We start from the raw sequence: 115,343 nt of genomic DNA on the forward strand, positions 1-115,343 counted from the left end.
CACGTGTAATACCCACGTATAACAGACGACGTTCTTCATCAATGTCATCTGCGTCTTGAGCATAGCTAATAGGCATAAGCCCCTCATTCATTCCAGCTAAGAATACAGCCTCCCATTCAAGACCCTTTGCAGAATGTAAAGATGCCAGAGTTACACCATTGAGGATAGGGGCATCTTGGTGTTCCATTCGTTGATGTAGGCGCCCAACGAATTCTTGCAAGGTCAAATCAGGTAAGTCAGGGTTATGCTCTTGAGCTTCATGACGTTCACGTTCCATACGTTCAGCCATAGAAACAAGTGCTGCCAACGATTCCCATTTTTGACGTACAGCACCCGAGGAACTGGGTGCTTGAGGTGTATATCCTAATGAATACAAAATATCGGAGACGTTCTGAACAACAGATCCACTTTCGACAGAGCTTGCTGCTGAGCGTAATTGTACGTAAGCATTTTTTACCTCTGGACGAGAGAAAAACTGTTCAGCTCCGCGTAATTGGTAGGGTACCCCCACATCGTTAAAGGCTTGCTCAATGGCTGCAGATTGTGAGTTTGTTCTGAAAAGCACCGCAATCTCAGAGGGGGCAATCCCGTCTTTGGTAATGAGGTCTTGAACATCTTCAGCGATTCCGCGAGCTTCTTCTTCGTCGTCGTTGTATCCAAACCATTGAGGCTCCGGCCCTCGTGGTTTGTGCGAAATCAGTTCTAGAGGTTCTGCCCACCGCCCAGGCGTTGCGTCAGGGAGTGCCCGTCGAGTTTTAAGCAAAGAGTTGGCAAGATGAACTACTTGTGGCGTTGAACGGTAGTCACGTACCAGTTTAACAACATGTGCGTGAGGGTATTTATGACGGAATCCTAGAAGATATCTGCTGGTTGCACCGGTAAAAGTGTAGATGGTCTGTGAAGCATCGCCCACAACGCAGAGGTCGTCTCTATCTCCCAGCCAAGCATCTAGTAGGCGCTGTTGTAAAGGTGAAACGTCCTGATATTCATCGACGATAAAGTGCCGGTATTGTTTATGTACTTCTGCAGCAATGGATGGGTCATCTTCGAGGATTCCAATGGTGAGGAGAAGAACATCTTCAAAGTCGATCATGTTGCGTTCGTCTTTGAGTTCTTCATAGGCACGGAAGAGACGCACCATTGTTTGTTCGTCTAATCCGGAGGGTAGGGAACGCCCTTTAATCGCGCTGTTGAGAGTATCAGGGGTGTGTAGGTTGACTTTAGCCCATTCAATCTCTGAAGCAAAGTCCCTTAACGTTGCTTTATCGGTGCTAAGTCGAAGGCGTTGTGCAGCTTCACTGATAAGAGGTGCTTTATGACTGATAAGGGTTGGTTCAGTTCCGCCAACGGCTCTTGGCCAGAAGTAGCGTAGTTGTCGTAATGCGGCAGAGTGAAAGGTTCGTGCTTGAACTCCGTCAGCACCTAATGCACGGAGCCGAAGACGCATTTCGTCAGCAGCTCGTGCGGTAAAGGTCAGCGCAAGAACGCGTTGAGGTACGTACCGTCCAATAGCTATACCATATGCGATACGGTGGGTGATGGCTCGGGTTTTACCTGTTCCTGCACCAGCTAATACGCACATGGGTCCGTCAAGTTCACTACCAACTCGGCGTTGTTCGGGGTCGAGGTTTTCAAGAATTTTTTGGGAATCAGGAGCACCGTATGGTACGTGTTGGGGGGTGTTAGCTGTCGATTCTGCAGAAAAGGGGAGAAAAGACATCGGGCTCCTGTGCGTTTTATCGTTATGGGATGGGGGGGGTGTTCTGTGTTCCAGTGTAGTTCAGTGCTTTTGCAGTAGCTACCGTTGAAGGATGCTATTGCGGTGCTTCGCTGTGGCATAGCTGATAGTTTTATAGAGTTTTCGTATAAAAGATGTCACTATTTTAGACTATCTGGCGATGTTCGTTCGAGGTGTTGGCATTTCTCTTGTACTCTTGTGATGTGACTGTTACTCCCCTTCAACTTGCTGCTATTGTTTCTGCTGGCGTACCAGGTTTATATCCTGTTGCGGCGTTGCCTTCTGCCGACGATACGACAGACTTTGATTCGGCTATTATCATTGATTCTGCTGGTAAACGCTGGCGTGTGCGTTCGCCGAAGAATCCCGAGGCAAGCGTTCGTCTTGAAGCTGAGCACGTCATCCTACAATCTTTTTCAGCAGGGCTCAGGGCACGTTTACCGTTTCTTGTACCGACTATTGTTGGGTCGGTTCTTGTTAACGGTATGCAAACATTTATTTATACTCATATTCCGGGTTCTCACTATGAGATTGATGAGTTGGCAGAGATTTCTTCTTATGCAAAAGAAGATACCGAAAACTTAGCGACCGCTTTAGGTCGTCTCATTGCAACCATTCATGTGATGCCTGAGACGATTATTGAGGATGCGAATCTTCCGGTGTATTCGGCGGAGCAGATACGAGAACGGCGTCGTGCAGAGTTGGATAGAGTTGAGGCTCTCAATAAGATTTCGCCTTTGCTCATTCAGCGGTGGCGTGAACAAATTGATGATGATGCGATGTGGTCATTTAGGCCTCGTGTGATTCACGGCGATTTGAACGAAGATAATCTTGTTTTAGACCAGAAAAAAGTCACTGCAGTAACCGGCTGGTCTGAAGTGTGTGTTGGCGATCCGGCTCTTGATTTTTCATGGCTTTTAGGGTGTGAAGACCAACGGTTCTCTGAAGAAGTTCTCAATGTATATATTGAGCAGATGCCGCAGCTTCCAGATTCTGCGTTGTCGTTGCGTGCTCATCTTTATGCAGAATTTGCCTTGGCGCAGTGGCTTCTACGTGCTGTAGAGCGTGAAGATGAGGAGATGTTCCAGCAGGCGTTAGAGCTTCTTCGTGATCTTGAAGATTCGCTTCTTGCCTCTGGTGAGTTGCGTCTTCTTAAGATTGCGCCACCGCAATAAAAGTTCTGATACAAGCTGTGGGGTGTATACCGTTGTGGGTATGCACCCCACAGTTTCTTATGAGAGATAGAACATTAGTTGATGGTTCTGTTCCATTTCTCACGGATAATTTTTTCTAGCTCATCTTCAGCCGCTAAATGTTCGGGGCGGATGATGTCTCCTGTAGATACGTAGCAGAATGCTGTATCGATATCCGTAAGGTTAACGTTGTGAAGGCGTGAGAAAGCAATACGGTATACGGCAAGTTGATAGCTAAGGTATGCGAGTTGTTTGGTGTTCGGAACTCGCCCTGTCTTCCAGTCTACTAGCTCCCAGCGTATGCTTCCGTCAGGTTGTTCGTGCCTAAAAATTGCGTCGATTCTACCTCTGATCGAGGTGCCTGCTAAAGGAGTTTCAAAAGGGTACTCTACAGCCCACGGTTTGATATCGGCCCAGGGACTTGCGAGGAAGTTTTGTGTGAACTTCTCAAAATGGATAATTTCGTCGTTCTCTTCTTCTGCGTATTCCTCGTCGAATTCTAAGGTTGCCGGTTTCTCATAATAATTTTCAATCCATGAGTGGAAAAGATTTCCTTGACGTGCTGAAATAGTCGGCCGCTGCGGTATTGGACGCAAAGTATTGTCAAGAACCCTCTGCGGATCGTCAATGAGAGACACAACCGTTGACGTGTTCAGGTGTTGAGGGATGCCAAGAGGGTCTTCTTCCTCTTGACGTTGCAAAAGCGATAAAAGTAGCTTACTTTCTTCGCCCCATTGGCGGATGAGCGGGTTTTCACTATCAGATGCTTCAAACGACGAGTGTTCTTCTATAGAGGTCGTTATTTCTTGGGCAGCATGCTCTACCCGTTGACGGCGTGATGGTTTTGCATGTTGGTGTAGTTCTCGTATTTTTGGTTCGGGAGTTTCTTCGAGCTCTTCTAAAGAATCCCAGCTACATGTCACAGGTCCGTCGATGGGGTCAAACGGCCATAATGCGCTTAAAATTTTCTCTGATTGTGGGTTTGTTTTTTGTTCTTCAGGAACACTACTTGTGGAAAGAACCTCAAAAGCAGGATGTTCTACTCCATCGGAGTGCTCTTCGGTCAATCTGTACAACTCTTCCCAGAAGGTAGATACCTTATTTTTAGTTTTGTTGCTGCCTTTCCATACCGCATGAGTCAGCATGAGTAGTGAGCGAGCGCGTGTTACCCCCACATAGGCGAGGCGACGTTCTTCAGTCGTGGTGTGTTCGAGAGTTTGCTCTTTATAAATCTCTAGTGATTCTTTGAGCTCTTTAGTATCTTCACATGCGCTAATCCACGGTGGCATAAAGTCTTTGTCTCCACGTAGCGGAGTAGGGAGTGAGTCAGAGCATTGTGTCCAGCGCTGGTCTTTTGTGATAGGGAAGTCCCCTTCACATAGTCCTGGAATATATACGTGGTCCCATTCGAGTCCTTTAGAGGCATGGACTGTCAAGAGTTGTACGGCTTCTCGGCTAGGAGGATCAACCATCATCTCTAGCCCAGATTCTTCTTGGGCTGCGGCTTCTAACCATGCTAAAAATCCACTCACCATGCTGGTGCCGCTAAGCCCAGCATAGAGTGAAATTTTTTGTGAGGTTGATGGTGATTCTTTCTCGGAGTTGTGAGGTTGTTCTTGTGTTGCTCGAAGACTTGCCCAAAGGCGCGGTGCGGTGAGCATATAGTTTGCCGCCGACTCGTAGAAAGCGTCGAGGTTACGCCGTGCATGGTGAGAGCTGATATCTGGTTTGACAGCTAACTCAATGTCTAACAGTATTTTCTGTTCTATCTCGTATAAAAGTGTGGTGAGGTCTTCGTTCATGTATTGACGGAGCTCTGTTAGTTCTTCGGCGCAGCGTTGTAGGCGGTTAAGTCCTTCTGTACTCAGCTGACGGCCTTGAGCAGATACCCATTCTTCTGGAGGCAACGTTTCGATGGCTTCAATTAGTGAAGCGTCATCGATGTTATCAAGGCATGCTCGAGAAAGTATTGATTCAACAGTGTTGAGGGGGCGTTCGTCTCCTTCACTGCCGGCGGGTGAGGGAGTCTCGTCCGAGGTCAGTTTTTCGCGGATGCCTTCTTTGATGGCATGTTCACGGCGGCGTGCTAGATGCCGTGCCCAGTCCCCTAACGCTAAGAGGTCGTGGGTGCCTAGACGCCAGCGTGCACCGCTGAGGATGCGCATGAGCGCGTCAGAACGCCCGGGGTCAGAGAGTACCCTCAAGTAGCAGACCATTTCGACGACTTCTGGGGTATCTAGCAGACCACCAAGACCCACCACCTGATATGGGATAGACAACGCTTCAAGTTCTTTGCGGAGGGGTTCCATCATTGCCCGTTTTTTGCACAGAATTGCCATCGTTGGCATGCTGCCGTTGAGCACAGAATATTCTGGTTTGTGGCGTTCTTCATAGATTTTTTGGGCGATAGCTTGGGCTTCTTCTTCGGTTGAGTTGTAGCCACCGAGGAGAACTTTTCCCGCTTCTGCGGTTGGACGTGGCTGAAGATGAGGAATAGGTTTGCCCAGAGGTTTTGCTCTCGACCAATCTGCAGGTTTGGATAAAGAGGATGCGAGGGTATTAGCGCTGGTAAGAATTGAAACATCATTACGCCACGCTATTGTTAAGAATTTTGGGTCTTTGTTGGCTGTTGGAAAGTACTGGTAGAAGTTAAAGAGCTGGCCGTCAGAAGCCCCACGGAAACCATAAATGGACTGTTTCGGGTCGCCCACAGCCATCACAGCATGTTCCTGTTGGGGTTCTGCCCTATGCCCAAAAAGATCTGAAAAAAGTTGCATTTGAGCGTGGGAGGTGTCTTGAAACTCGTCTAAGAGAACAACTTTATAACGTTCTTGTTCAGTTTCTGCCACTATTGGAAATTCGTGTGCAATACGCGCAGCTAAAGAGACAAGGTCCCCGTAATCCATCACTTGCATACGTTTTTTAACATTGCGGTATTCTTGGATGATGCCAGCATAAAAACGACGCTGTTGAAGACGTTTTAAAAGATTTCTTTGTTCGCTAGAGATTCTGTTTCCGCTGATATTGCGTACTTTTTGTTCTTCTTCCTCACACCATTGTTGTAATTTTTCAGGTGTGACAAGATGTTCAGAACATTCACTCGCAAGAGTCAGCGCATCTTTAATGATGGTGCTTTTAGACATGAGTTCTTCTAAAGCAATCTCTGGTTGGAGGTGCTCCACAATCTGTGCCATCAGCTGCCAACTTTGAGCCTGGCCTAAAAGCTGTGCATCTTGTTCTATGCCAAGGCGTAGACCATAATCAGAGACAAGACTCTTCGCATATGAATGGTAGGTTGAGACAACAGGGTCGGTGATTTCTTCGTCTTGATCTGTTCTTTTGATGATGCCTTGATGACGTAGCTGATTCAGCGCGATACGGATACGTTCACGAAGCTCTCCAGCAGCTTTTCGGGTGAAGGTCACTCCCAAAATTTCTTCTGGCCTCACTTTTTGGTTCGCAACGAGCCAGATAACTCTATCGACCATGGTCGCGGTCTTCCCAGAGCCTGCACCCGCAATAACGAGGCAAGGACGTAAATCTGAGCAAATAATTTCAGACTGCTCAGGGGTGGGCGCTGGTTTGCCAAGCAGTTTGGCTATTTCTTCTGGGCTGAAGTCTTCTTGAGTTTTTTCCGTCATGTTTATCGTCTCTTTTCGTTATTGCGTCACTTGTCTACCACGAGCACATAACGGGCAGATTTCGGGAAGTTTGCATTGGATACCGTAGCCACTAGCTTGGGCTGAAGTATGGCGTGCCTGAAAATATTCTTGAGCGATAAGCTCTGCTGCTTGTTGAATGAGCTCTACTGCCCATAAATCTTCTTCTGTGAGAGGCTCTTGTTGCTGTTCACGGTAAGTTTTCGTGTCGGTACCTAACTGTATGAGGAAGGCACCGCCAGAGCGTGATGTAAGCCCGCTAAATCTCGCTTCGGGTGAGTCTTCTCCCTGAGCAAGTTTTTCACCGATACCAGCTTCTAAAGCAACTTGGTAAGCTGCAAGTTGTGGGTGACGAGGTATTTTCTCTTTCTGAGAGGGCGCAGTTCTCCCCGTTTTCAAATCGATGATGGCGTAGCGTCCAGTTTCTTGATTTTTCTCTAAACGGTCAATTCTGCCGACCAGTAACGCGTCACGTGTTTTTCCTGGAACAAAAACTTTAAAACTGCCTTCAACATTACTCAATTCCCGCTGATGCTGGGATAACTCAGCCACATAGGAGGCAAATTTTCGTACCATCTTTTGTGCTCGTTCATAGATTTTTTGAGTTTCCCAGGTATCAGGAAGATTCATTTTTTGGAAGGTCTGAGCAAGTTGTTCTTCCAAAACATAACCTGGCCCGTGAGGGTACTGTTCTGCAAGTTCGTGTACAACGTTTCCTAAAGAACGTGAAGCATCGGTAGCAGCTTCCGCACGTGATTCGGACACGAACCATTCCAGCGGAGAACGGTGCACCGTCTCTAGTCGTGAAGGTGACATCGGAATAGGTGCCTCTTCTCCAAAGGCACTGCCTTGAGAGGAGAGCGGACTCAGCCCCCACCAGCTATCAGGTGAGGCACCGGGCACAATATACCCGCGTGTTTGTCCTAGGTCGTTGAACTTGCGAAGAATCTGTATCGCATGGTGAGCGGGTTCGGGGCTTTGCTCATATTGTTCTGCCCACTGACGTAACTCTGCCACCAGCGCACGAAGAGTCATCGGACGTCGAACCTCAGTAGTTGTTCGTCCCTCATGAGAGCCTGGAACAACAAGGTCAAAAAACTCACTAGGAAATTCGTCTTCAGACATCACTGCTGTACACCGAACCTGTTTCTTCGCTCGTGATAGAGCAGTGGCAAACATCCGTAGTTCATCGTGACGGGTTTGTCGCACACGATCAGTGGAGGTTATGTGTCGTGCAGCGTCTAACCCGATATCAAGAATATCGGTGAGTTTATGCGTCTCAAGTAGAGAACCGCGCACAGTAGTGTTCGGCCATATACCTTCTTGTAATCCAGCAATGTAAACGTAGTCCCATTCACGTCCTGCAGCTAAAGCTGGAGTCAATATTTCAACGTGCCCTTGTACGCGTGTTGTTCGGGTCAGTGTATCCATCGGAATGTCTTGAGCCATCATGTAGTTCAAGAATTGGAAAGCACTCGCACCAGGCATCTGCTCGGTATAACGTGAGGCAGCCTCGAAAAGACCAAGCATGGCATCTAAATCTCGGTGAGCACGTTGCGCGTTCAACCCCTCACCGTTTAATGATTCTTGACGCCAAATATGGGCAAGTTCTGAAGACTCCCATAACGCCCACAGAACGCTTTCAGCTGTTGCTCCTTCTTGTGAGAGTGCTTTGACACCAGCAGAGAGCACATGGTGAATACGGCGTACAGCAGAGTCTGCTCCCCTAGCAGCAATACGAGGAGGACGGTAAAGCGCCTCAAGGAGCAGCTCATCGCTGGGGCGTGTTCCACCAGATTTTAGTTCTTCAGCGCGTAACTGTTGTCGTAGGCGACGCACGTCCATTGCAGTAGCGCCACCTAGGCGAGACTGTAATAACGACAAGACGATATCCGTAGATAATCCAGACTCACTAACAGAGTGGGCATCACTGTTGAGGTCCTGCTCTTGTTCGTATAGATGTACCGCTATAGCTAATGCGTCAAGGAAGGGGCGTACTGCAGGTTCTTGACTCAGCACGTTAAGGGTGCGAGCACTCGATACAGGGATGCCGTGGCTCATGAGGGTACGCTCAATACGTGCTATTGCGCCGGTGTTGCGCACAATAATGGCGCATTGGTGATAGGGGACGTTCTCATATAGGTGTTTTTCAAGAATCATCTGCGCTAACAGTCGATTTTCTTGTTGAACGTTCTGAACAAGATACCCATCCAGAGCAGGTTCTTGTTGAGAGGTTTCTTCCGCAGTTGCGGCAGGCTCGGCAGCTGGTGCGTATTGTGGTTGACGGTCGTAGCGCATTTGGGCAACCGGCGGAATGCGTTCTGTGACGGTGGAATAGGCACAAACAATATCTTTGGGCATCCTGTGGGAGAGGTTGAGAGATAGGGTCTCATAGTCTCCAAGGATACGAGGAAGCTCTTTTGCTTTATCGGGGCGAGCACCACGGAAACCTTGGACCACAGTATCGGTGCATAAAGCGATAACTGTTTGGGGTGCTGGAGCTGGTGAGGTTTCAGGTGAACAGAGCGTTTCGAGTAGACGGTAGATGGAGGGTGTTGCCTCTTGGAAATCATCGATGAGTAAGAGTTTGAAACGTTCGCGTTCTTCTGCGAGAAAGGTTGGGTTGTGGGTCAGAATCTGTTGAGCTTCATGGATGAGGGTTGCGGGATCGAAAGCATTGGGCATCCGTAGACGACGAATCTGTTGGTATTCCTTATATAGTTGGGCGATCAGAGCCCATGTATGGATGTTGAGCTGTTGGGCGTAGTTTTCGATGTCTTGTGGGTCGATAGCATATTCTGCGATGCGGTCGAAGAAGTCTCGAATTTCGTGGCGGAATCCTTCAGTGTGTACGGCCTCTTTAAGCTCTTGGGGCCAAATAATTATTTTTCCGTAACCTTGTGTGTGTCCTTGGAGCAGTTCTGAGATGATGACGTCTTGTTCTGGTCCTGAGATAAGTTTGGGTGATAGTTCTACCCCCGGTAGTAGTCCTTGGATTTGGGCGCGTCGTAAGATATCGAAAGCATAAGACTGCCATGCGCGAGTTGGTACGGTTGAGAGGGTTCGTTGAGTGTGGTTGGCGATGAGTTCTCTCATCCTTGTAGCACTGGTACGGGAAGGCGTTAGGAACATCATGCCATCAGCTTCAGCACCAGAGTCAAGGTAGTTTTGGGCGTGTTCAAGGAGTTGGGTGGTTTTGCCCGTTCCTGCTGCACCAAGAATGATCCGTGGTGTGTTGCTCATCGTATGGCTCCCCTCGTACGATCGGTACAGAGGTTTTAGTTTCGACCTCTCACCATAAGTTTAACGATTTTTGTGTTACCGGGGAAACGACGTATCTCATAGATTTAAAAGATGTCGATGCTCTACGACATGTCTTGGGTGGAAGGAGCGTTATCACACTTGATAACGGCAAGTCTCCGATACATGGGGTGGGGTTATTAGGCTTATCAAAAAAGCGATATAGTGTGGAGTATGACTTCTTGGCTAGATAATCCTCGGGCAACTTTTGATTTAGAAACGACGGGGGTTGATCCTCGTACGGCACGTATTGTGACGGCTTCTTTGGTTCTGGTGGGGGCAGATGGACAGACTATTCGCGCTGGAGAGTGGTTAGCAAACCCTGGTATTGATATCCCAGCAGAGGCTTCAGCAGTTCACGGTATTAGCACTGAATATGCGCAAGAACATGGACAGGATGCTTCCACCGTTGTGTTTCAAGTGGCGTCTGCTCTGGGTTCTCTCTTTCATGACGGTATCCCCGTTATTGCTTTCAACGCTGCCTATGATTTTTCGGTGTTGCATTATGAGTTACAACGATACGAGTATCCAGAGCTCAAGTGTGAGCCGGTGCTAGATCCTTATGTTTTGAATAAGCATTTTCATCAGTTTAAACGAGGCAAACGTACTCTAGAGGTGCTCAGCGAAGAATATGGTGTGAGTTTAGAGAATGCGCATACATCTAAGGATGATGCGATAGCAGCAGAACGCCTGCTCACGGCTATGGCAGGTTCTTTCCCTGATCTTGCCCAAGATGCGAGGTTCTTACATCAGCAACAGATTCTGTGGGCGCAAGAGCAGGCTACGGAGTTTCAAGAATATCTCAAGCGTCAAGGTAAGAATCAAATAATTGACGGTTCATGGCCTATACGCCATGGTTAGTGCGTTCTTGTGCGGTGTATTTTCACAAGTATTTTTACTCAATATATTTTTCTAAGGTGTCATGATGTCTGAGAATCTCTCTGCAGAGCCGCCCACTAATAGTATCTATTTAGGTTCTTCACGGCTACAACATCAATATCTTGTATCACAGTCTGCCGTGGTGATGAAGCTTGGACTGCTCATGCTTCAATCAGGTGCTAGCGCTTTTCGTGTGAAAGCCTCAATGGCGCGTCTGGCAAGAGCAGTAGGGTTAGAAGAGCATCATTCGCAGGTGACGTTTACGGAGCTGACCACAACTGCTTATGCTGCTGGTAATTTTCGTACTGAAATTGGTGAACAACGGGCGATGGGTATTAGTGCTTATCGTATTGATTTACTCAGCGATTTTGTGTCGAACCTTCCTGAAAAGATTTCTCCTTTTGAAGCAGGTCAGGAGATTGATCGTATTGCACGGTTACCGCACCTATACCCTCGATGGTTGCTTTCTCTTGCTGCCGCTTTTGCTTGTGCGGGGTTTGCTTTTCTCAACAATGGTGGGGTTGTTGAGTGTAGTATCGTTTTTTTCTGTTCTGGTCTGGGACAATTATTGCGTTCAGTTTTACTGGGTAAAGAAGTTAATCACCTCGCCATATGGTTCTTATGTGGGGTGTTCTCTGCGGGGTCTTATATTTGTGGGGTCAGTACGTTGACTGCTTTAGGGTTAACGTCTTCTGATCATCTTGTAGGTTTCATCTCTGCTATCTTGTTTTTAGTACCAGGTTTTCCGCTGGTGACTGCAATGTTAGATTTAGCTCGCTTCGACTTTTCTGCGGCTATTGGGCGGCTTACCTACGTGGGGTTGTTACTTGCGAGCGCTTCTTTTGCAGTGTGGATTCTTGCCTTTACGTTTGAGCTTCCTCTACAGAAAGCTGTTCCACTGGAGTTTTCGCCTATTACGTTATATTCGTTGCGAGTTGCGGCTTCTTTCATTGCAGCGTATGGGTTTGCGATGCTTTTCTCAGCAATGCCCACGAGCTGTTTATGGGCAGGAATTATTGCTGCTGTGGTAAACCCTCTTCGTATTGTTGCTACTGATGTGGGACTTGCCCCGCAACTAGCGGTATTTGCAGGTGCTCTTTTAGCAGCAACTTTTGCTGAAATTATTGCGCCCTTACATCATCGGAAGTATTCGCGTGTTTCGTTGTCTGTCCCTGCGGTTGTCACGATGGTTCCGGGTGTAACGTTCTATCGTTCCATGGCGTATCTTTCTGATGGTGATATTGCAGAAGCTGCAGTTGGCATGGTGGAGGTATGGTTGTTATTCTTCGCCATTGGTATGGGGCTTGTGTTTGCTCGTTTTCTGATGGATAAGAACTGGTTCTATAACCGAGATTTGCAAAAAGTTCGTCGTTTTAATATTGACTATCATCTACGATAAGACGAATACGCTTTTACCTGTATATCATCAAAAAACCTTTGGGGTTGTATCCTCCACATCAGAGGATACAACCCCAAAGGTTTTTTCATTGAAGAGAACACTAAATAGTATTATTTATGCGGGTTGAGCCTGAGCAGCTTCTTCTAAGGCCTCAGGCAGTGCAGAAAGAATACGGTCCATAGCGGTGTCGTTATGTGAGGCAGATAAGAACCATGCTTCGAAAGCACTTGGTGGGAGGTACACCCCAGAATTCAACATGCTGTGGAAGAACGCCTGATAACGGAATGTTTCGCTTGCTTTGATATCAGAGTAGCTACGCACACCGTGTTCAGCCGTACCAAAGGATAAGGAGAACAGATTTCCGGCGCACTGAATCGAGTAGTTCAAACCAAGTTTTTCGCCATAGGAGTGGATAGCTTGTTGGAGTTCTTCACTGCGCTGATCAATGATTTGATAGATATCTTCCGTTGCAGCCTTGAGTGTTGCAATGCCTGCAGCAAGAGAAATGGGATTACCAGAGAGTGTACCTGCCTGATAGACGGGCCCTAACGGGGCAAGGTACTCCATCACTTCTCGTTTACCCCCCAGTGCGGCAATGGGCATACCGCCACCAATAACTTTTCCGAAGGTAAAGATATCGGGAGCCCATCCTCCCTCATCTTCTGTGGTGTATCCCCAATAGCCGGCAGAAGATACACGGAAACCGGTTAGGACTTCATCAAAAATGAGCAATGCGCCATTCTCATGGGCAGTATCGTGTAAGAACCGGTTGAACCCAGCCTCGGGTGTTACCACGCCCATATTGCACGGTGCTGCTTCAGTGATAATAGCTGCAATCTGTCCATGGTGCTGCTCAAAAGCACGTTGAACTGCTTGGGTATCGTTATAGGGGAGAACAATCGTTTCAGCTGCTGTTGCAGCTGTGACGCCTGCTGAACCGGGCATTGCTAAGGTTGCTACGCCAGAACCAGCTTCAGAGAGTAAAGCATCAACGTGTCCGTGATAGCAACCAGCAAATTTGATGATTTTATCTCGTCCGGTGTAACCGCGAGCTAGACGGATAGCAGTCATGGTTGCTTCGGTACCAGTGGATACCATACGTATCTGGTCGATACTTCCTGGAATCACAGCGTTGATACGCTCGATAACAAGCTCAGCAAGTTCAACTTCAGCTTCGGTAGAGGCACCAAAAGACAGCCCGTGCTCTACAGCTTTGTGAACGGCCTCAACAACAGAGGAATCTCGGTGGCCCAGAAGTGCAGGTCCCCAACTCATCACAAGATCAACATAATTTCTACCATCAGCATCAGTCAGATAAGGGCCCTGTGCCTCAACCATAAAAGGGGGCACACCGCCAACGGAGTTGAAGGCACGAACCGGTGAGTTCACTCCCCCAGGGATGACAGCACGAGAACGGTTAAATAAGTCTTCGGAGATACTACTCATAGGTGAGAACTTTCTTCATATCTGTTAAGCAATGTTTTCTCTAGTTTATAAAACATTATGAAAGCCAAGAGGCTACTTCTGTTGCATAGTACGTCAGAATAATGTCAGCGCCAGCGCGACGAATGCCTGTCAACGACTCAAGAATAATCTTTTCTCGATCGACCCATCCTGCTGCAGCAGCGGCCTCAATCATGGCGTATTCTCCAGAAACTTGATAGGCAGCTACCGGCACCGGAGAGAAATCAGCGACTTCACTCACAATATCAAGATACGCCATCGCCGGTTTCACCATAACGAAATCTGCGCCCTCTTCAATATCTAGCCGTACTTCGTGTAGACCTTCACGACGGTTAGCTGGGTCTTGCTGATAGCTCTTACGGTCGCCTTCTAATGAAGAACCGACAGCATCACGGAAAGGACCAAAGAATGCTGAAGCGTATTTTGCCGAATACGCCATAATAGCGACGTCGTAGAACCCTTCTGCATCAAGCGCCTGACGAATTGCTTGTACTTGTCCGTCCATCATGCCCGATGGGCTCACAATATGTGCACCGGCACGAGCCTGCGCCAACGCCATCTGAGAATAAGCATGTACAGAGGCGTCGTTATCGACAATCGGCTGACCAAACCGGTCTGTCGAAAGTGGCCCACAATGTCCATGGCTGGTGAACTCGTCAAGACAGGTATCCGCCATAATCGTGATGGTATCTCCAAAACGTTGACGAACCTGTGCAATAGCACGGTTTAAAATACCCTCCGGTAGCCATGCGTGAGTTCCATCTGCATCTTTGTCTTCTTCACGAGGAACACCAAAAAGATCAATACATTGAATCCCTGCTGATACGGCTTGTTCTACCTGCTCTAGCAGAGAATCTAACGTGTGCTGATATTGTCCAGGCATAGACGCGATAGGCTGAGGTTCCTCAATTCCATCTCGCACAAAGAGAACCTGAATGAGGTGCTCTGGGCGTAGTTGTGTTTCGGATACCAGTTTACGCAACGCAGGAGTTGCGCGTAGACGCCGTGGACGATACTGAAGGTTGAGTGCCGTCATAGGAGTTCTCCTCTCATAAAACATTTATTTTCTTTGCGTGATAACCAAAAAAATTACAAAAAATAATGATGAACCGCTTCGCATAATCCGTCAGGGGTTGGAGCAGGCGCAATATAAACATCCAAACCTAAACGCTGCGCATGAGATGCGGTTGTTCTTCCCATCGCAATAAGAGGGGGAAAAGATACCGGAAATTCCTCACCGTAAATATGGGTGACGAGTTCTTCTAATAGAGAAGGAGCCGTTGCGATAACACCCGCATATTCTTGCCAACGCTCTCGCACCTGTCCCAGAGCAAAAGATTTTTCGGGTGCTCTCAACGGCGTTAACGGGTTTGTAGCGGGGTAAGGTTCCATATCGTAAAGAATCACCGTTTCTGTAGGTATATTCCGTGATGCTAGAACATGGTTGAGAGTCGGCCGTGAAGTCTTTCCCAAAACACACAGAACAGGTTGATCGTCGTCATACGGAAGTTCTTGCCCCAAATGTTGAGCGTCCATCACCGAAGGAATGTAGTCCACCACAACACCGTTATCAGCCAAAACTTGTGCCGTGGAGGCACCAACAGCAGCAACTTTTGTTGTTGCTAGTAATTGAGGCAACGTACGCTGAGATTCAACAGCATATTTTTTCAAAGAAAGCACAGCATTCGCGCTACTGATAAGAGCCCAAGAAAATCCGCCATGAGGCAGACGACTCATGAGCTCACTATCTGGTGTATGAGCGACGGCTTGGCGGATAGGGGCACAATCGACCTCTACCGGCGCTAAAGACGTATGAGACAAAAGCTCAACAAACGGTTGTGCTTGTTCAAACGAACGAGTGATGAGCAGCCGAGTAGAGGTCATTGCGTTGGCCATGGACACTAACTATTCAATCCGTTTAAACGGTCAGCGCCCATTTGCAGGAGGTCTTCTGCTACTTGAATACCAAGCTGTTCAGCTGCTTCTTGACTCAAAAGTACTGTTGCTGCATGATGTCTTAGCATCTGAGAACCATCAACAGAAGCCACTACAGCGTCAAGAATCAGCTGGTCTTGTTCATATCTCGCGTATGTTCCAATGGGCGAAGCACAACCTGCTTCTAGACGACGTAGCACAGCACGCTCAGCGATAACCGCGTAGCGTGTTGGTAGGTGGTCTACGGTAGCGACAGCTTGAGCTAGCTCAGTGTTGTTGTGGACGTCTTGTTCACGTATTTCTACAGCCAAGGCACCTTGCCCAGGGGCAGGAAGAACACGAGAAACATCAAGATATTCAGAAATAGCAGATTCATAACCTAGCCGGTGCAAACCAGCAGCCGCAAGGATAACTGCATCGCAGTCCCCTACCGCTTCTGCATTGCCATAATGTTCTAGACCGGGGACTCGTGCAAGACGTGTGCCCACGTTACCTCGAATATCAACGATATTGATATCTGGGCGTAACGCCTTAATCTGGGCTGCTCGTCGAGGAGATCCAGTACCAACGTTTGCACCTTCTGGCAGTGTCTCTAAGGTGAGTCCATCGCGAGCACATAGTGCGTCTCGTGGGTCTTCGCGCTCAGGAATTGCCACAATGTTGAGTCCAGGGCAGGGCTGGGTGGGCAAATCTTTGAGGGAATGAACAGCCATGTCGACACTGCCGTCCAGTACTCGTTGTCTTAACGTTGCAGCGAATACACCGGTACCACCCATCTGTGAAAGCGGACCGGTCAGGATATCGCCTTCAGTTTTGACGGTTACTCGTTCGATGTTTTGGTTGCAGATACGTCCGATGGCGTCAGCAACCATACCTGTTTGAGTGAGTGCTAGCGCCGAGCCTCGGGTACCAACGGTGTAGCCCATAGGTTTTAGTCCTCCGTAGTATTCATATGGTAGGTTGCAATCGTTGCTCGATGTTGTTGAGCACGTGCTGGTTTACAGCATTGAGGGTCGCATTCGTCGAACCATCCGCGGTTAGAGCAACCACCGAAAAGTGGTTCTTTGGGGGCGGTAAACGGTGTTGCATTCGTTTCTTGTACACGTTCTTGGATGAGCTGACGCAAAGACTCAACGTATGCCGGATGAGTTCCGGGTGTTGGTGTGCGTACCGCTTCAAAGCCAAGGTTTTTACAAGTGTCTAGGGCTTCAGTGTCTAAGTCCCATTTGACTTCCATATGGTCAGAGACAAAGCCCAGAGGTACGAGGACGATGCCATCAACTTTGCCTTCAAGGGCTTCTAGGGCGTCATTGACGTCTGGTTCTAGCCATGGCATAGATGGGGGGCCTGAACGAGATTGGTAGACCAGTTCCCAATCAACGTTTTCGAGGAGTTTTGAGTCGATGTCGGAGACTTTTTCAAGAACTCGTCGAGCAACTTGAAGATGCTTTTCGACGTAGGCGGAGCCGCCTTCGTAGTCGACATCTCGTGGTCCGGCCTCGTTCGCTGCGCTGGTTGGTACGGAGTGGGTGCAGAACATGATGCGGATAGCGCCGTTTCCAGCAGCGGGGTTGGTGTTCTGCGCAATTTTTTGGTGGACTTCTCGTAGCCCATCTACGAGTCCGTCGACGAAGGCTTGTACGAAGCCTGGTGCGTCATAGAACTGACGGATTTTATCAATTTGAAGTTTGCCTTCTAGTTCAAGTTTTTCTAGTGCCATACCGTAGTCTTCACGGTATTGTCGGCAGGAAGAATAACCGGGGTAGGCGCTTGTAGCAAGTACCAAAATTTTTCGTGCGCCGTTGTCGTAGGCTTCTTGTACTACGTCGTTGACGTAGGGTTTCCAGTTGCGGTTCGCCCATGTGATGGGGATGTGTGGGCCTTTTTCTTGGAGAGCCTTTTCGAGGGCGTTGAGGAGTGCACGGTTTTGTTCGTTGATAGGTGAGATACCTCCGTTGGCACGGTAGTGTGTTGCGACTTCTTCGAGTCGTTCGTCGGGGATACCTCGTCCTGCCGTGACGTTTCTAAGAAATGGGATGACATCTTCTTGCCCTTCAGGGCCACCAAACGATGAAAGAATCACCATATCGTAGGGTTGTGGCGCTTTGTTACGAGGGCGTGAGATGTTTTCTTCACCGTGGAATTGTTCGATAGTTGTTGTATCGAGTACGGCGGGGCCATTACTGGCGGTGTTGTTGGGGTCGGTGACGTTGGGGGCTACGTCATGTGGTAGTCGGGTGTTCATGCAAGAACTCCTGCGATGTCGTGGGAGGGAATACGGCGTCCGGTGTAGAAGGGGGTTTCTTCACGGACGTGTAGGCGGGCTTCAGTGTTTCGGAAATGACGCATGAGGTCTACGAGGTCTACAAGTTCTGGCGCTTCCAGGGCAAGGACCCATTCGTAGTCGTTGAGTCCAAACGTTGCGATGGTGTTAGCTAGCACCTGAGGGAAATCGTAGCCTTTCATACCATGGTTTTTGAGCATTTCAGCACGCTTTTCGGGGTTCATGTAGTACCACTCATAGGAGCGAACGAAGGGGTATACACAGACCCAGTCTTGTGCTTCTTTGCCAAGGGCAAAGGCTGGAGCATGACGGCGTGTAAATTCTGCGTCGCGGTGTACGCCCATAGTGGACCATACAATCTTTGTTTCGGAGAAGACGCTGGTACGGCGAAGTTTGCGGATAGCTTCTTGGAGGTCTTCAGGGACTTCGCAGTGAGCCCATACGAGAATATCTGCGTTATCGCGCATGGCTGATACGTCGTAGAATCCGCGAATGGTTACGCCTTGTTCTTCGAGTGCTGAGATTACTTGGTTGAGTTCTTCTTCAGCTTCAGGGGTCTGTGCTTTGGTGTTTGTTACTCCAGTACGTGCAAATACGGTGTATAGCGCGTAGTAGAGTTTGTCGTCGCCGTCAGCTGGAGCACCCGGAACTTGACCTTGAATTTTTGATGAGGTTGCATCCCCACGGTGTGTGTGGGAGTAGTTTCCATGTGAGCCATGTTGGTGTGACATGTTTTCCTTCCTCAGAGGTTTCTCTCTATCGGGTGTGATGGAGAGTCACCTGTTGTTGTGTGTTGTACGGGAACCTCTTGGGTTTACGTAGTTGTAGTGTTGAGGTTCTATCCGATATTGTTTTGTTCAATAAAGTTTTTGAGGGTTTTGCGAGTGTCTGCGGTGACAGCAGCTAGCCCGTTTCCGCTCAGCCACGCGCCAACAGCGGTGACGTTCTCTAATTCGGTGAGTGCGCTGCGGAAGCTTTGCACTGTTTTACGGTGTTCGGGACTTGCTGTAGGTAATGCGCCTTTCCATCGAACAACGTCTGCTGCGAGGAGCTGATTTCGTGAGATGGAAACGTCGAGAAGTTTTTGTGCATCGTGGATGGCTAAGGTAATGAGTTGGTCATCGTAGAGTTTGACTTCTTGTAGGGGGCTAGCGTCTTGTCCTCTCCCGTAGGACAGGCGTAATACGTGTCGATGTTGCCCTAGTTTGTCGCTCATCCACTCCCATTTAGCGCTGGCGTGGGTAAGTGCTTTGGCTCGTACTGAGGTCACTTCTTCGCTGACAAGTACTCCGGTTCCACGTGGTCGGGAGTCGAGCTCTGCTTGTTCGATGATGAGTGTTACGAGGGCGACTTCTGGTCCTGCTGAGATTTGGGGTAGGTCTGCGCTACTCAGGTGTGATCCAAGCATTCGAAGAGTTGAGGGACCGTCTGAGGCCATGACGAGGTATTTTCCGTGGATGGCAGCAGCTTTTTCGCCGATTTCGGGTTGGCGTTGGATGAGTGTCCAGAGGTTATGGCAACGGTCGCGGTCGATGGCGATGGCATCATAGCCGGTAAGGATACGTACTTTGCGGCGAAGAATATCGTCAACGAGTGCTTCAGATAGCTGGTGCATACCGCCGATGAGTCCTGCGACTTGTGCTCCTGCTGGAGAATTTTTACGTAGTGATGCGGCAGCGGTAGCAAGGGAGCCATAGGTATTTAACGCTTTTTTGAGTCCTGGTGCAACAGAATCTACGTCAAGGTAATCGGGGTGCGTGGAATGGACTCCAGATACGATGGGCGAGACGAGTCTATCGAGTACTTGTTGTCCCATACGGACACGTACGAGGTCGCCAAGGGTACGTGCATTTTCTCCTGCGGAGGCGGGTAAGAAACGGTCAAGTTTAGCGCGTCGTAGACCGCTTCTATTCATAATTTTTTTGAAGTCTGGGTCGTTGAGGTCTCCGGGGATGCCGAGGATTCCTGTTCGTGGTGCTTTGTGAACCCCGTTTGGTAGGCAAAGCCAGGATCCATCTTGCCGTGGAGTGACGATTTTTTCGGAGATATTGAGCTCTTCGAGTAGCTCGCTGACGGCGGTGGTTCTTGTTGCATAGGATTCTGCACCCGAGTCGAGGACAAGTCCGTCGATTTGGTGTGCGCCTACTGCACCACCGAGATGATCTTCTTTTTCGACGAGGGTTACTTTGAGCCCTTGTTGAGCAAGTTCTCGAGTGGCAAGTAATCCGGAGATTCCACCGCCTACAACGATTGCGGTTTCTTTAGGGGAACGAGTATCGACAGGTGACATTGTTCTTAGGCCACTTCCCGAGCAGTTTGAGTGTGAATGTATTCCACCAGGCGGGTGAGTATTTCGGGGTCTGTTTCTGGTGGCACACCGTGTCCAAGATTGACGATATGGGAGGGAGCACATGCACCATCAGCTAGGACGTGGTCTACGTGTTCTTTGAGGACATCCCATCCTGCGCTTAGTAGTGCAGGGTCAATATTTCCTTGTAGGGGCACTCCCCCGCCAAGACGATGCTGAGCTTCTGCGAGGTCGAGACGGTAGTCTACACCGACGACATCTGCTCCAGCTTCGTGCATAGCTTTAAGTAGCTGCGCGGTTCCGGTACCAAAGTGGATTCTAGGAACACCGTAATGTGCCACGCTCTGAAGAACTTGGGCGGAGTGGGGTTGGATGTAAGTGCGGTAGTCGCTTTCGGAGAGGGATCCTGCCCAAGAGTCGAAGAGTTGGATGGCGCTGGCGCCTGCTTCGATTTGTGCTTGAAGGAATTGTCCTGCGGTTCGGGCGGCCCATTGTCCGAGTGCATGCCAGGTGTCGGGGTCTGAGTGCATCATGGTGCGTGGTCGTAGGTGGTCTCGGGAGGGTCCGCCTTCAACCATATAAGCGGCGACCGTAAATGGTGCTCCGGCGAAACCGATGAGCGGTGTGTCGCCGAGTTCTTTGACGGTTAGGCTGACTGCTTCTCGGATGGGGTCGAGTGCTGAGTCTTCGAGTTCGGGGAGGTTTTTGACGTCTTCAGCGGTGCGTACTGGTTGGGATAATACGGGGCCTTTGCCGGGGACGATGTCTACGTCTACGCCGGCTAGCTTCATGGGGACGACGATGTCGGAGAAGAAGATTGCGGCGTCTACGTTGTGGCGTCGTACGGGTTGCAATGTAATTTCGCAGGCAAGTTCTGGGGTTAAACATGCCTCTAGCATGGGAATACCTTCACGTACTTTTCGGTATTCGGGTAGGGAGCGTCCGGCTTGCCTCATGAACCATACGGGGTGGTGTGAGCCTTTTTGTCCGGTGAGGGCTTTGAGCATTGGTGACTCTGCCACGCCTGTAGTTTTGAGTGGGTGAGTGGTGGGAAGAGAATCTAGCTGGTGTGTGTTCAGTAGTTCTCGTTGATTCAAAGTGCTACTCATGTTTCCCATTGTGCCAAATTATTGCGCATTGTTTGCCGACACCATGTCATTCTTTGCTGGTATCTGCCGGTTGAGAGGGGAATCTACGAGGAAAAATAGTGATATTTCCCGTTTTTATTCGCGTCTGAGGGGCAAACATGTTTATGATAAGTCAGTCGTGACTATATTTACGCTCGTTGCATCACACAAGACTGTAGATTTGAACACCGTGGCATTATTGGCCAACGGTGCTAGTGTTGCGCTCAAAAATGTTTCGGCGCAGCGGGTTCGAGGAAGCGTTGTTCTTTCGACGTGTAACCGTTTAGAGATTTATGGGGAGCTTGCTGTATCCCCCGGCGCAACGTCTCAGCAAATACAGCTGATATTAGAAGAAACTTCACAGGAAATATATCGTGGCATTGCCGGCCAGTCTTCTTTAGCGTACGAACTTGTTGCAAGTAGTTTTGAAGTGTTCACTCAGCATGAGGCCGTCAAACACTTATTTACGGTAGCGGTTGGTTTAGAGTCGGCAGTGGTTGGAGAGCGAGAGATTACCGGACAGGTACGTCGAGCTATTGCTACTGCACGCGAAGAAGGTACAGCCACCGGTAATTTAGTGCGGCTTTTTGATCGTGCTGCTCGCACTGCTCGAGAAGTGGGTCAGCAGACTCTGCTTGGTTCTCAAGGGCGTTCAGTTGTTTCGGTCGCTCTCGATTTAGCGTATGAGCTATCAGAGTTAGCGTGGGATGCACGCCGCGCACTCATTATTGGTACTGGTGCTTACGCTGGTGCTACGGTTGCGGCGCTGAGAGAGCGCGGCTGCCAAAATATTAGCGTGTATTCTTCCTCTGGTCGTGCAGCTACTTTTGCCGACAAGCGCTCCATACGAGCTGTTCCTGAGGGTGCTCTTCACGAAGCTCTCAAAGAAGCAGATATTCTCATTGGGTGTTCTGGTTCTACCGCTCCGTTGAGCGCTGATGAGGTTCCTGCAGGAAAACGCATTATTCTCGATTTGGCGTTGAGTAGAGATTTCGCTCCAGATGTTGCAGACATGCCAGATGTTGAGTTGATTACGTTGGAGACTGTTCGTCTGGCTGCCCCCAACGAAACTCAAGATTCTATTGAACTTGCCCACGCAATTGTGGACAATGAAGCTGCTCATTTTGCGGTACAAGAGAAGGCTCGCAACGTAGATGCTGCTATTGTAGCTCTCAGGGAACATACGATGTCTATTTTGGACAATGAACTGCAGAAGGTTCGCAACCAGTATGGGTGTGGCGCTGCCGTAGACCAGTTAGAGCTTACGATGCGGCGTATGGTGAAATCGCTACTTCACACCCCTACGGTCCGTGCACGTTCTTTAGCCAAAGACGGTCGTGAAGCTGATTACGTTGCAGCTCTTGAAGCGCTCTACGGTATTGAGGTAAACACCGCAGAGCCCTCTCATCTTCAGATGGAGCAAAAACATAAGGACGCCTCCTAACTGTCATGGACGATACCTCTCATACAGAGGTTTCAGCCATTTACGGTAGATGTCTATGCCCTTATCACTCGTCCGTTATTTAGATAGATTCAGGAACAAGCGTTGAGTTCTGTGACAGTTGAGCCACTCCAAGAACCAGATTCACACGATCGACATTATTCCTCAGGGGACAAGCGTCTGCCGAAGGAACTACGACGACAACATCTGGTATTAAGTGCACTACGTATTTTTTCTTCTCAGGGATACCATACAACGACAATGAATCAGGTTGCTTCAGCTGCCGATGTCACGAAGCCGGTACTTTACCAGCATTTCAAATCAAAACGAGAACTATATCTTGCTGTACTAGACGAACAGATTAAAGAGCTCACAGAACGCCTAGTTCGCCCCTTATACGACACCCAAGATAACCGTGAGCGAACAGAACGTGTTATTGGTGCTTTCTTCGAGTTCACGCGCACTAATCTTCAGGGTTATCGGCTGATTTTTGAATCTGATATTCACAGTGATTTAGCTGTTCAACAGCGTATTGATGACCTTCATCTATATATCGCTAATCATATTGCGCAAGTGTTAGAGCCTAATTCTGGTCTAGCCGCAAAAGAAGCAGTACTCATCTCACGCACGCTCACGGGAATGGCGTTATCGGCGGTGCAACATGCTTTACAGCAAGGTGCTCAGGATCAAGAGCTTGCTCGTGCACAAAATCTCGTTTTTCGTTTAGCGTGGGGAGGGCTACTCTGCATTGATGACGATTCTGTCTATGACGGTTAGTCCTCTGCCTTTTTCACTTCTATAAGGTTTTTGTTCAGAAGATTCAAGAAGGGTTCTTCTACGTGATTTATTGTAGGGGTGGTACGCTGAGGGTGATATTTCTAGGTGTTTTTGTCTTCACCTTTTAGAATGTCTAGAGACATGACCGGTAATTTCCGTTGTTTAAGGAGCAGTTATGGACGTTAAATTTGGTATTAGAAATATGCCTCGCGAAGTAGTTATCGAGTCCGATAAAGACCCTGTTGAATTGCGTCAGCTCATTGCACGCGCCATGGATAAAGGTGAGGTTCTAGAGCTAGAAGACGACAAGGGTAACGTCGTATTGATTCCTGGAGATAAAATCGGTTTCGTTGAAATTGGTTCAGAGACAAAGCGTCGCGTCGGCTTTAATTTCTCAGCATAATATGCCGTTGATATAGACGGTGTAGACGATAGTGGAGGGCCTATATTTTTAGGCTCTCCACTTTTTTCTTGTCAGCTTTGTTAGAATGGCTAAGATAAGACGGTTGTCCGGTCGTTATCCACCAGTAATGTTTAGTAGTGTCACCTGCTGAGATAGGGTGACTTGTTTTCTCACGATCGGCGTACCTCCATAGTTGCGCTTTTGCGCCTTTTCTACAGGAAACACATACGTGAACCAAGACCCCAAGACTTTTGCCGATTACGGACTACGCGAAGATATTTGCCAAGCTTTAGCTGAACGTTCCATCATTCATCCGTTCCCTATTCAGTCTCTCACGTTGCCTGTTGCTCTCGCCGGCAATGACATCATCGGGCAGGCGCAAACAGGTACCGGCAAAACTCTAGGTTTTGGTCTGCCCGCAATTCAACGAGTAATCGGCCCCGAAGATCCCCGTTGGGATTCGTTACGCTCCCCTGGCTCCCCTCAAGCGCTAATTATTGTTCCGACTCGTGAGCTTGCTGTTCAAGTAGGCGAAGATCTCTCTGCTGCAGCAGCAGGTGCGGGAGTTCGTGTTGTGACGTTATACGGTGGTGTTCCGTATGAACAGCAGGTTAAACTTCTTGACCGCGGAGTTGAGATTATTGTTGGCACGCCCGGCCGACTCATTGATTTACAACGCCAGCAGAAGATGAATCTTTCGCAGGTAAAAATTGTGGTTCTTGATGAAGCCGATGAGATGCTTGATTTAGGGTTCTTACCCGATGTTGAAAAAATTCTTGCAAGTTTGCCCGAGATTCGCCAGAGCATGCTTTTCTCAGCAACCATGCCTGGGCCTGTGCTGACAATGGCACGCCGTTATATGCGTAAACCAATGCATATTCAAGCACAGTCTTCCGAAGATGAGTCGTTGACAAAGGCGTCTATCCGTCAAGTTATTTATCGTGCTCATCCTCTCGATAAAGATGAGTTAGTGGGTCGAGTTCTGCGCGCCAATGGGCGAGGACGTACCATTATCTTCACCAAGACAAAACGCTCTGCAGCAAAACTTTCTGATGAGTTACAGAATCGTGGTTTCCGTGCGGGTGCTCTTCACGGCGATTTGCCTCAGGTCGCACGCGAAAAAGCATTACAAGCATTTCGTGATAATGCCGTTGATGTCCTTGTCGCTACAGATGTAGCAGCCCGAGGTATTGATGTTGATGACGTCACTCACGTGATTAATTTTCAGTGCCCCGACGACGAGAAAACCTATGTACACCGTGTGGGTCGTACAGGCCGTGCCGGTCATACTGGTACCGCAATTACTCTTGTTGATTGGGAAGATATCCCTCGTTGGTCTCTCATTAACAAGGCCTTAGAATTGGGTGTTCCAGAGCCTGTAGAAACGTATTCTTCTTCTGAGCATCTTTTCCGTGACCTTGATATTCCTGAAGGCACTCGAGGTAAGATGCCTCATGCTCAGCCTAAGGATTCTGATGCTTCTGCTCAACGTTCACCGCGCAGAGGCGAGCGCCGCTCAGAACGTTCTTCCTCTTCTTCTCGTCGTTCGCAGAATAATGGGCAGAGGCAGCGTCGCCCTCGCCGTCAAGAACATGACAATACGCGTTCAGATTCCCCCGTTGTGGAGAAAGATACTTCTGGTCGTTCACGACGTCGTACCCGGGTAGAGGGCGAGCAGGCTCCGCGTCGTCGTCGGCGCAAACGCATCGTTAATGATGGTGATTCACAAGACTAGCCTGTATTGGTTGGGGCGGTGTTCTTAACCCAAGGGGTTATGGGCACCGCCTTTTATATTGTTTGGGTGTGTTGAGGTGTGGTGTTCTTCTGGTGGTTCTGCCGGATGATTTCTTTGATACGTTCGACGGTTTGGGTTGGTGTGGTGTTTTCTGCTAGTCGGTTAGGCTTTCCGGCGCCGTGGTAATCGCTAGAGCCAGTTATGATGAGGTCATATTTTTGGGCAAGTTTTTTGAGCCAGTTGCGGTCTTCTTCGTTGTTGTCTCGATGATAGATTTCAAGTCCGTTTAGTCCGGCCTCAATCATCTGTTCTATGAGCTCTGCAGAGGCAACTTGTCCGCGGATACGAGCACGGGGGTGTGCCATGATGGGTACTCCTCCGGCAGCTTTAACCATGGTGACGGCTTCAACGGGGTGTACGGCACGGTACGGAACATAATATGCTGAGTGGTCTGCCAGTAATCCGGAGAAGGCTTCGCTGCGGGTTCTGATAATGTTTGCGTTCACGAGGGCGTCTGCAATGTGGGGCCTGCCGATAGTTGCTCCTGGTGATGCTTGAGCTAAGACGTCTTCCCATGTGATGGGGTATGTTTCAGAGAGTTTTTGAACGATTCTTTGAGCTCGTGTCCGGCGAGAGCTGCGAGCCTGCGTAATGTGTTCGTTTAGGACGCTATCGTTTTGTTGATGTCCGTAGCTTAGTAGGTGTACGCTCAGCGGGCCGATAGCGCACGAGATTTCCATTCCGGGCAAAAAGTCTAGCCCCCATTGTTCGGCATGTTTTTGTGCGCTGTGCCATCCGGCGGTCGTGTCGTGATCTGTCAGGGAAAATCCGGTGAGTCCGCAGTCGGCAATTTCGGCGACGAGTTCTTCTACGCTCTGTGTACCGTCTGATAGTACCGAATGAGTATGCAAATCATATGACATATTTCTATCTTAGGTTGCTTGTCTATGACAAAGATAGGTGTATAGATACCCCTGAACGTATTAGAGTTGTATCTATGGTTACTGATGAACATAAATCTTCTGATATGACAGATGAACAGCCCCTTGAGCAAAGAGTGAACAATCGCTCTCAGCCTCCCCAGTCTGAAGCTTTTATTGAGTTTATGGCATCGAATTGGGCACCGGATGAGACGCCATTGCCTCAGCGTGCGCAAGTAGCAGATTATGCGGCTGAACGTCGCGCCCGTATTTCGCGCTTTTTCCCTGGTGAGCGTCTTGTGATTCCTGCTGGTGCTTTTAAAGTGCGTTCTAATGATACCGATTACCGGTTCCGTCCTCATTCTGCCTTTGCGCACCAAACGGGTCTTGGGCTAGACCAAGAGCCTGATGCTGTACTCGTTTTTGAACCAGTTGAGCAAAACCACGGAGATAATGGTTCGCATCACGAGGTGACGCTTTATTTCCGGCCTCTTGCTGGACGAGATAGCGCGCAGTTCTATGCTGATCCTCGCTATGGGGAGTTTTGGGTTGGTCCTCGCCCTACCCTCGCAGCGGTGGAAGCAGAGTACGGTATCCGTACCGCGGACCTTTCGGAGTTAGAAGTCGCTATCACGAAGAATGCTGGTAGTCAGGCTCTTGGTGGTATTAATATCCGTCTTGTGCGTAACGTCGATATGAATATTGATGCGCTCGTTGATACGTCCCGTTATAACACTGGGGTGGATTTAGAGAAAGCGGACCAGACCGATGCTCTTTTGACAGAGGCTCTTTCTGAGGCGCGTCTTGTTAAAGATGAGGTGGAGGTCAAGAATCTTCGTCGTTCTGTACAGCACACTATTGAGGGCTTTGAGAATGTGGTTCGTGCTCTGCCTCGGGCGGTAGGCCATCATCGTGGTGAGCGTGTGGTTGAGGGTGCGTTCTTCGCAAAAGCACGTGAAGAAGGCAACGATCTCGGATATGACACTATTGCGGCGTGTGGAAATAATGCCACTATTTTGCATTGGATTCGTAATAATGGTTCGGTTGATGAGGGAAAGCTGATTCTTGTTGATGCTGGTGTAGAAGATGACACTCTATATACTGCTGACATCACTCGAACGCTACCGGTGAGCGGGCGTTTTACTGAAGTGCAAGCAAAGATTTATCAGGCGGTTCTTGACGCTGCTGACGCGGCTTTTGAAGTAGCTGTTCCTGGTCGCCGGTTCCGTGAGGTTCATGAGGCGGCTACTGCTGTCTTAGCAGAGCGTCTTGAACAGTGGGGTTTGCTTCCTGTATCGGCAGAGGTTGCTTTGTCAGAGCGGGGAGGTCAGCATCGTCGTTGGATGCCTCATGGGACAAGCCACCATTTAGGTCTTGACGTTCACGATTGCGCTCAGGCCAAACGTGAGCTGTATCTTGATGGTGTCATTGAGCCGGGTATGGTGTTCACGATTGAGCCAGGGTTGTATTTCAAGGAAGAGGACTTAGCTATTAGTGAAGAATACCGTGGTATTGGTATTCGTTTAGAAGACGATATTCTTATCACTGAAGATGGTCCGGTGAATCTTTCAGCAAATCTTCCACGTACTGTTGCTGAGATTGAACAGTGGATGGATTCTTTGCGTTCATAGCAGAGGATTATGCCAACGGGGTGTGGGGTGTTCACCAGACATGGTGAACACCCCACACCCCGTTTTATGGTGATGGACAGTTGTTCCTCAGCTTTTCAACTCACCAGTTCAGATGATTCGGGTAGTTATTCTTGAGTACCAGCACTGTTGTTGTGAGGTTTGGTGTTAGAAGGTTGCGGTTGAGGTGGCGTTGATTGCCCCGGCTGACGGATTGCTTCTTGAAATTGTTCGGGGTTTTCGATGCGGATTCCGTAGCGTCCAGTTCGTTGTTGGGAACGAATTTGTTCAATGCGTTCGTTAGGTTCTGGTGCTGGTGGTTCTTGCCGAATCGTTTGTGCGTATTCCTCGGGGTCTTCTATTCTCAAACCAAATTTTGATGAAGATTCTTTTTGAGGGCTGTTAACGGTGGGGGAAGGAATCGGTTCAGCCATTTTTTGTGGAGGAGGGGTGTTTCCGTCAAAGCTCTGTGGTGGTGTGGGCGGGGTAAAAGGTACGGGGCCTTCTGGTGCCATTGGTGTAGGTTGAGTGCCTCCGAGGATATGTTGAGCTTGTCCTGCGGTGCTGGGGTGAGCCATCAGAATATATTTTTGAGGAACTAATTGTGCTCGGGTTTGGAAGTTTCCTTGTTTATTGCTTCGAGAATAAGACAGAACACCAAAAATCATCCATACAGCGATACCTAATGGGATGGAAGATAGTAGGTTAGCTGCGAAGTTTCCGTTACTCAATAATGCGGTAGCAAGACCGATGAAGGCACCGAAGAAAGCACCTTGAGCGGCAGAAGCTAAAGCAACTTTCGGATAAGAGAGTTTGTTACCAAGAAACTCGATTTGTTTCAGGCCTTCTCCTTGAATGAATAAGGTTCGTAGCGGGAAGTTGGCGTTGTTGAGGGTGTTGAGTGCTTGGTTGAGTTGTTGTCGGTTGTTGTATTCTCCAACGGGGATTCCTTCGGGAAGGTTATCTGTGTTCGAGAGAATTGCTGATATGTTTTGTTCGTCCATGCTCTATATTTTCGCGAAGTCACCTTAGTATTTCCTGGAAAAACGGCGAGTATCGCAAGTGGCGAAAATTTTTCCCTACATTGTGTCGTATTCAGAGGTGTTTTGAACTAAAGATTATCCGTTTCTTGTCACAGATAGGCTATGGTCTCTTCAAAAATTGGTGAGAACGCGTAGTCTATTAAGGGTGAGTACAACACCAAATAAAATTTTTATTGCCCGCCTACTTGGTATGGACGTTTTTGACCCTATGGGTGACCGTCTTGGTCGTCTACGCGATGTTGTTGTGCTCAAACGAAGTTTTGGGCCTTTAGCCGTCGCCACAGGAAATATCTCGCAACGAGGTAAAGAACCTATTGTTGTAGGTATTGTGATTGAAGTACTCGGCAAAAAACGTATTTTTGTGCCGATGACTCGTATCACCTCTATCGATTCTGCTCAAATTATTTGTACGGGACTTGTCAACCTTCGACGTTTCGAACAGCGCGGTTCTGAAGCGCTTGTGGTTGCAGAAATTTTTGACCGTAAAGTTCGTTTGGCAGATGGTTCTGGAGAAGCAACGGTTGAAGACGTTGCAATGGAACAGCGACGTAACGGTGATTGGTTCATCTCAGAGCTGTTTATCTCACGTATCCCAGAAAATGGTGGGCTACTACGTCGCCGAAAAGCTACCCTTGTTGTTGATTGGGATGAGGCAATTCTTTCAACTGATTTAGAACCTCAAGCAGCAACAACATTCGTTGCTAATCATGAGCACGCTAATGCTGCAGACTTGGCAGACGCCATCCATGAGATGAACGATAAACGTATGGTTGAAGTCGCCCATGAATTGCACGATGAGCGCCTTGCAGACGTTTTACAAGAGCTACCTGAAGATGATCAGGTTGAGATTCTTTCGCATCTGGATGTTGAGCGCGCGGCTCAAGTTCTTGATGAGATGGAGCCAGACGATGCAGCTGACTTGCTCAATGAACTATCTGACGCTCAACGTGAACAGCTACTAGTTCTAATGGAACCAGAAGAAGCAGAAGACGTTCGCCGTCTACTTGAGTATGAAGAGGGAACAGCCGGTTCATTGATGAATCCGGTGCCTATTATTCTCTCCCCTGAGGCTTCTGTGGCTGAGGCTTTAGCACATATCCGACAAGAGGAGATTCCTCCGGCAATGGCTGCGGCAGTACTCGTTGCTAGACCGCCGTTAGAGACTCCTACCGGTAAATATTTGGGTATGGTGCATATGCAACAGCTGTTGAGGTACCCGCCCAGCGAACAGGTCGGCAATCTTTTAGACTCTTCCATTGAGCCAGTCTCAGATATGACCAGTCTTGAAGAAATCTCTCGTGTATTAGCAACCTATGATTTGACTATTTTGCCAGTCGTTAATGAGTCACAGCGTCTTGTTGGGGCGGTGACTATTGATGACGTTCTAGATGCGCTCTTACCTGAGGACTGGAGAACATACGATGATGGCACACCCATACGAAAGGTAGGTCGCCGCTTTGAGTGAGAAAAACCGCGAACGTCATAATGACCGTCTAGCAACTCCCCAAGCTGCTCGTCATCGTATCGCTACCGGGGGGAAGCCGAATCCTGATCGTTTTGGGCGTGCCACCGAAGCCATTGCTCGTTTTATGGGAACCCCACAATTTATTTTGTGGATGACCGTTTTTTGTACACTCTGGATTGGTTGGAACACACTGGCGCCAGATAATCTACAGTTTGACCCTCGAGCCTTAAATTTTACCCTTTTGACGCTGGCGTTGTCTTTACAGGCTTCTTATGCTGCTCCGTTGCTTCTGTTAGCGCAGAACCGTCAAGATGACCGTGACCGTGTGATTGCTGCTCAAGACCGTCAGCGAGATCAGCAGAATCTTGAAGAAACACAGTACCTTACTCGTGAAATTGCCTCTTTGCGTATTGCTCTTCGTGAGGTGGCAACTCGTGATTATGTACGTAGTGAGTTGCGTGATGTGATGGAAGAACTTCAAAAATTGCAGCATGCTCTAGATCGTTCAGAATCTCAGGGGTTAGAGAATAGCCCTGAAACGCAGTCTATGAAGATAGTGACGGAAGATATGAGCACTCCTAAACGACGTTTGTCTCAGATTAAAGTCAAAGATGTCGATGAGCTTTCTCAAGAACATGGCGAGTAGTCTTCTGTTGTTTTCTGTATTTTTCTAAGGATATTAATGTCTTCTATCGACGAAACACTGTATGAGGCGTTGTGTACGGTCCATGACCCAGAACTTCGTCGCCCGATTACCGAGCTTGGGATGGTCGAGAAGGCGTACTTTGAGCAGGGAGTTGCTCATATTCACGTTTTATTAACGATTGAGGGTTGTCCGCTTAAGACAACGATTGAGCATGATATTACGCAGGCGTTATCTGGTATCGAGGGTGTCCAGCAGGTTCAGGTTCATATTGGGTATATGAACCCTCAACAGCGGCAAAAGTTACGGAGTACGTTGGGGCATAAGTCTAAGAATCCGTTTAGTGCTGAGGATTCTTTGACTCGTGTCTATGCGATAGTCTCGGGTAAGGGCGGTGTGGGAAAGTCGTCGATGACGGCTAACCTTGCCGCATCTTTTGCAGCTGATGGGCTATCGGTGGGGGTTGTTGATGCTGATGTTCATGGTTTCTCTATTCCCGGTCTTTTTGGTATTGAACAAGCCCCGACACGTTTTGAAGATATGATTCTTCCGCCGGTGGTCTCTGTTCCAGAGAATGTTTCGGGGCAGGGCTCTGGCTGTGTCAAAGTCATTTCTATGGGCATGTTTGTTGCTGGTAATAAGCCGGTGGCGTGGCGTGGTCCGATGCTTCATCGTGCTTTAGAGCAGTTTTTGACTGATGTTCATTTTGGCGCTATTGATATTCTTCTTCTTGATTTACCGCCGGGTACGGGTGATATTGCTATTTCGATGGCTCAGCTTTTACCGACAGCAGAGTTGGTGTTGATTTCTACTCCGCAAAGTGCTGCCGTTGATGTTGCAGAGCGTGCTGGCACGATGAGTGTGCAGACTCAGCAGAAGGTTGCTGGTGTTATCGAGAATATGGCAGCGATGCGTATGCCGGATGGGTCGATGCTTGATATTTTTGGTGCAGGAGGCGGCATGAAGCTTTCTGAGCGTCTTTCTGCGACATTAGGGTATGATGTTCCGCTTCTTGGTTCTGTGCCTTTAGATGTCTCTCTACGGACGGGAGGGGACGCTGGCGTGCCTCTGGTCTGGGCTGATACAGGCTCAGAAACGGCTCAGTCTATTGACCGTATTGCTCGTCAGCTATCGCATCGTGCGCGGAATTTGAATGGTAAACCGTTACCGTTCAACGTCTAACGAGATTCTTCTCTACAAGCAGTAAGGTTTTCGCCAGTGATGATGGGTTTTTGCCTAGCTAGAGGATAAGAGCAAATACAGTATTGAGAGAAGGTATCGGTTTAAGTAGCTTCTATATCGAAGGGTGCGTATGCGCCTTGAGGTAAACGCTGAGTATTTTGTGCTGGTGGCTTGTTCTCAGCTTCTCGTTCTGCTGCCAGACGTGCGCGTTCTTCATCATCTTCAGCAAGAGCTTCACGCACGATAGTTCGCGGGTCGTATTGGCGTGGATCATATTGTTTCCAGTCAAAGTCACCCAGAGGGTTATCCCCCATGACTTCTTTGAGGTCGTCTTTTGCCTCAAAGGCCACGGCGCGAACCCATTTAACGCCTTCTTTGAGTTTTTGGGCGTACTCAGGCATGCGTTCTGGCCCGATGACCACGAACGCTAGGATTACAAGGACGATAAATTCCATTCCGTTAATACCGAACACAATATGGAAGATTACCAGTTAATTCGGAAGAAAACCGTCAAGCGTCGCACAGTTCATCATCTTTGCCAGAAAAATATGAGAGATACGCTCTGCTATTGACCATGGTGAGGCATAACAGTTCAAGAGCTGTTATTTTTGTCAAAAGTGTTCGGGCGACAAAACTGCCGTGAAAACCGGAGAAGTTTTCACGGCAGTTTGGCGTTATATGATGCTTTTATGACACAGTTTTGTCAATTGATGGCATGATATACAGGGAACAAGAAGTTCTGGAGGTTAGCTACCTCATGGTTGAGCACCTGATAGTGCTATAAGAACTTTTATGAGCTACTAGACTGGTCAAAATCTTTGAGACAGTTTTTGAGGTCTTCAATTTCTTGATCTGATACTTCAAGTACGAGTCGACCGCCTCCTTCAAGAGGTATTTTGACAATAATGCTCCGGTTTTCTTTGAGGATTTCTAAAGGTCCGTCACCGGTGCGTGGTTTCTGGGCAGCCATCTTTTTACTCCTTAATAATGAGCCCCATGGTCATGGTTCAAACTCATGTGACAGCAACCATAATAAACTAGCTGAGGTTTATTGTCTCGCTGTGTTGGTCAGTTATCGTAGTATTCCTCAGAGTTTATGACGTTTAAGGTGGATAATCTCCCCCGCCAGGTAGCTCTTTCCAATGCCAGAGCCAGCCAACCCACACACTTTGAAAGATAGCTGAAGCGACGATCCAAAGAACTCTATATGCTCGTGAACCGCTCATCCCAATAAATACTACGAGTAGCGGGAATAGGGGCAATAAAAGACGGAACGTGGAGCTTTGAGGATAAAGAAAAAGCAGAAGATACGTTAGGTAGCTATAACACCAGAGGTTGAGCACCGGATGTAATACACGACGAGCACATCGCGAGGCCATCAAAAAAGTAAAGCCGAGAATGCTCATGATGAGCACAGGAACACCTGCTGGCCCAAAATATTCTTGGCTTTGAGCTATCCATGGTTGGAATAGGACAAGATGGCTCTGACGCCATGCAGTTTCTGTTGCGGTGTAAGCATCCATCCGTCCGGTATAGGCCCATGCAATAAGAGGCCAAGAGATAGCAGCCGCACATATGCTGATTGCACTAACACCTTGTCCGAGATGTTTTATAAGAACTCCACGTAACGTACTGACGGTGGAATGTGCTTGTGGTGTTTGGTGATAGCTACGGCACATACAGAGAAGCCACCAGATTCCCGCTAAGGCACCTAAGGGTACACCTACTGGACGAGAAAAAGCGGCGAGGATTCCAGCTATTGCCCCTAGTGCCCATCGTTGGGTCATCATGAGGTAGAGAGTCAACCCAAGAAACACCATATTTAGCGCTTCAGCATAAGGCACTTGAAGGATAGGTGCTACTGGCGCCCACGCAAAAGCAGCGGTAGCCCATAACGCTAAATGGTGTGGAGACTCTACAGCACGACTAGAACCGTTATTCAGGTGCAGGCGGTGCTGTCTGCACCAGCTGATAGAACGGTTAAAGAGGAGATACACCACAAGGGAGGCAATAAACCCCGATACGGTAGCCAGTGCTATAGCTGTTGGATAGTATGCGCTACCAGTAAGTTCTTGGATGAATTTTACGCTCATCGGGTAGAGCGGATAGAACGCCCAAGTATTTTGGGTAACGATGCCCTCACTATTGGTAGGCAGTATGCGAGGGTACCCGTCGAGGGCTATTTTTTCGTACCATCCAGAATCCCAAATACTGATGAACTCAGCATAGGACATGGGCCCCGTTTTCCATGGCGTGTATTTATCTTGGGCACCAATAACGCTAAAAATTACCCAACCCCATATTCTGCTGAGGGCAAAGATGCTCAGGACTTGAATACTCCAGTGGGTTTGTTGCCAGAAAGCGAAGACTCTGCACCATAGAAGATAAAGATGTGCACTAAAGATTTGTGCATACGTGTTGATTCGATGAATGAGCTGTTGCATAACAGGTGAGGGCTTTTATCTTTCGTGCATAATATTGCAGTATTTTAGTCGTGAAGATTTCGTAGCATATAATGCTCAGCTATTGTGTGGAGGAGGTCTCTACCTTCTCTATAGCGTCTCGCGACTTCTCTAAGGCGTCTCGCAATGCGAGATTATCATGTTCTGTTTTAATAAGTGCGGTGATTAATTCTTCACGAGAGAACTCTTGATATTCAGCAAAGTTTTTTGAAGGTTCAGAAGCTGACGAGGAAACTCTCTGCGGCAGGTCAATTCCATCTTCTCCCATATGAATAAGGGTTTTACGAAAAGGATAGAGCCGGTCACTACCTAATACGGCAACACCCATCATTGTCACAGCAAGAACAAGAAAAGTCACGCCGACTAGAAGATAATTCATCTTTTTCCTCTCGTTTTTCTCCCCCATTGAGAAAAAAATTTATGTGTTTTACTCTAAGCTATCTTAAGCGCGCTTCTCATGATGAGACAGACCGCTCTAAGCTTGTATTCCGTGACTGTTTTCCAGTCTCAAGATTTTTGGCTTAATAAAACTCTGCCGTAACGATAAGCGTTATCTGTAACATGCAAGTTACATAAGCCTGTGTACGGTAGAACTATATATTTCAGGTGTCTGCACTCTCAACGACTGTTCCTTTTTATCACATAGGGACTTTTCTCTGCAGACATATCTACTTTCGTCAGGAGGAACCTAGTGAACGATTCACTTGTTCAGCTCACATCGGTCAATAAGCACTATGGCGATTTGCACGTTCTCAAAAATATCAATCTTGAGGTGGGCAAAGGAGAGGTCATTATTCTGCTAGGACCCTCTGGTTCTGGTAAATCTACGCTATGCCGTACCATCAACCGTCTTGAAACTATTGACTCCGGTGAAATTCGTATCGATGGAAAGCTCCTTCCCGAAGAAGGCAAAGAACTCGCAAAGCTACGTGCAGAAGTAGGAATGGTCTTCCAATCCTTTAACCTTTTTGCACATAAAACAATCCTCGAAAATGTCACTCTTGGCCCACGCAAAGTCCGTGGCATGAGCAAAACAGATGCAGACAAACTAGCCATGGAATTACTCACCAAAGTGGGTGTTGAGTCCCAAGCTCATAAAATTCCAGCTCAACTCTCTGGTGGACAGCAGCAGCGTGTTGCCATCGCCCGTGCTCTAGCAATGCAGCCTAAAGTGATGCTTTTTGATGAGCCAACTAGTGCTCTCGACCCAGAGATGGTCAACGAAGTTCTCGACACCATGGTCTCCCTTGCACGTGAAGGTATGACCATGATTGTTGTAACTCACGAAATGGGATTTGCGCGTAAAGCAGCAGACCGTATCGTCTTCCTTGCAGATGGAGAAATCCTTGAGCAAGCAACCCCAGACGAGTTCTTCACCAATCCAAAGTCTGAGCGTGCAAAAGATTTCCTTTCCAAAATTCTCAACCACTAGTTAGGAGGTAGTATGAGCGTCATCCACCGCCTCAAAAGTAACACTGTGAAGACTCTTGCGCTTATAGCAAGTGCTACTCTCGTTCTTTCTGGATGTGCAGCAAACTCATCAGAAGGCGATAAGCTACGCATCGGCATCAAATATGACCAACCTGGCCTAGGCTACCAAGATGGCAAGAACTACACGGGATTCGATACCGATGTAGCCCGCTACGTAGCGCAAGAACTCGGTTACCCAGAAGACCGTATCGAGTGGGTTGAGTCGCCCTCAGCAAACCGTGAAAACATGCTGACGAACGGTCAGGTAGACATGATTTTTGCGACCTACTCCATCTCAAAATCTCGTCTTAAAACTATCGACTTTGCAGGCCCCTACTTTGTTGCAGGTCAAGATCTTCTCGTTCAAGCAGATACCAACGATATTAAGGGTCCTGATTCCCTCAACGGAAAAAACCTCTGCTCTGTCACGGGTTCAACCTCAGCAAAGAAAATTCAAGACAAATTTGCTTCAAGTGTTCAGCTTGTTCAGCAAGGCTCCTACTCAGACTGCGTTGTGGCACTCAACGCAGGAATGGTTGATGCGGTAACCACCGATGACATCATTCTTGCTGGACTTGGCTCCACTAAAGCAAATAAAGGACATCTCAAACTCGTCGGCAACACTTTCACCGATGAACGATATGGAGTTGGTCTGCCCAAAGGCAGCGATAAATGCGAAGCTATTAATAAAGCTATTAACAAAATGGTAGAAACTGGCGAATGGGAAAAGGCGCTGGCCAAGAACGTCGGTGACTCAGGTTTCGTCTATAACAAGGAGCTTAATCCTCCTCACCTTGGCACATCATGCGCCACATCCTAACCATTCATTCTTAGATTTACGGAGACTAACGTGACTTTTAGCGAACAGCTCTCCACGCTCTTTAGCACCTATGATGTGCTTGGTGCGTTTTGGGTTAATATACAGCTCACTTTTTGGGCAGCTATTGGATCATTTGTTATCGGCTCCATTCTCGCTCTCATGAGAATTTCGCCGGTACCTTCACTCCAACTAGCAGGAACAGCGTATGTTCATATCTTCAGAAATACGCCGTTGACTATTCTGATGACCCTCGCTATTTTGGGCGTGTGGACACAATTCCAGCTACAGCTGGTTTCAGATTTTCAGATGAACTTCTTCCTCTACGCAGTAATTGTCTTGGCGCTATACCATGCGGCTTTTGTGTGTGAAGCAATTCGTTCTGGCGTCAATACCGTTCCTATCGGACAGGCAGAAGCGGCACGAGCCATTGGGTTAGGATTCTTCCCCGCTGCTCGTCATATCATTTTCCCTCAGGCGTTACGCGGTTCCATCACTCCTTTGGGCAACACGTTGATTGCACTTGCAAAGAACTCTACAGTGGCAACAGTTGCTTCAGTAGCAGAGGCATCGGGCATGATGAAATCCATGATTGAATTCAACTCAGACATGATTTTTGTGATTTTCATGGTCTTTGCAGTAGGATTCGTCATCATCGTTGTTCCCATCGGTTTATTGACCACATGGTCCTCACGTAAATTGGCGGTGAAACGATGAAAACTCAACAAACGACTTCGGTCCTCTTTGATACTCCAGGCCCTCGCGGTCGAGCGCTCACACGAGCTTTCAATATCATTGCGATTATCGCGTTGCTTGCGTTCTTCGGTTATGTTCTTATGGTCATGAACCGTCAAGGGCAGCTTGAAGCCGAAAAGTGGACAGAACTTTTCACCTACCGTGCGTGGGAATCATATTTTATCCCCGGCATTATCTCAACCCTTAAAGCGGCCTTTATCGCTGTGATTACCTCAGTGATTTTTGGGATGATTTTTGGGTATATGCGTCTGGCTCAAAACGCTTTTGTACGCGCTATCGGCACAGTAGTTGTTGAGTTCTTCCGAGCAGTTCCCGTACTCATCATGATGATTTTCTTCTGGCTCTTCTTGGGACGTTTCTCCGTGTTCTCTCCCTCAGAGCTTCCTTTCATTGCGGTAGTTCTCGGATTGACACTGTATAACGGTTCAGTCATCGCTGAATTACTTCGTTCAGGCGTCAAACAGCTCCCTAAAGGCCAAGGAGAAGCAGGCGTAGCAATTGGCTTGACTCCTGGTCAGGTTCTTCGCAATATTTTGATGCCTCAGGCGATGCTCACAATGATGCCTTCCTTGCTTTCACAGTTTGTGGTCATTCTCAAAGATACTGCGTTAGGTTATATCATCTCTTACCCAGAGCTTCTTGCCGCAGCACGTCGATTTGGTTCGGGTGAAGGCAATATTCTTCAGAGCCTACTCCTAGCAGCCGTACTCTTTATCATCATCAATTTTGCTTTGACGATATTCGCAAGCTGGCTATCTGGTTTCTTGAGCTCACGTTCGTCCTCAGGTATTAAGAAATCTGATGGTGTTCCAGGTGAGGTTGATAATCCGAACCCCGACACAATTCAGATGTTTAAGATGCCTAAAGCCTAGAAGTTTTTTAGCTTCTTATGCATAAAGCTTTGGTGTTGTCGACGATAACTTCGTCGACAACACCAAAGCTTTTTCTATGTCCAATTAGAAGAAGCTATTTCTGTGATAGCCACTCTTTGAGGCTCGTAAAGCAATGATAGATTTCTTCAACGTCAACATGTTCATCATCAGTATGAGCAAGTAAGGCATCACCGGGCCCAAAGTTCACCGCAGGAATACCCATCTGAGAAAAACGTGCAACATCGGTCCAACCGTATTTAGGTTTTGGTTCTTCTCCGACGGCAGTTATCAGTTCTTGCGCCAGAGGAGCGTCAAGTCCTGGGCGGGCAGCTGCAGATTGGTCAACAAAGTCAAGTTCGTATCCGGCAAAGACCTCACGCATATGAGCGGTAGCTTCTTCAAGAGTGTGTTTTGGTGAGAAACGATAATTGATGTGTACTGAACATTTGTCAGGAATAACGTTGCCTGCTACTCCCCCAGAAATTTGAACAGCATTTAGCCCTTCTCGGTAGGCAAGGCCTTCAACCTCATAGGTTTGAGCTTCGTAAGAGCAAAGGCGATTCAGCACATCATTCATTGCATGAATTGCGTTTTTTCCGACCCATGACCGTCCAGAATGTGCGGCGATACCTTGACAATGAACCCAAAAACGCATGGTTCCGTTACAGCCACCTTCAATGGTTCCGTGGGTAGGTTCAAGAAGAACTGCGAAATCTGCGTCGTTGAGAAGATGAGGATGATGCCGCATTAATCGTGCTAAACCGGATAGTTCACTGGCAACTTCTTCGTGATCGTAAAAAACATAGGTGATATCGTATTGGGCGTGTTGTAGGGTTGCCGCTAAAGCCAGTTGTACGGCAACACCTGATTTCATGTCGGTAGCGCCACGTCCATAAAGTTTCTTCGCCCCGTTCTCTTCACACCATTGGGAGGGCACAGTTCCTTTGGATTCGGGGTGGTGAGGTAGTGGAACAGTATCAAGGTGACCGGCAAGAATAACTCGCTGTTTCTTTCCCCATTCAGTTCTGGCGATGATGGAATCTCCGTCGCGAGTAACAGACAAATATTCTCGTGAGTTTAAGGACGCTTCAACGGCATCGGCAAGTTCAGTTTCGTGGCCGGAGACTGAGAAAATATCGATTATCTGAGCGCATAGCTCTGCTACGTCGCCGGAGAAATTTAGGGTAGTGGGCTGTGGGGTATGTTCTGTTCGATAATCTTCACTCATAGGTTTTATCTTACTCAGCTGCGTATCTTTGAGATGATTCTCTGTGAGCTTTTCTCAGTCGGTGATACTGGCTTTAACGCACAGCAAGAACAAACTACACTAGAGGGTATGAGTGATAATAATGTACGTTTAGCTTCTGGAATCGGTATCGCAACAGTTGTTCTTCGCGGCGACAATGCTGGAACTGTTCTTGATACGTGGTTCCCTCGTCCAACGTTGGGAGATACTCCTGTTGACCTTCGTTCAGAATTAGAACCGTTAGTTGGCTCTGATGAGTCTCGTAATGTGCGCACCGAAATTGTTTCTGTGCGTATCGATATAGATCAGCCACCAGCTGATGCTTCTGACGCTTATCTTCGGTTACATTTGCTATCGCATACGCTGGTAGCCCCTAATAACATTAATCTTGATGGTCTATTTGGGCAGTTAGCTAATGTTGCTTGGACAAATTTTGGTCCGGTTCTTGCCAGCGAACTCCAAGACCTTCAGATTGGTCTTCGTGCTCGTGGACATCTTATAATTTCTCACGTGGATAAGTTCCCCCGCATGATTGATTACGTTGTTCCGGCCGGTGTACGTATTGGTGATGCAGATAGGGTACGTCTTGGCGCTCATCTATCTGCAGGTACTACGGTGATGCACGAAGGATTCGTCAACTTCAATGCTGGTACGTTAGGTGTTTCTATGGTTGAGGGGCGCATCTCTCAAGGTGTTGTTGTTGGTGATGGTTCTGACATCGGCGGGGGTGCTTCTACGATGGGTACTCTCTCTGGTGGTGGCACCGAACGTGTCAGCATTGGTGAGCGTTCTTTGCTTGGTGCTGAGGCAGGTGTTGGTATCGCTCTTGGCGATGATTGTGTCGTTGAAGCTGGTTTATATGTAACAGCTGGTTCTCGAGTGACCTTATTACAGCCTGGTCAAGATCCTGTGACGGTGAAGGCTGCCGAATTATCGGGAGTGTCGAATATCCTCTTCCGCCGAAATTCAGTTTCTGGTGCGATTGAGGTATTACCTCGTGCGAATAATACGGTTCAGCTCAATGCGGACTTACATTCAAACTAATCATTAGCTAATCTAAGGCGTAGTATTTATCTGATACTACGCCTTAGGTGGTGCTTGGGGTGTTTCGTCCTTTGTTGTGGCTACAGATGTAGTACAAAGTCTTCTAGAGTTTCTGAGAATAAAATTGCAGAGAAACAGTAGAGTTAAAAGAAGAGTTTGGTCTTGATCGGATTCGTTGACTGTTGTTGAAGACTATTATTGAGGGAGAAAAATGAAAATTCTAGTTACTGGTGGTGCCGGATACATTGGCTCACACACTGTTTTAGAGTTGCTAAATGCTGGTCATGAGGTTGTTGTGATGGATAACCTCGCTAACTCTTCTGAGGAGTCTTTACGTAGAGTCAGTGAGCTCAGCGGCAAAGAGGTTGCATTCCATCAAGTTGATCTTCTTGATATGCCGGCGATGAGGAAACTCTTTTTAGAGCAAAAGCCTGAGGCTGTCATTCATTTTGCAGGTCTTAAAGCTGTAGGTGAGTCTGCTGAGAAACCGTTGTGGTATTACCAAACGAATGTGGCAGGTACTCTGAATCTTCTCTACGCAATGGAAGAATCTGGTTGCCGTTCTATCGTATTTTCTTCTTCTGCTACGGTGTACGGTGAACCTGAAGAGATGCCGCTAACCGAAAAAATTAATATGGACGCTCAGTCTTGTTATGGTCGCACTAAGGAGCATATTGAAGATATGCTCCGTGATTTAGGTGCTTCTGATGAGTCTTGGAATATTGCTCTTTTGCGTTATTTTAATCCTGTTGGTGCGCATGAGTCTGGCAGAATCGGTGAGGACCCTTCTGGTATCCCGAATAATCTGGTGCCTTTTATCGCACAGGTTGCGGTGGGTCGTCGTGAATTCTTAAGTGTTTTCGGCAATGATTATCCCACCGTCGATGGTACTGGCGTTCGAGACTATATCCACGTTGTTGATTTGGCTGATGGCCATTTGAAGGCTCTTGACTACATCACTGCTCATGGCGGAGTTCGCACCTGGAATTTAGGCACTGGTAATGGTTATTCGGTGCTCGAAGTTCTTCACGCCTTTGAGAAAGCATGTGGCAAGGAGCTCCCCTATCGTATAGTTGCACGTCGTCCGGGCGATGTGGCAGTGTCTTTTGCTGATCCATCGTCTGCTCTTGCTGATTTGGGTTGGTCTGCTCGTCGTGATATTGACACGATGGTACGTGACCACTGGAACTGGCAGAAGAATAATCCTCAAGGTTATGGGCAATAATACGAGATTATAAGACCTGTTATATCTACTTCCGTTAAAAGGTTGGGGGTCGATAGCCTTGACGCTATCGACCCCCAACCTTTGATTTCTTGATACGAATACGGAACGGTTAAGCCCGTTTAGGAGTGGTTCTCTTGACTTCCGGGGTAATGTCGTAAAGGTTCTCCAACGTACACTTGACGTGGGCGCCCGATTCTAATTTCGGGGTCGTGAATAAGTTCACGCCATTGAGCAATCCAGCCTGGCATACGGCCAAGGGCGAAGAGAACGGTAAACATTTCTTCGGGGAATCCCATTGCTTTATAGATAAGTCCGGTGTAGAAGTCTACGTTGGGGTAGAGTTTCCGTTCGATAAAGTAATCGTCGGCTAGCGCTTTTTCTTCTAGTTTTCGGGCGATGTCGAGGAGTTCGTCGTTACCGCCTAGTTTGTTGAGCACTTCGTCAGCAGTTTTTTTGATGATGCGAGCGCGCGGGTCGTAATTTTTGTATACGCGATGCCCAAATCCCATTAGTCGTACGCCGTCTTCTTTACGTTTGACTTTTTCCATGAAGGCTTCGGGGCTGATACCTTCTGATTGGATGCTACGTAGCATGTTCAATACGGCTTCGTTTGCGCCTCCGTGCAGTGGCCCGTGGAGGGCGTTGATGCCCGCTGAGATGGAGGCGAAAATATTGGCTTGTGCTGATCCGACCATGCGTACGGTAGATGTTGAACAGTTTTGTTCGTGATCTGCGTGCAATAAGAGCAAGGTGTCTAGGGCTTTAGCTTTGACGGGGTCTACTTCATATTCTTCGGTGGGGAATCCGAAGCACATCCTTAAGAAGTTCTCAGCGTAGTTGAGGTTGTTTTGTGGGTACATGAAGGGTTCGCCTTTAGATTTTTTATAGGCGTACGCTGCAAGTGTTGGGACTTTAGAGAGAAGTCTGAATGTTGATATTTCTACTTGACGTTTATCGAAGGGGTCTAGAGAGTCTGCGTAGAAGGTGGACATGGTTGAGACGGAGGACGCTAAGACGGCCATAGGGTGTGCGTCGCGGGGGAATCCGGCGTAGAACATTTTGAAGTCTTCGTGCACCATCGTATGGCGGCGAACCATGGTGTCGAAGTCTTCGTATTCTTTGACGGTGGGTAGTTCACCGTAGATGAGAAGATAGGCGACTTCTAGAAAGCTGGCGTTTTCGGCGAGTTCTTCGATGGGGTATCCGCGGTATCGTAAAATGCCGGCGTCACCGTCGATGTAGGTGATGGCAGATTTGGTAGTTGCGGTGTTCATGAATCCGGGGTCGTAGGCAACCTGTCCGGTATTTTTCATCAAACCCGCGATGTTAAATGCGCCGTTGCCTTCGGTGGGAGTGACGTAGCTTAGTTCTTGTGCGGTGTCGTGATAATGCAACACAGCGGTATTATTTTCAGACATTCTTTCCTCCGTGTATCGAGAAATGTGGTGTCTCGGTAGTAGCTATTTGTGTGGGACGCTATGTATGCCATGGTGGTGGCTTTTTCTACCGAGAACACTAAAGTAATCTCTATTACACCCTACAGGTAAGAATGTTATAAGTCACATCCATGTGGGCTTGTTGCGTATTTTTCTAGTCAAATTGACATTTATCGGCGCAACCGCTCTACTGCACGGTCAATGTCTTCATCGCTTCCGGTGAGAGCGATACGCACGTATCCTTCCCCTTCAGAACCATAAAACACGCCTGGCCCAACCAAAATACCCAAACGAGCAAAACGCTCAACGGTACTCCACGTATCTTCGCCAGCACTACCCCACAGGTAGAGCCCCGCTTCAGATTCTTCGACTTGAATACCGAAGTTTTGAACAGCAGGCAAAAGCCTCTCACGACGAGCACGGTATACATCTTTTTGCGCTTGCACGTGCTGGTCATCATCCAGCGCTGCAATCATTGCAGATTGCACGGGCGCAGGAACAATCATTCCGGCATGTTTACGAGAGTTAACGAGATTGAGAATGAGCTGCTCATCGCCGGCAACAAAAGCGGCTCGATAACCAGCCATATTAGATTGTTTAGATAAAGAATATACGCTCAGTAGATGGTCAAAACGGCCTTGCGTAACATACGAATCAAGTAGAGAAGGAACAGCAGTTCCTCCTCGTTGAGCATCCCACTGTCCCCAACCAAGTTCGGCATAGCATTCGTCGGAAGCTACGATTGCCCCGAGATCGCGCGCCTGTTCGACCAGCGCTCGCATCTGTTCGAGAGAGGTTACTGCACCGGTAGGGTTTGAAGGAGAGTTGACCCAGATGAGTTTGACACGTGAGCGCGTATCTTCGTCGAGTTCTTCTAGGCTGTCTGCCGCAATGTGTTGGGCTCCTGCTAGTTGCGCCCCGATGTCGTAGGTTGGGTACGCGATGCGCGGGCGCACAACGACATCGTGGGCCCCTAGTCCTAAGAGGAAAGGTAGCCACGCAATCAATTCTTTTGAGCCTACTGTTGGCATAATTTGTTGGGGGTTCAGCCCTGTTACTGAACGACGGCGTTCGTACCAGCCGGCAATAGATTCTCGAAGTTGTAAGGTGCCGTGTGTGGTGGGGTATCCGTGCGCGTCCGACGTGTTCGCCAAGGCGTCTCGAACAACAGAGGGTGTGCTGTCGATGGGTGTACCGATAGAGAGGTTGACCAGAGGATCTTGATATTGTTCTGCAATTTCTCGGTAAGGTGCGAGTTGTTCCCAAGGGTACTCTGGCAGGTTAAGACCGAATGTAGGCATAAACGTTTTCCTCAATAGTTAGGTCAGTAAATGAGATGTTCTCATATCTTATCGTTGTATAGGTGCCCTGCCGAAAAGATATTTCACATCAAGAAATTTTTTAGGCAAAAAAGAACTTCTATGCGCTATCAGGTGGCACATAGAAGTTCTTCATCAAAAATATGTTTAGTCCTGGTTTTGTGGCGGTAGTCCGGCAATCCACGCGACGTCGCTGCCTGTTGGGCCTAAACGTGCAGCTCCACCGGGAGAGCCAAGTTCGTCGAAGAAGTCTGCGTTAGCAGCGGTATATTCTGACCATTCTTCGGGAACGTCGTCTTCGTAGTAGATTGCTTCTACAGGGCATACGGGCTCACACGCGCCACAGTCTACACATTCGTCAGGATGAATGTATAGCGTGCGTTCGCCCTCGTAGATGCAGTCCACGGGGCACTCTTCAACACATGCGCGATCTTTAACATCGACGCAAGGCTGGGCGATAACGTAAGTCATGCAATAGCCTTTCTGAGCCGGTACGGCGGATTCTTAGACGCACTTTGTAGTGCAAAACCTCTACCTATGGTAGTCCGATTGAGTCGAAACTGAAGACTTTAGTGGTGGAACTGACACAGTTTTTACCCTGAAGTTATTTTCTTTATCAAATAACTTAGCTTAGCCTTAGCTTAGTTTTAGCTGAAAAAATTATGACAAGGAGCGCGCCACGCGCTGAGCAACAAGAGCCGACCCCAAAGCACCAAAAGCCCACACCACACCGGCAATTCCCACTGGAATCTGAGGATTCAACAACACTAATAATGAGCCTTCTTTACCAAACCCAAACAATCCGATAAGAACAAAAGCCACAATACCAACCAGTACCCCGCCCCAAGAAGTTCCAGAACGCAAAGCGCTCCACAGGCTTGCACAAAATACCATCACAATAGCCAAACAACTCCCCCACGGCACAAACCATGAACCAGTTGAGGCATACCAAATTGAGGCATGATACATCGTCCCTATAAACCCAGTGATAATGCCCAAAGAAACTGCTATAACCACAGAGTTCAACGTTGTCGGATACAAATCAGCATCTTGGGCAAACTCACCCTCATACGAGGACGAACCCGACGGAATCTTAGATTGTTTCATCTTTTCTTCTCCTGTGATGCGGAAACCACTGTTGCTGTTGGAGCAGACCATATCAGACGATATGTTTCTCGAGCAGATATTTTTTGAACCACCAAATTCGAGAATTGATAGCTATCTTCACTAGCAATAATCACCTGAGTACGATGAGCTGCCATAGCCTCACGTTTACGAGCGACAGAGCCATCAATCACAGCCTGCACTCGATTGTCTTCAGAAGAATAGTCTCCTTCTAAACCCCACAAGAGACAAGGAGCATCGGCCGTGCCCCCTAAATTCTTGACCGCTTCTAAGCTCACTTCATGAGTTCTCACATGATCAGGGTGACCATATCCTCCCCCCGCATCATACGTCACCACAACATGCGGACGATAATGTTTAATCACACGCATCAGAGCCTGAACTTGAATATCTAAAGAAGTTCTCGTCAAGCACTCTTGGGAAGCCTGCGGATTTGCTTCAGGACGCCCATCAGCACCCCATACCATCCCAGAATCATAAAAAATTGCTGGCGTCTCCTTCCCCGCAGAAACACCTTCACCTAGAAAAAGGTGCTCATGAACACCCAGAGACTGTATTGCCTCACGCAATTCACCAGAACGATACTCTCCCAGAACCTGACCACCATCAGTGCACTGTGGCTGCCCAACTTCAAGATGTTTAAGCTCGCGCGGAATCACTTCACCCAGCTCACCACGCGTCATCGTCACTAAATCTACTTGAGCACCAGAATCTGCCAAAAGCCCCATTGTTGCACCAGTAGAGGTAGATTCATCATCAGGGTGAGCATGAACGAAAAGAACACGCGCATCGCAAGGTTCCAAACCCTCAGGCAGCAGAGAATACACGGCGTCTTCACAGATATTGTGTCCCTGTTCTGGATAATACGGTGTGGGTTCTTTTTCCTGAGAAAGCATCTATTCATTCCTCCTACATATCGAGATTTCGCATATACAAATATATGGTGAAGGGGCTACCACCACCGATGGTAACCCCTTCACTTATGAAGTGTTAGAGCTTTGCTTTATTCACAGAAGCTCCATCCTCGACACTGTACCGATTAGTCGCGGTGACGACGACGATATTCACGAATACGTTCGTTGGAGTCAAGAATCACTTTACGAATGCGAATAGCTTCAGGAGTAACTTCCACACACTCATCTTCACGTGCCCATTCAAGAGACTCTTCGAGGGTGAGTTTCTTAGGCGGAGTCATGTTCTCGAAGTTATCCGCAGTAGAAGAACGCATGTTCGTTAGCTTCTTCTCCTTGGTGATGTTCACTTCCATATCGTCGGCACGTGAATTCTCACCGATAATCATGCCTTCATAGACTTCGGAGGTTGGCTCAACGAAAATCGTGCCTCGTTCTTGAAGGTTGATAATGGCATAAGGTGTTACAACACCGGCACGGTCAGAAATCATCGAACCGTTCGTACGGTATTCGATATCTCCAGCCCAAGGCTCATAGCCAGTAGCGTAGGAAGAAGAAATACCAGCGCCACGAGTCTCGGTTAAGAACTGGGTACGGAAGCCGATCAAGCCACGAGCAGGAACAGAGAATTCCATACGAACCCAGCCGGTTCCGTTATTTGCCATATTCTCCATACGACCTTTACGGGCAGCCATGAGCTGAGTGACAGCGCCGAGGAATTCTTCCGGAACGTCAATAATCATGTGTTCCATCGGTTCATGCAATTTACCGTCAATGGTCTTGGTAACAACCTGAGGTTTACCAACGGTAAGTTCAAAGCCTTCACGTCGCATCTGCTCCACCAAAATCGCGAGCGCAAGTTCGCCACGTCCTTGTACTTCCCATGCGTCAGGACGCTGAGTAGGAAGAACCTTCAAAGAAACGTTACCGATAAGCTCTTTGTCGAGACGGTCTTTAACTTGACGTGCGGTGACTTTAGCACCTTTGACTTTACCGGCAAGAGGAGAGGTGTTAATACCGATAGTCATCGAGATTGCTGGGTCGTCAACAGTGATGAGCGGGAGCGCTTTAGGGTTATCAGGGTCGGTGAGGGTTTCACCGATGGTGATGTCTTCGATACCAGCAACTGCCACAATTTCGCCAGGGCCAGCTTCTTCTGCCGGTACGCGCTCGAGTGCTTTAGTGACCAGAAGTTCAGAAATGCGAACGTTCTTGAGCTGTCCGTCCTGACGTGCCCATGCAACGGTCTGTCCTTTTTTGATACGTCCGTTGAAGATACGCAACAATGCTAGACGCCCCAAGAAGGGTGATGAGTCAAGGTTGGTTACGTGTGCCTGAAGAACTTCGTTGGGGTCGTACGTTGGTGCTGGAACGTGATTGATGATGGTCTCAAAAAGAGGCTCAAGATCATCGTTATCAGGAAGAGCGCCGTCTGCTGGCTGGTTCATTGACGCAGCGCCAGCTTTACCGGAAGCGTAGACGATGGGTACATCAAGCAAAGAATCTGCGTCGAGGTCGGGAACTTCGTCAGCGAGGTCGGAGGCAAGGCCAAGAAGCAAGTCCATTGACTCGGAGACGACTTCGTCGATGCGCGCATCAGGACGGTCTACTTTGTTGACCACCAGAATAACAGGCAGTTTTGCTGCTAGTGCTTTACGTAGCACGAAGCGAGTCTGAGGAAGAGGCCCTTCAGAAGCGTCGACCAAGAGAACGACACCGTCGACCATGGAGAGTCCGCGTTCGACTTCGCCGCCAAAGTCAGCGTGGCCGGGGGTGTCAATAACGTTAATGGTAATTTTTTCGCCCTGTGCAGAAGGGCCGTCGTAGAACACGGTGGTGTTCTTTGCCAAAATGGTGATGCCTTTTTCTTTTTCGAGGTCACCAGAGTCCATCACTCGGTCTTCAACGTCAGCGTGTGCAGAGAATGCGTTGGTCTGCTTCAGCATTGCATCAACGATAGTAGTTTTGCCGTGGTCAACGTGCGCCACAATTGCTACGTTGCGCAGGTCGCTGCGCGAAGCGGTGTTTTCAGACATGCGTATAAGTCTCGCTTAAATCTAGGGAATAAAAGATGCCCACTCAAGAACAAGTTATTTGATAGTACCCACACAAAAAATGAGCACTCTGCAAAGAGGGCTTAGTGCCATCATACCCGTCTTCATACTCAGATGCCCTCTACGGTGATAAAACTCCCTAAAAGATTTAGCTCATAGTTTTGTTTAAAATGGCGGGGCGGGTGTCCATCAGAAAACGATGGACACCCGCCTCCCACATCAAAGAGCACCGTATGCGGAGTACTACATCTTATTTTTTATGTGAGTTCCACGGCATCTTTCGAGAAGTTTTAGCAGAGCGATCCGCTTCTACTTCTTCAGCCGTGACCATGCGAAGAGCCTGCGTATCAGTAATCTTCTTGATAGCTGCAGTATTTGCTTCGACCTGTAACGTTACATCATCAACGACGGAAGCAACGGCTTCTTCAACCGCTTCTTCGACAGCTGCTTCAACTTTTGCATCAACAGCTTGTCCAACAGCTTGGTCAAGAGCCTGGTCCACAGCATTTTCAATAGCTTGTTCCATATGTGCTTCAACGTGTGCTTCAACTTGCGCTTCAACGCCTTCAGCAACCATTTCGTCGACGGTTTCGCCAATACGTTCGTGAAGTTCTGCTGCGATTTCTTCTCGAGCGCTACGACGCTGAGCACGGACGAAGAGTCGATGTTCGTAACTCAACGCTTTGTAGAGCGAGATACACATCATGATAATCACAAAAGAGAACGGTAATGCCGTCAAGATTGCGATGGTTTGAATTGCTGTTAGCGAGTCTGTACCACCGACCAGAATCAAGACGATTGCGGTAGCAGCTGCTACAAGAACCCAGAAGACGCGAATCCACGTTTTAGGTTCAGGTGAACCGTTGGTAGAGAGCATACCTAAGACAAGTGCGCCAGAATCTGCTGAGGTTACGAAGAAAATCGTAATCAAGAGGACCGCACCAACGGTTAAGGCAGTACCAGCTGGCAAGTTCTCAAACATCTTAAATAGCGCGTTCTGAGCAGATACACTTCCGTCTGCTTCAAGGAGGCTCTTATTTTCAAAGAGTTCCTGATGCAGAGCGGTTCCACCAAGGACGGAGAACCAGAAGAAGGAGGTGAGTGCTGGAACGATGAGCACGCCCATGACGAATTCGCGAACGGAACGTCCTTTAGACACACGTGCGATGAACATTCCCACGAAAGGTGACCATGAAATCCACCAGCCCCAATAGAAGGTGGTCCATGCAGCTTGGAACTTCTCCCCTTCGTCGCCATAAAGGGCGAGGGTGTCGAAGGTCATGGACACCATATTTTGGAGGTAGTTACCAATGGATCCAACAAACTCGCGAAGCAAGAAAATTGTTGGCCCAACCACCAAAACGAAGATACATACGATAGCTGCAAGCAGAAGGTTTCCGTTGGAGAGGAGCTTCATACCTTTTTCAAGTCCGGTCACTACGGAGAAAAGAGTGATACCCATCAATACGACAATGATTCCGACAAGCCATAGCTCGTTATCGGCAGGAATGTTGAGGTAGCCAAGGCCAGCAGCTATCTGCATGACTCCGAGACCTAGAGAGGTTGCGACGCCGAAGAGAGTTCCTACGAGTGCAACGATGTCAATGACGTCGCCCCATCCACCTTTGACTCGATCTCCGAGTAGAGGTTTGAGCGAGTAGCGGATAGATAGCGGTAGTTTGAGACGGTGTGCAGAGTATGCAATAGCCAAACCTACGATGACGTAGATAGCCCAAGGGTGGAATCCCCAATGTAGGAAGGATTGACTCATTGCTGCTTGAGCTACTTGCTGCTCGTTACCGCTCACGCCAGGACGTGGAGTGACGTAGTGCATCAGAGGTTCTGTTGCCCCGTAGAATACGAGGCCGATACCCATGCCTGCGGCGAAGAGGAATGCAAACCAGGTGGTAAAGGAATATTCAGGTTCGTCATCGTCGTCTCCGAGTTTGACGTCGCCCATACGGGAGAATCCGAGGTAGAGCGCAAAAATCACGAAGAACGCAATGATTGCGACGTAGTACCAGCCGAAGTAGTTAATAACGTCGCTTTGTAGTGCGTTAAAAATTCCTTTAGCTTTTTGAGGAAAGAGGAGGGTGAACCCGATAAAAACCGCCATAATAACGGCAGCGGGCCAGAATACTTTACCGGAGAGGTTTCCGGCGCGCATATTGGCGCGGGTTTCCTGACTTACATCTGCTTTACGTAAGTCTGGAGCCCCCTCAGGTAGTGAAGTTTCAGTTTTAGCCATATGTGTTATTGCCTTATATCTCTGGTTACGAACTGTGTATGTTTTCGTCAATAAAAAACCCTGTATGGACAGGGTTAGCTTGTCCAGCATATCGAAAATATTGAACAATATCCACTAAATCATCAGATTGCTTATGATTTATTAAGTAGGCTCATTATTTTTTCTCGAAGCACCCGTCAAATTTATGTCCCCTATCACTAAATGAGTTTTTCTTCCGTGAAAACTAGGCAGAGCACCCACAAGAGAGGAAAATAAGAATTATGACTAATAACATCGTAAATCCCACTCAAACCGCAGCATGGGAAGCCCTCACGCGTCACTGCCAAGAGCTCACGCCTAACCTCCGCGGATGGTTTGAACAAGACCCACAACGAGCAGAGAAACTCAGCTTCACGGTGGCAGACCTTCACGTAGACCTCTCCAAAAACCTCATCAACGAACAGACTCTCGAACTGCTTACAGAACTAGCCCAGCAAGTACAGCTAGAGCGACGCCGCGACGCAATGTTTGCAGGCGAGCACATCAATATCACCGAAGACCGCGCCGTATTACACACCGCTCTACGTCGCCCACAAGGAACAACACCAGAACTCATCGTCGATGAACAGAACATTGACCAAGACGTACACGACGTTCTCGCTAAAGTTTATGCTTTCGCAGAGCGCGTACGCTCTGGAAAATGGGTTGGCATCACCGGAAAACGCATTGAAACTATCGTCAACATCGGTATTGGGGGTTCAGATCTTGGCCCCGTCATGGTCTATGAGGCCCTCAAGTCTTATGCGCAACAGGGGCTAGAAGCACGTTTCATCTCAAACATTGACCCCACCGATGCCGCCGAGACCGTCCGCGACCTCGACCCTGAAACCACGTTGTTCATTGTCGCTTCCAAAACTTTTGGAACACTCGAGACGCTCACCAACGCACGTGTATGTCGCGAATGGTTACTTGAAAAACTGGCAGCAACAGGAGCGCTAGATGGAAAAGAAAACCGCGAAGCCGTAGCACGCCACTTCGTAGCAGTTTCCACCGCTCTCGACAAGGTGGAAGCCTTCGGCATCGATCCCGAAAATGCCTTTGGATTCTGGAGCTGGGTGGGAGGACGTTACTCCGTAGATTCTGCTATTGGAACGTGTCTTGCCATCGTCCTTGGACCGCAGGTCTTTGAAGAATTTCTTGCCGGTTTCCATGCTGTTGATGAGCATTTCCGCACCGCTGAACTATCTCAGAACGTTCCTGCACTTATGGGATTGCTCAACATCTGGAACGTTAACTTCTTGGGAGCAGAAACCCACGCAGTACTCCCCTATGACCAGTACTTGCACCGTTTCCCTGCATACCTACAACAGCTCACCATGGAATCTAACGGTAAAGGTGTCACAGCAGATGGCCAGCCAGTTATCTACAACACCGGCGAGGTTTTCTGGGGAGAACCAGGCACTAACGGGCAACACGCCTTCTACCAGCTCATCCACCAGGGCACTCGAATTATCCCCGCAGATTTTATTGCTTTTGCAAACCCCATTCACCCAACCCGTGACGGTGAGCAAGACGTTCACGAACTGTTCCTTGCAAACTTCTTCGCACAGACTAAAGCGCTGGCATTTGGTAAAACGGCAGAAGAGGTTCGCGCAGAAGGAACGGCAGAAGAAATTGTTCCTGCCCGCGTCTTTACAGGCAACCGCCCGACGACCTCTATCATGGCTTCACGCCTAACCCCTTCTGTCCTTGGACAGCTCATCGCTCTCTATGAGCACATCACCTTTGTTCAAGGCATTGTATGGGGTATTGACTCCTTCGACCAGTGGGGTGTTGAGCTAGGTAAAGAACTTGCGTTACAACTTGCTCCAGCTGTTGGTGGAGATAGCGACGTTCTTGCACAACAGGATTCTTCAACTCAAGGTCTCATTCAGTTCTATCTCAAGAATCGTACGGTCTAAGTAACGTACAAGATACATCTCAAAAGGGTGGGGTGAACACACCGTGCGGTGTGTTCACCCCACCCTCTATTTAATATGCTCAGTTACTGAGACGACGATCTTCGCTCCGTTGAATCAGCTGATGAATTTTAGCGTTTCTGATATTGCACTAGCTCATTAAGTATCGTTTCAAGAGTGTCTACCACAAGTGACTCGTCAAGGGTCGGGATACTCTTTGTTCCTTCTACTCCCCCAGTTTCTGCTGAGGCGCTGAATTCTTGAAAGCTTATCTCTGTCAATGCTGGTATATGAATAAATCCAGCATAAATATCTGGGGTATGGGCATAATGGTGCAATAGTTCGTACATCACGTGGTTACACACGTATGTGCCGGCGCTATACGATACTTCAACAGGCAATGACAGTTCTTGCATTCTAGCAATCAGAGAAGGTACGGGAAGTCTTGCGAAATAAGCGGTATCGCTTTCAGCTCGAATATGTTGATGTCGGCGTTGGTCTCCGTCATTATCGGGAATACGAGCCTCATCATAGTTAATAGCCACGTGTTCGATACTGATACAAGAACGACCAACAGCAACCCCTAAACTAATAATGATGTCGGGATTCTCTTCATCGAGTATTTGTATCAGCTGCTGAGAGCTCCTCGCAAAGCTTACCGGTAACTCACGAATAACGCACTGTATCTGTTCACCACAGAACCGGTGTTTGTAGCGTCGTTGGAGATTCTGTGCGACTAGTTCGCTGGGATTGACAGGAACTCCGGGGAATGCCCCGAAGTATGTTACAAGTATTTTCATGGTTTCCTCCCTTGGCAAAGGTCTCGTCAAAGCCCCTATCCCCTAGACTATCGATATGCGCAAACATCATTCTTCCCGCACAGACCATCACCTCATACATCATCAAACGCTAGAACAAGATACTCCTGAAGCGCTTTTACTTGATGGCGACGCATATGAAGAAGAACAGCATAGCGAACAACAAACCCCAGCACAGCCTTTAACTCATTGCTCTGCGGCACAAGCAGTCACTCGGTTTTATCGTTTCTTTAGCCTGCGGGAAGGACGAGCAAGTACCTCTGAGTTCGTGTGGGGCATGGCGTGGTCTTGTTGCACGACGCTAGGAATTTTTATGTTAACCGCGTGGATGCATACTCAGGTGATGGCAGATGTTGTCGGCTCATTTTTTCGGGTGCTCTACATGCTGATGATTTATTGTGCGCCAGCTTGGTTTATCATCCACATTATGCCAACACTTTCTTTACTCAGACGGTTTTTCAATGGCAGAGTGTAGCTCTTGAGCAACCAGAGCCGGAAAGATATGAGCGGTATTTAGGGGTGCTTGATGTTCTAAGTGCGTGTCTGCAGGGTTCACCCACTGAGCTTGGACAATTTCTGCTCTCAATAAGAAAGGTGACTCTGGGACACTCGACATAATTGGCAGGTATCGAAAAACTTCTGCTCTTACTGTACGTCCAGGTTCGTTCAAAGCCTCAGCTTCAAAGGTTCCACAATATGTGAGGTCTTCTTCTGCGCAGTTGATACCTAGTTCTTCAAAGACTTCTCGGCGAGCAGTTTGTACCGGAGTCTCGTCCGGTTCAGGTTTTCCTCCGGGGAGCATAAAACCGGTGGTTCCGTTTTTGCGAACCGTTAGCACTTCGCCGTTCTGGTTCATCAAGATGACGGCACTCACGTAAATGGGTGAAGGGAAAGTCATAAGTTTTAGCATACCTCGTAACGATTGGGGAGCTGATATGACTTTTTCTCAAGAGATAAAGTCATATACACGCTTAGTTCTCTGTGCTAGAGGACACATTAGAGTATTGTTGTATACAGCACAACCGTATACAACACACACGGGAGACGAAACCCATGTCCAAAATTATCTACACCCACACCGACGAAGCACCGCTTCTAGCGACCTACTCCTTCAAGCCCATTGTTGAAGCCTATACTCGTCAAGCAGGTATCAACATCGAAACGCGAGACATCTCGTTGTCTGGACGCATCCTTGCACAATTCCCAGAACGGCTCACCCCAGAGCAGCGCGTCGATGATGCGCTCACCGAGTTAGGTGAACTCGCACAAACCCCTGAAGCAAATATCATCAAGCTCCCTAATATCTCAGCATCATTGCCTCAGCTCAAAGCAGCTATCCAAGAGCTTCAATCTCAGGGATACGATATTCCCGATTATCCCGAAGAAGTACAGACCCCAGAAGACGCCGACATACGAGCACGGTATGACAAGGTCAAAGGATCAGCAGTAAACCCTGTTCTCCGTGAAGGAAACTCTGACCGCCGCGCACCACTATCGGTCAAAAACTATGCACGAAAAAATCCGCATCGTATGGGAGCATGGTCTCAAGATTCAGCAACTTCAGTTGCCACAATGAGCGCTGGAGATTTCCGAGACCATGAGCAGTCTATCGTTATGGAAGCAGAAGACACACTGCGTATCGAACACGTCGATACTGAAGGTCAAGTGACTGTTCTCAAAGAATCTCTTCCTGTACGTGCAGGAGAAATTATCGATGGAACGTATATGGATGTCGCAGCACTTCAAAAGTTCCTTGCAGAAAGTATTGAACAGGCAAAGAAAGATCACGTACTCTTCTCCGTCCACCTTAAAGCTACGATGATGAAAGTCTCCGACCCCATTATTTTTGGGTACGTTGTTCGAGCATTCTTCGCCGAACTTTTTGAAAAGTATGGAGAAGAACTTAAACGTCTTGGGCTCAACGGAAATAATGGTTTAGGCGCTATTCTTGACGGTGTCGAACAGTTATCTGAACAAACACGCGAAGATATCATGCGCATGATTACTCGCCGATTAGCTGAAGGCCCCGACCTAGCGATGGTCAATTCTGATCGAGGAATTACCAACCTTCACGTTCCTTCAGACGTTATTGTTGACGCTTCAATGCCTGCGATGATTCGCTCCTCTGGTCATATGTGGAACGCTAGAGGAGAAGAGCAAGACACTCTTGCTGTTCTACCAGATTCTTCTTACGCGGGTGTATATCAAGTCGTTATCGATGATTGCACGAAAAACGGTGCGCTTGACCCCACCACGATGGGAACCGTACCTAACGTTGGGCTCATGGCGCAAAAAGCCGAAGAATACGGTTCTCACGATAAAACCTTTGAAATTGAGTCAGAGGGTACTGTGCGTATCGTCAATTCTGCGGGCGAAACGCTCATGGAACACCATGTTCAGGCTGGCGATATTTGGCGCGGATGCCAAACCAAAGACATCCCTGTTCAAGACTGGGTCAAGTTAGCAGTTACTCGTGCCCGTGAATCTCAGACACCCGCAGTATTCTGGCTCGACGATTCTCGCGCCCATGACCGTGCACTAGCCCAAAAAGTACGTCACTATCTCAAAGAGCACGATACTGAAGGTCTTGAGATTCACATACTGTCTCCTCAAGAGGCAACACAATTTTCTCTGGATCGTATTCGTCAAGGGAAAGACACCATATCCGTCACAGGAAACGTTCTACGTGACTATCTAACGGACCTCTTCCCTATCCTTGAGCTAGGTACCAGCGCAAAAATGCTCTCCATTGTCCCACTCATTAATGGCGGTGGGCTCTTTGAGACAGGTGCCGGTGGTTCTGCTCCCAAGCATGTTCAGCAGGTCATAGAAGAGAACCATCTACGGTGGGATTCTCTCGGTGAGTTCTTGGCGTTGGCAGCATCTTTAGAACACCTAGCAAAAACAACTCATAATCCCCAAGCTCAGGTCCTTGCGGATACTTTAGATCGTGCAACAGGAACGTTCCTGACCGAGAATAAGTCTCCATCACGTCGTGTAGGAGAACTTGATAATCGTGGTTCTCACTTCTATCTGGCGTTGTTCTGGGCTCAAGAACTTGCCCAACAGCAAGACGATACTCAGTTAGCAGAAGTTTTTGCTCCTGTTGCTCAGCAACTAGAGAAGGAGGAGAACACCATTGTTGAAGAACTCCTACGGGTACAAGGCAACCCCGTTCATTTAGGCGGGTACTATCGTCCGCAAGCGTCGCAGGTGGAGTCTGTTATGCGTCCGTCTCCGACCTTTAATCAGATTCTTGAAAAACTCATGTAGGGGTTTGTTGTATCCAAAACAACCGTTGTTGCTCCTAACCATCGGGGTGGGGCAACAACGGTTGTTCTTTTTATTCTGGTAATAAGACGTCGTTAGATTCTTCTAAATAACATTTTGCGCATAAGGATTCATACCCGACGTGAACCCCGTCAATAGCCACTTGAGAGCCCGAAAAAATAAATTTTCCGTCAACGGTGCGCCCGTTAAAGAGTGCTTTACGCCCGCAACGACAAATAGTTTTAAGCTCTTCAAGGGTATGAGCTATTTCTAACAATCGTGCTGAACCGGAGAATGCTTTAGTTTGAAAATCTGTACGGATTCCGTAGCACATCACCGGAATGTCATCGAGCACAGCAATACGCATTAAATCGTCAACCTGTGCGCTGGTCAGAAATTGTGCTTCGTCCACTAAGAGGCAAGAGATAGGAATTTTCTGCCCATGACTTATTGTCTTTGCGCATGCTTGTGTAAAGAGTTCTCGTGCGTTCTCTTCTACACCAATGAGAAAGTCTGCTTCACGGCTCACTCCTAAACGAGAGAGAATTTTCTGGTCGCCTTTAGTGTCTACTTGCGGTTTAGCAAGGAGAACCTTTTGCCCGCGTTCTTCGTAGTTATAGGCAGCTTGCAATAGTGCAGTAGATTTTCCAGAGTTCATTGCACCGTAGCGAAAATATAGCTTTGCCATCTCATCTCTCGTTCTTTCAGAATTATGCCTCACCTATTCTAGCGGGTATCTTGGCTCAAAAATGTTCACAGTTTCTTCAAGCTCGTGGTTATAGCTTTCTGCCGTTCTGCGCCGGATACTACACGGCAAACGCACACGACACCACCCCAAGATGTGCAAAGGGCAACTATACTTATACGTGAGCTGTCCATAATCCCGAGCTAAAAGAACAGACCAGAGGTGTTCAGATGATTTCTACTAGCGATGTTGAAGCGTTATTGGCGCCACCTGTTAGAGAGACTGACCCCCTAGACATTATTATGGAGCAGAATAAGTCTCGTTTAACGGAGCTTGTTCCTGTACGCATCGGGCGTATGTCGGAGTCTCCTTTTGCCTATTATCGCGGCACCGCAGGACCTATGGCAGCAGATTTAGCAACCCGACCCAATTCGGGGGTTTTCCCACTCATCTGCGGAGACGCACACATTGGAAATTTTGGGTATTTCGCTTCTCCCGAACGCAATTTGCTCTTTGACCTCAACGATTTTGATGAAGCCGGTCGAGGTCCCTTCGAATGGGATCTTAAAAGACTAGCAACCTCGGTGTATCTAGCCGCTATAGATAACGGCGAAAACGAGCAGACAGCAACAACCCTCGCTGAAAAAACCTCTAAATATTATCGACGAACCATTTTGCGGATGAATCAGCAAAGCGCATTAGACCGATACTATGAGCGTGTTAACACCGATAATCTTGAAGAACTCATCAAAGAAGAATACCAACCAATCTTCAATAAATTTGAGCGCAAAGCACGTAACCGTAATTCAGAGCAAGCGCTTCATAAATTCACTGTCACAGATGACCACGGCAATATCCGTATTGTTGATCAGCCACCGCTCACCTTACACACCGATGAGATGAGTCTTGAGGCCATGCGCGAGTTATGGCAACAGTACCTTTATTCTGCTCGCCCAGATATCCGTTATCTGCTCAGAAACTTCCGTATGAAAGACCACGTTCTTCGCGTTGTAGGTGTTGGTTCTGTTGGAACACGTTGCTTCATTACACTTCTTCAAGACCAGCTCGGCAATCCCCTCTTCATTCAAGTGAAAGAAGCACAAGATACGGTATTGCACACTTACGGAAAAATTGAGCAGACTTCGGAATCTCTAGGTTTTCCTGACCGCCCCATGGGTAACGGTTTCCGTGTTGTCGCCGGACAAAGAGTGATGCAATCACAGTCAGATGCATTCCTTGGGTGGATTACGGATGTTCCAACCCGACAAGGAACAACCACCGACTACTATGTGCGTCAGTTCAGAGATATGAAAGGTTCTATCAATATTTCTGCACTAGACGCTGAAGGTCTTAAACAGACAGCAAAAGTATGTGCATCGCTTCTAGCGCGAGCGCATGCACAGTCACGTCATATTGACGACATCGCAGTATATTGTGAAGCCGATAAAATATTTGATGTGCATATGGGGCGTTTTGCCCACGCCTATGCACAAATTTGTACTCAAGATTTTCAACGTTTGCGTAGCGCAGTTAAGGATGGAAAGTTACCTATACAATATGCGCTCTAACCCCTAATATAAGGAGCCGCCCATGAGCGATTTTGTTCCCTACCTTGTTCTTCCTGTCCTTTGTGGAGTAGGAGCTAAATTCCTAAGACTTCCCCCGATGCTCGGTTTTTTATTGAGCGGAATTATTCTGAACATTCTAGGGTACGAACCAGTAGAGGCCATCTCGAAACTTGGTGATCTGGGTGTGACTCTCATGCTCTTCACGATTGGTTTGAAGCTAGACCCTCGTTTACTTTTTAGAACTGAAGTTTGGCTCACTAGCGCTGTTCATCTTGTCATTACCACGGGGTGTGGGGCATCTTTTATTCTTTTTCTGACCGCTCTAGGGTTAGGTGTTCATGAAGTAATCCCTCTAGAGCAAGCAGCTATTTTAGGTTTTGCGCTCTCTTTTAGCTCTACAGTCCTTGTTGCAAAGACTCTTGAAGAACGTTCTGAAACGCGTTCTTTATATGGGCGCACGGCATTAGGTATCCTCGTTGTTCAGGATCTTTTTGCAGTATTATTTGTGGCTGTTTCTGGTGAGCATTCACCGACGTGGTGGGCTTTAGGACTAGTTTTCTTAGTTCCTGCTTCGTGGCTTTTCAAAAAAGGTCTTGCGCAGATGGGGCATGGTGAGTTGCTCGTTCTGTATGGCATTGTTCTTGCTTTTGTTCCAGGTTATTGGCTTTTTGACATGGTTGGTGTCAAAGGTGATTTAGGTGCTCTTGTGATGGGCATGCTGGTTGCCTCTCACCCGAAGTCTAATGAGCTTTCACGTATTCTGTTCTCGTTGAAAGAGCTCATGCTTGTTGGTTTCTTTGTCTCCACCGGACTTGCCGGTGTACCGTCGTTGAGCCAGTCATTATTTGCGTTCTTGCTGTTATTCTTGCTCCCTATCAACACCGTGGCATATACAGCAATTTTGCGGTGGGCGGGTCTTTCTCCTCGTACTTCGGTGTTGACGTCGTTGACGCTGACTAATTTTAGTGAGTTCTGCATTATTGTGATTGCGATGAGCACTAGTGCTGGTTTGCTTGATTCTTCCTGGACTATTACTTTCTCGTTAGCAGTATCGTTGAGTTTTGTTCTCGGAACTATATTAAATATGCGTGGTTCTTCGTTGCCGTCTCGTCTTGCGGCGTTGGTTCCGCCGGTGCCTGTTCATCGACGCCATCCTGAAGAGCGCCCCGTTGAGTTGGGTGATGTTCAAGCTGTTATTTTTGGTATGGGCAAGATTGGTCGTGCGACCTACGATGATTTAGTTCAGAACTATCAATTGCCAGTTGCTGGGGTTGATACATCGGAGCTTCGAGTGAGTGCCCTTGCAGAGCAGGGCTATAACGTGATTGAGGCTGATGCAACCGATGAGAAGTTTTGGGAGCGCGTTACGGATAACCCACAGGTACATCTTGTGATTCTTGCGATGCCGGTTCATGGTACGAACGTTGATGCGATGCGTCATGCGATTGAGGCTCACTCTCATTGTGCTTTTGTGGCGGTGTCTCAATATGCTGATGAGATTAAAGAGCTTAAAGAGTTGGGGGCTGATACTGTGGTGAATCTTTATGACGGTGCAGGTTCTACTCTTGCAGAAGCTGGTTATAAGTCTTTTATTGAGAAGTTCCACCCGCGTACGGGTTCTATCACAACAGCATCTTCAGAGAGCTAGTTTGAGATAATAGAAAAGTCCTGGTCAGCAAATGCTGTCCAGGACTTTTCTCTATTTTAGAGGGTATTAGTGTTTTCTTTTGTCTACGCGTAGGCCGGATACGTCGACATCTTCTAGCGGAATCATGGTAGATTTAGTGACCATTTTGTGGATGAGCCAGACGGCAATAAAGATTGGCAAACCGATATATGCGCTGGTTACTTCAAGGAGCTGTCCGTTGAATACTGCTTGGTAGTTTTGTCCGAGGATAACGATAACGCACATGACGAAAGCGACGATAGGACCTAGTGGGAACAGCGGAGCGGTGTAGGGAAGGTCGGAGAGGTCTTTTCCCTGTGCAATGTAGGCACGGCGGAAACGGTAGTGGCTGATAGCAATACCGACCCAGCAAATGAATCCGGAGAGGCCTGAGATGTTAATAAGCCAGGTGTAGGCGGAGCCTTCACCGATAATAGCGGTGAGGAATCCGAAGATTCCAACGGCGGCGGTGGCTAGCAGAGCGGGCATTGGTACACCACGGCTGTTGACCTTTGCGAAGATTTGAGGGGCTTTTTTCTCGATGGCAAGTGCGTAGAGCATGCGTGAGGAGACGTAGAGTCCTGAGTTGCCGGCGGAGAGAACAGCGGTGAGGATTACAGCGTTCATGAGTCCTGCTGCAAAGGCAATGCCGGTACGTTCGAAGACAAGGGTGAATGGTGAGTATGCGATGTCTGTTGCGTCAGTGCGGAGGAGGTTGGGGTCGGTGTAGGAGATGAGGAATCCGATGACGATAATCGCGCCGATGTAGAACAGCATGATACGCCAAAAAACAGATTTAATGGCTTTGGGGACGTCTCGGCTGGGGTTCTCTGCTTCTCCTGCTGCGACGCCAACCATCTCGGTGCCTTGGAAGGAGAATCCTGCGACCATGAAGATGGAGATGATGGAGAGCCATCCGCCGACGAAGGGTGCTTCTCCGTTTGTCCAGTTATGGAATCCTGGGGAGGTCCCTCCGATAATTCCGAAAATCATGGCAACGCCGGCAATGAGGAAGACGATGACGGTAATGACTTTGATGGTTGCTAACCAGAATTCCCCTTCTCCGTAAGCTCGGGAGGAGAGTGCGTTAAGGGCGGTTAGTAGGATGAGGAAGGTTGCTGCCCAGACCCATCCTGGTACTCCTGGTAGCCAGAAGTTCATGACGATACCGGCTGCGACGAGTTCTGCTGCGACGGTGATGGCCCAGTTGAACCAGTAGTTCCATCCCATTGCGAAGCCGAAAGATGGTGAGACGAAGCGTGCGGCGTAGGTTTGGAAAGAGCCTGGTACTGGTAGGTGTGCGGACATTTCGCCGAGAGATTGCATGAGGAGCAATACCATGAGTCCGATAAGTGAGTAGGCGACGATAGCGCCGCCGGGGCCTGCGGTGGCGATGGTTTCGCCGGAGGCTACGAATAGTCCGGTTCCGATAGCGCCGCCGATGGCGATCATTTGCATGTGGCGGCTTTGTAGGCCACGTTTGAGTTGCTTTTCTGAGGTGGGCAACTCGTGTTTGGTTTCGGACATAGTTTTGCCTTTAACGTTGTGAGGGGAAATGTACATCAAAGGTACATAAGAAAATCTTATGTACCTTAAGTTATTTTTCAGATTACCAGTTATGGTCTTTAAAAACAGGGGTATATTTGCGTAATCCTCAGCACGAAACCCATAGAAAACCATAAAAAAGCTTTCACACACCACAAAAAAGAACCGGCAGTGTGTAACACACTGCCGGTTCTTCATCTAACACCTAAAAGATTGAAACCCCACTTATGATGGAGTATCTGTGCGCAGAAATTTCACTGAAGTCTCGTGCTGAACAGTACGAGAGACCGTGCAATCTTTCTCATGAGATAGCTGTAAAAGTCGTTCAATCAAGGAAGCAGCTTTCTTGCCACCTTGGTCTTCGGGAAAAGCAAGGTCAAAAGCTACCTGAACATCGTCAAGACGAACCGCACCGTTTTCTTCAATACGCAAGGCAGAAGGAGTAACTTTAAAAACCTCTGGTTCGGTGTGTCGAGAAGTCACCACATCAACATCAATGGACGCACATCCGGCAATAGCAGCTAATAGCAAGTCCACGGGGCTAAGTAGCCCCTCCCCTCGACCGAAATCAAGAGTCGACCCCTGAGCATTAGTTACACGGTAGTGAGAAACCCCTAAGCGTTCAACCTGCACACTACGATAGTTTGGGTCCATCTCACGAGTAGGAATATCAGTTTTAGTATTTTCTTGTTCACTCATTTTTATCCCCTCACTGGGAAAGATATATAGTTTAGAATGTCCTAACGAATACAACATTAGCTTGTCGTATTCTATTCCAGTTTCGTGAGAACTTTTCTAAGATATCTATATGTCCGATAGCACAACGCCATCTCAAACACCGAAGGATGACGCCCCACCAATCCATGGAACGTATCAGCAAACATTCCCTCACGAAAGCGGATTTCATGAAGCGTTTAGGCTCACCGGCGTTATATGGGGTGGTTTTGTCTTTATGGGTATGGGGCTAGGAATCCTCCTCACCTCTTTACATCTTCCATGGTGGCTTGCTCCCGTTATTTCTTTCTTTGTGTTTGCAGGTTCTGTTGAATTCTTGTTAGTAGGAATGATTGCCTCGCACGCACCACTACTTTCTATTGCAGCCAACACTTTTCTCGTCAACGCACGACATCTTATCTATGGTCTATCTTTTCCGTTGCATCAGGTCAAAGGAAAACTTGCAAAAACATACTCTATCTATGCTCTCACCGACGAAATCTTTGCACTGACAGCAGGAAAAGATGCGACAAAACTACGTTCATCTAGCATTTTATGGATGCAAGCAATGCTTCATGTGTGTTGGACGGCAGGCAGCGCTATGGGTGCTGTTATCGGGGCGAGTTTCCTCTCCCACATTAAAGGTGTTGATTTTGTGATGACGGCGCTCTTTATTATTTTGGCGTTAGATTCTTATCGGGCTACACACGATAATATCTGTGCCGTGCTAGCAGTATTCTCTGGGGTGGTTGCGATGGTGTTTTTCCCACAGTCCATGCTCACAGTTGCTCTTTTGTTGTATGTTTTCTTACTAATTTTGCGATATTTTGCTCTCGAATTTGCAGAGAAGAAGGCTCAACATCATGCCTAACGTCGAATATATGCTTCTTGCTGTAGCAGTTGCCAGCGCCGTCACTTTTGTTCTACGAGCAGTTCCTTTTGCCGTTAAAAATGCGTTAGAAGATTCTCCCCTGATTGAAAACTTAAGCCGTTGGATTCCCTCAGGTGCAATGATTCTTTTAGCAATTTATGCGCTTTATCATCTTGATTATTCTTCTCCTGAGAACGTTATCCCCTATCTTTTAGGTGCTGTTGTCACAATCGTGGTGCATCTGAGCACTCAACACATGGTGGCTTCTCTCGTCAGCGGAACGGTCGTATGCGTCTTGCTCGCAAACATTGTTTTCGTCTAAAGGTTCAAGAACTAAGAGGTTAAACACCATGGGGTGGTTGTACAGAGCATCTGTACAACCACCCCATACGTGTTAAAAACGAGGTGATTTATTCTTATGCTTTGAGGACAGCGAGCGCTGCTTCATAGTTTGGTTCGTCGTGGATTTCTTCCACAAGCTGAGAGTGCAAGACCACGCCCTGCGCGTCTAATACGACAACAGAACGAGCGAGTAAGCCAGCTAGTGGTCCGTCTTCAAGAAGAACACCGTAATCTTGCCCGAAGGTGGAGCGGAAGTCTGAAGCAGTGACAACGTTTTCGATACCTTCAGCGCCGCAGAAGCGACCTAGTGCGAAAGGGAGGTCCTTAGAAACACACACAACAACGGTGTTTTCTAAGGACGCAACTTCTTTGTTGAATGTGCGTACAGACTGAGCGCATACGCCAGTATCAACGGAAGGGAAAATATTCAGAACGATGTTCTTACCTTCAAAGTCTGCGTTGGTTACCTCAGAAAGATCTGCACCAACAACAGAGAATGCTGGCGCGTGTGCACCAACTGCGGGAAGTTCACCAACGGTGTGGACGGTATTACCTTTTAGTTTTGTTTCTGCCATGACTCTATTCTTTATCACTTGCCTGAGAAACAGCAAGGAAAATGGCGAAAGTATCTCTCAAAGCGTCATATTTTTCTGAAGAGGTGTACCTCTAACGGATGTTGTTCTTCTTGCCAGAAACCGATAAGAGTTGTACAGCTTATCTAGAGGAGCACGTCTTAAATTAACTTAGGTCTACCTAAGAGAGTCAAAGCTCTCTAAGCTAGAAGTATGAGCAAAACTTATCACTATGAACATAAAGTTCCCGGCGGAAAACTTGTTGTTGCAGACCTTTGCGCTGACGGTGCAGAAGTAACTGAAGCACAAATATCAGGAGATTTCTTTGTTGAACCAGATGAAGCGTTCCTTGCTCTCTCCCCTGCTCTTGTAGGAATGCCTGTACGGGCAGGCGTTGAAGATATTGTTCGACGTCTTGAAAAAGCGCTTGAGTCACACCCAACGACTCAGATGCATGGGGTGAGCTGTCAGGACATTGCCTTTGCGGTGCGTCGAGCTTTAGCAGAAGCAAAGATTTTTTCTGACTTTGAATGGGAAATGATTGACCCAGGTGTTTTGCCGACACCGCTTAATGTTGCTTTAGATGAGTACCTTGTCGAAGAAATTCGACAGGGGCGACGCAAACCAACCCTACGTTTTTGGCACTGGGATGACTGTGCCACTGTTATTGGCGCATTTCAGTCGTATCAGAATGAGCTATACCCCGAGGGTATTCAAGAGCACCAAGTGCAAGTAGTACGCCGTGCAACCGGCGGCGGTGCCATGTTTATGGAAGGTGGAAACTGCATCACCTATTCCATCTATGCGCCAGAATCTCTTGTAGCAGGTCTTTCTTATGAAGAGTCGTATGAGTTTCTTGATCAGTGGGTGCTTCAGGCGTTAGCGGAGCACGGTGTGAATGCTTGGTATCAGCCTATTAATGACATCACCTCTGATGCCGGAAAGATTGGTGGAGCAGCCCAGAAACGAAGCTACGGTATCGTTCTTCACCATGTCACGATGAGCTACGATATCGACGCCGATAAAATGCTTGAAGTTTTGCGTATTGGTAAGGCAAAAATCTCTGATAAGGGTGTACGTTCGGCAAAGAAACGTGTAGACCCACTACGCCGGCAGACAGGCGCTACTCGTGAAGAAATTATTCAGACCATGAAAGCGGTGTTCGCTTCTCGTTATGGGGCAACAATGGGTGAGCTCACGGCCCAAGAACGTGAACAAGCCCAAAAACTTGTTGATGAAAAGTACGGCACGACTGAGTGGACACATCGAGTGCCCTAAAGGTGAGGTAGGCGCTGAACTGTCATAGGGGCAAAGGCTCTGGGGCGGCAACCTTGTAAAGAAGGTTACCGCCCCAGAGAAGTGTGTTAAAAGAAAGTCTTAAGGTTAGTGTGCAAGCCCTGGGAAAGCGCCAAGCATGCCAGCAATGAGCATCTGCATTCCGATAACGCCTAGTAGGAGACCCATTAAACGGGTCATAATATTCAGGCCATTTTGACCTAAAAATTTTACGATACCGCTACCGTAGCGGAAGCAAAGATACGTCACCACGCACAAGAGGCCAAAAGCAGCCAAGGTGATAGGGATATCAGATAAATTTCCTTGAGCAGAATAGTTCATTGCAGTAGCAATAGTTCCAGGTCCAGCAAGTAGCGGCATACCAAGGGGCGATATTGCAACAGATAGTAGCTGCTCTTTGCTCGCTTCCTGATCAGATTGGCTTGGGTGAGCAAAAGAAGAATGGTTCCCTTGTAGCATATGGTAGCCGATCAGAAAGACGAGTATGCCTCCAACAATCCGTAGAGCGGGCAACCCGATACCGAATTCTTCAAAGATGAGTTTTCCAGAAAGTGAAAACACCACGACAATAGAGAAAGCAAAAAGTAGTGAACGGGCCGCTACCGAATTACGTGTTTTAGTGTCGTCTCCTTGAACCAGGCTGATAAACACCGGCAAGTTTGATAATGGGTTCATGATGGCAAAAAACGCCATAAATATGGTCATGAATTGAGCAAGCATAGTGTTTTTCTGTCGATAAAATTCTTCCTTAGCACCGCTCATTATACCGTTCATGAGCTACCGTCAAGAAGTAACTCTGCGTATCTCATTTGGGAGTAAGTATTTATTTTGAGGATTTTTTCTTTTATTCTAGATGCTAGGGAATATAAAAGAATACTCATCCATATTTAGGGGAATATGATGAATGCTCAGAAAAGGACGTTAGGGATTGTTGTTCTTTTCCTAACATTGTTCGCAACATTTTTGGCGCCATCTCAGGCAGCTGAAGTAACTACCCAGACGGTAGATTATTCTATGGTACAAGCTCTCAACGAGGCTGTTGTTGCACCACAAGCTGAAGCTCATGCCACAGTAAGCACGTTTAATACGATGGGAATCGTTTTTATAACAGCTCTTCTGACACCGTGGCTAGGGGTTGCCCTTTACCGCCGCTTTCAGGAGAACTGTATTCCTTAAACACTGAAGATATAAAGATGACGGTAGTAAAGTACCCTTTTATTGCGGGGTACTTTACTACCGTCATCTTTATCGGAGTTCTAGAAAAATTCTAGTTTGATTTTTTGACAACCTGAGATTTGAGGTACATCTGCCCTGCACCTGGAACTTTTGCTTCGATATCGTGACCGTTCACGGGGCTTTCAAGAAGACGGATGCTCTTGACTTTCGTACCGCTTTTAATATCGGCTCCCCCTTTGACTTTGAGCCCCTTGATAATAGTGACAGCATCGCCATCTGAAAGTTCGTTACCAACAGCGTCAAGAATTTTAGCGGTCTGTTCGGCGCTCTCTTCGGTGTTTTCTTCGACAGACCACTCGTGCCCACACATGGGGCAGACCCATAGGGTGCCTTGCTCGTAGCTATATTCTTCGGTGCATTCTGGGCATGCGGGTGCGGTGGACATGGCTGTCTCCTGTCATTCGTTAATCTGTGTTCGCCCCATTATCCCACAGAATCTTCTATCCTCATTGATGCAGACGGGGTGTACAAAATCCTAAAATTTTGCACACCCCCTCAATAATAAAGGTTTGGTTCATGAGAACGCAGAATTAATCGATAGCCTCTAAAGAGCGACCTTCTTCGTGCGCTTTACGTTTAAGCTCACGCACACGAGCGCGCTCACGCTTATTCCTATCCGTACGAATACGCAGCACCGTATACGCCACGAACAGCGCACTATAAATAACAAGAGAAACATACGTGTCAATCAGCCACGGCAAGTTTTCCGGCTCATACAACCGGTCAGAGAACACAAGGAATCGTCGAATAAACACAAAAATAACGTTTGCGTACAACAAGAAGTAGAAGAAATACGATGCCTTATGGAGCTTCTGCCAGTTAGCAGCCTTCATGGAGAAACGAATCTTCTTGAAAGAAGTGATGAATAGTGGAATACCAACAATAAGCAGGAGGAGTGATGTCCAGAAGAGAATGTCATACGGAACTTCGGCATCGCCGTGATCAATGATCCAGCTCAAACCGTAGAGTAGAAGATGGCAGAACGACGTAATACACGCAAAAATGGAAATTTCTCCACGAATCGCGTATAGCTCTCTCGTAACTTTATTCCACGGCTTAATAACACCCTGGAACATCACGATAGTGAAGAACACGAAGCCAACCGAGCCACGCTTCATCTGATTCATAAAAGGCCACCACCACTCATCTACGGGGTAGCTATCGGTTAGTGACCAATGAATCCACAAACCAGAAACAATAAACGTGAACACTGTAATTACCAGGTAATACAGAACAGCGTGAGCGCGGATAGAACGGCGTAATAAGACAACAAGGGGAACAAGCACAGCAAAGGCTAAAATCACCATGTTTTCATGGACTAAAAAGTCTAAAACAGAAAGCATTGAGGCTCTTCTCAACTAACGATTACAAAACTTAGGTAAGACTAACATAAGTTATGGTATTTTCAGTGTTCAAGCTTTCAATACACAGGAAAAATCTTAAGAATACACCTATTCTAAGGTTGCACCTACACGATGTGTAAACTCAGCTCCAGCCATCATCATGATGATGTACGTACAGAGTAAAGGATTTCACCCCAATATTCTCCAGCACTAAACGCATAGTGCGAAACACTAACCATGAACATCGGTCAAGTACCCAATCTAACGGGGAACGCCCATTAGCCTGATATTCTTGGACAGCTTGAGGGACGCCACGTTAGTAGTGAACTTATCGGTCACTAGACTCGTAACTTATCCGTCAATGCACATAGACCAACCTTGGGTTATATTTCACCATTCTCTTGGTATTCCCCCAAAGTCCGACCATCGGCATCCTTCCAAAAGACTCGGGCATTTGTGTTATTACCAGCGACAAATACACCAGCCAAGTTGGGTGACTTGAAAGCGATATCTACACTCGTAGTGTTATCAGAGAACATATTGGAATAATGGTTACGAAGCTTCACCGCACGATTGCCTGTAGCTCGACCGATATAGCTACCTTTTTTCAACACCCATTCGTCCCCACTGCGGACTAAGGTGGCACGTTGACTCGGACGCTTATGGCTATAGAATTCTCTGCTTACTTTACGTGCTGGGCCGTGGGAGTCTACCTTGGCATCGTCTCCCTGTCCAAGAGTAATATCAATCTGTTCAGAGCTAGGAATCGGAGGTTCAAGAATCATAATCCCCATGGTGGCAAGCATTAAACGTGTATTAGAAACAATTACACCCATCCGGTTCTTCAGGTGTTCACGCACTTTCCCTGCATACGCACCGGTCTTGTTAGACAATCGGCTACGACCAGCTTCCCTAGCCAAAGTAATAAAAGTATCTTCCAACAGACAGAGTTCAGTAGCTCCAAAGTCCTCAGGCGGAGCAACTAGGAGTACTACTCGCTCACAAAATAGATGTTTTCTATTACCTATATGTTCTAGTACACGTTTTATACATCCACCGTTATTCTGTCGAACCGCGGCTTGACCGATGTAGAGGTTATCTTCTTCAGCTTCTAAATCGCCCAGAATAAAGTAAATCCCAGACAAGTTCATTTTCTGATGGTTACGGTATTCCTCAAGGGATGTACGGTGCAATAAATAGAGATCGTATTTGGTATCAGGTATTTGAACGTGAATAGGACCATCAGCACGACCTTCGAGCAAGAGAAGGTCAAGTCCTAATTGTTGTTGGTTGCCTTTCACGTTAAATCCCCTAAAAATAAAAATAAAATAAAACTACATTACCCACGAAAATTTTAGCAAGGATGACAGCTAACTCGATGCAACAGCCGTTATAACCGTTCGCCTAGTCGGGCTCTCTCCCATTCCAGATAAGTATCAAAAGAACTAGGCAAATACCTGAGAAAGTAATTCAAATGTTACTCAGAATAAGCTCTCACACACACCCATATTAATAAGAAAAGGGCGGTACCAGCACATACCGGTACCGTCCTTGAACAGTAACAAAAAAGTCACCACTCCATGCAACCTGCGTTGCAGGCTTAGACGTTAAACCTGAACTCCACGACGTCGCCGTCGTGCATCACGTATTCTTTGCCTTCCATGCGTACTTGCCCACGAGATTTGGCTTCTTGCATTGAGCCGGCTGCATCGAGGTCAGCAAAAGATACAACTTCAGCTTTGATGAATCCGCGTTCAAAGTCAGTGTGAATGACGCCAGCAGCCTGTGGTGCGGTGTCGCCTTGGTTGATGGTCCATGCGCGGGCTTCTTTCGGGCCAGCAGTAAGGTACGTTTGTAACCCAAGGGTGGAGAAACCGACACGAGCGAGTTTGTCGAGACCAGATTCGTCTTGTCCGCTCATCTCGAGCATTTCGCGGGCTTCTTCTTCGTCAAGCTCTACCATGTCAGCTTCAAGTTTTGCGTCCAAGAATACTGCTTCAGCTGGTGCAACAAGGTCACGCAGTTCTTGCTGTTTCTCAGCTGATTGCAAGATACCATCATCAGAGTTAAAGACGTAGATAAAGGGTTTAGTGGTCAAAAGGTTGAGTTCTTTGAGGTAGGACAGTTCAATACCTGCGGTTTTCGCTTGAGAGATGACGGTCTCCCCCGCTTCAAGAACTTTTTGAGCTTTACGGTATTCTTCGAGCTGGGCAGGGTCGCCTTTTTTAATTTTGACGGCTTTTTCCAGACGTGGAATCGCATTTTCGAGGGTCTGCAAATCAGCAAGAATCAGCTCAGTATTAATCGTTTCCATATCGGAGGCTGGGTCAACTTTACCGTCTACGTGAATGACGTCGGGGTCGTCGAAGGCACGCACAACTTGTGCAATAGCCTGTGCGTCACGAATATTTGCAAGGAACTGGTTACCGAGGCCTTCGCCTTCAGATGCACCACGCACAATACCGGCAATGTCCACAAAGGATACAGTTGCGGGCAGGATACGTTCTGAACCAAAAATTTCGGCTAGACGGTTTAGACGGGGATCGGGAAGGTTAACAACACCGATATTTGGTTCGATGGTTGCAAAGGGGTAGTTCGCTGCAAGAACAGTGTTCTTGGTGAGCGCGTTGAAAAGAGTTGATTTGCCGACGTTGGGCAAACCTACGATGCCAATAGTTAAAGCCACACTAATACCTTTATCTTGTAAAAATTGTTGGAGTCTTGCTCATAAGTCTACTCGCTCTTTAGCGTTCCTTGTTAGTGGCTGGCAGCACCTGAGAGGTTAAGAATCAGTACACCAGCAATAATGAGCCCAACACCAATAACTTTGATGACGCTCAGAGGCTCACCGAGGAACACTGCACCAATACCAACGATGGCAGCTGTGCCTAGCCCGCTCCACATTGCGTAGGCAACACCTACGGGGATATCTTTGACCGCGTGTGATAGCCCAAAGAATGATAGTCCGTATAAGCTCAAGCACCCTAATGTGGGCAGTAGGCGGGTAAATCCTTCGGTAGTTTTGAGCAGTGAGGTTGCGATGAGTTCGGCGCCAATGGCAAGAAAGAGAAAGAGGTAGGGCACGGAGTTGTCCTTAGAAAAAGTTATGAGTAAGACGTTGAGCGTAAAATCTTTTCCAGTCTAGCAATAGCCTGCCATGAGATCCGAAAGTTCGGGGGGGGTAAGGCCTCTACCCTGACATTTGTCATGGAATACTTCGGCGGTATGACACTGGCTGAGCAACACACTAAAACGAGATGATAATTGCATGAAAACACAAAAAATTACTCAAAAAATTTTAGCTCCTCTTCCTAGCCTCATTTTTCTAGCTTTTCCGATAGCCGTCCTTTTTCATGTAGCATCCACTCCTTTTGAACATATTATTGGGTGGGGTTTGCTCCTGATTTTTGCCGGAATCTATCTTGGCAATTTTGTGGTTATCGGTAAACATCCAAAGCGTTCATCAGCCACCATCGTTCCCCTCATCTATGGTTCGCTTTTACTTTTTCTGCCTATTAGCGCCTTGGCGTGGATATTTGGTGTTGAGATGTTCACGACCTTCCCTTATTTCGTTGCATTGTGGATGTTTTTGGCCCCGTTAACGGTTGCCATGGGCGTTTCCTTAGTCCTTAGCGTATTTTTTGTTGGACTCATCATCATGATTTCCCCTGATTCTTGGCCTGTAGCAATTAGCCCGATGATTGGTGTTTTTGCTATCTATTGTGCTGGGATTGCCGATGTCGTAGGAACAAAGCATCAAGAACGAAAAACTCAACTGACCGTTGAGAAAGAGCAATCTCGTATTGCCCGAGACTTACACGATTCGTTAGGCCAGACTCTCACCACTATTAATCTCAAAACACAACTCGTATCAGCCTTCCTCGATAGCGACGCCCAAAAGGCCCGTGAAGAACTCGAGAATATTAAAGAGCTCACCAGCACCGCTCTAGCACAATTACGGTCAACGGTCACGCGTCTTAAAACCCCTGGGCTATCTGGAGAGTTAGAAGATCTCAAAGTGCTGTTCTCTCACTGTGATATTCAACTTCAGCTACCGGAAAAATCTACGGCAGACCAGCGTTATGACATACTCTTCGGGTGGGTGCTCAGAGAAGCCTCAACCAACATTTTGCGTCATGCTAAGGCTTCTACAGTGACAGTTCGTGTCACGGAAAAGACCCTAGAAATTATTGATGACGGAGTCGGTATTGCGAAGGCTACCGATGGTCATGGAATACTGGGTATCAAAGAGCGTGTAGCAGAATCCGGTGGCGTAGTATCTATCACCAATGCCACCGATCGTCCGCGGCGCCCTGGTACACGTGTATTTGTTGATATGTCTGGTGCATCAAACTAGATGCACTGCCCAGTATCTGTTCTAAGGAGAGTGTGATGATACGAATTGTTATTGCTGACGATCAACAGCTCATCCGTGAAGCGCTGCGCACACTTCTAGAGTTACATGATGATTTGACGGTCGTCGGGTTGGCATCTGATGGTTTTGAAGCGCTGACTCTAGTAGAAGAGGAGCAACCTGATGTTCTTCTACTTGACCTTGAGATGCCGCGTAGTAGCGGGTTTGATGTACTCGAAAAACTTGCGCAGGGCCATAGGTCTACAAAGTCCCTCATCATTACGACGTTCTCTCGCCCCGGATATTTACAAAGGGCGTTAGAGAATGATGCGCGCGGGTTCATCGTCAAAGACACTCCAGCTGAAAAATTGGCACAGCACATTCGTGCCGTGCACGCTGGAGAAAAGGTTATCGACCCTCATCTTGCCGCGCAGTCTTGTATCGTCGGCAATAACCCGTTGACATCACGCGAACAAGAGGTGCTCAGCGTCGCTCATCGCGGTGATTCGATTCAGGCTATTGCCGCAATAGTTCACCTCAGCGAAGGTACCACCCGCAATCATCTGTCTTCTGCTATTGCAAAACTTGGGGCAGCTAACCGGCACCAAGCCTCGCAGATGGCGCAAGAACGCGGGTGGATTACCACACACTACACATAAACACAGAGCACGGGAACGTCCATCACCAATAGCTAACGTCGGTAGAAAAACACTAGACTAGTAGTTATGACTGATGCGACGTTCCCTCTTGCTCTTACCCTTGTTTTTATCCTTGGACTTTTCTTAGGCTGGTATCTTGGATACCTCAAATCAGGGTCTATCTCATCGTTGCGAGAGCATAATGCCCGTCTTAACGCCCAGCTCACAGCCTCAGAAAAAACGCAACAATACCTCACTCAACAAGTTCAGGCGCTACAAGAACGTTCACGAGAAGACGCTGATGTCCTCCAAGCTCTAGCACCGGTCAAAGTGCAACTTGCCACGATGGAACGTTCTGTTCGAGCGATGGAGTCACAACGTTCAGAACAATACGGTGCAGTGTCTGAAGCTCTCAAAGCCTCAGCCCAAGTACAAGAGAATCTACGCACCGTCACACAGGGGCTATCTAGTGCGTTACGTTCATCTAGCGCACGCGGCGTTTGGGGTGAGACGCAGCTCCGTCGAGTTGTTGAAGCCGCTGGTATGACTAGACATGTTTCTTTTCAAGAGCAAGTGAGCGCAACGATTACACCTTCTCATGAACGAGAACGCATCATCCGACCTGATATGTTGATCCATCTGCCTGGGGAAAAGATCATTATCTTAGATGCGAAGACCCCGCTTAATGCTTATCTTAAAGCTCAAGAAGCCGGTGACGATGAGAACCTTGCACAGCAGGCTCTTGCTCAACACGTCAAAGAAGTTCGTGCCCATATCGACACTCTTGCTCGTAAAAAGTATTGGACAGGTTTTTCGTCTTCTCCTGAGCTTGTGCTCTGTTTCATCCCGTTAGAGTCTGCACTATCTGCCGCGTTACAAGCAGATAGTTCACTATTAGATGACGCTTACGCAAAAAACATTGCTCTGGTCTCCCCCGTATCGTTGTTATCTTGTCTAAAAGCTATTTCTTTCTCGTGGCGTCAAGAAACTCTGACCGACAATGCCAAAGAACTTCTATCGCTCTCTCAAGAACTTTATGAACGTCTTGGCACCGCGAGCGCACATCTACAGGGTATGGGCAGGTCGTTGAATAAGGCTGTTGAATCGTATAATTCTTTGGTTGGTTCTTTAGAGACTCGCGTTTTTGTGACAGCACGTAAAATTGCTGATTTAGATTCGTCGTCTATTTCATCTTCTCTGCGCAGTGACCCTTTAGATTCTTTTGCCAAGCCTCTTGGCGCACCAGAATTTGTAGGGCATGACTCCTCGTGGGAAGCTTCTTCTGCTGAGGATGAGGATGATTCGCCGGCTGTGATGATTGAACGCCCTACCCCACGCAATATGACGCCGAATACTTCTTCTCGTGTTTTCCCGCAACGCACAAACCCCTCAGATGAGCCTTTTGACTATGATTCGTGGAATAGCTAAAAGCGTCTGAGGGGTTTGAAAATCCCGCTAATGGGGTTGGTAGGTTTTAACGGGTAGGTTTAGCTCCACGTCCGCCAAGTTGTCGCCCAGCGTTCTCGTCATTTTTTAGTGCGGCACGAAGTTCTTTGGGCAAGGAGAAAAGAATGTCTTCTTTAGCTGTCTCGACTTCTTCGACTTTGTGATAACCATAGTCTTGTAAGAGGGCGAGGACTTCTCGCACGAGGACTTCTGGGACGGATGCGCCGGAAGTTAGTCCAACGGTTGCCACACCTTCAAACCAGCTTTCGTCTACTTGATGCGCGAAATCAACGCGTTCAGCTTTTTTTGCACCGTATTCTAGTGCTACTTCTTTGAGCCGAACGGAGTTTGACGAGTTTGCACTACCAACCACAATAACGAGGTCGGCTTGGGGTGCAATTTCTTTGATGGCGCCTTGACGGTTTGAGGTTGCGTAGCAAATGTCGTCGGATGGTGGGTCTTGTAGGGAGGGGAAGCGCTCACGTAAACGTGCTACGGTCTCTAACGTTTCGTCAACCGATAGTGTTGTTTGTGATAGCCACACAACTTTATTGGGGTCTCGGACAGTTACTTTATCGACTTCGTCGGGTGAGTTCACAATCTGGATGTGTTCAGGTGCTTCACCGGCGGTGCCTTCGACTTCTTCGTGTCCGGTATGTCCGATGAGCAGAATATCGTAGTCTTGTTTTGCAAAGCGTATTGCTTCACGGTGTACTTTGTTGACGAGGGGGCAGGTGGCGTCGATGGTGTTCAACTCACGGTCTGCGGCAGCGTTAACCACTGCTGGTGATACACCGTGGGCGGAGAATACGGTGACGGCACCTTCGGGTACTTCGTCCACGTCGTCTACGAAGATTGCGCCTTGTTCTTCGAGTGTTTCCACTACGTGACGGTTATGTACGATTTGTTTACGAACATAGACGGGGGCACCGTAATGGTCGAGAGCTTTTTCGACCGCGATGACGGCGCGATCGACGCCTGCGCAATACCCGCGGGGTGCAGCAAGAAGAACTTTCTTCTCCCCTTTGATAGGTGCTGCAGCCTCTATCTCTTCACGAGTTCGGCGGGTACGGGGCATTTGAGGCAACCCGAGAGAAACTGTTGAATCAACCTGTGTTGTGGACATAGATACTATGTTACGTGTTTCCGCTATATTCTGACACCTGCTGTGCGCTCTCTCGCACCTAGCGAAACTATGGAAAATGCCACACCCAGCAAAATTAGTACTATTCCGATGACCATCAGAGGAATAGTTAACGAGTTCACATAGTTCGTAGCAGAGTCAGTTATGATACTGCTGAACCTTTGCACAAAAATTTTACCTACTTCGGAAGAAACTGCTTCATCTGCCTGCGCTAAAGGTTTTGTGCCTAAAAATATGCTTGAGCACCAAGATATTGCGCTCAGTGTTAAAAAGATGCACCCCGCGTAGATGCTTCGGTTCCTACCCCAGAGGATAACTCCTACAAGTAACGACAAGGCGCTAAGCCCGCAATATAGTTTCCATTGCTGGGCAAAGTGTTTTATCTGGTGGAGGTATTCTGCGGTTCGTGAGTGGGAGCTATCAAGAACAATCAGATGCTCGCCGGGGTGAAAAATACTGAGTTTATCGCCTAAGAATTGGACTAGTTGGCTGTTGACCTGCTCATAGACGGGGTCAATATCAAGAGCAATATTCTGATGTTCTTCCCCCACGTTATAACGGTGGGTACGAGTGACAATATCGTTCCAAATATGTTGGTAGGATTCTTGCGAAGTCACCGACTGAGCAGCCTTTTGGATATTCTCTTTGACGCGTTCACGCAACCAATTTTTGATAGACCCGAAAAAACCTTCTTCTTGACCTTCTCCAAGATAATTTTTAACGGTCTGGTCTTTCATAATGTCCGCAACAACAGCGTCAGATAGCGCTTTTTGAAAGGACGAGTCTTGCCCTAATGGGCTCGCTAAAGAACTAAACCCTTGCTCTGAAATGATGTTTTGTTCTGCCCAATATCCAACACCGCCAGCAGCACCTAGCACGATAGAACATAGTGCACAAAGTACTGCGATAGTACGACGAACCATCAACCACCAGCTGTAGCTATTATCCTCAAGGTAAGGTATCTGATGATCAGCAGATGCAGACGGTGAACCCGAAATATGCCAATTACCGTCGACAGGTTTTCTGTAGTCTTGGGCTGTCTCATCCAACACAAGTTTTTGCGTCGGAGCGTCATCTCCTAGGAGTTGTATAGTAGGGCCGTCTTCACCATTAGATGTGTGCTGGTATTGATGATTTCTCATAGATGCCCCTTCTGTGTTCTTTCTCATCACTATACTGCGGTGCCGTTGAGCAAGAAAATATTTGGTGGAGTAGAAGAAGGCTCTCAACTCGTGGGAGACTACCTATATGGATATTTCTTTAACTCCGCAGCTGATTCCGGCTGCTGAGGAACGTACGAAGAACCGCCCACTTCCAGAATATGGCGCTCAAACTGATGAGTATAACCCTTGGCCGGTACATCATTATTCCCAAAAACTTGCCGGCTATATTCATCGGTGCCCTGCAACCTGGGTTGAAGGGCAAATCATCGAATTGAACCCCCGTGGTCGAGTCACCTATTTGACCTTACGCGATGTGGAACAGGAAAAATCTATTCCAGTATTGTTGTATTCTTCAGTACTTACAGGGTTATCTTCACCGCTCAAGCACGGACAGCGAGTAGTCGTTCGTTTAGAGCCTAGCTTCTGGGAGAAGACAGGGCGCCTGTCCATGCGCGCTAGTGATATTCGCACAGTGGGCAGAGGAACGCTTCTTGAGCAATTAGAAAATCTGCGAAAGTCATTAGCGGAAGAAGGTCTTTTCGACCCTGCACATAAAAAGCCACTACCTTTTCTGCCTCAACGTGTTGGTCTCATTACGGGACGAGACTCTGACGCTTGCAAAGACGTGATACGTAATGCTCGTTTGCGGTGGCCGGCAGTACAATTCGAGATACGAGAAGTCGCGGTACAAGGGGCTCAAGCGCTACGCCAAGTCACACAAGCGCTTGAAGAACTTGACACTTTAGAAGAGGTGGATGTGATCGTCATTGCTCGTGGTGGTGGCGCGATGGAAGACCTCTTACCGTTTTCTGAAGAGGCTCTGATTCGAGCCGTCTATCGGGCACAAACACCAGTTGTCTCCGCTATCGGGCATGAAGCAGATAACCCTATTCTTGATGAAGTCGCTGACCTTCGTGCATCTACACCGACGGATGCCGCAAAACGTATTGTTCCTGATATGGCTCAAGAATGTCTCTATATCACGCAGCTTCAAGCGTCGTTAATGCGGATGGCGTACCAAAAGATTGAGACAGAAAAATATCATCTGGCGCAGGTGCGTTCACGCCCCGTTTTAGTATCTCCCCAAACCACTCTTCTACGTTATGAGGAGGAACTACAGCACCTACGTAATCGGAGTTTTACAACAGCTCATTCGCTGTTATTACGTTCGCGTGAGGTTCTTTCACAATTGCGTTCACGTGTTCAAGCGTTATCTCCACAGCAGACGCTTGAACGTGGATACGCTTTGGTTCAAGACTCTTCGGGGAAACTTGTAACCAGCGCACAAGAGCTACACGAGGCGGATATCGTCACCCTTCGCTTTGCACAAGGTTCTGTCCAGTCACGTATTCTCAACGACGCTAACTCAAAAAATAATTAGCCGATAAAACTCCCATATTTTGACTCTCTCGAAGGAGAACATCATGACCTCTAAGTCTTCAGAAAATATTACATTTACATCATCTATTTCCAACGTCCCGGTAGAAGACCTTTCGTATGAGCAGGCTCGTTCAGAGTTAATGAACGTCGTGACGGCGATGGAATCTGGAACTTCTAGCCTTGAAGAAATTGTTGCGCTATGGGAGCGAGGAGAAGAGCTTGCAAACCGTTGTGAGGCATGGTTAGACGGAGCACATCAACGCCTTAACGCTGCACGACAAGAACGCTTAGAACAGAGTTCTTCCGAATCATAAATCAGCGCACTTTGGGACATAAAAATCAGGTGGTGGGGTACAGAGCCTAACGTTCTGCACCCCACCACCTGATAGTTCTCTTACCTAGTATTTTCTACTGTCGGTAATCTGCTAAGAAGTTTCCGAGTTTCTCCAACGCTGTTGCTAGTGTTTGCGTATCAGGTAAGAACACTAAACGGAAATGATCTGGTTTAGACCAGTTAAAAGCTGTTCCCTGACTAATAAGAATCTTTGACTCTTTAAGCAGGTCAAGAGCAAATTTTTCGTCATTAGAAATATTGAATTTCTCGATATCTAGTTTGGGGAATAGATAGAGAGCGCCTTGAGCAGGTTGACAGCTCACCCCATCTATATCGTTGAGCAGACGGTATGAGAGGTCACGTTGTTCTTTGATTCTGCCACCTGGAAGTATCAAATCATTAATAGATTGGTAGCCACCTAATGCTGTTTGCACAGCATGCTGTGCAGGAACATTAGCGCATAGACGCATTGAAGCCAAAAGTTTAATACCTTCAAGATAGCTTTCAGCCGCCCATTTAGGTCCGGTAATCGCAACCCACCCAGAACGATACCCCGCTACGCGATAGGCTTTTGATAAGCCGGAGAACGTCAAACAAAGGACATCGTCTTTAGTCAATGATGCAAGGTGTATCATGCGTGCGTCATCGTAGATAATTTTTTCATAGATTTCATCAGCAAATATGACCAGTCCGTGTTCTCTGGCAAGACCAACAATTTGAGATAAAACATTTTCGGAGTAGACCGCGCCGGTAGGGTTATTCGGGTTAATAATAACGATACCGCGAGTTTTCTCAGTAATTTTTGAGCGGATATCTTCAATATCTGGTTCCCACCCGTTGTTTTCATCGCAGAGGTAATGTCTAGGAATTCCCCCCGCTAACGCAGTTGACGCTGTCCAAAGTGGGTAGTCCGGTGAAGGAATAAGAATTTCGTCTCCATCATTACAAAGTGCTTGTAACGTCATCGGAATGAGTTCTGAGACCCCATTGCCGAGGTAGACATCGTCAGGGTCTAGGTTGAGGATTCCTTCATTCTGGTAATACTGTACGATAGCGGTTCGTGCTGAGTAGAGACCTCGTGAGTCAGAGTATCCTTGGGTAACTGGTAAGTGCTGGATGATATCGCGCATAATAGCGTCAGGCGCTTCGAATCCGAACGGTGCGGGGTTGCCGATGTTGAGTTTGAGGATTCGATGCCCTTCAGCTTCCATCGCCGTTGCTTCTTCGAGGAGGGGGCCTCGAATGTCGTATAGAACGTTATTGAGTTTTTGAGATTGCTGATAAGTTTTCATGTTGCTTAGATTACTCTCTTGATGTTTTTAACCAGAATTTTGCAACATCTTCGTTGCTGATTGCGCCTTGACCAGAGGTGAGCCGGTTGAATTCTGTGAGATCTGTGGAGCTAAGTCGAGATGACACTGAATCAATTGCTTCTCGTGCGCTTTGAGGTAGTTCTTCTGCTCTAACAATAGGAACTATCTGTTGTGAGATAAAGATACCAGCAGGGTCTTCTAAAATCGTGTAGGCGTTATCTTCAATCGTTGCTGAGGCGGAGAAGATGTCTGCAATCTGTATATGATCTGCAGCGAGTTCTTCTGAAAGTTTTGCTTGGCTGTTAACGGGTTGGAAGTTTTTAGGAACGCAGTGGTAGTAGCGTTCTAGCGCTTGAAGACCATAGGAGCGATGTTTAAAGCTTTCTGGCGCCCCAAGGGTGAGGTCTTTACAGTATTGACCAATATCCGAGAGGGAGCTGAGCTGGTATTTTGCGGCGGTTGCTTTGGTAACCGCTAAGGTGTCTCGGTTCTGAGCTGACGCAGGTTTGAGGGTGCTCAGCCCATCTGGTAGAACTTGTTTGATAGCGTTGATAATTTCGTTATCGCTTAGCCCTTGAACGTTGAAACCAGTAGGGGTTGATGTTGGAGTGGGCGTTTTTTGAGCAGAGGCCTCGTTGTTATGTGGTGTGAGCTGGTCGAGGTTCGGGTCGTATCCTTGTGTTGTAGGGACAGATTCTTCGCCGGCTGCTTGATCATTTTCGCCCCACCCGTAGGTGTACATTGCGTTAGGATTTTCTTCCGCTATTTTTCGGCGTTCTTGCTGGATATATGCGGGGCTAAACTTTCCATCGTTCGTGAGGTAGAGCAACAAGTTTCCTGAGTAGTCAGGCGTGATGTCTACGGTGGTAGGGTCGTTATAGGGGCTGTCTTCGTTGGCTGGTTGTGACGGGCTTGGGGCCTGCGCCGCTTCCATTGCTTTGAGGTATCCGGCTCTATCTTTTCCGGTGTCGACGAGTTCGGTCGTGTACCCAGCTTCTTGTAACGCCTGAGAATATATGGTGGCGATGAGCGCAGTTTCTTCTGAGATTCCAGTCGAAATACGAATTGTTCCGTAGGTCGGCGCCGAGGGGTCTACGGTAATTGTTGTCGAAGGCGAACAGCCGCTGAGCGCAATAGCGCAGGTGGCGAGCATTCCTAGCCACGGGGCTTTAGCTTTCATGTGCGGTGTTCCTTTCATCCGTTAGTTGGTTGCTGAGCTGTTGCTGTACCCAATCAGTGATGTTACGGTATCCCATCATACGAGCGACGTCTTCGAGGAGGGAGAGCTTGGGAATATTTTCTAGTTCTTCGATGGGTATCCAGCGAGCTTGGTCACTACTTCCGTCGGTTTCGTGAGTGAGTTTCCCCGCGATAATATGCGCACGATAGACCATTCTTAGCGCACAAAAAGGCATTTTTTGATGTTTTTCTAGGGGAAGGTGTAAAGCATGTAAGCCTAGTAGCCCGTCAGTTTTAATAAGATACCCGGTTTCTTCAAAGACTTCTCGTTTTACGGTGTGCTCAGGTTGTTCGGGTGGTTCCATTCCCCCGCCGGGAAGTGTCCAAGCGGCACGTTCAGGTGCATGCGTGGGAAGGAATCTGGTCAGCAGAATTTTTCCTTGTTCAATGATGACAGCGTACGCTGCAGGTCGGGTTTCCATGACGATAGGCATAGTTTCTATCATATCTGGTTCGTTGTGTGACAAGACATTTTTTCGTCGTTTCTTCCTCCGTTAGGGTAGAGAAGAGACGATTGACGTTCCTAAATCATGAGAGAAGTGATGTGATGATGTTTAGTACACGGTTATTTTCTTTAGGGTGGTGGGATTCCATACGCTCTGTAGACTTTTGGCTTGGGCATCCTTTACGAATTTTGTTCATTATTATTTTTGCTATTGTCCTTCGTAGCATTGTTGAACTGTTAATTCGTCAGCTGACGCAGTCTCTTGCTCGAGGCACTCGCATGAGGGTAATACGTACGGAGCAGGATAAGAATATGAAGGTTTCTCTTCCAACGTTACGGTGGGAGGAAGACGATTCTATTGTTCGTTCTCGTCAGCGTCAGCGCGCCCAAACAGTTGGTTCGGTATTACGTTCGGTCTCTTCTATCGTGATATCTGCTGTTGCATTAGTGATGATTATTGCTGAGTTAGGTTTTAATATTGCGCCAGTCATTGCTTCTGCCGGTGTGGTCGGTGTGGCTTTATCTTTTGGCGCGCAGTCTTTAGTCAAGGATTATTTATCCGGTATTTTTATAGTTGCTGAAGACCAGCTCGGAATTGGTGATTGGGTTGATTTAGGCGAAGCCTCTGGCACCGTAGAATCGGTGGGTTTACGTGTCACCTCTGTCCGTGATACTAGCGGTGTGCTGTGGCATGTTCGCAATGGCGAGATTCTTCGGGTTGGCAATTCCTCTCAGGGATGGGCTCAAACAAATATTGATATTCCAGTTCCGTATGCCGCCGATGTTGAGAGGTTAAGTACTTTCCTCCTTTCTCAGGTGCACACTGCCTTATCTTCATCTGATGTTGCTGAAAGTATTCTTGGCGATCTTCAATTTTTGGGTGTGGAGTCTCTCAGCGGTGAGGCTTTGACTTTACGTTTTTCCATGAAAACAGCACCTGGTGAACAATGGCGGGTGGGGCGTCTTTTGCGTCTTGAGTTGAAGAAGGCTCTTGATGAGTATGGTGCGCAAATTCCTCTACCTCAGCATTCGATAGTCCATAGTGGTTCCTCCTCGGTACAGGTTCCGCCTGTTGTTGAGAATTCCGCGCAGAAGTAGCGTGACTCTTATTTTTAGATTGTTCTAAAATGCTGGTGGGGTTGGACAGATCATCGTTTCTGCTCAACCCCACCATTTTATGGTATCCACACGGTACGGAGCCTTATACGCTCATATCCGCAGGTTTGCTGTTATCGGCGTCGTTGGCGTCGTTTTTTACGGTCTTGTTGTTCTCGTTTAGCGTTTGCTACACGTTTTTTATGTTTTTCTCGTGCTTTTTCACGTCGTTTTTGTTCTGCTTGAGCGACTACGCTTTGGCTACTGCGAGCAGAGTTTTCTTTTCGTCCACGAGTGATTCCCACAAAGTCTTGGATAATTTGTTCGATGTGTTCTTCACGGTGGTAACGTTTCCAGATGAGTTGTACGGGTACTTCTTTGATGTCCGGAATCACACGGTATGTGAGGTCTTTACGATGATGCAGACGCGCAATACTCATGGGGACGATAAGAAGTCCAAGGCCTGCTGCGACGAGCTCAATCGCGTCGGCGGTGTTTCTCATCAATGGTAGTTTTTGTTCTGTTTGCTGACGATAAGGGGCAGAGATTTTTTCCCATTCAGGGACAGTATGTGCCGGTTGGAGAAGGCTTTCTTCCGCAAGTTCTGCAATCGGTATTTCTTCAAGCAGGGTCAGAATATGATCGGTAGGAAGAACTACCACGTTCTTTTCATGGTAGAGAGTGATGGCATGGAATTGGTCTTTTTCAAAGGATTCTTGGTGAGCCGCTAAGCGTGTCAACACCATATGAGCCAATGGAGTCTCACCTTCTAGGCTTGCCCGTGTAGCGTCTTCCTTCAACGCAAGTTCTTTGAGAGGACAGAGTTTTCCGTATCGTTCTTGCCATCGAGAGAACCACTTGCCAGGCATAATTCCTGGTACGTACCCGATACGAAGTTCTTGTCCTTCGTCTTTAAGTTCTAGAGGGTGTTCTTGGTCTTTGAAGTGAGCGAGCAGTTCGAGCTGCTGTTCATGAGCGTATAAACCAGTTTCTGTGTGGTTCTCGCTAGTGTGGGCTGTCATAGCTTACAAATTAGCATGTCTTGAGCGGTTATGAAGAGTACGTTTACCAAGATAAATGAACAGTGAGAGAGCTATCAAAAGAATGATTGCTGTTATGAGAACAGTTGGTTGTTGAATCCAAGCCCAGATAACAGCCATCCCAACGGTGGAATAGATACAAGCCCACATTAAAGTTCCTATGAGCATGGCGGGGATCCAGCGTTTCAAATGCATGCGGGTAAAGCCCGTGGTGAGAATGACGGCAGTTTGAAAGCCAAGGGTTAAGAAGCATAAGGGAACGGCAAGTACTCCCCAACGGTTGATGAAGTACTGAGCACGGAGGTACATCGGGGTTTGCATCAGGTACCGGATACGTGCCAATTTAGCGCTGCCGGCAGAGGCAATCCAGCCGAGCATAAAGACTAGGCTCGTTCGAATAATCCCCACGATCCAGAAGAAGAGCAGAGCCCAGTGCCATTGTAGGCTTTGTATCCATTCAACCACGGCTATAGTTTATCCGGTTTTGAGGGTACCGCGTTCGAACATCATGTGACTATGAGGATTTTCTCAGTAGCTCACTAGTTTGGTGTTCGGAGAGAGCTTTTTACCCGTAAAACTTAGGGTATCCTTTGTTCTTTTTTAGGTAATATAAATTTTTTCTTCAAAAGACTAGCCAAAGACTGTTCAATTAGGTTATATTTTTATTACCAAATAGTTGAGAGCTTGTGGGAAGCAATCAACAATATGGTTTCGAAGACTTTTCTTCCTGTGTGTGATGCAAGTGCCTAGTCAAGTAGAAATACTTGACTAGGCACTTCTTTTTAACTGTCTTAACATGCAAAAAATGAGCCGTTGAAAACAACACCAGAAAATATACACATCAGGTAGTTTTTCAACGGCTCACAGGGTGAAGAACCTCCCCCCCCTCCGATAGGAGGAAGAAAAATCAGGACTTTTTCTTAAACTTCAGTTTCTTCAGCTCCAACATCAACTCGGGAATACGAGAAATTTCCTTTGCACGAAGCTGAACAATACGAGCATCACAGCCACCTAACAAATACCCGATAGCAAGACGATCATTCTGACGACGAGTAGCACGACGCAACGTAGCCTCTAACCACGTTGCAATCACTTTTTCATCAGAAAGAATCGACAAAGAATCATAGAAGCCATCACAAATACGCCATAATTTTTGCTCAGAAGTATTGAGTGGCATCCCAGCAGATTCAAAAGCGTCCAAACAATATTTTGCTCCTTGACCTGCACGCCGAATCTTGAACAATAAAGTATCACGCTGCTCATCAGAAGCTACATCCTCAGTTGAAGGCTTCCATACATGACGGTATTCTTGACCAACATATGTACGGAGTACTTTACGCAAGTGCTGAGAAACTTTACGAGTATATTCGTCAGAATCTTCAGGAAGCTGTACCAGTTGTTTGAGGTTATTCATCAAGTACACTAAATCTTTTCTTAGCTGTAGATACTCTGGCGAATCAAGAACACGAATCAACACCTTTGACGCAACCTCGCTATCAGAGCTAAGGTACTCATCAAGTTCACGGCGAGCTGTTTCCGTAATAAGCCCTGGGTGAGTATCGACAGACCACATGAAGGTCGTCAGAATCTCGATATCTCGCGCAGATGCAAGACCTCCCATCAGATGCTTCAGATAACGAATATCGTCTTGAACTTTTTGGCAAGACGTATCATCACTGATATAGGGCAATACTGCATAGCGCAAAATCGCTTCAACTTGACGAGCACTCTTACGCATACCGTGCACCGCGTCAGGGGCGTCAGAACGAAGCTTCATTTCCCAAATCATCAAGTCTGAGGTTAAAGAGTGAAGAATCTGACGCAAAAATTTCTGAGAGCTCTTCGGCCGTGATGTTTTTTTCTTAGATTTCTTTTTAGATGAGCGAGACGGCGTCGAGCTCTTCTCAGAGGTACAGCCTTCTAGTCCTTGGCGTCGTGCTTCAAAACATTCATCTTTACCCAGTGCACGAGCAATCTTTGCAGTAGATTGAGAAAGAGCAATACCAAGATTGGTGAAAATTACTTCACAGGCGGTAAAAATATCTGCGGGGCTTACTAGTCCCGCATCTAATAGTTCAACTTCCCATTCTGTCCAAGAACGCTCAATGTTCGTCGAAAAATCTAGTGCGCGGACTTTGTCTTTGCAGATTTCAGCAACTTTAGTTCCTTCAGCATCGACCAGTACAGTACGTTCACGTTCTGTCAGCAAAGAGACTGTTTCATAGAGTTCGTCGCCTAAAGTCACAGCACGAACAAACTTATGAACGGCAGCAGGCATCCGTTGGCGGTCTGCCAATAGAGGAAACCCAATTTCATGGCGAGCTCCGGCGCGGTCATCAAATTTGATATGCCAGCCTTGATCGTATCCGCCAAGACGTCGACGTAAAGCTACCATATTACGGCCCAAGTCAGCGTCTTGAGTGTCAAAATAGGTTGCTTCTAGATGCTCGGTGATATTTTCAGAGACCTCAAGATTTTCAAGAACGTTCCAGTCGATAGGTGCAATATCTGCTTGGGGATCAGTCAGCTCATATTTACGTTCTACTTCTAAATGATGAGTTGCCATCGGATTTTATGCTCCTGGGTCAGGGGGTAAAAAGGAGGAATAGCACCGTTATTTTCTTAGAGATAACGGACAACACCCACTATCAAAATGATAGCGGGTGTTGTCTCAAAATATTAGGCTCTACGTCGTTTAAGAATCTCGTCTAAAGTCTCTGTGGCGCCTCGTAGTCGTTGAGCTTGTATCAAAGTTTGAGTTTGGCTCCTAGGATACGAAGGTTTCTTGAGCGGTTCAGGTTGTTGTCGTTCAACAACTGGAACTTTCAGGTACGTAGGAATAGGTGTTGGTGTTGGTTCCCACGAAGAAACTGCCAATTCGAAAGGTGGGTCGAGTTTTTCTTTATCAGTAAAAGCCCCGCGTGCAGTCCCCTCTAACTGAGGGCGTTTCGAGGTATCGTGAGTACGTAGGTAACGTAAAGATTTTGCGGCATATACGCTGGGTTTCTGATTTTGACGAGGTACAGGCTTTGTTCTTCGCGATGATGGTGAGGAGGTTGGTCCTTCTGATGTAGCAGAACGACGTTCTACAGGAGAAGAAACAGGAGGATTTTTCTTCTTCAAAATGATCGAAGAGGCATTCATGGAAGAAGATGAGAGCTGCTGTTTTCTGCGTTTTTTAGCATCTCGTAGCGCCAAGAATCTCAACGTTGAGATACAGCTGAGGGCTCCAAGGAATGATATTCCTGCAATAGGCCATGTTTTTGCTCCCATGAGAGCGAAAATCGCTTCCCCTACTGAGAAAAGGAAAAAAGCTAAAGCCATCATGAAAATGATGATACGCCCATAGCGCAGAGTATACGTTGGTGTGTAAGGCGATGAATGTCGCGGTGCAGGAGCTGCAGTTTTAGAGGATTCTGGTAGTTGTTCTTCAAGACATACGTCGTGCGCATAACGTTCTGCAGAGATTATCGTTGTCAGAGCTTTTCTGTTTAGCATACGAGGCACCGCAAAAATAAGCAGTACTGCAAGAATGACTAAGGCACTGGTTGCACCTAAACCACTAAGCTCCATTACTTCACCTCAACAGGCCAGTTATCGTGTGCTTTGCACACTAGATGATGGCTCTAAACTTTTACATGTAGATACTAAGGATACGTCATATAACTGTGGGGGGACGTGTATTACACGTCCCCCCACAGCACTAAAATGTATTTTTATTGATTTTTAACGAACTCTTTCAGCCATTCAAGAAGATCTGCTCCGAGGTCTTCACGTTCAGAGGCAAGAATAACATTCGCTTTAAGGTAGCTGAGCTTATCGCCAGTATCGAAACGACGGCCTTTGAAAACGACACCATACACGCCCTCAGACTCATCTGCAGCAAGAGTTTGCAGAGCATCAGTAAGCTGAATTTCGTTGCCACGGCCGGGAGCAGTGTTCTCAAGAACTTCAAAGACCTTAGGGCTTAGAACATACCGACCAATGACAGCATAGTTTGAGGGTGCATCTTCGGCGGAAGGTTTCTCAACAAGCTCAGAAACTTTGAAGAAATCTTCACCTTCTACGTGCTCAATAGCAGCAGCACCATAAGCAGAAATCTGTTCGCGTGGAACCTCCATCAGCGCAACAACAGATCCCCCAGTCTTCTGTTGCACTCGAACCATTTCAGAAAGCAAGTCTTCTTTTTCGTCGATGAGGTCATCACCAAGGAGTACCGCAAACGGTTCATCTCCCACATGGACTTTAGCACGCAACACTGCGTGGCCTAGACCTTTCGGATCTCCTTGGCGAACATAATGTAGCTCACCGAGATCATTAGAATCAAGAACAGTTTTCAGCAAGCTGTCTTTACCTTGTTCAGCGAGCTGAGCTTCAAGAGTAGGAACACGATCAAAATGGTCTTCTAAAGCTCGTTTGTTACGTCCTGTAATCATCAAAACATCGTTGAGTCCAGCTTTAACAGCTTCTTCAACAACATATTGAATTGCAGGACGGTCTACTACAGGAAGCATCTCCTTAGGAGTTGCTTTAGTTGCGGGAAGGAAGCGAGTGCCTAGACCGGCTGCAGGTATTACTGCCTTTGTGATAGTTTTTTTTGGGTCAGTCATAAATACAACAATACTCTAAGACCTTCCCTTCTTGCAGAAAATGACGAGAGAAAAAATGGCGACAAAACATATAAAACTATTTCATCACACGCACCTAACAATGAGGACAAGAATATCTTGAATCATGAGATGATATGTTCTGTCACTTGTTCTTTTTTACAACATCGATATGTCTTTTCAACACCAGCACTTAACTGCGCATAAAGCAGCACTCCGGTCAAATATCAGAGAGCAACGTCGTATTTTTTCCTCACGAAAAGACGCGCAAAACGCATTAGATATCCAGCTCAATAAACTCGTAGAGAGTTTGGCCTTACCACAAAAATCAATCATTGCAGCTTTTTTACCTTTACCTACAGAACCACCTATACTTCAAGGTTTAAAAACCCTAAATAACCGCGGATACACTATTATTGTCCCGATAACAACACCACAGAAAGCTCTCCTATGGGCGCCGTGGACACCCCAAAGCACCCTACACACTAATTCTTTAGGCATCTCAGAGCCAGCAGCCCCCTACCAAACATCACAGGCTTTCTACGATGCACAGCTACGACTCATCCCTGCACTAGCTATAGGGACAGATGGGCGTCGTCTCGGTCAAGGCGGAGGATACTATGACAGGCTTCTAGCAGACGACCCAGCCCCTGATAAGAACTATGGAATTACTTATTCCTGGGAGGTACTCCCCTCCGTCCCCGCAGAGCCATGGGATGCGAAGCTTCTTCACGTACTTACCGAAAATGGTGTCCGCGAATTATCCGTACAGTAGAATATTCCACGACACATAGACTCATCGGAGGAGAACTACATGCCGGTTTATCAATACCAGTGCAAAAACTGCGAGTATCTTTTTGAAGAACACCAGTCGTTCACAGACAAACCACTCACGACCTGCCCTCAATGCAATGCTGACCAGCTACGCAAAAAATATGGAACAGTCGGAGTTGTCTTCAAAGGTTCAGGCTTCTACAGCAACGATAAAAGCAGCTCCTAAAATAAGAGGTGGGGAGGGACAACACTAACATCGTGTTGTCCCTCCCCACATCTTAGATAGACGACCTAAAATCGTGGTGAGGAGGACGTTGCTCTTTCAGCCACTGAGCTCGAGAATCTTCTTCAGAAGAGATTTTTCGAGATTCCTCATCCGAGCTAAGAACACCTATAATTTTGGGTTCTTTACCCCAAGAAGAATCACCAGAGACTACGCGGCGATGCCCCCTCCGCTTTTTAGGAGTAGAAGAATACTGCTCTGACATAAAACTTATTCGCTTTCCACACCAAGATACCGGAACATTCGTTCCGCAACCGCATAGGGCTTTGAAAAGACTTCAATAGTCCATAACGTCATATAGTTCCAGCCAGTACGAGCTAAACGGTCTGGCAAAAGACGCGTTCTTTCGCGAACACTCATGCGAGCAAACTCATCAGAGCCATCAGAACAAGCAGCAAGAGGGAAGTTTAAAGCAACAGGATCTTGAGAATTTCCACTCTTACGACGACGAGGGCTAGGCGTAGAACCTGCCATCAACGACTCATGCTCAGAATACGCTACCAAAGAGATTCCCTGCGTTCCGTGCTCGCGTAGATGCACACCACTGTTTCCTAAACGGCGCACCATATCGTTCAATAGCCAGTCCCCCATATCAATCGCCTCAATATCGGCATTACGGAGAAACTCATTCTGAGGGATTCTATCGGTAATCGTCGCAGTCTGCTCTTCATGACGAATCTTCTGCCAGTTTTCGTGCTCTTTGAGCATCTTGTAAAGGTCTAATGCTCCGTATTCAAGTAATGAAGGGTCGAGATCTTCGATAGATACACACGACATTAAGCGTGTCAAGTGGCGTGCACGGGTCATCCCCAACACGAAATATTCACGTCCATGAGTTTCAGAGAGTTGGCCAAGTTTATGGTTCACAACTCCGTTATGACCTTTACCTGTACCGAGAGAGAAAATGACAACGTCGCGTTCAAGCCCTGAGGCTCTTGATAAATCTACGACACGGAAAGGTTCCCCATGTTGGGCGTTATTGAAGAAAGGTAGCATCTGAGGATACTGCGCTAACAAAGAGCGTACCGCTTCTGCAATACGACGCGCATGACGAGTGCTGGCCGTTACTACAGCCAAGGACTGGTTAGGGTTTTTATACGCGTGTTCAAGAACCCGTTTAGCGACGCTATCAACCTCAATGGCAGGCGAATCGAGGTTGGAATTGTCACTAATTTTTCCGGTAGCGTCAATATACTCGGCGATAAAAGCAGGAATATCCTCGGATATTTCTTCACCCCAAGGGTAGAAGTTCAGTACACCAGAATAAAAATTCTCGTTCAGATATCTAAATACTGCAGGGTCTACAGTACGTTCAGAAAGAAGCGCTAACGTTCGTGCCGGAAGAATCTTTGAAAGCGCGCTATAGGTGCTCTCAATTTTAGGGTTTTTCTCTAAGGGAGCGTTTTTTGCCACGGCGGACACCATGAACGGTGCTGGGAAACCACTGTGGGGATCACCAATAGCAATAACCTGTTCTGTTCGAATGATTGCAGGAAGGTTTGCTGCTAACGGAGTAGATTCTGCGTCAAGAAGAATTACCGCATCAAAACGCACCGTATTAGCTAATCTACGAGTTAGCGCAAATGGGCTCGAGGTCCATAATGGGTACAGAGCATGTACCAGCGCACCAGAATGTTTAAGAACTGCGTCAAAGTCAAAGTGATGTCCTCGAAGCTGACTCTTCAAGTACGCGGCAGCCTCAGCATCTGCAGCAATACGGTTATTCCAAGTGTCTCGGATAGAAGCACCTAATCGTGCTGGAGTTGCTGCGATATGGGCTTGGTCAGCGGCACGAAATTCTTGTTCAAGAGCTCTTAAGCTATCACCATCAAGGATTTCAATCTCGTCACTGGCTAGCATCTTTTCAAGGGCACTTTGCCACCATGCAAGCTCAAGTTCAGCGCTGACATGTTCTGCAGAAACTTGACGCTTGAGAAGGTCCGCCAAAAATTCTTCTAGGCCGAGTTCGTAAAGTTCACGACGAATCTCTTCACGCTCAGGTAAGGTATAAAGCAATTCTTCATCCGCGTTGAGCAGGTTAAGCCGTTCCAAGAGAACACTATATGGGGTGTTCAAAAAGTCATTTCCGTCAGGGTGATCTTCTAGAACAATCGCAAGACCTGAAAATTCATGAGCGAGATCGGCGAGTTGTTCTTGTAAACGGGTCAGGTTTGCAGGAATTTGTGGCTCGCGTGGAGAAGCGGCGCGTGCAATCCATTCTTCTCTTTCCTGCTGAACAATGAGAAGGTTCTCATGTAGGTCATTGATATGAACACCCGGAAGAATATATTCTTTCGCTGCTTTACGAAGCCGAGAACGCTGAATACTGCTCATTTCTATACCGTGTTCACGACGCCACGCGCTACTTGCGGTGGCAGCAATAAGATCAGTTACGGGTCGGTCGTAAACGTCTACACGGAATTTTGTGAGAGTCTGTCGAATACGTTCAAGGAGCTGAAGTTGTGCTTCCCATTCGTAGTAGCTTTGGCCCATGCGGAGACCAGTTTGCTCACTGAGCTGGCTCATCTTTGCGTGCATTGATTGCAAGGAAGTTATCAAAGATTGTACGAGGCGGTGTACCGCTTTACATTCTTCTTGGTCGTAAAGTTTCGCCCGATGCCATGAAGACAGCAATGTAGAAGGACGGAATGCACGTAACTGGGCAAAACGTTCTATTTTCTCAGTGATTTTAGCGCGGTGTGAAAGCGCGTCCATGACGTGACGGTTAAAACGAACTGTCGTCGTAGGGGCGGGGTCTTGAGCCGTTAAAGCAGCAAGAGTCTGTAAAGCATCATATACTGAACATCCCCAACGCGATTCCGTAAATTTGAGAGAGTTTGTATGAGAGATAAGCTGATCTCGAGACGAAACTAACCGCTCATACACGTCGCTCATGTTTGGGCAGGCTGCATTTTCATTACGAATGATGGCTTGCACCAGAAGTTCTCTCAACTCTTCTGAGGAATGTTCCTTCAAAAGGTCAAAAGTGAATTGGTCAAGGCCAATATTTTTCAGAAGTGAGGCAAAATTTTCAACGGTTGAGCTACGCTCCCCTACCACTAATACAGATTTTCCATCGTGAATGAGGGTCGTAGCGATATTAGTTGCCATTTGTAGCGGCTCGGTACCAGATGGTGCTGTTACGACCAAAGAGTGCCCAGAACGTGCTAGGTCAATGATTTCTTGAGCTGAAGCATCAGCGTCAAAGGCCAACATTTCGCTATGAGGGGCTCTTTGATCGACAGGGGCTGCCGCGTTATTAACAAAAACTTCTGGGTGAGTAGTGTCTTCAGGTTCTAATGCAAGTTTTGCAAGTTTGCGGACGAGAGGAGTAAAGGAATTTTCTGGAAGTTCAGCCGCATTTTCTTTAATATCAGCAAACGTAGAAATCAGGTATTTTGACTCAATTAACATTCCTGGTACGTGACCGGTGCTTGTACGCATCCGGTCAATCACAGGTTCTGGGTCAAGTTTTGACATAGAGTTTGCTAATTGCGCAACATCCATAGAGCCAAGATCAATGCTGTACTCTTTATAGATTTGACGCACCATAGCAGGGTTCAATTTTGCAGTTCCCGATAAACGAATTTCAAAGTCTTCGCTTGTTGGGTGAGGAGTGATAACAATGGGTGTCAAAAGAACCGGTGCAATAAAACGTTTTTCAGGGGCCCCTTGCCCATGGTGAACATCTCGGGAAAGCCATGAAGCAGTACCTGCAGCAAAATACCCTGCAGAAAGACCATGCTGGTTTTCTAATTCAAAGATTTTACTGCGTAGAGCTTGAGCTGCACGCATAGCAGATTCACGTTTACTTTTATCGCGAATAATAGTAGAAAGCCGTGTTTTACGTCCCATCATCAGCTGAGCCAACCCTGAAGGGTTTGCGTCAGTGATATCAATATGGACATAATCAATCTGGTTAAAGTCAAGGAGTGCATCTGGACCGGTGTAAAGGTCCATTTGGCGGTTCCACGTTTCTAACCCTTTTTCATAGTCGAGAATCTCTACGACGTTCTCAAGTTGTTCACTCACTGAGGGTGCAGAGGTTCCTAAGGCGCTACTACCGGCAGATTCCCAAGATTGAGCCGGCTGAGGGGTAGCTGATTGTTCGTTCACGAATGAAAGCTCTTTCGATACTGTTTAGGGTGCGGTTTTACTCTAGTTATCCATCATACGGGTCAAGGCCCTCAGGAGTTAAGCCATCGACAGGTTCCAATAAGAAATCATCACTAAAACTGTTAAAACGGAGATGAGTGCCATTCCTCCCCAAAGAATCCATCGTTGAGGTGTAGAGCATGCGGCAGAGGGAACACCCCAACGAGAGCGGGTAAAGAAAAAGGCGAGGAGAACGCCCAAGAGGTTTCCCACAAGAAGTTGCTGAACCATAGCGAAAATCCCAAAATTACGTTCAACGTAGTCGCCCTCATCTTTGATGAGGTTAAGGAGACCTGCTAAGAGGATAGTCATGCAGGCGATAAGAAAAGTTAGTGCAATTAGAGGTGCGTTGAGGACTTCTTCAAGAGGTAGCTGCGTTTGGGAGCTAAGTAAAAAGGTGTATAGAAAATAGCACAGTGGAGAAATAATCCAATACCAAAATAGGTATTTTTTGGTGGAGTCTGGGTCGTTAAGCCGGTACAGAATACTATTCACTATTGGTCCTCGGTGTCTAAGAAATTCATGTATTGCCGAACGATATAGTCTAGTAGAACGCTCAACGCAACAAAAGAATGATAGGGGTGTTTGCTATGGTCACCAACATGAGTGGGAGTTGCTTCATAACGTAAAGAATAGGTTGCATGAGATGAAATGTAGTTCAGACTTTGAGCTGTAATTGCAAGCATCGGAATCTTGCGTGAGGAAAGAGCCTTGATTGTTTCTTGTACAGATTCCGTATTACCAGAGAGCGATACCACGATGACGAGGTCGTCGGTGGTCATACTCGAAATACTTCCAGCAAATTCATTTTTAGCAGGAATAACATGCGCAAATTTTCCGCATACTAATAAAGATTTAGAAAACTCTTGAATAGCGTTTCGTTGAGCGTATCCGGTACCAAAACAATACACGGTACGGGCACGATGAATATGGCTCAAAATATCTTCTAAATCGGTGTTTTGAAGTGTTTCAAGAGTCTTCATAATGTCTTCAACGCCGGAGCTCACAAAGTCTACAGGACGTTCAGAGGCCGTATTCAACGAGTTTTTGATGAAATACTTTAGCTCTGTAAAACCTGAGAAGTTCAGTTTTTTGGTCAGCCGAATAATACTCGAAGTAGACGTATACGTACGATGCGCTAAAGAGTTAATAGTCGACTCTGCAACAAATTCTTCATGCGTTAACATGAAGGCAAGAATTTCACGTTCAGTATTGCTGAGGTGATGCTGATGCGCGTTAACTATTGTCTGAAGATCCACGAAGGCTCCTGAGCCGAAAGATGATGTACCTATCTCTAGATAATACATGCGTATTCGGTTCAGGAGCCTTCCTCATCTCAAGAGAATGTCATATGACGTGTTCTCTTTATGATGGTTCGTTCACCATGGTCTCGAAACGGTCTCGAACCTGTGGGACGTCCATCCCAACAATAATCTGTAAGGCTTTACCCTTATTGACAAGGCCAAGGGCACCAGCAGATTTGAAATCTGCTTCAGAACCTACAAGTTCTGGGTTCTCTACCGAAACGCGCAGACGCGTAGCACAGTTGTTGACGGAAGTGATGTTTGAAGCCCCGCCTAAGAGTGCTAAGAAGTCTGTTGCACGCTGAGTATAAGAATCAGTAGTAACAGCTACCGTTGATTCTTCAGCAGAAGCTTTAAGAGTTCCTTCTTTCTTCGCTTGGCGGTACTCAGCTTTAGAGTACAACTTAGCTTCTTTTCCGTCTTCTTCACGGCCAGGAGTCTTGAAATTGAATTTGATAATCAAGAAACGGAAGATGAAGAAGTACAACGCAGTGAAGCACAGACCAATCACGATTTGAGCAACATAGGTTGGCCAGTGATTTGCCCACAAGGGAACCCAGTTTTGGAAGACGAAGTCGATTAAGCCGCCGCCCATGTTGCCGGATAGTCCGAAGAAGTACATGGTTGCAGACATGGTCGCCGCAAGAATTGCGTGTACCAAGAACAGAGGAGGAGCAAGGAACAAGAAGGTAAATTCTAGAGGCTCTGTAATGCCGATCAGCATCGCGGTGAGGCAGACAGGAACCAATAGCGTCATGAGTTCTTTTCTCTTCTCTTTACGTGCTGTGACGTAGAATGCGGCAGCAATACCGATAGGAGCAAAGACTTTCGAGTTACCGTGAAGTGCAAATCCGCCACCGGGGAAAAGTTCATTCAACGGTGCAGAAGACTGGGAGTACTCGTTAAGGTGTGCTACCCAGTGCTTGATAATTCCGTCAGGAACCACTGCTGGGCCAAAAATAAAGGGGGTATAAATGAAATGGTGCAAGCCCGTAGGAATCAAAATACGCTCAAGGAAGGTGTACAGCCAAACACCAAAGACGCCGGTGCTCAGGAAGAACCCTTGCATAGAACCAATTGCATGCTGAACGGAAGGCCAGACAAGGCAGAACACTAAGGCTACCGGCATCATCAAGAAGAAGCCAAGAGCATATACCCATTGTGTTCCTTGGAAAATACCGAGGAAGTCGGGGAGCTTAGTGTCGAAATAACGGTTGTGAAGCCACACGACAATAGCAGAAATGATAATAGCGCCGAAGATACCAGTATCGAGAGTCTTAATACCGGCAATCATCTTCAAGCCAGTGCCAGCTGCACCTTGGGAAAGATCAACATCATAATCAACGTTGAAGGCAGGGCCCCAAATAGAAAGAATTGTTGCGATGAAGTAATTGAAGGTCAGGTATACCATCGCAGCTTCAAGTACTGCACGAGCATTAGCGGTCTTTGCTAATGCGATGGGCAGACCCAAGACGAAGAGTAGTTCCATCTGGTTGAAGACAGTCCATGCGCCAGACTCCCATACAGACCAGAAGTTGTACCAGCCAGTGCCTTCAGCAGCGATTGAGCCAAGAAGTTGCTCGTTCTTGCAGATAATTGCGATGCCAACGACAAGACCAGCAAAAGCAAAGAGGAGGACGGGGGCAAGCATTGCCGAGCCGAACCTCTGGATTTTCTCCATCATTAGAGAATCCCTTTCACCGTAATTGAATGTATATGTAATGGATGTGTTTGTTTTACACCACACTATATGTGTATTAGTACGCTAAAAACATACTTCTTTGAGAGAAGAAGCACTTCTGGTACGTTTTTCAGAAACTGGAAAGAAATTCCATGAGATGGAAAAAGTTCCTCTCGCTGAGTTATAAAAACTATCGCTTTTCGTCAAAAGTACTTTTAGGATTTTTCATAAGACCGTACCCAAACACACCAAAGGTTTTAGCTCTTGAAGATTTTGACGCTTAATACACATAGCTGGCTAGAGCTTCATCAACTCCACAAGATACGAGTCCTCGCAGACTTCATCTTGGCAGAAGATATCGACGTTATCGCATTACAAGAGGTCAACCAGCTCATCAAAGCACCTTTTGTTGAGACAGACCATTTATATAGCCCACTCACAGAACGCCCTATCACCTTTGATAACTTTGCGCTCTTACTGTCACAATTCCTCCAAGAAGACGGAAGAACCTATTACTGGAGCTGGGCAGAGTCCCACGAAGGATGGGGAATCTACGACGAAGGTGTAGCGCTCTTGAGCAAGCATCCTTTCATCGAATTACACACCATACACATGAGCGACCCCCAATACGACTATAAAAATGTGTACCGTCGTTGCGCGCTAACAGCACGTATCCACGTTAAAAACCAAGACCTCTGGGTATCAAGTGCACATATGAATTGGTGGGAGCGAGATGGCCAACAACTATTCCAGCATGATTTTTCGTCACTGAATCATCAGCTTCATATCTTCGCTCAGAATACACCTATCATTCTTGCTGGAGATTTTAATAATGATGCGAATGTTCAGGCAGAAGGATACGCTCAAATACTTCAAGCCGGTTGGCACGACACCTATTCCCAAGCCGCTCATGTCGATGGAAAATACACCGTTCATAAAAATATTGCAGGATGGGAAAACTCGACGGAGGCTAAACGTATTGATTTCATCCTGACCAAGGGATTGAACGCTCCAGTACTACGCCACCGAGTAGTCTTTGCCGATAACACTCCAGAAGCTATCTCTGATCATTCTGGAGTTCTCGTAGAGATAGCTCTCTAACATTCAACCTGTTCCACAGTCCCCCAACCATCACCCACTTATCCTTAAGGAGTTCTCCATGAGTTCAGCAGCACGTACTTGGTGGAAAGAAGCTGTCGTATACCAGATTTGGCCACGTTCTTTCCAAGACTCTAATCATGACGGTATCGGCGATCTTCCCGGTATTACACAACGTCTTCCATACCTTGCACAACTAGGAATTAACGTCATCTGGCTTTGCCCGATGTTTTCTTCCCCCAACGACGACATGGGGTATGACATCTCCGATTATCAGGGCATTATGGATGAATTTGGCACCATGGAAGATTTTGATACTCTCGTTGAGACCGCCCATAGCCTCGGTATTAAGATTCTCTTAGATATTGTCGTCAACCACACATCAGATGAACACGAGTGGTTTAAGCAATCTCGCTCTAGCCGAGAGAACCCCTACCGTGATTACTACTATTGGCGTGACTCTTCAGGTATTGACGAAGACGGCAACCCACTACCTCCAAACAACTGGGGCTCAGAATTTGGGGGGCGCGCTTGGGAATACGATGAACACACCGATCAATGGTATCTACACATCTTCTCCAAGAAACAGCCCGACTTGAACTGGGAGAATGAAAAGGTTCGTGAAGAAATCTACACCATGATTAACTGGTGGCTCGATAAAGGGCTCGACGGTTTCCGCCTCGACGCTATCAACATCATCTCTAAACCAGAGGGGCTACCAGATGACCCCAATATTGACTTCGATAAGCATGGTTCATCTATCCCGTTCGTGGTCAAAAACGGTACCAAAGTGCATCAGTGGATGCACGAACTTAATCTCAAAACCGCAGCGAATTATGATGTAATGACCGTCGGAGAGATGTCTCAAACCTCAGCAGAAGACGCTGTACAATTCGCTGGTTTTGATACTGAAGAGCTCAACATGATTTTCCATTTTGAGCATATGGGTGTAGATACAGACCCCGCCACCGGTATGGGTAAATGGTCTATCAAACCCTACGACCTCGTTGACCTTAAAGAAGTTCTTAATATGTGGCAGACCACATTACAAGGACGAGCTTGGGGATCATTGTACTGGAATAACCATGACCAGCCTCGACTGATTTCTCGCTTCGGTGATGATTCACCACAATGGCGTGTGCTCTCAGGCAAAATGTTAGCGACAACTCTTCACGGTATGCAGGGCACCCCCTATATCTACCAGGGGGAAGAGTTCGGTATGACAAACGTCCAATTTGAAGAGATTAACGACTATCGAGATCTCGATTCGTTGAATCTCTACGAAGATATGGTCGTAGAACGTGGCAACCTTAGCCACGACGAGTGTATGGAACTCATCTACGCTAAAGGACGAGATAACGCGAGAACCCCCGTGCAATGGGATGCAAGCGATAACGCAGGCTTTAGCGCCGTAGAACCATGGATTAAACTTAACCCTAATTACCGCGAGATTAACGCTGCTAGCGCGCTCGAAGATCAATGCTCTTTGTTCTACCACTATCAAAAGCTCATTCAGTTGCGCCGCGGTGAGCTCAAAGACCTTCTTGTGTATGCAGATTTTGTTCCTCTTGATGTTGAGGACGCTCAGGTTTATGCCTATGAGCGTCATGCACAAGATGGTTCTAAGCTGCTTGTTATCTCGAATTTTACCGATCAACAGCTCACTCGTGAATATGGGCTACTAGATCAAGGCGAATTAGTGCTTTCGAATTATGAGGACGATATGCGTCAAACATTACGTCCTTATGAGTCGAAGATGTATCGCGTGAATGCCTTATAGCGGAAAATTTTAAAACGAATATTTGGGTTATATTAACGCACTCACTATGGAACGCATTTTTATCTTCCTGTAGTGCAATACTAAACCCGTTAAAAATATCGTGGGGTGAAGAATTTTCTTCACACCACGATATTTTATGAAGCAGTGGTTATCTTTCTCTGAGGTCAAAGAAGCTGTTAATAGTGATGTCTTGGGCGAAGAAAGTCTCTAGTGAAAACGTGTAATTTCTTCTGCTTTTAGTCTCATACTTGGATGAGCCTCATATGCGGCTTTTCCGATTGCTACGATGAGTACGGGAACGTACTGTTCTTTATCCATACCTAAGGCTTCTGCAATTAAGTCATCTTCAAAACCACCGATAGGGTTTGTATCGTAGCCGTGAGCTCGCGCCACAAGCATCAGTTGCATTGCCGCCAAGCTAGAGTCTATTTTGACGATATCGTTCATGACCTGTTGTGGTGCATTTTCGTATCTGGGCATAAACAATTCCATCAGCTGATTTTTCACTGACTCAGGCATAAGTTGTTGTTCTACGGCGCGAGAATAAATGTCTTCAGCTTTTTCATAGCATTTCATATCACCGAAAATGACGATCATCGCTGAGGATGTATCGTTTTGTCGGGTGTTAAATCTTATTAGTGGACGTAAAAGGTCTTTACCTTCTTGGCTTTCGACAATAACGAATCGCCAAGGTTGAAGGTTAACTGAGGATGGAGCTTTTACTGCTTCATCGATCATTTCGAGCATTTCTTCACGAGGTATTTTCACGTTTTCGTCAAATACTTTAATAGATTTTCTATTAAAAATAATGTCTTTAAAGTCGTTGTTCTTCATCTGTTCTTTCTCTTCTTGAGCCCGTCGTAGCGTTTATTTTAATTGCGCTACATCATCTTGTAGTTAAAACAAGATGTCCCTCAAACCTCATAGTGTCAGGGGTTTAAGGGACATCTTTTAGGTATTTATTCCCATTCAATAGTTCCTGGAGGCTTTGAGGTAACGTCCAGAACGACACGGTTCACTTCAGAGACTTCGTTGGTGATACGGTTCGAGATTTTCGCTAATACGTCATACGGTAGACGGGACCAGTCAGCGGTCATAGCATCTTCGGAGGATACGGGGCGTAGCACGATGGGGTGACCATAGGTACGGCCGTCACCTTGCACGCCGACAGAACGAACATCGGCAAGCAGCACAACCGGGCACTGCCAGATTTCATCGTCAAGGCCAGCATTTGTTAGCTCTTCACGAGCAATAGCGTCTGCCGCACGTAGAATCTCTAAATTCTCGTATGTTACTTCACCAACAACACGGATACCTAAACCGGGGCCGGGGAAGGGTTGACGAGCCACAATCTTTTCGGGAACACCCAGCTCACGGCCGATAGCACGAACCTCATCTTTGAAGAGGGTACGTAAAGGTTCGACCAGTTCAAAGGTCATGTCTTCAGGTAAACCGCCTACGTTATGGTGAGACTTAATATTTGCGGTGCCTTCTCCCCCACCTGATTCAACGACATCGGGGTAAAGAGTTCCCTGTACCAAGAATTTAATATCGCTACCGTCGTCTTGTGCTTGTTCAATCAGTTGACGCTGTGCAGCTTCAAAAGAACGAATGAACTCACGACCGATGGCTTTACGCTTCGTTTCAGGGTCGCTGACACCAGCAAGAGCGTTGAGGAAGCGTTCAGATTCATCGATAGTGATGACCTTAATACCCATGGTGCTAGCATAGTCATTTTCGACTTGTTCGCGTTCACCCTGTCGTAAGAGTCCATGATCAATAAAGAAACAAGTCAGTTGGTCGCCTACCGCTTTATGGACAAGCGCCGCAGCCACGGATGAATCAACGCCACCGGATAAAGCGCAAATAACGCGATCTTTACCAACCTGCTCACGAATCTTCGCTACTTGCTCTTCGATGATGTTGCCGGTAGACCAAGTCTTTTTTAGTCCTGCAATGTTGAAGAGGAAGTTCTCAAGCGCAACCTGACCATAATCAGAGTGTTTTACTTCGGGGTGCCATTGGACACCGCCGAGTTTACGGTCTTCATCCACCATCGCCGCCACAGAAGCGCCAGGTGTCTGCGCAAGTACGGTAAAGCCCTCAGGTGCTTGTGATACAGAGTCTCCGTGGGACATCCAGACGTTTTGAGTTGTGGGAGTTCCGGTGAGGAAGGAGGAGTTTTCAGCACAGACAGATGCATCAGTTGCACCGTATTCGCGAAGACCGGTCTGAGCAACAGTGCCGCCAAGGGTCTGTGCCATCACCTGGAAGCCATAGCAAATACCGAAAATGGGAACACCCGATTCGAAGAGTGCGATATCGCCCTTAGGAGCGCCTTCTGCATACACCGAAGAAGGACCGCCAGAAAGAACAAGAGCAGCTGGGTTCTTAGCTAGAATCTGCTCGGTTGGCATAGTATGCGGAACAATTTCGGAATAAACACCGGCTTCACGAACACGACGAGCAATAAGCTGCGCGTACTGAGCACCGTAGTCAACCACCAAAACTGGACGCTGTTCTAGCTCCGTATGAGATGTGTTGGTCACGAGTCACCTTAACAGTTGATATGGGGAACTTTTTCACCGAGAAGGCAGAAAAAGCGAAGAATATATCTTCATTCTAAAACACAATGCTCAGATACCGGCAATAATCTATCCGGACAAGAGCAAAGGGAATATTTATCACTACCGGTATTGAAGTGTTAGTAGCGTTTTGTGGCTTGCGGATTTGCCCGCAGTAACGCTAAAGTCTCACGGTGAATACGGCTCTCCACAATAAATGATAGGAAAGGAACGACACCGCCTAATGCCATCACAATAAGCTGTGGTAGTGCCCAACGCATCAAAAGCCATAGGCGGAAACAGGAGAAAAGATATACGACATAGAACCATCCGTGGATAATCAGAATCCATGTTGAGATGTTAATTCCTCCCACCAAGTTATCTGTTTCAAGGTTCAATAAGCCCAGAGGGACACTCTGACCGGTATGTGCGTCTTGAGCGCCCATCACAAGGTCAAAACGGAAAACATAACGAGTAATCATCTCGAGAACCAGTAAAAGCAGGAACGTACCAGAAATCCATGCGCACCATTTATAAAAGTTCAGGGAAGAGCGAATTTGTGCTTCTGTTCCTCCGAATTTTTTGCGAATAGTAAAACCGCCCTTACCGTCAGCAGTACCTTGACCGGTAAGCACCACTTTTTTACCGTCTTGACGTTCTTGAGGTTTCTGCTGTGGCGAATCATTATGATGCATGTTTATTCGTTCTTTCTTCTGTTATCTGTTGCTGCGAAATATCATCAAAAAAGTAATATTGTTCTGCGCCTGGGTCCCAGTAATAGTATCGTCCAGAGTCTTCATCCAACCAATACTGCCCCTCATATTCAAAATATTCAGCAGGGTCTTGAGCTTTTTCATAAGAGTCTTTAAGCATCCGCCACCAGAGGAAGAACGCAAAACCAGCAAAAACAAGCCACTCCAACGCATAAAAAATGTTTAACCAGTTCACGTCTTCATGGGTAACTTGAGAAGCTCTCACACCATGGACGTCTTGATTCTGACCCAAAATTGTAGCTGAAGGTAGTAGCCTTCCGTCAGCGTCAAGAGGAAGAGGGTTCCCCTGCGGTATCTCTGCGTCGGCTGTGATAATCGCACCGTAGAGAGGTCTATCCCATAGGTTTGTCAGTTGAGCGCTAGCTGCGCTACCAATAATACGGTGTGAAGCTATCTGCTCAGCAGAGTATTTTTGTGCAACATCTCGAGAATAGTAAGGAGCGTCGTTAGATACGATACGACCAATAACGGTTAACGTACCCTGAGGTTCTACGTCAAGAACGTCATTGGCGCTCCACGCTCTCGCAATAGCAATAGCTCGAGACTCAGAATCTGTTGAATGCGTTTTCTCGGGGATAAAAGCGCTCACTATCCAGAACCCTTGACGTCCTTCATTCAGTTTATCGGCGACAAGGTAAGAAGAGTCAGGAACATAGTGTCCAGTCACTTGCACCATATGGTCAGAATTCTCAATCGTTAAAGGCTCATGTGCTGAAAGAAATTTTTCCCAAGGCTGCACGATTTCTTTAGTAGGATCAGCAGTGCGTTGGCCCCAAGTTGCAGAGGAAAGCTGCCAGTGGCTGAGCATCACAAAACCCGTACTCAAGGCAATCACCAGAAGTAAACTGGCAATCCATCGAGGAGTAAAAGCTAATTTCAACACGATATCTACCCTATAACGTTTGATATCAAAAAGCTCTGACACCACCGTCACTATCGGTGATATCAGAGCTTTCTTTAAGACTGACCATGCCTTTACTGAGGTAACCCTTTGGCTCAGGGGCTCATTGGTTAATCAGCTAAGACTAATTCGCTTCGTTGGAAAGATTTCACATCGGTAAAACCGCATGTTGCCATGGCCCGTCGCAAAGCACCAACAATGTTAGATGTTCCATCAACGTGGTGGGAAGGACCATACAAGACTTCTTCGAGAGTACCAACCGTACCGAGGTTTGTGCGAATACCTCGAGGGAAGTTCACTGAATGAGCCTCATTGCCCCAGTAGAGTCCGCGGCCAGGTGCTTCACTTGCGCGTGCGAGAGGTGCACCAATCATCGCAGCATCTGCGCCAAGAGCAAGAGCTTTAACGAGGTCCCCTGAACGTCCAAGTTCTCCATCAGCAATGACGTGTACGTACCGTCCGCCAGATTCATCAAGGTAACGAGAACGTGCAGCTGCCACATCAGCAATAGCTGTTGCCATAGATGCTTGAATGCCTAGACCACGTCGAGTGGTCATCGATGAGCCTCCACCAAACCCAACAAGAACACCTGCCGCACCTGTTCTCATCAGGTGCAACGCTGGAGTATACCCAGCTACACCACCAACAATCACCGGAACGTCAAGTTCGTAAATAAACTTTTTAAGGTCGAGAGGTTCACGGTTTTCTGAAACGTGTTCAGCAGAAACAGTAGTCCCGCGAATCACAAAAATATCGACCCCAGCGTTAACAACAGTTTCGTAGAACTCTTGAGTATGTTGAGGAGTCAAAGAGCCTGCAACGATAACACCAGAATCACGAATTTCTGAAAGGCGTTTAGTAATCAGCTCAGCTTTAATAGGCTCAGCATAGATTTCTTGCATGCGGCGAGTAGCAGCAACAGGATCGTTAAGCTCTAAAGAAGTAATCTCATCCAAATAAGGTTGAGGGTTCTCATAGCGAGTCCACAATCCTTCAAGGTTTAAAACGCCTAATCCGCCCAAACGTCCAAGTGCGATGGCGGTTTGTGGAGACATCACCGAATCCATCGGTGCACCAATGAGAGGCGTCTCAAAGGTAAAAGCGTCAATACGCCATGAAGTACTCACGTCTTCAGGGTCGCGAGTACGACGAGAAGGTACTAGAGCAACATCGTCGAGCTTATAGGTGCGACGAGCCCGTTTTGATAAACCAATTTCGATATCGGACATGGTTCGTTCCTTTCGTTAGAGGCAATACCCCAGCAAGCGCATAACGCTTATGGGGTATACCACGCCGAATGATTTAGCGACGGTAGTTTGGTGCTTCGACCGTCATCATAATGTCATGAGGGTGAGACTCTTTGAGTCCTGCGGGGGTTATACGCACAAACTTACCCTCATATTTCAATTCTTCAATGGTGCGAGCACCAACATAGAACATTGTCTGACGTAGACCGCCTTCAAGCTGATGCAAAACAGAGCCGACACGACCGCGGAAAGGAACACGTCCTTCAATACCTTCAGGGATAAGTTTCTCTTCAGAAGAAACATCCGCTTGGAAATAACGGTCTTTCGAGTAAGACTTGTGGCGTCCACGAGAAACCATTGCGCCTAAGGACCCCATACCTCGGTATGCTTTGAATTGTTTGCCATCAACAAAAATTAGGTCGCCAGGAGATTCTGCGGTGCCGGCAAGCATCGACCCCATCATCACAGAATCAGCACCAGCAACAAGGGCTTTACCGATTTCACCGGAATGTTGCATACCGCCGTCAGCAATCAAAGGAACGCCTGCCGGAATAGCAGCCTTAGCAGCTTCGTTAATGGCTGTTACCTGCGGGACACCTACACCAGCGATAATGCGAGTAGTGCAAATAGAACCAGGACCAACACCAACTTTAACGCCGTCTGCTCCAGCGTCAATAATGGCTTGTGCACCAGCGCGGGTTGCTGCCTGTCCGCCGATGATATCGACGTGGTCGGCAGCAGAATCTTTTTTAAGACGGGCAATCATATCGAGTACGCCTTGTGAGTGTCCGTTAGCGGTATCGATAAAGAGTGCATCAACGCCAGCTTCTACTAAGGTCATAGCTCGTTCGTAGCCGTCACCAAAGAATCCAACAGCCGCACCAACGCGAAGACGGCCTTCGTCGTCTTTGGTGGCGCGAGGGTACTGTTCTGTTTTGATAAAGTCTTTGACTGTGATCAAACCGGTCAATTTTCCGTTTTGATCAACAAGAGGCAGCTTTTCAATCTTGTTAGAAGCTAATAGGTTGTAGGCTTCTTCTTTGGACATCCCCTCATAGCCGGTGATTAGTGGCATAGGGGACATAATCTCGCGAACAGTGCGCTGTGAGTATTCAGCTTCGGGTAAATAACGGATATCACGGTTGGTGATGATACCGACCAAAATACCGTTTTCGTCGACGACGGGAAGTCCAGAAACTCGGAAGTGTCCGCATACGGCATCAAATTCTTCGATAGTTGCTTCCGGCCCGATGGTTGCGGGATTAGTAATCATTCCAGACTCGCTACGTTTAACGCGGTCTACGTGAGTAGCTTGGTCCTCAATGGAAAGATTACGGTGTAGTACGCCCAGTCCACCCAGACGAGCCATTGCAATAGCCATATCCGATTCAGTGACGGTGTCCATCGCAGCAGAAATAATAGGAGTGTTCAGGGTGATACGCTTCGATAATTTTGTGGAGGTATCAGCATCTGCAGGATTGACGTCGGTATTACCTGGTAGCAGAAGAACGTCGTCGTAGGTGAGGCCGGTGAAGCCAAAAGGATCTTCAGACAATGCGGTGGGCGTAGCCATGAACGAATCGGACCTTTCGGTTGTGGGAGTTATTCTCTGATAAGAAAGAGAAAAAGAGGTTATCCAATTGTTAATAGTAAACCCCAGAGGGTGTGAACCCTAATAGTTCCACGATAAAAAGGGTATACGTCTCACCGATTCAATATTTTCTGTACCTGATGAGCTTACCGAGTTTATGTATCTGAATATTCTGGTACCGAAGATTCATCAACCGTATCGGTGTGTTCAGTACCTTCAAGCGTTTCAAGCATCCGTTGAATGAAGAAATTTTCTGCAGAGACGACGAATGTTTGTGTTAGATGTGAATCATCACGATATACGTACACGTTACCGACAGCAGAAGGGCACTCTGCGTTGGGGCAAATCAGGTCTGTCATATCGACAGTGCCGAAGTTAGGGTATCGTGCTGCGTATTCTTCTAAGGGGTTAGATTGTTGAGCAAGTTCTGAGTCGAAGGTGCAGAGCTGATGGGTTCGTGTCTCACAATCTGCATGAGTTGATTCAAAACGAGGGTTATCCCGAAGAGCAACAATCTCAATACCTTCGTGCTCAAGATGTTCAATAAACTCTTCTAGCCCGTCAGGGACGTACTCCCCTGAGCCTTCGTACACGGAGATTGTTCCAATGGTGATGACGAGGTCAGGTTTTTGCTCATCGATATAGCGTTGTGAGTTCTCAATCCAGCGTTGGCATCCTTGATTTGTTGTATTACGGGCAGGGTCGAGTAGGTAGCAGTCGTTAAATTGTAGGAATTGAAGATCCCAATTTTCTTGTGTTGCTAGTGAGATAAGCGGATCGCCCCACTGATCCATATGAGAGTTTCCAACAGCGATGACTCGGCGTGTGGGCTCTTCAGAAGTTGTCAGCTGATGACAGTTCCATTTTTCAAAATGGTATGTTTCTAGAAGGCTCGGCGCACAAGAGGTGTTATAGAGGGGACGGTCGTCGAAACGGTCAGCAGAGCTAGGGCGAATACCAGCATTTTCTTCACCTTCGTAAATAAAACCTGCTTCAAGGGCAAGGGCACCAGGGTTATCGACTATAGGTTGAGCGTTCAGGCGTTGTTCTGCACGTTCTAAAACAACGTTCCATAATGTTGTACTTACGAGGACAACGGTCATACAGCATCCAACAATCAGGACAGAAAAACGTGCATTGCCGTCGAAACGCTGAGCACATGTTAAGAATTTTTTATTCGCCTGAGTAAGAATCCAAGCGCATCCCAACGATACTGCAAAGAGTATGATTCCAGCGCTGGTACTGGCCTTTTCTTGGTCGACGGTGTAGAGGTAAAACACAAGAAGAGGCCAGTGGATGAGATAAAGCCCATAAGAATATGTCGCAAGCCATAGTAAAGGTTTGAGGGAGAGTAAACGCTCCACACCCCATCGGCTTGCACTATCTCCGCTAACCAGTACACCAGCGGCTGCTAAAGTGGGCCACAAGGCATAATACCCAGGGAAATTACCTTCAACATCTAGGATAAGGCCACATAATACTATTGCGAGAAGGCCCATCCAACCCACCATTATTTTGATGACTGAAGGGAAGCGAAGATACGGCAGCCCGATAGCAACCAAAGAACCTAAGGCAAATTCCCAAAGGCGAGTGTACGTAGAAAAATATGCAAGCTGTTGGTCAAGATGTGTGTAATAGACCGAGTACGTCAATGAAGCAAGAAAAACAGCACCAAAAAGAGTTGCTAGAATACCGCGAGCGAACCGTCGCCCTATCATACGGTAAATGACCCAGCTCAGAGCAAAGAGTAAGGGCCATAGAAGAAATATTTGCCCTTGAACTGATAGCGACCAGAAATGGCGTAACGGTGAAGCCTGTGAAGAATCAGCAGCATAATAATCCACCAAGTTGTTGATGGACCACCAGTTTTCATAATAAAAAACGACTGAAACGGCTTCATCCATAATCCCTTGCCACCGTGGCGCAGGCAGAAAAAACCGTGTCCCAATCAGCACTAGTAGAACAGTTGCCGTAGCCAAAGGCATAATACGTTTAAAAGTACGTGCCCAGTAGTCTTTGAGGGCTTTAAAACCGATTGGCTGACCTGTTTCTAGTTTCCGAGTGAATGAAAGCGTCATCAAAAAAGCGGAGATGAGGAGGAAAACGTCCACCCCTCCCGAAACTCGTCCGAGCCAAAAATGGTAGGCAACGACCAAGGTCACAGCAAAAGCGCGTAACCCTTGAATCTCCGGTCTAAATCGACGTTCTTTTGGTGCCACAGGTAAGTAATTTTCTCTTCGTGATAACCGACAACATGGTAGGAGTGAGGTTCACCCCGTGATTAGTGTTTAACGCGATAAATATGTAGTTTAGGTACGTCCGAGGCTAAACCCTTGTTCTTGTAGCTGTTGGTTGAGTTCTTGATCCAAAGTAGAACCGTACGCACGAGAAATATGGTTATCGTCCATGTACACATAGACGTTGCCAAAAATAGGAGAACAAAAACCATAGGGGCAATATTGTTCCGAAAAATCAAGACCATAAACCAAGGGATTGCGGTCTACGAGTTCTTGGGCAGGATTAATATCTGCAAGCTTTTGTTCCCGCTTTTCTCCACAAAACGTAGGATCTTCTGGATGAGTCTGAGCGCAATCATAAATATTATCAGCCCATCGAGGATTATCACGTAACGCAAAAACCTGTATCCCTGCTCGAGTGTATGCTTCAATTTCTTCTTCGATACCGGGCACGAGAATCTCCGAGTGATGCGCGTCTGTCTGTGTTACGAGCAAAGCGACGGCCTCAGGGTGAACATCAAGTACGAGCTGACGAATATTAGCGTTGTATTCTTCGCATTCTTCGTTAGGGTTCGGTTCTGCTTCCAAAGGATAACGACACGCGCCAAGATGTAAATCCATAAGGTTTATTTGGTGCTCTTGAGCCCACGGTCTATAGAACGCAATAGATTGTCCAGCATGCGAAGACCCAATAACCATCACTAAAGGACTATCTGCCTTAGAGGAGTTCTGTTCAAGTCCGCAGAGTGAGCTGATGACTCCCCTGTCTCCTCCAATAAGACCGCCACAACCGTTCGGGTCGATACCATCGTATTGTTTTTCGGGGTCGGTAGTAGGAATAGGCGGATACTTGTAATGAGTAGAAGCCTCATTGTAGGCATGCGCCCCAGGAAAGTCGGGGCTTCCAGCAGCTCCGGCAAGAGCTTCGAGCTGATTGTTACGATGGTGAACCCACGCTTTAGCGCCCACGAGAGGAACACCAACAAGCATGAAGCAGCTCAGAATAATAGCTATTGGGCGAGTAGTAGCATCGGAGAGAAGTTTTTTCATTCCACGATGAGGTTTCGGTACCGCATGTTTTTTAACGGTGGGAGTACGTCGTAGAGGTTCTTCAATTCCATAGTGAATGATGGTGGAAATGACTATCGAGCTAATGATGAGCAAAGAACCGACCAAAAAATTGGGGTGGTCCACGCGAGCGCGAGTTGAGTAGATAATGTAGACCGGCCAGTGTACGAGGTACAGAGCGTAGGAAATTTCACCGAGTTTTAGTAGTGGTGTGGAGCTGAGAATTCGGTCTACACCCCATGGGGAGTTTGTTTGTCCGGCAAGGATGACGAGGGCGCCACAAGTAACGGGCCAGAGTGCAAGGTATCCGGGGAAGGCTTCTTGTACTGGCAGGATGAGCCCGCAGAGGATGAGTCCGGCAACGCCAACCCATCCCATGGGGATGCGAAGCCATTGTGGAGGTTTCCAGTAGAAGGTCACTATGGCAAGGAGCGTTCCGGTAGCAAATTCCCAGGCTCGGGTGCGGGTATCAAAATATGCGAAGCCTTGGTTTGTTGCAGTTTCATAGATAGAAAATGCGAGAGAGATTCCCCAGACGGTACCGAATACTAGGAGGGCTGTTCCGATGAGGTTGAGGCGGAAGCGGCGGACGAGTAATGCGACGCAGAAGAAGAGGATTGGCCAGAGGATAAAAATCTGTCCTTGCATGGACAGCGACCAGAAGTGTTGTAGAGGTGTTTTGGTGGCTGCGTCTTGGGCGTAATAGTCTACTGAATTATATGCTAAACGCCAGTTGAGAAAGTAAAAAAGTGCAGCTATACCATCGTGGATGATGCCCATGATTCGTGATGGGGACAGGAAGAACCATGCGGCGATTACTGTTCCTGCGATGACGGTGGCAGCAGCCGGCAGTAAGCGTTGAAAAACGTGTAACCAGTATTTGATGAGGGCCAGCGGTCTTCCCTCATTGATTTTACGTAAGGTTGAGAGGGAGAGGAGGAAGGCGGAGATGAAGAGGAAGACGTCGACGCCTCCAGAAACTTTGCCGAACCAGATGTGGTAGGTGACAACGAGGAAGAGAGCTAATGCGCGTAGGCCTTGAATTTCGGGGCGAAAACCTTGGGTTTTAAGCCACCGCCTATTCAACGGGTATTTGGTGTGTGTTTGCGCAACCATGAAAGAGTTCTCTTTCTGTGTGTATATCTGATTGACGAGAGTGCTGACCTTTGAACGTTACCGGAACTGGAGTCGATTGTCTGCCTAAATAGTATTTTTTCGAAGCCTACTGTGAGCAAACACAAGTTCTTTTTGAGGCCAGAAGAGCCTGTTTTAGTCCCTATACGGGAGGCTAAAACAAGCTCTTCTGTACCGTTAGAGGTTCTGAGAAGAAAATATTTTATTTCTCTTCTTCGTCCTCTGTTTCTGGTTTCTCGACGACGAGGGTTTCGGTTGTCAGTACCAATGCGGCAATGGATGAAGCGTTCTCTAGTGCTGAGCGTGTTACTTTGACGGGGTCAATAACACCAGCAGCGATGAGGTCTTCATAGTCGCCGGTACGTGCGTTAAAGCCAGAGCCAACAGGTAGTTGAGCTACTTTGCTGGTGACAACGTATCCATCTTCGCCTGCGTTTTGAGCAATCCAGCGTAGAGGTTGGACGAGTGCTTTCTTGACGATTTCAACACCGGTTTGAGCGTCTTTTGACTCAAGTGTCATACCTTCAAGTGCTGCTAACGCATGCACGAGAGCTGTTCCTCCGCCTGCGACGATGCCTTCTTCAAGGGCTGCACGGGTTGAGGACACTGCGTCTTCAATACGGTGTTTACGTTCTTTTGCTTCGACCTCGGTTGCTGCACCAACTTTGATGACGCCAACGCCACCGGCAAGTTTTGCTAGGCGTTCTTTGAGCTTTTCACGGTCCCATTCGGAGTCGACTCGCTCAATTTCTGCGCGGAGTTGGCTGACTCGTTCAGCGACGTCTGCAGAGGTTCCGGCACCTTCAACGATGGTGGTGTTGTTTTTAGTGACGGTGATACGTCGTGCTGAGCCAAGCTGGTCAAGGGTAACTGAGTCAAGGGAGATACCGAGTTCTCCGGTGATCACAGTGCCGCCGGTAAGAATTGCAAGATCTTGCATAATTGCTTTGCGGCGGTCTCCGAAGCCAGGAGCTTTGACGGCAACGACGTTGAGGTTTCCTCGAAGCTTATTGACGACGAGGGTGCTAAGAGCTTCTCCGTCTACGTCTTCTGCGATGATGGTCAGTGGCTTTTTTGCCTGAACAATTTTTTCTAGCAGTGGCATAATCTCAGCGACTGTTGAGATTTTGCCTTGGTAGAGCAGGATTAAGCTATCTTCGAGGACTGCTTCTGCACGATCAGAGTCGGTGACGAATGATGGTGAGAGGTAGCCTTTGTCGAATTGCATACCTTCGGTAATTTCCAGTTCAATTTCTGTGGTTGAACCGTCTTCGATGGTGATGACGCCGTCTTGTCCGACTTTGTCGAAAGCTTGGGCGAGAAGTTCACCAATTTCTGGGGACTGTGCTGAGATAGCCGCTACGTGTGCGACTTCTTCGCCTTGAACGTCTCTGGCATTTTCGAGTAGCCGTTGGGAGACAGCGCGAACGGCGGTTTCAATGCCTCGTTTGACTTCTCCTGGTGCGGCACCAGAGGTGACGTTACGCAGACCTTCAGAAACAAGCGCTTGAGCGAGTACGGTTGCAGTAGTTGTACCGTCACCTGCTACATCGTTTGTTTTGGTGGCGACTTCTTTGGCGAGTTGAGCGCCAAGGTTTTCGTATGGGTCTTCTAGTTCAATTTCACGAGCGATAGATACACCGTCATTAGTAATGATAGGTGCGCCCCACTGCTTGTCAAGGACGACGTTGCGCCCGCGAGGGCCCAACGTCACTTTGACAGCGTTTGCGAGTTTATCCACACCAGCTTGCAGACTCTTACGAGCTGCATCATTGAATTCAAGCTGTTTTGCCATGAATTCTTAGCTCCTTTGTATTGTGTGCGGAAAAGATTATTTGTTGACGATAGCCAATACGTCGCGTGCGGAGAGAATGAGGTAGTCTGCTCCGCCGAAGGATACTTCGGTTCCGCCGTATTTGGAGAAGATGACGATATCGCCTTCTGCTACGTCTACGGGGATGCGGTTGCCTTTTTCGTCGGTACGTCCTGGACCAACTGCGATAACTTTTGCTTCCTGTGGCTTCTCTTTAGCGGTATCAGGGATAACAAGTCCGGATGCGGTGGTCTGTTCTGCTTCGAGAATCTGGACGACTACGCGGTCTTCGAGTGGTTTGATGGAGGACATTTTTGCTCCTTGATGTTCTTTTAACATTTCTGATGTTTGAGCTAAATGGTGCTTTTGAGAAAGTGTCGTCGTCGCGGTGCCGATACTTCTTCAAGAATAATTAGCACTGTCAGCTCTTAAGTGCTAACACAAACTTTAGAGCCGTACCCTAGAGAAGGTCAAGAAAACCCGCCAGTTTCGCACACAGCGCATCTATAATATGAGTTCTAGCCCAATATAAGGACACTGACGACTATGAGCACCTCTGTACATCCGGCACCAGCAGTTGAAGAAACTCAAGAAGAGTTAGAAGCAATTGCCCAATTCGTCCCTTACCATACGAGTCAAGCTCTCAATTATGCAACACAATTACGGGCACAAGGTTTCAGTGCAGAAAGTGTTCGCAGGATTTTAGCTCAAGCAAAAAATAGAACGAAAGCTTCCGAAAAATTTGGGGATAGAGCTCATCACATGCTTCTCAGCGAAGCTGGATATGAGCAGGCTACGCGCCAAGCTGTCGCGATGGTACATGCACAACGTTTTGTACAAGCGAAAGTTCATTCTGTTGCAGATTTGGGGTGTGGTATTGGTGCTGACGCACTCTGTTTCGCTCAAGCAGGGTTAGCCGTTACTGCCGTAGACATCGACGAGCAAACAGCTAGTTACGCCCAATATAATCTTGCTGATTTTCCAACAGCACAGGTTTTGTGCGCAGATGTGCAACAACTCGAGCTAAAGGCACTTCCTCATATATTTGGTCGCCCTATTGATGCGTTATGGCTTGATCCGGCACGAAGAACAGTTCAACAGGGTAAAACACAATCACGGACTTTTGACGCAGAAGATTTTTCTCCACCTCTATCATTCATCCGAGAATTAGCACAAACAGGAATCGCCATGGGCGTCAAAATGGGGCCAGCTATCCCCCACGATCAAATACCTGAAGAATGTGAAGCACAGTGGATTAGCCATCATGGGTCTGTTGTTGAAGTCGTGCTGTGGTTTAACGCGTTAGCACGACCTCACGTTAAAAGAAGCGCGCTCGTCCTTGATAGTGACCCTTTTGAGCCGTCAGTTGTC

99 protein-coding genes (2 of these 99 cut by a window edge) are annotated in these 115,343 nt (G+C 47.5%); 37 read left to right on the top strand and 62 right to left on the bottom strand.

Annotation, left to right across the window (positions count from 1 at the left end):
• A protein-coding gene (locus ACN08X_RS00260; protein ID WP_419107578.1) for an ATP-dependent helicase crosses the window boundary here: on the bottom strand, positions 1-1,720 show its 5' portion. It extends 107 nt beyond the left edge of the window; only the first 1,720 of its 1,827 coding nucleotides appear in the window; its start codon is at positions 1,718-1,720; the stop codon falls past the left edge of the window.
• Positions 1,721-1,941: 221 nt separating this feature from the next.
• Here ACN08X_RS00260 and ACN08X_RS00265 point away from each other — a divergent pair, with 221 nt between their 5' ends.
• Positions 1,942-2,913, top strand: coding sequence for a phosphotransferase (locus tag ACN08X_RS00265; protein ID WP_419107579.1), 972 nt, complete (start codon positions 1,942-1,944; stop codon positions 2,911-2,913).
• 74 nt (positions 2,914-2,987) lie between these two features.
• Here the strand turns inward: ACN08X_RS00265 and ACN08X_RS00270 are convergent, their stop codons facing one another.
• Together ACN08X_RS00270 and ACN08X_RS00275 are read right to left on the bottom strand one after the other, a co-directional pair.
• Entirely contained in the window at positions 2,988-6,572 is a 3,585-nt protein-coding gene (locus ACN08X_RS00270) for an ATP-dependent helicase (RefSeq protein WP_419107580.1), read from the bottom strand.
• 18 nt (positions 6,573-6,590) lie between these two features.
• Positions 6,591-9,833, bottom strand: coding sequence for a PD-(D/E)XK nuclease family protein (locus tag ACN08X_RS00275; protein ID WP_419107581.1), 3,243 nt, complete (start codon positions 9,831-9,833; stop codon positions 6,591-6,593).
• A 231-nt stretch (positions 9,834-10,064) separates the two neighbouring features.
• Between ACN08X_RS00275 and ACN08X_RS00280 the strand changes: the two genes are divergently transcribed.
• Together ACN08X_RS00280 and ACN08X_RS00285 are read left to right on the top strand one after the other, a co-directional pair.
• Positions 10,065-10,751, top strand: coding sequence for a 3'-5' exonuclease (locus ACN08X_RS00280; RefSeq protein ID WP_419107582.1), 687 nt, complete (start codon positions 10,065-10,067; stop codon positions 10,749-10,751).
• A 64-nt stretch (positions 10,752-10,815) separates the two neighbouring features.
• Positions 10,816-12,168, top strand: coding sequence for a threonine/serine ThrE exporter family protein (locus tag ACN08X_RS00285; protein WP_419107583.1), 1,353 nt, complete (start codon positions 10,816-10,818; stop codon positions 12,166-12,168).
• Between the two features lie 114 nt (positions 12,169-12,282).
• Here the strand turns inward: ACN08X_RS00285 and hemL are convergent, their stop codons facing one another.
• From hemL to hemE, 8 genes are all read right to left on the bottom strand, one after another.
• Positions 12,283-13,614, bottom strand: coding sequence for a glutamate-1-semialdehyde 2,1-aminomutase (hemL, locus tag ACN08X_RS00290; protein ID WP_419107584.1), 1,332 nt, complete (start codon positions 13,612-13,614; stop codon positions 12,283-12,285).
• 55 nt (positions 13,615-13,669) lie between these two features.
• Positions 13,670-14,668, bottom strand: coding sequence for a porphobilinogen synthase (gene hemB / locus ACN08X_RS00295; RefSeq protein ID WP_419107585.1), 999 nt, complete (start codon positions 14,666-14,668; stop codon positions 13,670-13,672).
• 53 nt (positions 14,669-14,721) lie between these two features.
• A complete protein-coding gene (locus ACN08X_RS00300; protein WP_419107586.1) occupies positions 14,722-15,528 on the bottom strand; it encodes a uroporphyrinogen-III synthase in 807 nt (268 codons plus the stop codon).
• Positions 15,529-15,533: 5 nt separating this feature from the next.
• A complete protein-coding gene (gene hemC, locus ACN08X_RS00305; protein WP_419107587.1) occupies positions 15,534-16,493 on the bottom strand; it encodes a hydroxymethylbilane synthase in 960 nt (319 codons plus the stop codon).
• 5 nt (positions 16,494-16,498) lie between these two features.
• Complete coding sequence (locus ACN08X_RS00310) at positions 16,499-17,812, bottom strand: ferrochelatase (RefSeq protein ID WP_419107588.1); 1,314 nt, start codon at positions 17,810-17,812, stop codon at positions 16,499-16,501.
• Positions 17,809-18,582, bottom strand: a complete 774-nt coding sequence (gene hemQ / locus ACN08X_RS00315; protein ID WP_419101575.1) for a hydrogen peroxide-dependent heme synthase — start codon at positions 18,580-18,582, stop codon at positions 17,809-17,811. Before hemQ ends, ACN08X_RS00310 begins: the two co-directional genes overlap by 4 nt.
• Positions 18,583-18,689: 107 nt before the next feature.
• A complete protein-coding gene (gene hemG / locus ACN08X_RS00320; protein ID WP_419107589.1) occupies positions 18,690-20,141 on the bottom strand; it encodes a protoporphyrinogen oxidase in 1,452 nt (483 codons plus the stop codon).
• Positions 20,142-20,146: 5 nt separating this feature from the next.
• Positions 20,147-21,268 (bottom strand): uroporphyrinogen decarboxylase, encoded by a 1,122-nt coding sequence (gene hemE / locus ACN08X_RS00325; RefSeq protein WP_419105520.1) that lies wholly within the window; start codon positions 21,266-21,268, stop codon positions 20,147-20,149.
• Between the two features lie 157 nt (positions 21,269-21,425).
• On the opposite strand from hemE, the gene ACN08X_RS00330 reads away from it, so the two are divergent.
• The 4 genes from ACN08X_RS00330 to ACN08X_RS00345 all read left to right on the top strand — a co-directional run bounded on the left by ACN08X_RS00330 (position 21,426) and on the right by ACN08X_RS00345 (position 25,642).
• Positions 21,426-22,730: a glutamyl-tRNA reductase gene (locus ACN08X_RS00330; protein WP_419107590.1), complete on the top strand. Its 1,305-nt coding sequence runs from the start codon at positions 21,426-21,428 to the stop codon at positions 22,728-22,730.
• Between the two features lie 111 nt (positions 22,731-22,841).
• Complete coding sequence (locus ACN08X_RS00335) at positions 22,842-23,504, top strand: TetR/AcrR family transcriptional regulator (RefSeq protein WP_419101651.1); 663 nt, start codon at positions 22,842-22,844, stop codon at positions 23,502-23,504.
• A 175-nt stretch (positions 23,505-23,679) separates the two neighbouring features.
• Entirely contained in the window at positions 23,680-23,907 is a 228-nt protein-coding gene (locus ACN08X_RS00340) for a DUF3107 domain-containing protein (RefSeq protein WP_419101579.1), read from the top strand.
• A 229-nt stretch (positions 23,908-24,136) separates the two neighbouring features.
• A complete protein-coding gene (locus ACN08X_RS00345) occupies positions 24,137-25,642 on the top strand; it encodes a DEAD/DEAH box helicase (RefSeq protein WP_419107591.1) in 1,506 nt (501 codons plus the stop codon).
• Positions 25,643-25,695: 53 nt separating this feature from the next.
• Here ACN08X_RS00345 and ACN08X_RS00350 read toward each other — a convergent pair whose 3' ends face one another.
• The gene (locus ACN08X_RS00350; RefSeq protein ID WP_419107592.1) at positions 25,696-26,565 is read right to left on the bottom strand and encodes a PHP domain-containing protein; all 870 of its coding nucleotides are present in this window, start codon (positions 26,563-26,565) and stop codon (positions 25,696-25,698) included.
• A gap of 104 nt (positions 26,566-26,669) precedes the next feature.
• On the opposite strand from ACN08X_RS00350, the gene ACN08X_RS00355 reads away from it, so the two are divergent.
• Complete coding sequence (locus tag ACN08X_RS00355; RefSeq protein ID WP_419107773.1) at positions 26,670-28,193, top strand: aminopeptidase P family protein; 1,524 nt, start codon at positions 26,670-26,672, stop codon at positions 28,191-28,193.
• A 125-nt stretch (positions 28,194-28,318) separates the two neighbouring features.
• Here ACN08X_RS00355 and ACN08X_RS00360 read toward each other — a convergent pair whose 3' ends face one another.
• Positions 28,319-29,194, bottom strand: a complete 876-nt coding sequence (locus tag ACN08X_RS00360) for a general stress protein (protein WP_419107593.1) — start codon at positions 29,192-29,194, stop codon at positions 28,319-28,321.
• Positions 29,195-29,378: 184 nt separating this feature from the next.
• Here ACN08X_RS00360 and ACN08X_RS00365 point away from each other — a divergent pair, with 184 nt between their 5' ends.
• Genes ACN08X_RS00365 through ACN08X_RS00375 form a run of 3 tightly spaced genes read left to right on the top strand, consistent with a single transcriptional unit; the run spans position 29,379 to position 32,523 of the window.
• Positions 29,379-30,698 (top strand): magnesium transporter MgtE N-terminal domain-containing protein, encoded by a 1,320-nt coding sequence (locus tag ACN08X_RS00365; RefSeq protein WP_419101583.1) that lies wholly within the window; start codon positions 29,379-29,381, stop codon positions 30,696-30,698.
• Positions 30,691-31,344: a DUF1003 domain-containing protein gene (locus ACN08X_RS00370; protein WP_419107594.1), complete on the top strand. Its 654-nt coding sequence runs from the start codon at positions 30,691-30,693 to the stop codon at positions 31,342-31,344. The genes ACN08X_RS00365 and ACN08X_RS00370 overlap by 8 nt, the downstream gene beginning before the upstream one ends.
• 36 nt (positions 31,345-31,380) lie before the next feature.
• Positions 31,381-32,523 (top strand): Mrp/NBP35 family ATP-binding protein, encoded by a 1,143-nt coding sequence (locus ACN08X_RS00375; protein ID WP_419107595.1) that lies wholly within the window; start codon positions 31,381-31,383, stop codon positions 32,521-32,523.
• Positions 32,524-32,624: 101 nt separating this feature from the next.
• On the opposite strand, the gene ACN08X_RS00380 is transcribed toward ACN08X_RS00375, so the two are convergent.
• The 4 genes from ACN08X_RS00380 to ACN08X_RS00395 all read right to left on the bottom strand — a co-directional run bounded on the left by ACN08X_RS00380 (position 32,625) and on the right by ACN08X_RS00395 (position 35,364).
• Positions 32,625-32,996, bottom strand: coding sequence for a Sec-independent protein translocase TatB (locus ACN08X_RS00380; RefSeq protein ID WP_419105527.1), 372 nt, complete (start codon positions 32,994-32,996; stop codon positions 32,625-32,627).
• Between the two features lie 317 nt (positions 32,997-33,313).
• Entirely contained in the window at positions 33,314-33,493 is a 180-nt protein-coding gene (locus ACN08X_RS00385) for a DUF3117 domain-containing protein (RefSeq protein WP_419105528.1), read from the bottom strand.
• A 133-nt stretch (positions 33,494-33,626) separates the two neighbouring features.
• Entirely contained in the window at positions 33,627-34,967 is a 1,341-nt protein-coding gene (locus ACN08X_RS00390; RefSeq protein ID WP_419107596.1) for a hypothetical protein, read from the bottom strand.
• 79 nt (positions 34,968-35,046) lie between these two features.
• Positions 35,047-35,364 carry a hypothetical protein gene (locus tag ACN08X_RS00395; protein ID WP_419107597.1) on the bottom strand — a complete coding sequence of 106 codons (318 nt, stop codon included), beginning with the start codon at positions 35,362-35,364 and terminating at the stop codon, positions 35,047-35,049.
• Between the two features lie 312 nt (positions 35,365-35,676).
• Between ACN08X_RS00395 and ACN08X_RS00400 the strand changes: the two genes are divergently transcribed.
• The 4 genes from ACN08X_RS00400 to ACN08X_RS00415 are packed head-to-tail and all read left to right on the top strand — an operon-like array spanning position 35,677 to position 38,900.
• Positions 35,677-36,417: an amino acid ABC transporter ATP-binding protein gene (locus tag ACN08X_RS00400; RefSeq protein ID WP_419105531.1), complete on the top strand. Its 741-nt coding sequence runs from the start codon at positions 35,677-35,679 to the stop codon at positions 36,415-36,417.
• Between the two features lie 12 nt (positions 36,418-36,429).
• Positions 36,430-37,275: a glutamate ABC transporter substrate-binding protein gene (locus tag ACN08X_RS00405; protein WP_419107598.1), complete on the top strand. Its 846-nt coding sequence runs from the start codon at positions 36,430-36,432 to the stop codon at positions 37,273-37,275.
• A gap of 30 nt (positions 37,276-37,305) precedes the next feature.
• On the top strand, positions 37,306-37,989 hold the full coding sequence (locus ACN08X_RS00410; RefSeq protein ID WP_419107599.1) for an amino acid ABC transporter permease: 684 nt from the start codon (positions 37,306-37,308) through the stop codon (positions 37,987-37,989).
• A complete protein-coding gene (locus tag ACN08X_RS00415; protein ID WP_419107600.1) occupies positions 37,986-38,900 on the top strand; it encodes an amino acid ABC transporter permease in 915 nt (304 codons plus the stop codon). Before ACN08X_RS00410 ends, ACN08X_RS00415 begins: the two co-directional genes overlap by 4 nt.
• Positions 38,901-38,994: 94 nt before the next feature.
• Here ACN08X_RS00415 and dapE read toward each other — a convergent pair whose 3' ends face one another.
• Entirely contained in the window at positions 38,995-40,128 is a 1,134-nt protein-coding gene (dapE, locus tag ACN08X_RS00420; RefSeq protein ID WP_419107601.1) for a succinyl-diaminopimelate desuccinylase, read from the bottom strand.
• A gap of 108 nt (positions 40,129-40,236) precedes the next feature.
• Between dapE and dapD the strand changes: the two genes are divergently transcribed.
• Entirely contained in the window at positions 40,237-41,190 is a 954-nt protein-coding gene (dapD, locus tag ACN08X_RS00425; protein WP_419101595.1) for a 2,3,4,5-tetrahydropyridine-2,6-dicarboxylate N-succinyltransferase, read from the top strand.
• A 211-nt stretch (positions 41,191-41,401) separates the two neighbouring features.
• The gene (galE, locus tag ACN08X_RS00430) at positions 41,402-42,415 is read left to right on the top strand and encodes a UDP-glucose 4-epimerase GalE (protein ID WP_419107602.1); all 1,014 of its coding nucleotides are present in this window, start codon (positions 41,402-41,404) and stop codon (positions 42,413-42,415) included.
• A 119-nt stretch (positions 42,416-42,534) separates the two neighbouring features.
• Here galE and ACN08X_RS00435 read toward each other — a convergent pair whose 3' ends face one another.
• The 7 genes from ACN08X_RS00435 to ACN08X_RS00465 all read right to left on the bottom strand — a co-directional run bounded on the left by ACN08X_RS00435 (position 42,535) and on the right by ACN08X_RS00465 (position 51,508).
• Positions 42,535-43,833 (bottom strand): citrate synthase, encoded by a 1,299-nt coding sequence (locus ACN08X_RS00435; RefSeq protein ID WP_419101597.1) that lies wholly within the window; start codon positions 43,831-43,833, stop codon positions 42,535-42,537.
• Between the two features lie 188 nt (positions 43,834-44,021).
• The gene (dapC, locus tag ACN08X_RS00440) at positions 44,022-45,152 is read right to left on the bottom strand and encodes a succinyldiaminopimelate transaminase (RefSeq protein ID WP_419107603.1); all 1,131 of its coding nucleotides are present in this window, start codon (positions 45,150-45,152) and stop codon (positions 44,022-44,024) included.
• A gap of 165 nt (positions 45,153-45,317) precedes the next feature.
• Positions 45,318-45,641, bottom strand: coding sequence for a ferredoxin (fdxA, locus tag ACN08X_RS00445; protein WP_419101599.1), 324 nt, complete (start codon positions 45,639-45,641; stop codon positions 45,318-45,320).
• 189 nt (positions 45,642-45,830) lie between these two features.
• Complete coding sequence (locus ACN08X_RS00450) at positions 45,831-46,277, bottom strand: hypothetical protein (RefSeq protein WP_419107604.1); 447 nt, start codon at positions 46,275-46,277, stop codon at positions 45,831-45,833.
• Positions 46,274-47,191 (bottom strand): PIG-L family deacetylase, encoded by a 918-nt coding sequence (locus ACN08X_RS00455; protein ID WP_419107605.1) that lies wholly within the window; start codon positions 47,189-47,191, stop codon positions 46,274-46,276. The genes ACN08X_RS00450 and ACN08X_RS00455 overlap by 4 nt, the downstream gene beginning before the upstream one ends.
• 143 nt (positions 47,192-47,334) lie before the next feature.
• On the bottom strand, positions 47,335-49,242 hold the full coding sequence (gene typA, locus ACN08X_RS00460; protein ID WP_419101602.1) for a translational GTPase TypA: 1,908 nt from the start codon (positions 49,240-49,242) through the stop codon (positions 47,335-47,337).
• Positions 49,243-49,510: 268 nt separating this feature from the next.
• Entirely contained in the window at positions 49,511-51,508 is a 1,998-nt protein-coding gene (locus ACN08X_RS00465) for a BCCT family transporter (RefSeq protein WP_419107606.1), read from the bottom strand.
• Positions 51,509-51,768: 260 nt separating this feature from the next.
• On the opposite strand from ACN08X_RS00465, the gene pgi reads away from it, so the two are divergent.
• Complete coding sequence (gene pgi / locus ACN08X_RS00470) at positions 51,769-53,448, top strand: glucose-6-phosphate isomerase (protein WP_419107607.1); 1,680 nt, start codon at positions 51,769-51,771, stop codon at positions 53,446-53,448.
• 128 nt (positions 53,449-53,576) lie between these two features.
• Here the strand turns inward: pgi and ACN08X_RS00475 are convergent, their stop codons facing one another.
• Entirely contained in the window at positions 53,577-54,245 is a 669-nt protein-coding gene (locus tag ACN08X_RS00475) for a pyroglutamyl-peptidase I (protein ID WP_419107608.1), read from the bottom strand.
• Between the two features lie 55 nt (positions 54,246-54,300).
• On the opposite strand from ACN08X_RS00475, the gene ACN08X_RS00480 reads away from it, so the two are divergent.
• Positions 54,301-54,738, top strand: a complete 438-nt coding sequence (locus tag ACN08X_RS00480) for a hypothetical protein (RefSeq protein WP_419107609.1) — start codon at positions 54,301-54,303, stop codon at positions 54,736-54,738.
• On the opposite strand, the gene ACN08X_RS00485 is transcribed toward ACN08X_RS00480, so the two are convergent.
• Positions 54,706-55,161 carry an NUDIX hydrolase gene (locus tag ACN08X_RS00485; protein ID WP_419107610.1) on the bottom strand — a complete coding sequence of 152 codons (456 nt, stop codon included), beginning with the start codon at positions 55,159-55,161 and terminating at the stop codon, positions 54,706-54,708. The two genes, ACN08X_RS00480 and ACN08X_RS00485, sit on opposite strands and share 33 nt — an antisense overlap.
• Positions 55,162-55,316: 155 nt before the next feature.
• Between ACN08X_RS00485 and ACN08X_RS00490 the strand changes: the two genes are divergently transcribed.
• Positions 55,317-57,536: an NADP-dependent isocitrate dehydrogenase gene (locus ACN08X_RS00490; RefSeq protein WP_419107611.1), complete on the top strand. Its 2,220-nt coding sequence runs from the start codon at positions 55,317-55,319 to the stop codon at positions 57,534-57,536.
• Positions 57,537-57,606: 70 nt separating this feature from the next.
• On the opposite strand, the gene ACN08X_RS00495 is transcribed toward ACN08X_RS00490, so the two are convergent.
• Entirely contained in the window at positions 57,607-58,221 is a 615-nt protein-coding gene (locus ACN08X_RS00495) for a thymidine kinase (RefSeq protein ID WP_419107612.1), read from the bottom strand.
• Between the two features lie 227 nt (positions 58,222-58,448).
• Here ACN08X_RS00495 and ACN08X_RS00500 point away from each other — a divergent pair, with 227 nt between their 5' ends.
• Entirely contained in the window at positions 58,449-59,786 is a 1,338-nt protein-coding gene (locus tag ACN08X_RS00500; protein ID WP_419107613.1) for a DUF2252 domain-containing protein, read from the top strand.
• A gap of 22 nt (positions 59,787-59,808) precedes the next feature.
• Entirely contained in the window at positions 59,809-61,434 is a 1,626-nt protein-coding gene (locus ACN08X_RS00505; protein WP_419101611.1) for a cation:proton antiporter, read from the top strand.
• A gap of 66 nt (positions 61,435-61,500) precedes the next feature.
• Here the strand turns inward: ACN08X_RS00505 and ACN08X_RS00510 are convergent, their stop codons facing one another.
• Together ACN08X_RS00510 and ACN08X_RS00515 are read right to left on the bottom strand one after the other, a co-directional pair.
• Positions 61,501-62,979, bottom strand: a complete 1,479-nt coding sequence (locus ACN08X_RS00510; protein ID WP_419101612.1) for an amino acid permease — start codon at positions 62,977-62,979, stop codon at positions 61,501-61,503.
• Positions 62,980-63,222: 243 nt separating this feature from the next.
• The gene (locus ACN08X_RS00515; RefSeq protein ID WP_419101613.1) at positions 63,223-63,696 is read right to left on the bottom strand and encodes an OsmC family protein; all 474 of its coding nucleotides are present in this window, start codon (positions 63,694-63,696) and stop codon (positions 63,223-63,225) included.
• Between the two features lie 109 nt (positions 63,697-63,805).
• Between ACN08X_RS00515 and ACN08X_RS00520 the strand changes: the two genes are divergently transcribed.
• Together ACN08X_RS00520 and ACN08X_RS00525 are read left to right on the top strand one after the other, a co-directional pair.
• On the top strand, positions 63,806-64,582 hold the full coding sequence (locus ACN08X_RS00520) for an AzlC family ABC transporter permease (RefSeq protein WP_419101614.1): 777 nt from the start codon (positions 63,806-63,808) through the stop codon (positions 64,580-64,582).
• Complete coding sequence (locus tag ACN08X_RS00525; RefSeq protein WP_419101615.1) at positions 64,575-64,904, top strand: AzlD domain-containing protein; 330 nt, start codon at positions 64,575-64,577, stop codon at positions 64,902-64,904. Before ACN08X_RS00520 ends, ACN08X_RS00525 begins: the two co-directional genes overlap by 8 nt.
• A gap of 94 nt (positions 64,905-64,998) precedes the next feature.
• On the opposite strand, the gene tpx is transcribed toward ACN08X_RS00525, so the two are convergent.
• Positions 64,999-65,499: a thiol peroxidase gene (gene tpx, locus ACN08X_RS00530; RefSeq protein WP_419101616.1), complete on the bottom strand. Its 501-nt coding sequence runs from the start codon at positions 65,497-65,499 to the stop codon at positions 64,999-65,001.
• A 210-nt stretch (positions 65,500-65,709) separates the two neighbouring features.
• On the opposite strand from tpx, the gene ACN08X_RS00535 reads away from it, so the two are divergent.
• The gene (locus ACN08X_RS00535; protein WP_419107614.1) at positions 65,710-66,774 is read left to right on the top strand and encodes a lipoate--protein ligase family protein; all 1,065 of its coding nucleotides are present in this window, start codon (positions 65,710-65,712) and stop codon (positions 66,772-66,774) included.
• A gap of 105 nt (positions 66,775-66,879) precedes the next feature.
• Here ACN08X_RS00535 and ACN08X_RS00540 read toward each other — a convergent pair whose 3' ends face one another.
• Positions 66,880-67,512 carry a MarC family protein gene (locus ACN08X_RS00540; protein WP_419101618.1) on the bottom strand — a complete coding sequence of 211 codons (633 nt, stop codon included), beginning with the start codon at positions 67,510-67,512 and terminating at the stop codon, positions 66,880-66,882.
• A 180-nt stretch (positions 67,513-67,692) separates the two neighbouring features.
• Between ACN08X_RS00540 and ACN08X_RS00545 the strand changes: the two genes are divergently transcribed.
• Positions 67,693-67,968, top strand: a complete 276-nt coding sequence (locus tag ACN08X_RS00545) for a hypothetical protein (protein ID WP_419101619.1) — start codon at positions 67,693-67,695, stop codon at positions 67,966-67,968.
• A gap of 91 nt (positions 67,969-68,059) precedes the next feature.
• On the opposite strand, the gene ACN08X_RS00550 is transcribed toward ACN08X_RS00545, so the two are convergent.
• The 5 genes from ACN08X_RS00550 to ACN08X_RS00570 all read right to left on the bottom strand — a co-directional run bounded on the left by ACN08X_RS00550 (position 68,060) and on the right by ACN08X_RS00570 (position 72,455).
• Complete coding sequence (locus tag ACN08X_RS00550) at positions 68,060-68,413, bottom strand: zinc ribbon domain-containing protein YjdM (protein WP_419101620.1); 354 nt, start codon at positions 68,411-68,413, stop codon at positions 68,060-68,062.
• A 145-nt stretch (positions 68,414-68,558) separates the two neighbouring features.
• Positions 68,559-69,371: a hypothetical protein gene (locus tag ACN08X_RS00555; RefSeq protein WP_419107615.1), complete on the bottom strand. Its 813-nt coding sequence runs from the start codon at positions 69,369-69,371 to the stop codon at positions 68,559-68,561.
• A gap of 383 nt (positions 69,372-69,754) precedes the next feature.
• The gene (locus ACN08X_RS00560) at positions 69,755-70,672 is read right to left on the bottom strand and encodes a hypothetical protein (protein ID WP_419107616.1); all 918 of its coding nucleotides are present in this window, start codon (positions 70,670-70,672) and stop codon (positions 69,755-69,757) included.
• Between the two features lie 299 nt (positions 70,673-70,971).
• Complete coding sequence (ychF, locus tag ACN08X_RS00565) at positions 70,972-72,057, bottom strand: redox-regulated ATPase YchF (protein ID WP_419100786.1); 1,086 nt, start codon at positions 72,055-72,057, stop codon at positions 70,972-70,974.
• 71 nt (positions 72,058-72,128) lie between these two features.
• Positions 72,129-72,455, bottom strand: coding sequence for a DMT family transporter (locus tag ACN08X_RS00570; protein WP_419100787.1), 327 nt, complete (start codon positions 72,453-72,455; stop codon positions 72,129-72,131).
• A gap of 184 nt (positions 72,456-72,639) precedes the next feature.
• Between ACN08X_RS00570 and ACN08X_RS00575 the strand changes: the two genes are divergently transcribed.
• From ACN08X_RS00575 to ACN08X_RS00585, 3 genes are all read left to right on the top strand, one after another.
• On the top strand, positions 72,640-73,728 hold the full coding sequence (locus ACN08X_RS00575) for a sensor histidine kinase (RefSeq protein ID WP_419107617.1): 1,089 nt from the start codon (positions 72,640-72,642) through the stop codon (positions 73,726-73,728).
• A gap of 35 nt (positions 73,729-73,763) precedes the next feature.
• Complete coding sequence (locus tag ACN08X_RS00580) at positions 73,764-74,384, top strand: response regulator transcription factor (protein WP_419107774.1); 621 nt, start codon at positions 73,764-73,766, stop codon at positions 74,382-74,384.
• 66 nt (positions 74,385-74,450) lie between these two features.
• The gene (locus ACN08X_RS00585) at positions 74,451-75,791 is read left to right on the top strand and encodes a DNA recombination protein RmuC (RefSeq protein ID WP_419105580.1); all 1,341 of its coding nucleotides are present in this window, start codon (positions 74,451-74,453) and stop codon (positions 75,789-75,791) included.
• A gap of 46 nt (positions 75,792-75,837) precedes the next feature.
• Here ACN08X_RS00585 and ACN08X_RS00590 read toward each other — a convergent pair whose 3' ends face one another.
• A complete protein-coding gene (locus ACN08X_RS00590; RefSeq protein ID WP_419100791.1) occupies positions 75,838-76,935 on the bottom strand; it encodes a 4-hydroxy-3-methylbut-2-enyl diphosphate reductase in 1,098 nt (365 codons plus the stop codon).
• Between the two features lie 23 nt (positions 76,936-76,958).
• Positions 76,959-78,095 (bottom strand): hypothetical protein, encoded by a 1,137-nt coding sequence (locus tag ACN08X_RS00595; protein ID WP_419107618.1) that lies wholly within the window; start codon positions 78,093-78,095, stop codon positions 76,959-76,961.
• 106 nt (positions 78,096-78,201) lie between these two features.
• Here ACN08X_RS00595 and xseA point away from each other — a divergent pair, with 106 nt between their 5' ends.
• Both xseA and ACN08X_RS00605 read left to right on the top strand, forming a co-directional pair.
• Positions 78,202-79,497 (top strand): exodeoxyribonuclease VII large subunit, encoded by a 1,296-nt coding sequence (gene xseA / locus ACN08X_RS00600; protein ID WP_419107619.1) that lies wholly within the window; start codon positions 78,202-78,204, stop codon positions 79,495-79,497.
• A gap of 43 nt (positions 79,498-79,540) precedes the next feature.
• Positions 79,541-79,810, top strand: coding sequence for an exodeoxyribonuclease VII small subunit (locus ACN08X_RS00605; RefSeq protein ID WP_419107620.1), 270 nt, complete (start codon positions 79,541-79,543; stop codon positions 79,808-79,810).
• A gap of 94 nt (positions 79,811-79,904) precedes the next feature.
• Here the strand turns inward: ACN08X_RS00605 and ACN08X_RS00610 are convergent, their stop codons facing one another.
• Genes ACN08X_RS00610 through ACN08X_RS00620 form a run of 3 tightly spaced genes read right to left on the bottom strand, consistent with a single transcriptional unit; the run spans position 79,905 to position 82,828 of the window.
• Positions 79,905-81,122, bottom strand: a complete 1,218-nt coding sequence (locus tag ACN08X_RS00610) for a pyridoxal phosphate-dependent aminotransferase (RefSeq protein ID WP_419107621.1) — start codon at positions 81,120-81,122, stop codon at positions 79,905-79,907.
• A 10-nt stretch (positions 81,123-81,132) separates the two neighbouring features.
• Positions 81,133-82,323, bottom strand: a complete 1,191-nt coding sequence (locus tag ACN08X_RS00615) for a glycine betaine ABC transporter substrate-binding protein (RefSeq protein ID WP_419100796.1) — start codon at positions 82,321-82,323, stop codon at positions 81,133-81,135.
• Positions 82,313-82,828, bottom strand: a complete 516-nt coding sequence (locus ACN08X_RS00620) for an NUDIX hydrolase (RefSeq protein WP_419107622.1) — start codon at positions 82,826-82,828, stop codon at positions 82,313-82,315. Before ACN08X_RS00620 ends, ACN08X_RS00615 begins: the two co-directional genes overlap by 11 nt.
• A gap of 101 nt (positions 82,829-82,929) precedes the next feature.
• Here ACN08X_RS00620 and ACN08X_RS00625 point away from each other — a divergent pair, with 101 nt between their 5' ends.
• A complete protein-coding gene (locus ACN08X_RS00625) occupies positions 82,930-83,925 on the top strand; it encodes a mechanosensitive ion channel family protein (RefSeq protein WP_419100798.1) in 996 nt (331 codons plus the stop codon).
• A gap of 131 nt (positions 83,926-84,056) precedes the next feature.
• Here the strand turns inward: ACN08X_RS00625 and ACN08X_RS00630 are convergent, their stop codons facing one another.
• The 5 genes from ACN08X_RS00630 to galU all read right to left on the bottom strand — a co-directional run bounded on the left by ACN08X_RS00630 (position 84,057) and on the right by galU (position 89,572).
• On the bottom strand, positions 84,057-84,944 hold the full coding sequence (locus ACN08X_RS00630) for a LysR family transcriptional regulator substrate-binding protein (protein ID WP_419107623.1): 888 nt from the start codon (positions 84,942-84,944) through the stop codon (positions 84,057-84,059).
• 3 nt (positions 84,945-84,947) lie between these two features.
• Positions 84,948-85,427: a DedA family protein gene (locus tag ACN08X_RS00635; RefSeq protein ID WP_419107624.1), complete on the bottom strand. Its 480-nt coding sequence runs from the start codon at positions 85,425-85,427 to the stop codon at positions 84,948-84,950.
• 442 nt (positions 85,428-85,869) lie between these two features.
• Entirely contained in the window at positions 85,870-87,528 is a 1,659-nt protein-coding gene (locus ACN08X_RS00640) for a CYTH domain-containing protein (protein ID WP_419107625.1), read from the bottom strand.
• A gap of 113 nt (positions 87,529-87,641) precedes the next feature.
• Positions 87,642-88,535 carry a hypothetical protein gene (locus ACN08X_RS00645; protein ID WP_419107626.1) on the bottom strand — a complete coding sequence of 298 codons (894 nt, stop codon included), beginning with the start codon at positions 88,533-88,535 and terminating at the stop codon, positions 87,642-87,644.
• A 143-nt stretch (positions 88,536-88,678) separates the two neighbouring features.
• Positions 88,679-89,572: a UTP--glucose-1-phosphate uridylyltransferase GalU gene (gene galU / locus ACN08X_RS00650; RefSeq protein ID WP_419100803.1), complete on the bottom strand. Its 894-nt coding sequence runs from the start codon at positions 89,570-89,572 to the stop codon at positions 88,679-88,681.
• Between the two features lie 169 nt (positions 89,573-89,741).
• On the opposite strand from galU, the gene ACN08X_RS00655 reads away from it, so the two are divergent.
• Together ACN08X_RS00655 and ACN08X_RS00660 are read left to right on the top strand one after the other, a co-directional pair.
• On the top strand, positions 89,742-90,344 hold the full coding sequence (locus ACN08X_RS00655) for a 5-formyltetrahydrofolate cyclo-ligase (protein ID WP_419107627.1): 603 nt from the start codon (positions 89,742-89,744) through the stop codon (positions 90,342-90,344).
• Positions 90,345-90,383: 39 nt separating this feature from the next.
• Positions 90,384-90,569, top strand: a complete 186-nt coding sequence (locus tag ACN08X_RS00660) for an FmdB family zinc ribbon protein (RefSeq protein ID WP_419100805.1) — start codon at positions 90,384-90,386, stop codon at positions 90,567-90,569.
• Positions 90,570-90,621: 52 nt separating this feature from the next.
• Here the strand turns inward: ACN08X_RS00660 and ACN08X_RS00665 are convergent, their stop codons facing one another.
• The 5 genes from ACN08X_RS00665 to ACN08X_RS00685 form a co-directional block, all read right to left on the bottom strand.
• Positions 90,622-90,831 carry a hypothetical protein gene (locus ACN08X_RS00665; protein ID WP_419105591.1) on the bottom strand — a complete coding sequence of 70 codons (210 nt, stop codon included), beginning with the start codon at positions 90,829-90,831 and terminating at the stop codon, positions 90,622-90,624.
• Positions 90,832-90,836: 5 nt separating this feature from the next.
• Positions 90,837-94,742, bottom strand: coding sequence for a DNA helicase (locus ACN08X_RS00670; protein WP_419107628.1), 3,906 nt, complete (start codon positions 94,740-94,742; stop codon positions 90,837-90,839).
• A 78-nt stretch (positions 94,743-94,820) separates the two neighbouring features.
• Complete coding sequence (locus tag ACN08X_RS00675; protein ID WP_419107629.1) at positions 94,821-95,276, bottom strand: hypothetical protein; 456 nt, start codon at positions 95,274-95,276, stop codon at positions 94,821-94,823.
• Positions 95,276-96,040, bottom strand: a complete 765-nt coding sequence (locus tag ACN08X_RS00680) for a MurR/RpiR family transcriptional regulator (protein ID WP_419107630.1) — start codon at positions 96,038-96,040, stop codon at positions 95,276-95,278. The genes ACN08X_RS00675 and ACN08X_RS00680 overlap by 1 nt, the downstream gene beginning before the upstream one ends.
• A gap of 106 nt (positions 96,041-96,146) precedes the next feature.
• Positions 96,147-97,769 carry an alpha-glucoside-specific PTS transporter subunit IIBC gene (locus ACN08X_RS00685; protein WP_419107631.1) on the bottom strand — a complete coding sequence of 541 codons (1,623 nt, stop codon included), beginning with the start codon at positions 97,767-97,769 and terminating at the stop codon, positions 96,147-96,149.
• Between the two features lie 261 nt (positions 97,770-98,030).
• Here ACN08X_RS00685 and ACN08X_RS00690 point away from each other — a divergent pair, with 261 nt between their 5' ends.
• A complete protein-coding gene (locus ACN08X_RS00690) occupies positions 98,031-98,867 on the top strand; it encodes an endonuclease/exonuclease/phosphatase family protein (RefSeq protein WP_419107632.1) in 837 nt (278 codons plus the stop codon).
• A 58-nt stretch (positions 98,868-98,925) separates the two neighbouring features.
• Positions 98,926-100,644: an alpha-glucosidase gene (locus ACN08X_RS00695; RefSeq protein ID WP_419107633.1), complete on the top strand. Its 1,719-nt coding sequence runs from the start codon at positions 98,926-98,928 to the stop codon at positions 100,642-100,644.
• 207 nt (positions 100,645-100,851) lie between these two features.
• Here ACN08X_RS00695 and ACN08X_RS00700 read toward each other — a convergent pair whose 3' ends face one another.
• From ACN08X_RS00700 to groES, 10 genes are all read right to left on the bottom strand, one after another.
• Positions 100,852-101,478 (bottom strand): nitroreductase family protein, encoded by a 627-nt coding sequence (locus tag ACN08X_RS00700; RefSeq protein WP_419105596.1) that lies wholly within the window; start codon positions 101,476-101,478, stop codon positions 100,852-100,854.
• Between the two features lie 125 nt (positions 101,479-101,603).
• The gene (guaA, locus tag ACN08X_RS00705) at positions 101,604-103,193 is read right to left on the bottom strand and encodes a glutamine-hydrolyzing GMP synthase (RefSeq protein ID WP_419100814.1); all 1,590 of its coding nucleotides are present in this window, start codon (positions 103,191-103,193) and stop codon (positions 101,604-101,606) included.
• A 155-nt stretch (positions 103,194-103,348) separates the two neighbouring features.
• Positions 103,349-103,903 carry a DUF3817 domain-containing protein gene (locus ACN08X_RS00710; protein WP_419100815.1) on the bottom strand — a complete coding sequence of 185 codons (555 nt, stop codon included), beginning with the start codon at positions 103,901-103,903 and terminating at the stop codon, positions 103,349-103,351.
• Positions 103,893-104,906 (bottom strand): SURF1 family protein, encoded by a 1,014-nt coding sequence (locus ACN08X_RS00715; protein WP_419107634.1) that lies wholly within the window; start codon positions 104,904-104,906, stop codon positions 103,893-103,895. The genes ACN08X_RS00710 and ACN08X_RS00715 overlap by 11 nt, the downstream gene beginning before the upstream one ends.
• 86 nt (positions 104,907-104,992) lie before the next feature.
• Positions 104,993-106,111, bottom strand: coding sequence for a GuaB3 family IMP dehydrogenase-related protein (locus ACN08X_RS00720; RefSeq protein ID WP_419100817.1), 1,119 nt, complete (start codon positions 106,109-106,111; stop codon positions 104,993-104,995).
• A 73-nt stretch (positions 106,112-106,184) separates the two neighbouring features.
• Positions 106,185-107,702 carry an IMP dehydrogenase gene (guaB, locus tag ACN08X_RS00725; protein WP_419100818.1) on the bottom strand — a complete coding sequence of 506 codons (1,518 nt, stop codon included), beginning with the start codon at positions 107,700-107,702 and terminating at the stop codon, positions 106,185-106,187.
• Between the two features lie 173 nt (positions 107,703-107,875).
• Positions 107,876-109,939: an acyltransferase family protein gene (locus ACN08X_RS00730; protein ID WP_419107635.1), complete on the bottom strand. Its 2,064-nt coding sequence runs from the start codon at positions 109,937-109,939 to the stop codon at positions 107,876-107,878.
• A gap of 90 nt (positions 109,940-110,029) precedes the next feature.
• Complete coding sequence (locus ACN08X_RS00735; RefSeq protein WP_419107636.1) at positions 110,030-112,141, bottom strand: acyltransferase family protein; 2,112 nt, start codon at positions 112,139-112,141, stop codon at positions 110,030-110,032.
• Positions 112,142-112,361: 220 nt separating this feature from the next.
• Positions 112,362-113,954 (bottom strand): chaperonin GroEL, encoded by a 1,593-nt coding sequence (groL, locus tag ACN08X_RS00740; RefSeq protein WP_419100821.1) that lies wholly within the window; start codon positions 113,952-113,954, stop codon positions 112,362-112,364.
• Positions 113,955-113,990: 36 nt separating this feature from the next.
• The gene (groES, locus tag ACN08X_RS00745; protein WP_419100822.1) at positions 113,991-114,284 is read right to left on the bottom strand and encodes a co-chaperone GroES; all 294 of its coding nucleotides are present in this window, start codon (positions 114,282-114,284) and stop codon (positions 113,991-113,993) included.
• Between the two features lie 234 nt (positions 114,285-114,518).
• Between groES and ACN08X_RS00750 the strand changes: the two genes are divergently transcribed.
• On the top strand, positions 114,519-115,343 hold the 5' portion of the coding sequence (locus tag ACN08X_RS00750; RefSeq protein ID WP_419107637.1) for a THUMP-like domain-containing protein. Its footprint extends 468 nt past the window's final position; 825 of the gene's 1,293 nt are visible here — the first part of the coding sequence; its start codon is at positions 114,519-114,521; its stop codon lies beyond the right edge, outside the window.

The organism is Rothia sp. P6271 (assembly GCF_048512995.1).
In the GTDB taxonomy this organism is placed as follows: Bacteria; Actinomycetota; Actinomycetes; order Actinomycetales; family Micrococcaceae; genus Rothia.

Coding starts and splice junctions, on each gene's coding strand:
- ACN08X_RS00270 (WP_419107580.1), bottom strand. CDS start 6,572: ATGACGGAAAAAACTCAAGAAGACTTCAGCCCAGAAGAAATAGCCAAA.
- ACN08X_RS00275 (WP_419107581.1), bottom strand. CDS start 9,833: ATGAGCAACACACCACGGATCATTCTTGGTGCAGCAGGAACGGGCAAA.
- ACN08X_RS00280 (WP_419107582.1), top strand. CDS start 10,065: ATGACTTCTTGGCTAGATAATCCTCGGGCAACTTTTGATTTAGAAACG.
- ACN08X_RS00285 (WP_419107583.1), top strand. CDS start 10,816: ATGTCTGAGAATCTCTCTGCAGAGCCGCCCACTAATAGTATCTATTTA.
- hemL (WP_419107584.1), bottom strand. CDS start 13,614: ATGAGTAGTATCTCCGAAGACTTATTTAACCGTTCTCGTGCTGTCATC.
- hemB (WP_419107585.1), bottom strand. CDS start 14,668: ATGACGGCACTCAACCTTCAGTATCGTCCACGGCGTCTACGCGCAACT.
- ACN08X_RS00300 (WP_419107586.1), bottom strand. CDS start 15,528: ATGGCCAACGCAATGACCTCTACTCGGCTGCTCATCACTCGTTCGTTT.
- hemC (WP_419107587.1), bottom strand. CDS start 16,493: ATGGGCTACACCGTTGGTACCCGAGGCTCGGCGCTAGCACTCACTCAA.
- ACN08X_RS00310 (WP_419107588.1), bottom strand. CDS start 17,812: ATGAACACCCGACTACCACATGACGTAGCCCCCAACGTCACCGACCCC.
- hemQ (WP_419101575.1), bottom strand. CDS start 18,582: ATGTCACACCAACATGGCTCACATGGAAACTACTCCCACACACACCGT.
- hemG (WP_419107589.1), bottom strand. CDS start 20,141: ATGTCACCTGTCGATACTCGTTCCCCTAAAGAAACCGCAATCGTTGTA.
- hemE (WP_419105520.1), bottom strand. CDS start 21,268: ATGAGTAGCACTTTGAATCAACGAGAACTACTGAACACACACCAGCTA.
- ACN08X_RS00340 (WP_419101579.1), top strand. CDS start 23,680: ATGGACGTTAAATTTGGTATTAGAAATATGCCTCGCGAAGTAGTTATC.
- ACN08X_RS00350 (WP_419107592.1), bottom strand. CDS start 26,565: ATGTCATATGATTTGCATACTCATTCGGTACTATCAGACGGTACACAG.
- ACN08X_RS00355 (WP_419107773.1), top strand. CDS start 26,670: ATGACAGATGAACAGCCCCTTGAGCAAAGAGTGAACAATCGCTCTCAG.
- ACN08X_RS00360 (WP_419107593.1), bottom strand. CDS start 29,194: ATGGACGAACAAAACATATCAGCAATTCTCTCGAACACAGATAACCTT.
- ACN08X_RS00375 (WP_419107595.1), top strand. CDS start 31,381: ATGTCTTCTATCGACGAAACACTGTATGAGGCGTTGTGTACGGTCCAT.
- ACN08X_RS00385 (WP_419105528.1), bottom strand. CDS start 33,493: ATGGCTGCCCAGAAACCACGCACCGGTGACGGACCTTTAGAAATCCTC.
- ACN08X_RS00390 (WP_419107596.1), bottom strand. CDS start 34,967: ATGCAACAGCTCATTCATCGAATCAACACGTATGCACAAATCTTTAGT.
- ACN08X_RS00395 (WP_419107597.1), bottom strand. CDS start 35,364: ATGAATTATCTTCTAGTCGGCGTGACTTTTCTTGTTCTTGCTGTGACA.
- ACN08X_RS00405 (WP_419107598.1), top strand. CDS start 36,430: ATGAGCGTCATCCACCGCCTCAAAAGTAACACTGTGAAGACTCTTGCG.
- ACN08X_RS00415 (WP_419107600.1), top strand. CDS start 37,986: ATGAAAACTCAACAAACGACTTCGGTCCTCTTTGATACTCCAGGCCCT.
- dapE (WP_419107601.1), bottom strand. CDS start 40,128: ATGAGTGAAGATTATCGAACAGAACATACCCCACAGCCCACTACCCTA.
- dapD (WP_419101595.1), top strand. CDS start 40,237: ATGAGTGATAATAATGTACGTTTAGCTTCTGGAATCGGTATCGCAACA.
- galE (WP_419107602.1), top strand. CDS start 41,402: ATGAAAATTCTAGTTACTGGTGGTGCCGGATACATTGGCTCACACACT.
- ACN08X_RS00435 (WP_419101597.1), bottom strand. CDS start 43,833: ATGTCTGAAAATAATACCGCTGTGTTGCATTATCACGACACCGCACAA.
- dapC (WP_419107603.1), bottom strand. CDS start 45,152: ATGCCTACATTCGGTCTTAACCTGCCAGAGTACCCTTGGGAACAACTC.
- fdxA (WP_419101599.1), bottom strand. CDS start 45,641: ATGACTTACGTTATCGCCCAGCCTTGCGTCGATGTTAAAGATCGCGCA.
- ACN08X_RS00450 (WP_419107604.1), bottom strand. CDS start 46,277: ATGAAACAATCTAAGATTCCGTCGGGTTCGTCCTCGTATGAGGGTGAG.
- ACN08X_RS00455 (WP_419107605.1), bottom strand. CDS start 47,191: ATGCTTTCTCAGGAAAAAGAACCCACACCGTATTATCCAGAACAGGGA.
- typA (WP_419101602.1), bottom strand. CDS start 49,242: ATGTCTGAAAACACCGCTTCGCGCAGCGACCTGCGCAACGTAGCAATT.
- ACN08X_RS00465 (WP_419107606.1), bottom strand. CDS start 51,508: ATGGCTAAAACTGAAACTTCACTACCTGAGGGGGCTCCAGACTTACGT.
- pgi (WP_419107607.1), top strand. CDS start 51,769: ATGACTAATAACATCGTAAATCCCACTCAAACCGCAGCATGGGAAGCC.
- ACN08X_RS00475 (WP_419107608.1), bottom strand. CDS start 54,245: ATGAAAATACTTGTAACATACTTCGGGGCATTCCCCGGAGTTCCTGTC.
- ACN08X_RS00480 (WP_419107609.1), top strand. CDS start 54,301: ATGCGCAAACATCATTCTTCCCGCACAGACCATCACCTCATACATCAT.
- ACN08X_RS00485 (WP_419107610.1), bottom strand. CDS start 55,161: ATGACTTTCCCTTCACCCATTTACGTGAGTGCCGTCATCTTGATGAAC.
- ACN08X_RS00490 (WP_419107611.1), top strand. CDS start 55,317: ATGTCCAAAATTATCTACACCCACACCGACGAAGCACCGCTTCTAGCG.
- ACN08X_RS00495 (WP_419107612.1), bottom strand. CDS start 58,221: ATGGCAAAGCTATATTTTCGCTACGGTGCAATGAACTCTGGAAAATCT.
- ACN08X_RS00500 (WP_419107613.1), top strand. CDS start 58,449: ATGATTTCTACTAGCGATGTTGAAGCGTTATTGGCGCCACCTGTTAGA.
- ACN08X_RS00505 (WP_419101611.1), top strand. CDS start 59,809: ATGAGCGATTTTGTTCCCTACCTTGTTCTTCCTGTCCTTTGTGGAGTA.
- ACN08X_RS00510 (WP_419101612.1), bottom strand. CDS start 62,979: ATGTCCGAAACCAAACACGAGTTGCCCACCTCAGAAAAGCAACTCAAA.
- ACN08X_RS00515 (WP_419101613.1), bottom strand. CDS start 63,696: ATGAGTGAACAAGAAAATACTAAAACTGATATTCCTACTCGTGAGATG.
- ACN08X_RS00520 (WP_419101614.1), top strand. CDS start 63,806: ATGTCCGATAGCACAACGCCATCTCAAACACCGAAGGATGACGCCCCA.
- ACN08X_RS00525 (WP_419101615.1), top strand. CDS start 64,575: ATGCCTAACGTCGAATATATGCTTCTTGCTGTAGCAGTTGCCAGCGCC.
- tpx (WP_419101616.1), bottom strand. CDS start 65,499: ATGGCAGAAACAAAACTAAAAGGTAATACCGTCCACACCGTTGGTGAA.
- ACN08X_RS00535 (WP_419107614.1), top strand. CDS start 65,710: ATGAGCAAAACTTATCACTATGAACATAAAGTTCCCGGCGGAAAACTT.
- ACN08X_RS00540 (WP_419101618.1), bottom strand. CDS start 67,512: ATGCTTGCTCAATTCATGACCATATTTATGGCGTTTTTTGCCATCATG.
- ACN08X_RS00545 (WP_419101619.1), top strand. CDS start 67,693: ATGAATGCTCAGAAAAGGACGTTAGGGATTGTTGTTCTTTTCCTAACA.
- ACN08X_RS00550 (WP_419101620.1), bottom strand. CDS start 68,413: ATGTCCACCGCACCCGCATGCCCAGAATGCACCGAAGAATATAGCTAC.
- ACN08X_RS00555 (WP_419107615.1), bottom strand. CDS start 69,371: ATGCTTTCTGTTTTAGACTTTTTAGTCCATGAAAACATGGTGATTTTA.
- ACN08X_RS00575 (WP_419107617.1), top strand. CDS start 72,640: ATGAAAACACAAAAAATTACTCAAAAAATTTTAGCTCCTCTTCCTAGC.
- ACN08X_RS00580 (WP_419107774.1), top strand. CDS start 73,764: ATGATACGAATTGTTATTGCTGACGATCAACAGCTCATCCGTGAAGCG.
- ACN08X_RS00585 (WP_419105580.1), top strand. CDS start 74,451: ATGACTGATGCGACGTTCCCTCTTGCTCTTACCCTTGTTTTTATCCTT.
- ACN08X_RS00590 (WP_419100791.1), bottom strand. CDS start 76,935: ATGTCCACAACACAGGTTGATTCAACAGTTTCTCTCGGGTTGCCTCAA.
- ACN08X_RS00595 (WP_419107618.1), bottom strand. CDS start 78,095: ATGAGAAATCATCAATACCAGCACACATCTAATGGTGAAGACGGCCCT.
- xseA (WP_419107619.1), top strand. CDS start 78,202: ATGGATATTTCTTTAACTCCGCAGCTGATTCCGGCTGCTGAGGAACGT.
- ACN08X_RS00605 (WP_419107620.1), top strand. CDS start 79,541: ATGACCTCTAAGTCTTCAGAAAATATTACATTTACATCATCTATTTCC.
- ACN08X_RS00610 (WP_419107621.1), bottom strand. CDS start 81,122: ATGAAAACTTATCAGCAATCTCAAAAACTCAATAACGTTCTATACGAC.
- ACN08X_RS00615 (WP_419100796.1), bottom strand. CDS start 82,323: ATGAAAGCTAAAGCCCCGTGGCTAGGAATGCTCGCCACCTGCGCTATT.
- ACN08X_RS00620 (WP_419107622.1), bottom strand. CDS start 82,828: ATGATAGAAACTATGCCTATCGTCATGGAAACCCGACCTGCAGCGTAC.
- ACN08X_RS00625 (WP_419100798.1), top strand. CDS start 82,930: ATGATGTTTAGTACACGGTTATTTTCTTTAGGGTGGTGGGATTCCATA.
- ACN08X_RS00630 (WP_419107623.1), bottom strand. CDS start 84,944: ATGACAGCCCACACTAGCGAGAACCACACAGAAACTGGTTTATACGCT.
- ACN08X_RS00640 (WP_419107625.1), bottom strand. CDS start 87,528: ATGGCAACTCATCATTTAGAAGTAGAACGTAAATATGAGCTGACTGAT.
- ACN08X_RS00645 (WP_419107626.1), bottom strand. CDS start 88,535: ATGGAGCTTAGTGGTTTAGGTGCAACCAGTGCCTTAGTCATTCTTGCA.
- galU (WP_419100803.1), bottom strand. CDS start 89,572: ATGACTGACCCAAAAAAAACTATCACAAAGGCAGTAATACCTGCAGCC.
- ACN08X_RS00655 (WP_419107627.1), top strand. CDS start 89,742: ATGTCTTTTCAACACCAGCACTTAACTGCGCATAAAGCAGCACTCCGG.
- ACN08X_RS00660 (WP_419100805.1), top strand. CDS start 90,384: ATGCCGGTTTATCAATACCAGTGCAAAAACTGCGAGTATCTTTTTGAA.
- ACN08X_RS00665 (WP_419105591.1), bottom strand. CDS start 90,831: ATGTCAGAGCAGTATTCTTCTACTCCTAAAAAGCGGAGGGGGCATCGC.
- ACN08X_RS00685 (WP_419107631.1), bottom strand. CDS start 97,769: ATGATGGAGAAAATCCAGAGGTTCGGCTCGGCAATGCTTGCCCCCGTC.
- ACN08X_RS00695 (WP_419107633.1), top strand. CDS start 98,926: ATGAGTTCAGCAGCACGTACTTGGTGGAAAGAAGCTGTCGTATACCAG.
- ACN08X_RS00700 (WP_419105596.1), bottom strand. CDS start 101,478: ATGAAGAACAACGACTTTAAAGACATTATTTTTAATAGAAAATCTATT.
- ACN08X_RS00710 (WP_419100815.1), bottom strand. CDS start 103,903: ATGCATCATAATGATTCGCCACAGCAGAAACCTCAAGAACGTCAAGAC.
- ACN08X_RS00720 (WP_419100817.1), bottom strand. CDS start 106,111: ATGTCCGATATCGAAATTGGTTTATCAAAACGGGCTCGTCGCACCTAT.
- guaB (WP_419100818.1), bottom strand. CDS start 107,702: ATGGCTACGCCCACCGCATTGTCTGAAGATCCTTTTGGCTTCACCGGC.
- ACN08X_RS00735 (WP_419107636.1), bottom strand. CDS start 112,141: ATGGTTGCGCAAACACACACCAAATACCCGTTGAATAGGCGGTGGCTT.
- groL (WP_419100821.1), bottom strand. CDS start 113,954: ATGGCAAAACAGCTTGAATTCAATGATGCAGCTCGTAAGAGTCTGCAA.
- groES (WP_419100822.1), bottom strand. CDS start 114,284: ATGTCCTCCATCAAACCACTCGAAGACCGCGTAGTCGTCCAGATTCTC.